Source organism: Pseudomonas saxonica, assembly GCF_007858365.1.
GTDB classification, from domain to species: domain Bacteria; phylum Pseudomonadota; class Gammaproteobacteria; order Pseudomonadales; family Pseudomonadaceae; genus Aquipseudomonas; species Aquipseudomonas saxonica.
In genome coordinates, this window is record NZ_VFIO01000008.1 from 113,059 (window position 1) to 228,401 (window position 115,343).

Below are 115,343 nucleotides of genomic sequence, written 5' to 3' on the forward strand. Positions count from 1 at the left end.
CTGCCCGCGCAGCATGCTCAACCATGCGCGGCCCAGTTGGTACTCTTGTTGTGGGGAGACAACGGACGAGCTGGCGTCACCCAGAGACGGTAAATCGTCGGCGAAACTCGGTGATGCGAGCAGGCAAGCGAGCGTCAACAAGGTCGGGCGCAGAAAAGTCATGCACAAAGCTCTGGTCGGTAAAGCGCTTACTGTAGCTGCACACGTGGCTGGCGACCAGTAGCGGCTCGGCTTGGGGTATTCTAGCCGGCCGCAAAAGGCCCACTTCAGAGGAATCCTTCATGAATGAAACCTTCGCCCATGACGTTGAGCTGGATACGTCAGGCTTGAACTGCCCGTTGCCATTGCTCAAAGCCAAGATGACCCTGAACAAAATGCTCAGTGGTCAGACGCTTAAAGTCATCGCTACCGACGCAGGCTCTGTGCGCGACTTTCGTACGTTCGTGCGTTTGGCCGGGCATGAGATGTTGCATGAACATGTCGATGCCGGCACTTATCGTTATTGGCTGCGAAAGGCTTGAAGCCTGCGCAGCGTTCTTCTGAGGAAAACTGATGTTCAAAGTGCTACGTGGTTGGGTTCAGCGCTACTTTTCAGATGAGGAGGCCGTGGTGCTGGCGGTACTTCTGGTGCTGGCCTTCACCGCTGTACTGACTTTGGGTGGCATGTTGGCGCCGGTTTTGGCAGGTATGGTACTGGCCTATTTGATGCAGGGGCTGGTGGTTGCGCTGGAGCGCCTGCGAGTGCCCGCAGCGGCGGCTGTCGGGTTGGTGTTTGCGCTGTTTATGGGGTTGTTGCTGGTGTTTCTGGTGGTGGTGTTGCCGTTGCTGTGGCACCAGTTGATCACGCTGTTCAACGAGCTGCCTGGCATGCTTGCCAAGTGGCAGTCGCTGTTACTGCTGTTGCCGGAGCGCTACCCGCATTTGGTATCGGATGAACAAGTCCTGCAAGCCATCGAAGTGGCCCGCAGCGAAATAGGAAAATTCGGTCAATTGGCCCTTACCTTTTCCCTGTCCAGCTTGCCACTGTTGGTCAACATCATGATCTATTTGGTGCTGGTGCCGATTCTGGTGTTTTTCTTTCTTAAAGACCGCTCACTGATTGGTCGTTGGGCGCGGGGTTACTTGCCTCGTGAGCGGGCGCTGATTACCCGTGTCGCCGAAGAAATGAACCGCCAGATTGCCAACTACATTCGCGGCAAGGTCATCGAAATCTTTATTTGCGGCGGTGTGACCTACATCGCTTTCGTGACGATGGGGCTTAATTACGCGGCTTTGCTGGCATTGCTGGTGGGGGTTTCAGTGGTGGTGCCCTATGTGGGTGCGGTGGTCGTCACGGTGCCGGTGCTGTTGATCGCGCTGTTTCAGTGGGGCTGGAGCGATCAGTTCATTTACCTGATGGCGGTGTACGGGATCATTCAGACCCTGGATGGCAACGTGCTGGTGCCGTTGTTGTTCTCCGAGGCAGTGAGCCTGCACCCGGTGGCAATCATTTGCGCCGTGCTGTTGTTTGGCGGGTTGTGGGGCTTCTGGGGGGTGTTTTTTGCAATCCCGCTGGCGACCTTGTTCAAGGCCGTACTCGACGCCTGGCCGCGTGAGCAGCAAGCGGTCGCGCCGCTGCTGTGAGTCACTGAACGCCAGACATGAAAAAGCCCCGGACTTCGCAGCCGGGGCTTTTTCGTTACAGCATCAACTTACGCTTGAATAACCGGGATATTGGCATTGGCTGCCGCTTCACGGAATTCGGCGATCTGATCAAAGCTCAGGTAGCGGTATACGTCCGCTGCCATGGTGTTGATCTCTGCCGCGTAGGCCATGTATTCCTCAACGGAAGGCAGGCGACCCAGGATCGAGGCAACCGACGCCAACTCAGCCGAAGCCAGGTAAACGTTCGCGCCGTCACCCAGACGGTTCGGGAAGTTACGGGTCGACGTCGACACAACAGTCGAGTTCGGTTCTACACGTGCCTGGTTACCCATGCACAGCGAGCAACCTGGCATTTCCATGCGAGCGCCCGCTTTGCCGTAGATGCCGTAGTAGCCTTCTTCGGTCAGTTGGTGAGCGTCCATCTTGGTCGGAGGCGATAGCCACAGACGAGTTGGCAGCTGACCTTTGACCTTGTCCAGCAACTTGCCGGCAGCGCGGAAGTGGCCGATGTTGGTCATGCACGAACCGATAAACACTTCGTCGATCTTCTCACCGGCAACGGTGGAGAGCAGACGGGCGTCATCCGGGTCGTTTGGCGCGCAGAGCACTGGCTCGTTGATGTCAGCCAGATCGATTTCGATGATGTGCGCGTATTCGGCGTCAGCATCGGCTTCCATCAGTTCAGGATTGGCAATCCAGGCTTCCATCGCTTGAGCGCGGCGCTCAAGGGTACGTGCATCGCCGTAACCTTCACCGATCATCCAGCGCAGCAGGGTGATGTTGGAGTTCAGGTATTCGGTGATCGATTCTTTGGACAACTTGATGGTGCAGCCAGCAGCGGAACGTTCTGCCGAGGCGTCGGACAGTTCGAACGCTTGCTCGATGCTCAGGTTGTTCAGACCTTCGATTTCCAGGATGCGACCCGAGAACTCGTTGATCTTGCCTTTCTTCTCTACCGTCAGCAGGCCTTTCTGGATGGCGACGTAAGGAATGGCATGAACCAGGTCACGCAGGGTGATGCCCGGCTGCATTTCGCCTTTGAAGCGAACCAGAACCGATTCCGGCATGTCCAGTGGCATTACACCAGTGGCTGCGGCGAATGCCACCAGACCCGAACCTGCAGGGAACGAAATGCCCATTGGGAAGCGGGTGTGCGAGTCACCACCCGTACCGACGGTGTCCGGCAGCAGCATGCGGTTCAGCCAGCTGTGGATGATGCCGTCGCCCGGACGCAGGGAAACGCCGCCACGGGTCATGATGAAGTCAGGCAGGGTGTGGTGGGTGGTCACGTCGATCGGCTTTGGATAGGCCGCGGTGTGGCAGAACGACTGCATCACCAGATCAGCGGAGAAGCCCAGGCACGCCAGGTCTTTCAGTTCATCACGGGTCATTGGACCGGTGGTGTCCTGAGAACCTACGGTGGTCATCTTCGGTTCGCAGTAAGTGCCCGGACGTACGCCGGTAACGCCGCAAGCCTTGCCCACCATCTTCTGCGCCAGGGTGAAACCCTTGGTGCTTTCGATCGGTGCTTCCGGCTTTTTGAACAGGTCGGATGGGCCAAGGCCCAGTTCAGCGCGAGCCTTCTCGGTCAGACCACGGCCGATGATCAGCGGAATACGGCCGCCAGCGCGAACTTCATCCAACAGAACCGGAGTTTTCAGTTCGAAGGTGGTGATGACTTCGTCAGTACCGTGCTTGCAGACCTTGCCAGCGTGCGGGTACAGGTCGATCACGTCGCCCATGTTGATGTTGGAAACATCGAATTCGATTGGCAGTGCGCCGGCATCTTCCATCGTGTTGTAGAAGATCGGAGCGATTTTGCTGCCGAAGCAGAAACCGCCAGCGCGCTTGTTCGGCACGTAAGGCACGTCGTCGCCGAAGAACCACAGTACGGAGTTGGTAGCCGATTTACGCGACGAACCGGTACCTACTACGTCACCGACGTAAGCGATAGGGAAGCCTTGACCGCGCATTTCTTCAATTTGCTTCATCGGGCCGATGGAGCCTTGCACGTCCGGCACGATACCGTCGCGGGCCATTTTCAGCATGGCCAGGGCGTGCAGCGGGATGTCAGGGCGCGACCAAGCGTCTGGAGCAGGCGACAGGTCGTCGGTGTTGGTTTCGCCGGTGACCTTGAATACGCGCAGGCTGATTTTGTCGGCCAGGGTCGGACGGTTCTTGAACCACTCGCCGTCAGCCCAGGACTGCACAACTGCTTTGGCGTGCGGGTTGCCGTTTTTGGCTTTTTCAGCAACGTCGTGGAAGGCGTCGAACATCAGCAGGGTGTGCTTGAGTTGCGTTGCGGCAACCGGAGCCAGCTCTGCGTCGTCCAGCATCTCGACCAGAGTCACGATGTTGTAGCCGCCTTGCATGGTGCCCAGCAGCTCAACAGCGCGCTTTTTGTCGATCAGGGGGGAAGTCACTTCGCCTTTGGCGAGGGCGGACAGGAAGCCGGCCTTCACGTAGGCAGCTTCGTCAACACCAGGTGGAACGCGGTTGGTGATCAGGTCAACGAGGAACGCTTCTTCGCCAGCTGGCGGGTTTTTCAGCAGCTCGACCAGGCCTGCGGTTTGTTCGGCGTTAAGCGGCTGGGGAACGATACCCAGGGCTGCACGCTCTTCGATATGTTTGCGGTAGGCTTCAAGCACAGTTATTACCCTCATCATTGGTCCCAAATGGGTGTCCGGGACGCTCATCCAGGAATGCCAAGTTCTCATGCGCTGCGGGGCTTTTTGAGCCGCTTAGCCAGAGTTTCAAGGATTCCCAACAGAAGCTGTTTTCAAAGTTTTACGCCTTCGGAACGGGGAGGTGATGCAGGTTGGTGTGGGCATTTGCATGACAAAGGCCCATCACCAACACCGTTCTTGGGGATCAACTGTGCTCGTGACGCTTTGAAAACAGCTTCCAACGGACATTGGCGCCTTAAAAGGCAGGCTGATTCTACGGTAAAAACTTGTTAAAGGTAAGTTAGGCCCTGAAGGTTGAGGGGTGATATGCGTTAGACAAAGGGCTAACATGGGCGCCTGTTTCGTTCTCAAGTGCTCTATTGCGCCATGTCCAATCAAACCATCAAGACTCCCTGCATCGGCCTGTGCTCAACGGTTTATGGCGATCTCGTGTGCCGTGGTTGCAAACGTTTCCATCATGAAGTGATCCATTGGAATGGCTACAACGATGAGCAAAAGCGCGCTGTCTGGCTGAGGCTTGAGCAACTGTTGGTGCAGGTCATGGCGGGTAAGGTGGAAGTCTTCGACCCGGCCGCGCTGCGTGACCAGTTGGTGATGCGTAAAATCCGTTTTGTACCGCATCAGTCGGAATATTGCTGGGCATATCAATTGATTGCCCGCGGGGCACGGGTGATCAACCAGTTGGAAATGTACGGCATGGTGTTGTTGCCTGAGTTCCGCGGTTGGCCCTTGCCTGAGCTTCGGGACGCCATCGATCGGGAATTTTTCCTCCTGTCCGAAGCTCACTACGAACGCTATATCGCACCGGGTTTCCTGCGCGATGTGATGGGCGAATAGCGCCTCTTTCGGGCACGCTGGCGCCGTCGCAGTTGCTCAGCGCAACTGCGACGCGATCGGTGTGTCGCTGCGCAATCAGATTTTTGCGTTCAGCTCAGCTTCCAGCTGCTGAATTCTGTCCTGCGGTTTAATCACCAGAACGTCAGTTTCGACCGCATCGATTACTGCTTCGGCCGTATTGCCAATCAGCGCGCCGGACAGACCCGTGCGGGCGACAGTCCCCAAAACGGTCACGACTGCATTCAGTTTCTCGGCCAGCAGCGGAATAATGACGTCAGGCGGGCCTTGTTCTATGTGCAGGCGACTGTCACTGATGTCGCTGGTGCTCTGAAATTCTTTGCAGGCTGCGCGATAACTCGCTTCATAGTCGGTGACGATGGGGTAGACAGCATCGACCGTGGCCAGCATGGGGGGTGGAAAAGCGCTGACCACATGCAGTTCGCCTTTGATGAGGCTGGCAATATTGAAACCGCTGTCGACAATGCTTTCGTGCAGTTGCCGGTGCTCGGGCTCGGTATTGCCCACGTCCACTGCGGCCAATACCACGCCACCTTCCCAGGCTCTGCTGTGTTTGGCTATCAGTACCGGGCATGGGCACATACGCAGCAGTTTCCAGTCTTCTGGCGTCAATAGCAGGGCTTTGATCGGATTTTCGGGAAGGTGTTGCTTGATGACCAGCCCGCAATTAAGGGCTTGCTGGATATTGATGATGGTTTCGTGCTCGCTACCGTGCCAGGCGCATTCAGTGCTGACACTGTAACCGCTCTCCACCAACCCTTTCTGAAGCAGGCTTAACAGCGCCAGATGATCGTTATCTTTGTCACATATCAGCAAGTGAATATGGGCTTTGGTCTTGTCGGCGATCTGTTTGGCGCGTTTGAGGGCCGGGCTGTCATTGTGCTTGGGGTCTATCACCACTAGCAGCTTGCGAGTGTTTTGCATGACCTATAACTCCGTCAAGAATGAAGGTGCAGGCGCTCACTATAGTTGTTCGGTGCAAAATGCCATGTTGATGCAGGTCAAATCTGGCGGTTGGTGCCGCGCACCATGCCCCCGTATAATCAGCCGCTTTTGCCACGCCTCTCTCCCGCCTTAGTGAGCCTCATGTCTGCGATTCCTCAAAACACTGCCTGTCTGCTATGCAACCCCCAATGGACAGGAGTGTGCGCATGAACCTTCCTGAAATTCATGAGTTTTTGGGTTGCCGCACGCCGGATGGCTGGATTCAGGCTGCGCTGGCTGATCAGGAAACCATGCTGATCGATCATAAGAACTGCGAATTCAAGGCGGCCAGTACAGCCTTGAGCCTGATTGCCAAATACCACTCGCATGCGGATCTGATCAATATGATGTCGCGTCTGGCTCGTGAAGAGTTGGTGCACCATGAGCAGGTCATGCGGTTGATGAAGAAGCGCAAAATTGAACTGCGCCAATTGTCGGCAGGCCGTTATGCCTCGGGTTTGCGCAAGGTGGTGCGTAACCATGAACCGGTCAAACTGGTTGATACCCTGGTAGTTGGGGCATTCATCGAAGCGCGCAGTTGCGAGCGTTTCGAAGCACTGGTGCCACATTTGGATGAAGAACTCGGCACGTTCTATTTCGGCTTGCTCAAAAGTGAAGCCCGACATTTTCAGGGTTATCTGAAACTGGCCTATCAGTACGGTGACGCCAAGGACATAGCTCTCGTGATCGAGCGCGTGAGGGCTGCCGAGCAAGAACTGATTGAATCCCCCGATGTGGAATTCCGTTTCCACAGTGGCGTGCCCACTGCCGCTTAACCTCGCGTAGCAGCTGCCGTAGGCTGCGTCCGGTTGCGAAACAATCGCCTAACCCGAATTCACGAAGGCTACTTCGAACGTAGCCTTCGGCGGCTATGCATTGATCCCCATTCCCCGAATTCGTAATCAAATAGATAGCAAGCTAATGTTCGCCTTGACATTAACTGCCTAAGCAGTAATATCTTGAAACATTACTCTCAGGGCAGCGTTCTGGTGACCCGATGAAGCACTTTCATCCCGATAATTTTCAAAACTGCACCCTGGGTCTGTTGTTGGGCCGTGCGGCAATGCTTAAAGATCGCATCATTGACCGCCATATGGAGCCTTACGGCATCACAGCGGCGCAATTCAAAGTGCTGATCATCATGGCTCAGTTTGCTGTGGATACTCCGGCCGAGCTGTGTCGTCACCTGTCTTTGGACAGCGGCGCCATGACCCGCATGCTCGACAGGCTTGAACAGAAGAACCTGCTGGTTCGCCAGCGTTCCGAGGCCGACAGGCGCCAGGTACGTCTGGTTCTCACGGAAGACGGTCAAGCGCTGGCAAACCTGCTGCCGCAAATAGGGGCTGACGCCATGAACCAGTTGGCGGGTGATATCAGCCCCGAAGAGCTGCAAAGCCTGGAACAGATTCTCAAAAAAATACTGCTGGCGGCGGGTGACCCCATCACCATCATGCGCTTGGGTGAAAAATGAGCAACAAAACGCTAAGTACAGGCCTGAGCCTGGTGTTTGTGTCAATGGTGCTGGCAGGTTGCGCCAGCTATAGCGGGTTGACCACCGAAGGTCAGCGCCTTGACGAGAAAAACCTCAAGGCGAGTCAATCGCTCGAAGGCGTCAACATCACGCCGGCCGCGTGGCCCGAGAAGAACTGGTGGCGTCGCTTGGGTGATACCCAGCTCGATGGCTTGATTGATGAGGCCTTGCGCGACAGCCCGGACATGCAAATGGCCGCCGCCCGTGCCCATCAGGCTGCAGCGGCGGCGGGTGCAGCGGATGCGGCGCGTATGCCGACGCTGGACGCCGGGGCTGATGTATCGCGTTCGCGCCTGGCGCGCGCGCAAGATCCTGCGGGGCAGGGGGGGCGTTACAGCACTGAGCGTGACCTGAATTTGACGTTCAATTACACCTTCGACCTGTGGGGCGGCCAGCGTGACACCTGGGAAGCCGCTTTGGGTCAGGCCCGAGCAGCTGAAGTCGACAGTCAGGCGGCGCGGCTGACGCTGGCGGCCGATGTGGCGCGCGGCTACAGCAATCTGGCGCACGCCTATAGCGTTCGCGATCTGGCCAATGATGACTTGAAGCGCACCCGGCAGATGCTTGAGCTCAGCCAGCGTCGGCTGCAAGCCGGTATCGACAGTCACTATCAGTACCAGCAAACCGAAAGCCTTGAAGCCAGCTCCCAGGAGCAGTTGATCAACGCTGAAAAGCAATTGAAAAGCGCACGCATCGCACTGGCCGTTTTGCTGGGCAAGGGGCCGGATCGCGGCGCTGATATCGCTCGGCCCAACGTTTTGCTGCCTGCAGCGGTCGCTGTACCCAGCACATTGCCCGCCGAGTTGTTGGGCCGTCGTCCCGATCTGATCGCGGCGCGCTGGCGCGTTGAAGCCGCGAGCAAGAATATTGCCGCAGCTAAAACCCGCTTTTACCCCAACCTCAACCTGACTGCCGCAGCAGGCACTCAGTCATTGTTGGGGGATGCGCTGTTTGGTTCAGCCAGTCGCTTCTTCAATATTGCGCCAGCAGTCTCGCTGCCGATCTTTGATGGCGGGCGCTTGCGCGCCGGGCTGGATGCCGAGGATGCCAACTACGATCTGGCCGTCGCGCAGTACAACAAAACCTTGGTGGCAGCGCTGGGTGATGTCAGTGACAGCCTTGATCAGCTCAGTGCTCTGGGTCGGCAAATCAGCACTCAACAGCGCGCTGCGGATATTGCTCAAGAGTCCTACAACACCGGATTGCAGCGCTATGAGTCGGGTATCGGCAACTACCTGGATGTGCTCAGCATTGAGCAGCAACTGCTTCAGGCCCAGCGTCAGCTGGCTGACCTGAATGCCGAGCAGATCGACCTTTCGATTCAACTGATGCAAGCCCTGGGCGGCGGCTATGAGCCCGGCAACACGGCTGCGGCCGTTCCCACTCAAGCCTCGCCGGCAGAATAAATTAGGTACTTGTCATGGCTACTGAACACACACCGAATCAAACGCAAAACGATCAGGACGCTGGCAATCAGCGTAAACGCAAACTCTGGCTGGGCGCTTTGGCGCTGTTGGTCATTCTCGTTGGTCTGGGCGTCTGGGGCTGGCACGAACTGTATGGCCGCTGGAGCGAAAGCACCGACGACGCTTATGTAAATGGCAACGTGGTGGAAATCACGCCACTGGTGACTGGCACCGTGGTGAGCATTGGCGCGGATGATGGCGACCTGGTTCACGAAGGGCAGGTGCTGCTCAATTTTGACCCAAGCGATTCGCTGGTGGGCTTGCAGAGTGCTGAGGCCAATCTGGCGCGCACCGTGCGTCAGGTGCGCGGCCTGTTCAGCAATGTAAACGGCACCAAGGCGCAGGTGGCTGCACAGAAAATCGAAGTACAAAAAGCGCAGGACAACTACAACCGTCGTAAAAGTCTGGCGGTGGGTGGGGCCATTTCCCAGGAAGAGCTGTCCCATGCACGGGATGATCTGGCCTCGGCGCAGAGCGCCTTGCGCAATAACGAGCAACAACTCGATACCACCAGCGCCTTGGTGGACAACACCGCCGTGGCCAGCCACCCGGATGTGATGGCCGCGGCTGCGAAAGTGCGCCAGGCGTATCTGGAGCATGCACGCACCACCTTGATTGCCCCGGTCACAGGCTATGTGGCCAAACGCACCGTGCAATTGGGGCAGCGTGTGCAGCCGGGCACGGCCCTTATGGCCGTTATTCCGCTGAATCAGCTATGGATCGACGCCAACTTCAAGGAAACCCAGCTGCACCAGATGCGCATTGGCCAGCCTGTAGACATTGAGTCGGATATTTACGGCAGCAGCGTGAAATACAGCGGCACGGTCGACAGCATCGGTGCGGGCACCGGCAGCGCGTTTGCCTTGTTGCCTGCGCAGAATGCCACGGGCAACTGGATCAAGATCGTCCAGCGTGTGCCGGTGCGCATTCATATCAATGCCGACCAATTAGCCGAGCATCCCCTGCGTGTTGGCCTGTCAACTACGGTCGATGTGAATCTGCATGACCAGAGTGGCCCGGTATTGGCGCAGCAACCGCCGCAAAAAGCCATGTTCACAACCAATGTCTACGAACAGCAATTGGCTGAAGCCGAAGCGCTTATCACGCGTTTGATTGACAGCAACAGCGCCGCTACCGCCCAGCGCTGATTCGCCAATCCATAAGCCCTGCTTAACAGGCGGGGCTGCACACCCGGTTTTAAAGGATTAGCGATGAGTACAAACGCGTCTTTCACTCCGCCCAGCCTGGTCCTCGCCACCATTGGCCTGTCGCTGGCAACCTTTATGCAAGTGCTCGACACCACTATTGCCAACGTCGCCTTGCCGACTATCTCCGGCAATCTGGGGGTGAGCTCAGAGCAGGGCACCTGGGTTATCACTTCATTCGCGGTCAGTAATGCGATTGCCTTGCCGCTGACCGGTTGGTTGAGTCGGCGCTTTGGTGAGGTGAAGTTGTTTCTGTGGGCCACGATTCTGTTCGTACTGGCCTCATTTCTGTGCGGTATTTCAACGTCCATGCCTGAGTTGGTGGGCTTTCGGGTACTGCAAGGGTTGGTGGCTGGCCCGCTTTACCCCATGACGCAAACGCTGTTGATTGCCGTCTATCCGCCGGCAAAAAGGGGGATGGCATTGGCGTTGCTGGCGATGGTCACGGTGGTGGCGCCCATTGCCGGTCCCATATTGGGTGGCTGGATCACTGACAGTTACAGCTGGCCGTGGATTTTCTTTATTAATATCCCGATTGGCATCTTTGCGGTCATGGTGGTTCGCCAGCAATTAAAAGCCCGTCCTGTGGTGATTACCCGTCAACCGATGGATTATGTGGGCTTGATTACCCTGATCATTGGCGTTGGCGCGCTGCAAATCGTGCTCGATAAAGGCAATGATCTCGACTGGTTTGAATCCAACTTCATTTTGCTGGGCACGGCATTGTCGGTGGTGGCATTGGCGGCGTTTATCATTTGGGAAATGACCGACAAGCACCCCATTGTCAATTTGCGGCTGTTTGCTCACCGCAACTTTCGCATTGGCACCATTGTGCTGGTTTTGGGGTACGCCGGTTTCTTTGGTATCAACCTGATCTTGCCGCAATGGTTGCAGACTCAGATGGGCTACACCGCGACATGGGCCGGGTTGGCGGTGGCGCCGATTGGTATTTTGCCCGTGCTGATGTCACCTTTTGTGGGCAAGTACGCGCACAAATTCGATTTGCGTCTGCTGGCGGGGCTGGCATTTTTGGCGATCGGGCTCAGTTGCTTTATGCGTGCGGACTTCACCAGCGAGGTGGACTTCCAGCATATTGCGATGGTGCAACTCTTTATGGGGATTGGCGTGGCGCTATTCTTTATGCCGACGCTGAGTATTTTGATGTCGGACTTGCCGCCCCATCAAATCGCCGACGGTGCGGGGCTGGCCACGTTCTTGCGAACGTTGGGTGGTAGTTTTGCGGCGTCATTGACCACCTGGATCTGGATTCGTCGGGCGGACCAGCATCATGCCTACCTGAGTGAAAGCATCAGTGCCTATGATCCGGTCACTCGGCATACGCTGGAGAGTCTGGGCGGCGCCAGTACACCGGCCTATGCGCAGATGGACAAGATACTGACCAGTCAGGCCTATATGTTCTCCACCGTGGATTACTTCACCATGATGGGTTGGCTATTTATGGGATTGATTTTGCTGGTATGGCTGGCCAAACCGCCGTTTGCTGCGAAGGCGGGGCCAGCGGCGAGCGGGCATTGATGGGTCACCCTCACCCTAACCCTCTCCCAAAGGGAGAGGGGACTAAAGGCAAAAGCAGATTCGAGCAACGCCACCAATCTGCCCCCTCTCCCTCTGGGATAGGGTTGGGGTGAGGGGCTTCTAGGCCGACGGCAACATCAAAGGCGGCGCAAAATCAAACGGCGCCAATTGCATGCCGTGTTCATCCACTTGCAATGCCCAGCCTTGTTTGTCCCAGTCACCGAGCACTATTCGCTTGGCTGCCTGCTCGCCGATTTGCAACTTGTGAATCGCCGGGCGGTGGGTGTGGCCATGAATCAACGTGTGCACACCAAAGTGCGCCATGATTCGTGGCACTTCTTCGGGCGTCACATCCACAATGTCATTGGCTTTCATGCGGGTCTGCGCGCGGCTCTCGCTGCGCAGCTTGCGGGCCAACTTATAGCGCGTGCTCAGCGGTAGATGGCGCAGCACCCACAGCGTCACAGGGTTGCGCAGGTAACGTCGCAGGCGCATGTAAGCTTCATCGCGGGTACACAAGCTGTCGCCGTGCATCAGCAACACCGGCTCGCCATAGAAGTCGACCACGCTCGGGTCTTTGATCAGTGTGCAGCCAGCCGCTTTACAAAACGCCTGGCCAAGCAAGAAGTCGCGATTACCGTGCATCAGATAAATCTGAGTGCCGCTGTCGCTTAATGATCGCAGCGCTTCACAGATTGAGCGCTGAAAGGGTGTCATCGCATCGTCGCCAATCCAGGCTTCGAAAAAATCGCCCAGAATGTACAGTGCCTGAGCCGAGCGCGCACGCCCGGCCAGGAAATCCAGAAACGCCCGGGTAATGTCCGGGCGCTCCTCTTCCAGATGCAAATCTGAAATCAGCAGTATCACTCAATGATCTCGGCTTTCTCGACGATCACATCTTCAACAGGCACGTCCTGATGGCCGGCTTTGGAGGTGGTTTGAACGCCTTTGATCTTGTCTACAACGTCCTGGCCTTCAACAACCTTGCCGAACACCGCGTAACCCCAGCCTTGAGTGTTTTTGCCGCTGTGGTTCAGGAAGCTGTTGTCAGCCACGTTGATGAAGAACTGGGCGGAAGCCGAATGCGGCTCCATGGTGCGCGCCATGGCAACGGTGTACTTGTCGTTCGACAGGCCGTTGTCTGCCTCGTTCTGGATGCTTGGGCGCTTGTCTTTTTTCTCTTTCATGCCAGGCTCGAAACCGCCGCCCTGAACCATGAAGTTGCCGATAACACGGTGGAAAATGGTGTTTTCGTAGTGGCCGGCTTTCACGTATTCGATGAAGTTGGCAACGGTGATCGGTGCTTTTTCAGCGTTGAGTTCGATCACGATGTCGCCGTGATTAGTGGTCAATTTTACTTGGGTCATGATCAATATCGCTCTATCAGGGAATTCGTAGGGTCTGGGGGATGCGCGCATCGGGTCCCGGACTGGCTGGGTAGATACAGCCGCGGGCGGAGTTTAGCGTGCTCGCAGTGCATTTCGATGGTGTTTTTGCCATATGGGGGTTAAAAGCCGGCATTTCAATCGCTTTGATTGAGCACCTGCTCTGTCAGGGACTTGACAGCATCGGCTATGATAGGCGCTTTGATTTAGTCGGCCGACCCAGGCCGCGCACCTGTTACGTTCAAGGATCCTATGAGCAAGCCCACTGTCGACCCCACTCTGAATTCAAAGACTGGCCCTGCTGTCCCGGCTAACTTCCTGCGTCCAATCGTTCAGGCGGACCTAGACTCGGGTAAATGCACACAGATCGTGACCCGCTTTCCGCCGGAGCCAAACGGCTATCTGCACATCGGTCATGCCAAATCCATTTGTGTGAACTTTGGGCTGGCTCAAGAGTTCGGCGGCGTGACGCATTTGCGCTTTGACGACACCAACCCGGCAAAAGAAGATCAGGAATACATCGACGCCATCGAAAGCGACGTCAAGTGGCTGGGCTTCGAGTGGGCTGGCGAAGTGCGCTACGCGTCGCAATACTTCGATCAACTGCACGAGTGGGCGATTTACCTGATTAAAGAAGGTAAAGCCTATGTCTGCGACCTGACCCCGGAGCAAGCCAAGGAATACCGTGGCAGCTTGACCGAGCCTGGCAAAAACAGCCCGTTCCGTGACCGTAGTGTCGAAGAGAACCTGGATCTGTTCGCGCGCATGACGGCTGGTGAGTTTGAAGACGGTAAGCGTGTTTTGCGTGCCAAGATCGACATGGCGTCGCCTAACATGAACCTGCGCGATCCGATCATGTACCGCATTCGTCATGCCCATCACCACCAGACCGGTGATAAATGGTGCATCTACCCGAACTATGACTTCACCCACGGTCAGTCGGATGCTATCGAAGGCATTACGCATTCGATCTGCACCCTTGAATTCGAAAGTCACCGTCCTCTGTATGAATGGTTCCTCGAAAGCCTGCCGGTACCGTCGCGCCCGCGTCAGTACGAGTTCAGCCGTCTGAACCTCAACTACACCATCACCAGCAAGCGCAAGCTCAAGCAGCTGGTTGATGAAAAGCACGTCAACGGCTGGGATGACCCGCGCATGTCGACGTTGTCGGGTTTCCGCCGTCGCGGTTACACGCCTAAATCGATTCGCAACTTCTGCGACATGGTCGGCACCAACCGTTCAGACGGCGTGGTGGACTTTGGCATGCTGGAATTCAGCATCCGTGACGACCTGGACCACAGCGCTCCCCGTGCAATGTGCGTATTGCGTCCATTGAAAGTCGTGATCACCAACTATCCGGAAGGTCAGGTCGAGAACCTTGAGCTGCCTTGCCATCCAAAAGCAGACATGGGTGTGCGGGTATTGCCATTCGCCCGTGAAATCTACATCGACCGTGATGACTTCATGGAAGAGCCGCCAAAAGGCTACAAGCGCCTTGAGCCAGCGGGTGAAGTGCGTCTGCGTGGCAGCTACGTGATCCGGGCTGATGAAGCCATCAAAGATGCCGATGGCAACATTATCGAGCTGCGTTGCTCCTACGATCCTGAAACCCTGGGTAAAAATCCGGAAGGTCGCAAGGTCAAAGGGGTGGTGCATTGGGTGCCAGCTGCGGCCAGCGTCGAGTGCGAAGTGCGTTTGTATGACCGTCTGTTCCGCTCGGCTAATCCTGAAAAGGCTGAAGACGGCGCGGGTTTCCTCGAAAACATCAACCCTGACTCGTTGCAGGTGCTGACCGGTTGTCGTGCTGAGCCTTCGTTGGGTAATGCACAGCCGGAAGACCGCTTCCAGTTCGAGCGCGAAGGCTACTTCTGCGCCGACATCAAGGACTCGAAGCCCGGTCATCCGGTATTCAACCGTACCGTGACCCTGCGTGACTCCTGGGGCCAGTGATCAAGTTTTAAAGGAAGCCGCCGTGCTAACGATTTACAACACGCTCACCAAGAGCAAAGAAGTTTTCAAGCCGCTGGATGGCAACAAGGTGCGTATGTATGTGTGCGGCATGACCGTGTATGACTACTGCCACTTGGGCCACGGTCGCAGCATGGTTGCCTTTGATCTGGTGACCCGTTGGTTGCGCTTCAGTGGTTACGATTTGACTTACGTGCGCAATATCACGGACATCGACGACAAGATCATCAATCGCGCTCGTGACAACGGTGAAGCGATTGAGGTGCTGACCGAGCGCATGATCGCCGCGATGCATGAGGATGAGGCCCGACTCAATATCCGCAAGCCGGATATGGAGCCGCGTGCCACCGATCACATCCCCGGCATGCATGCCATGATCCAGACCCTGATCGACAAAGGCTATGCCTACGCGCCGGGTAACGGTGACGTGTATTACCGCGTCGCCAAGTTCGTGGGCTACGGCAAACTGTCGCGCAAAAAGATCGAAGATCTGCGCATCGGCGCACGCATTGAAGTCGATGAGGCCAAGGAAGACCCGCTGGATTTCGTGCTGTGGAAGGGTGTCAAGCCAGGCGAGCCGAGCTGGGAGTCACCGTGGGGCCCGGGTCGTCCGGGTTGGCACATTGAGTGCTCGGTAATGTCCACCTGCTGCCTGGGTGAGACGTTCGATATTCATGGCGGGGGCAATGACCTTGAGTTCCCGCACCATGAGAACGAAATTGCCCAAAGCGAGGCGGCGACGGGTAAAACCTACGCCAATACCTGGATGCACGGCGGGATGATTCGCATCAATGGCGAGAAGATGTCCAAGTCCTTGAACAACTTCTTCACTATTCGCGATGTGCTGGAGAAATATCATCCGGAAGTGGTGCGTTATCTTCTGGTGTCCAGCCACTATCGCAGCGCGATCAACTACTCCGAAGATAACCTCAAGGATGCGAAAGCGGCTCTTGAGCGGTTCTATCACGCCCTCAAAGGGTTGCCGAAAGCGGCCCCGGCGGGCGGCGAAGCGTTCGTTGAGCGTTTCACTCAAGTGATGAACGACGACTTCGGCACGCCGGAAGCGTGTGCCGTGCTGTTCGAAATGGTGCGTGAAATCAATCGTCTGCGTGACAGCGATGTGCAAGCAGCTGCCGGTTTGGCTGCGCGTCTCAAGGAGCTCGCTGATGTGCTGGGTATTTTGCAGCTTGAAGCCGATGATTTCTTGCAGGCGGGCGCTGAAGGCAAAGTGGATGCTGCTGAAGTCGAAAGATTGATCGCTGCGCGTTTGGCAGCCCGTGCTGGCAAGGATTGGGCCGAGTCAGACCGTATTCGTGATCAGCTCTCAGCAATGGGTGTGGTGCTTGAAGATGGTAAAGGTGGCACAACCTGGCGCTTGGCTGACTAGGTTGTCTGTTGCGTGAACAAAGGCCCGCCTCGTGCGGGCTTTTGTTTGTCCGGTAATGTTTGCACGCATAAAAAAACGGCGCCCGTGGGCGCCGTTTTGTGTGCGGGCGTTACGCGTTAGTCGTGCAGTGTTTCGGCCGCGTACAGGGTGTTTTCCAGCAAGCAAGCGCGAGTCATCGGGCCTACGCCGCCTGGAACTGGCGTGATCCAGCCCGCGCGGGGCAGGGCGGTCTCGTAAACCACGTCGCCTACCAGCTTGCCGTCTGCCTGACGATTGATGCCGACATCAATCACGATGGCGCCTTCTTTGATCCATTCGCCTTTAACCAGCCCCGGCTTGCCAGCGGCCACTACCACCAGATCGGCACGGCCAACGTGGCCAGCCAAGTCCTTGGTAAAGCGGTGGGTCACGGTCACGGTGCAGCCTGCCAGCAGTAGCTCCATGGCCATGGGGCGACCTACGATATTGGAGGCGCCAACAATGACCGCGTCCATCCCGTACAAATCCTGACCGGTACTTTCCAGCAGCGCCATGATGCCTTTTGGCGTGCAGGGGCGTAGCAGCGGGATGCGTTGCGCAAGACGGCCAACGTTATAGGGGTGGAAGCCGTCAACGTCTTTGTCCGGGCGGATGCGCTCCAGCAATTTGGAGGCGTCAAGATGCTCGGGCAGCGGCAATTGCAGCAAGATGCCGTCGATGTTCGCGTCTTCATTAAGACGGTCGATCAAGTCGGTCAGCGCTTGCTGTGTCGTGTCTGAAGGCAGGTCATAGGCTTGAGAGAGAAAGCCTACCTCTTCGCAGTCTTTACGCTTGTGCGAAACATAAACCTGGGAAGCAGGATCGCTGCCGACCAGAATCACTGCCAGGCCGGGCGTTCGCAGGCCTTGCTCGTGACGCTCGGCAACACGTTTGGCAATCTGCTGGCGCAGGCTGGCGGCGATCGCTTTGCCGTCGATTAGTTGTGCAGTCATTACGCGTGATTAACCATCGTAAAGGGTGGAAAAAGGACGAGCATTCTCGCATGCCGTGGCCTGAGGGCAAAGGCGCTTGGTCTGCTTATTCCCCTAACTCCTTTATATTTCTGAACTTTTTTTAAAAAAGAGTTGACGACCTACGGGGTCGTCTATAAGATTCGTCGCACTTGTCGGGCACAGCCTAGCACTGGTTATGAAAGTGGAGCGAAGTTGTTGTCCAGCTTGGTGATACTGAAAGCACTTAGTTTGTAGTCGTCACAGAGTACAGATTATTAAGGCGCCCGTAGCTCAGCTGGATAGAGCATCCGCCTTCTAAGCGGATGGTCGCAGGTTCGAGTCCTGCCGGGTGCGCCATTAGGCAGCTTTGGCACAAGTAAAGTGGTACAGGCAATATGGTGGGCGTAGCTCAGTTGGTAGAGCACGGGATTGTGACTCCCGTTGTCGAGGGTTCGATCCCCTTCGTCCACCCCATATTTAGAAGGCCGCCAGATTAATCATCTGGCGTCTTTGCTTCAAGTGTTTGAAATGCGGATGTGGTGGAATTGGTAGACACACTGGATTTAGGTTCCAGCGCCGAAAGGTGTGAGAGTTCGAGTCTCTCCGTCCGCACCAAATATGGGTTTGTAGCGTTATTTACGTTACAGGTCCGCGGAATAGAGCCGCTATAGCGGCTTTGTTCTTTTAAAGATTCATGCAATATGGTGGGCGTAGCTCAGTTGGTAGAGCACGGGATTGTGACTCCCGTTGTCGAGGGTTCGATCCCCTTCGTCCACCCCATATTTAAAAAAACGCCAGATTAATAATCTGGCGTTTTTGCATCAAAAATTTGAAATGCAGATGCAGTGGGATGAGTTGCCGCACTGGATTTGGGTTTCAGCGTCTTGAAGAGTGAGCGCTCAAGCCTCCTCTGTCTGTTCTCCCTCCAGTTACCGTCCCCTTGTTTAAGCAGGCGCACCACCCGAAAAGGGTGCGTTTTCGTCGGTCAGGTGTTTATCGGCCGCGCAGCGTCACTGTGTTGCAAGATAATGCGCGCCTTGGATCTTTTTCCTTTGTCGAAATAGCGACATTTTTTCCGGCTTCTATATAAGAGGGAAAAGGCTCTGAAGGGGGCTGTATAAAGATTTTTGTGTATTGAGGTGTTTAAGCAAATCATTGCTTGCGCTTAATAATGTGCCAGCTGTTTCTGAGTATGAATGCGGTAGGGTGACTTCTTGAGTTTGACCCACTAGAATGCATGCCCTTGATTATGGGGTCGGAAACGGCCGGCTAATGTCTGTGCAACGAGGAATATCCATGCAAGTTTCTGTTGAAAATACTTCTGCTCTTGAGCGCCGCATGAGCATCACCGTGCCAGCTGAGCGCATCGAGACCCAGGTCAACAAGCGTCTGCAGCAGACTGCCCAAAAGGCCAAGATCGCGGGCTTCCGCCCGGGCAAAGTTCCTATGAGCGTGATCCGTCAGCGTTATGAAGCTGATGCGCGCCAGGAAGCCGTGGGTGATGTCATCCAGGCGTCCTTCTACGAAGCCGTTGTTGAGCAAAAGCTGAACCCTGCTGGCCAGCCTTCGGTAGAGCCAAAAGTGCTGGAGAAGGGCAAAGACCTGGAATACGTTGCCACTTTCGAAGTATTCCCTGAATTCGAAGTAACCGGTCTGGACACTATCGCTGTCGAGCGCCTGAGCGCCGAAGTGGCTGATGCCGACCTGGACAAAATGCTGGACGTGCTGCGCAAGCAGAACACCCGCTTTGAAGTCACTGATCGTGCCGCTCAGAACGAAGATCAACTGAACATTGATTTCGTTGGCAAGGTAGATGGCGAAGTTTTCGCTGGCGGTTCCGCCACCGGTACTCAGCTGGTTCTGGGTTCGGGCCGCATGATTCCTGGCTTCGAAGAAGGTCTGGTGGGTGCTAAAGCGGGCGAAGAGCGCGTTCTGACCCTGACTTTCCCTGAGGACTACCAGAATCTTGATCTGGCCGGCAAAACTGCCGAGTTCACTGTTAAGGTGAACACTGTTTCCGAGCCTAAGCTGCCTGAGCTGAACGAAGAGTTCTTCGCACAGTTCGGTATCAAGGAAACAGGTCTGGAAGGTTTCCGCACTGAAGTTCGTAAGAACATGGAGCGTGAGCTGCGCCAGGCAATCAAATCCAAGGTCAAGAATCAGGTAATGGAAGGCCTGTTGGCTGCCAACCCGATTGAAGTGCCAAAAGCACTGCTGTCGAGCGAAGTTGATCGTCTGCGCGTTCAGGCTGTTCAACAGTTTGGTGGCAACATCAAACCTGATCAGCTGCCGGCTGAGCTGTTCGAAGAACAAGCCAAGCGCCGTGTAGTGCTGGGCCTGATCGTGGCTGAAGTGGTCAAGCAATTCGACCTCAAGCCTGACGAAGATCGCGTTCGCGAAATGATTCAGGAAATGGCTTCCGCTTACCAGGAGCCTGAGCAGGTTGTAGCTTGGTACTACAAAAATGATCAGCAATTGAACGAGGTTCGTTCGGTTGTGCTGGAAGAGCAAGTTGTGGATACTGTTCTGCAGAAGGCTAAGGTGACCGATAAAGCGGTCTCTTACGAAGAAGCAGTCAAGCCGGTAGAAGCACCACAAGCCGACTGATTTCTGACTCGTTGGAAAACACAACCATAAGCCAGCCTCGAGCTGGCTTATGCGTATTTCAGACAAGACTATTTGGGAGTGACTGCCGGACATGTCCCGCAATTCTTATATTCAGCAGAACTCTGACATCCACGCCGCTGGCGGCCTGGTCCCGATGGTTGTTGAGCAGTCTGCCCGTGGCGAGCGCTCCTACGACATTTATTCGCGCCTCCTGAAGGAGCGGATCATCTTCCTGGTAGGCCCTGTCGAAGATTACATGGCCAACCTGGTGGCGGCGCAGCTGTTGTTCCTTGAAGCCGAAAACCCGGACAAGGACATCCATCTCTACATCAACTCACCGGGCGGTTCGGTGACTGCGGGCATGTCGATCTACGACACCATGCAGTTCATCAAGCCGGACGTGTCGACCATCTGTATTGGTCAAGCCTGCAGCATGGGTGCTTTCCTGCTGGCTGGCGGCGCACCGGGTAAGCGTCACTGCCTGCCTAACTCGCGCATGATGATTCACCAGCCGTTGGGCGGTTTCCAGGGGCAGGCGTCGGATATCGACATTCATGCCAAAGAAATCCTCAACATCCGTCATCGCTTGAACTCGCTGTTGGCTCACCACACCGGTCAGCCTCTGGAGACTATTGAGCGTGACACCGAGCGTGACAATTTCATGAGCGCTGAGCGTGCAACCGAATATGGTTTGATCGACTCTGTGTTCAGCAAGCGTCAAATGCCCGCTTAAGTAGCTCAAATGTAGGTGGTTGGGGTTTCCGGCCACCTGCGGGCTTGAAAAAGCCCGCAGTTGCCTTCATCTTGTGTTGCAAGCCTATCGGATTTGGATCGATCGAATGACTGACACCCGCAACGGCGAGGACAACGGCAAATTGCTCTATTGCTCCTTCTGTGGCAAAAGCCAGCATGAAGTGCGCAAATTGATTGCCGGCCCCTCGGTCTTTATCTGCGACGAATGCGTCGACCTGTGCAATGACATCATCCGTGAGGAGGTGCAGGAAGCCCAGGCCGAAAGCAGCGCGCATAAATTACCTTCGCCAAAAGAAATCAGCGGCATCCTTGATCAATACGTCATTGGTCAGGAACGTGCCAAAAAGGTTTTGGCTGTAGCGGTGTACAACCACTACAAGCGCCTCAACCAGCGCGACAAGAAGAACGACGACGTCGAGCTCGGCAAAAGTAACATTTTGCTGATTGGCCCTACCGGCTCGGGTAAAACCCTGTTGGCAGAGACCTTGGCGCGTCTGCTGAATGTACCGTTCACCATTGCTGATGCAACCACGCTGACTGAAGCGGGTTACGTCGGTGAAGACGTGGAAAACATCATTCAGAAGCTGCTTCAGAAATGCGATTACGACGTCGAGAAGGCCCAGATGGGCATTGTCTACATCGATGAGATCGACAAGATTTCACGCAAGTCTGATAACCCTTCCATCACCCGTGATGTTTCCGGTGAAGGTGTGCAGCAAGCATTGCTGAAACTGATTGAAGGCACAGTGGCTTCCGTACCGCCTCAAGGTGGTCGTAAGCACCCGCAGCAGGAATTCTTGCAGGTTGATACCCGCAATATTCTGTTTATCTGTGGTGGTGCGTTCTCGGGCCTTGAGAAAGTTGTTCAGGCTCGCTCCACGCGTGGTGGCATTGGTTTCAGTGCTGAAGTGCGCAGCAAGGAAGAAGGCAAGAAGGTTGGCGAGTCACTGCGTGAAGTCGAGCCTGACGATTTGGTCAAGTTTGGTCTGATCCCTGAATTTGTCGGTCGTCTCCCTGTGTTGGCGACGTTGGATGAGTTGGATGAAGAAGCGTTAATGCAGATTCTGACTGAGCCTAAAAACGCGCTGACCAAGCAGTACGGCAAACTGTTCGAGATGGAAGGTGTTGATCTCGAATTCCGTACTGACGCTTTGAAAGCCGTGGCCAAGCGTGCGCTTGAGCGTAAGACTGGCGCACGGGGCCTGCGTTCGATCCTTGAAGGCGTGCTGCTCGACACCATGTATGAAATCCCCTCGCAGTCCGAGGTGAGTAAAGTGGTGATCGACGAAAGCGTTATTGAAGGTAAGTCCAAACCGTTGTTGATTTACGAAAACAACGAAGCGACTGCAAAGGCTGCACCTGACGCGTAAGTGTATTACTGCTTATTGCACGTGACGTGTTGACGAAGGGGCCTACGGGCCCCTTTGTTTTTCCTGTCGCTAAACGCTTGTTTTTTTTCGGAACTGCCCCCATCTTGGCTTCAAGCTTATATCCATCTGATTACGGCCTTATGGCCGCCGTAGAGGCGAAATCATGAAGACAACCATCGAATTGCCTCTCCTGCCATTGCGTGATGTTGTGGTTTATCCGCACATGGTTATCCCACTGTTCGTGGGACGCGAGAAATCGATCGAGGCCCTTGAGGCTGCGATGACGGGCGACAAGCAAATTTTGCTGTTGGCTCAAAAAAATCCTGCTGACGACGATCCGGGTGAAGACGCGCTCTATCGTGTCGGTACCATTGCTACCGTTTTGCAATTGCTCAAGCTGCCTGACGGTACGGTTAAGGTGCTGGTTGAGGGCGAGCAGCGTGGTGCTGTGGAGCAATTTGGTCAGGCTGACGGCTATCTGAGCGCGCAAGTCTCTTTGATTGATGAAGTGGCCGCCCCTGAGCGTGAATCCGAAGTCTTTGTCCGTAGCCTGATCTCGCAGTTTGAGCAGTACGTGCAGCTGGGCAAGAAAGTCCCGGCGGAAGTGCTGTCATCGCTCAACAGCATCGATGAGCCGAGCCGTCTGGTCGATACGATGGCCGCCCACATGGCGCTGAAGATCGAACAGAAACAGGAAATCCTTGAGATTCTCGACCTGCAAGCCCGGGTTGAGCATGTCCTGGCGTTGCTCGACGCTGAAATCGACTTGCTGCAAGTTGAAAAACGCATCCGTGGCCGTGTCAAAAAGCAAATGGAGCGCAGCCAGCGCGAGTACTACCTGAATGAGCAGATGAAGGCTATTCAGAAAGAGCTGGGTGACGGTGACGAAGGTCACAACGAAATCGAAGAGCTGAAAAAGCGAATCGATGCGGCAGGCTTGCCTAAAGACGCCATGGCCAAGGCCCAGGCTGAGCTGAACAAGCTCAAGCAGATGTCGCCAATGTCCGCTGAAGCCACTGTGGTGCGTTCCTACATCGATTGGTTGGTACAGGTGCCGTGGAAGGCGCAGAGCAAGGTTCGCCTTGATCTCAAGCGTGCCGAAGACATTCTTGACGCTGACCACTATGGTCTGGAGGAAGTTAAAGAACGGATTCTCGAATACCTCGCTGTGCAAAAGCGCGTGAAGAAGATTCGTGGCCCGGTTCTGTGTCTTGTAGGTCCTCCTGGTGTCGGTAAAACCTCTCTTGCAGAGTCTATTGCCCACGCAACAAACAGAAAGTTCGTACGCATGGCTTTGGGTGGCGTGCGTGATGAAGCCGAAATACGCGGCCATCGTCGTACCTACATAGGTTCGATGCCGGGTAGATTGATTCAAAAAATGACAAAAGTAGGCGTGCGCAATCCGCTGTTCTTGCTCGATGAAATCGACAAGATGGGCAGCGACATGCGCGGCGATCCCGCTTCTGCATTGCTTGAAGTGCTTGATCCGGAACAGAACCACAACTTCAATGATCATTACCTTGAGGTCGACTACGACCTGTCTGACGTAATGTTCCTGTGTACCTCGAACTCGATGAATATTCCGCCGGCGTTGCTGGACCGGATGGAAGTCATTCGACTGCCGGGTTACACCGAAGATGAAAAAATCAACATCGCTGTCAAATACCTCGCACCCAAGCAAATTGAGGCCAACGGCCTGAAGAAAGGGGAGCTGGCGTTCGACAACGAAGCCATCCGCGACATCATTCGTTACTACACACGTGAAGCGGGTGTGCGAGGTCTTGAGCGCCAGATTGCGAAGGTTTGTCGTAAGGCAGTCAAAGAGCACGCTATGGAAAAACGCTTCGCCGTCACGGTGACGCCTGAGCTTCTGGAGCACTTCCTGGGTGTAAGAAAATTCAGCTATGGCTTGGCTGAGCAGGAAGACCAGATCGGTCAAGTGACCGGTTTGGCGTGGACGCAGGTTGGCGGCGAATTGCTGACTATCGAAGCCGCAGTTGTGCCAGGCAAGGGTCAGTTGATCAAGACTGGATCGCTTGGCGATGTGATGCTGGAGTCCATTACCGCTGCACTGACTGTGGTTCGTAGTCGTGCGAAAAGCCTCGGTATCCCATTGGATTTCCACGAGAAACGCGATATTCACATCCACATGCCGGAAGGCGCGACACCTAAGGATGGACCGAGCGCGGGTGTCGGTATGTGCACCGCTTTAGTCTCTGCTTTGACGCTGATTCCGGTACGCGCCGATGTTGCGATGACAGGTGAAATTACGCTGCGGGGCCAGGTTCTGGCTATCGGGGGCTTGAAGGAAAAACTGCTGGCTGCTCACCGAGGCGGTATAAAAACAGTCATTATTCCTGAAGAAAACGTTCGCGATCTGAAGGAAATTCCTGACAACATAAAACAGGATCTTCAGATCAAACCGGTTAAATGGATTGACGAGGTCCTGCAAATTGCGCTGCAATACGCGCCGGAGCCCTTGCCGGATGTGGCTCCCGAGATTGTTGCCAAGGACGACAAGCGAGAGTCTGACTCTAAGGAAAGAATTAGCACGCATTAATATGGCTTTGCCTGAAGGGCTTGTTGACGCTGTTTAGAGCCCTTGTTATAAAGCGGCTCATGCAGTCTCAATAAGCGCTTCAGCAGTCGTCTTGCTTTTTACCAAAAACTTTAGAAACATACTCAAATAGATATAAGGGGACTTAGAGTGAACAAGTCGGAACTGATTGATGCTATCGCTGCATCTGCTGATATCCCGAAAGCTGCAGCCGGCCGTGCGCTGGACGCAGTAATCGAATCCGTCACTGGCGCTCTAAAGGCTGGCGACTCAGTGGTACTGGTTGGTTTTGGTACTTTTTCTGTGACTGATCGTCCTGCTCGCACGGGCCGTAACCCACAGACTGGCGAAGCGCTGAAAATCGCAGCTGCCAAAAAACCAGGCTTCAAAGCCGGTAAAGCACTGAAAGAAGCCGTTAACTAAGTTTCTGCAACACTTTTTACCCAACCGGGTCAGGCGCACGCCAGGCTTGGCAGCGGAGCGGTAGTGCAGTCGATGGCAACATTGGCAGGTCACACCGGGGGTCGCGGGTTCGAGCCCGGTCCGCTCCGCCAGTTAAGAAAAGGCGCATCCTCGGATGCGCCTTTCTTCTATCCGGACTCTACCCACGCTCCACGGTTGCTCATTGTGCAAGACCGTTTCTGGGGGAAGCATGCTGCAAAATATCAGGGACAATTCACAAGGCTGGATTGCCAAGACCATCATCGGAGTCATCGTCGCGTTAATGGCGTTGACCGGTTTCGATGCCATTTTTCAAGCCACCTCAACCAGCAAGGATGCGGCCAAGGTTAACGGCGAAGAGATCACGCAAGTTGAGCTGAGTCAGGCTGTCGACATGCAACGTCGTCAGCTGATGCAACAGCTTGGCAAGGATTTCGATGCTTCACTGCTCGATGAAAAAATGCTGCGTGAAGCGGCCCTTAAAGGGTTGATTGATCGCAAGCTGCTGTTGCAGGGCGCTAATAACGCGAAGTTCTCCTTCTCTGAAGCGGCTCTGGATCAAGTGATCCTGCAGACGCCTGAGTTTCAGGAGAACGGTCAGTTCAGCCCTGAACGATTTGATCAGGTGATTCGTCAGCTGGGTTACGGTCGTCTGCAATTCCGCGAAATGCTGGGCCAGGAAATGCTGATCGGTCAACTGCGTGCCGGTTTGGCCGGCAGTGGGTTTGTGACCGATGAGCAAGTGAACGCTTTTGCCCGTCTCGATAAACAAACCCGTGATTTCGCCTCGCTGAACATCAAAGCCGACCCGGCTGCGGTGAAAGTGAGCGACGATGAAATCAAGGCGTATTACGACGAGCATGCCAAGGAATTCATGACGCCCGATCAGGTCGTGATCGACTACATCGAGTTGAAGAAGTCCTCCTTCTTTGATCAGGTAGCGGTCAAGGACGATGAGCTGCAAGCGCTTTATCAGAAGGAAATTGCCAACCTGGCTGAGCAACGCCGCGCTGCGCACATCCTGATTGAAGTCAATGACAAGGTCAGCGACGAACAAGCCAAAGCCAAGATCGCTGAGATTCAGCAGCGTCTGGCCAAGGGTGAAAGCTTCGAGGCCCTGGCCAAAGAGTTCTCGCAAGACCCGGGCTCTGCTGCCAATGGCGGTGATTTGGGCTTCGCTGGAACAGGTGTTTACGATCCTGTGTTTGAAGCAGCTGTTTATGCGTTGAAACAGGATCAGGTGTCGGAGCCGGTTCGCACCAGCTTTGGCTATCACCTGATCAAGTTGCTGGGCGTTGAAGCGCCTGAAGTACCAAGCTTTGCCAGCCTGAAAGACAAGCTGACGCGTGACTTGAAAACCCAGCAGGTTGAGCGCCTCTTTGTGGATGCGACCAAGCAGTTGGAAGACTCTGCGTTTGAAGCGTCTGACCTGGCTCAGCCGGCACAAGATCTCAAGTTGACCGTGCATACCTCCGAGCCGTTTGGTCGTCAGGGCGGCAAGGGCATTGCAGCTAATCGTGACGTCATCCAGGCTGCTTTCAGCACTGAGGTGATGGATGAGGGTGCCAACAGCACCGCGATCGAACTCGATCCTGAGACTGTCGTAGTGTTGCGTGTCAAAGAGCATCACAAGCCTGAGCAATTGCCTCTTGAAGCTGTGTCCGAAAGCATTCGTGCGCAATTGGTCAAGGAGCACGCCAGCTCGGCAGCGAAAACGCGTGCTGATGAAATCATCAAAGAGCTGCGCGATGGCAAGCTGCCGTTGAATCAGCCTGTTGATGGTCAGTCGTGGAAGGTTCAGGAAGCAGCTGCACGTGGGCAGGAGGGTATTGACCCGGCTGTACTGCAGGCGGTCTTCCGTATGCCTAAGCCTGTCGCCGCTGACAAGCCTACGTTTGCCAGTGTGACGTTGGCCGATGGCACCGTTGTTGTACTGCGCCTCAATGGCGTCAACGATGCTGCGAAGCCGACTGAAGAAGAGAAAGCAGACTACCGTCGCTATCTCTCCTCGCGTGCAGGTCAGCAAGATTTTGCCGCGTACCGCAAGCAGTTGGAAAACGAAGCCAAGGTTGAGCGCTACTAAGCGTTCTGCCTGCTTCACTAAAAATGGCCGCTCTTTGAGCGGCCATTTTTTTTGCATGCTTTTATCTTTTACCCTTATTCCTGTAGCAGGGACGAGGAGTAACAGTTTCACTGTCTGATAAATGCAAAACGCCCGGTGCATAGACTGCACCGGGCGTTTTGAGAAGCGGCTTTAACGAAGGGTTTACTCTTCGAGGCTGCCCATTGCGGTGGTGTTGAAACCGCCGTCTACGTACATGATTTCGCCGCTGATGCCCGATGCCAGATCGGAGCACAGGAAGGCGCCGGCATTGCCGACTTCGTCGATGGTGACGTTACGACGCAGTGGAGTCTGCGCTTCGTTGGCCGCCAGCATTTTACGGAAGTTCTTGATACCCGAAGCTGCGAGGGTACGGATCGGGCCAGCCGATACGCAGTTAACGCGAGTGCCCTCAGGGCCCAGGCTGCCTGCCAGATAACGTACGCCGGCTTCCAGGCTGGCTTTGGCCATACCCATGACGTTGTAGTTCGGCATGGTGCGCTCTGCGCCCAGGTAAGACAGGGTCAGCAGGCTGCCATTGCGGCCTTTCATCATTGGGCGGCCAGCTTTGGCCAGCGCCACGAAGCTGTAAGCGCTGATGTCGTGAGCGATGCGGAAACCTTCACGGGTAGTGGCGTCGGTGAAGTCACCGTCCAACTGGTCGCCCGGAGCGAAACCTACGGAGTGAACGATGCAGTCCAGGCCATCCCATTTTTTGCTCAGGTCTTCAAAGACCTTGGCGATTTCTTCATCGCTGGCAACGTCGCAAGGGAAGCACAGTTCAGGGTTTGAGCCCCAGCCTGCTGCGAACTCTTCTACGCGGCCTTTAAGCTTTTCGTTCTGATAAGTGAAAGCAAGTTCAGCGCCTTCACGGTGCATGGCGGCAGCAATGCCAGAAGCGATGGACAATTTGCTAGCGACACCGACGATCAGGACGCGCTTACCGGCGAGAAAACCCATGTGTTGTTCCTCTATCAGATTAATCGACAGCCACTGGTGCCAAATAGGCGGCTTCCAGCAGCTGTTGTGTATATGGATGTTGCGGTGAGGCAAAGATACTTTGCGCATCACCCTGTTCGACCACTTGGCCATGCTTGACCACCATCAACTGGTGGCTCAGCGCTTTGACGACAGCCAGGTCATGGCTGATAAACAAATACGTCAGGTTGTACTTGACTTGCAGTGAGCGTAAAAGCTCAACAACCTGGCGTTGTACGGTCCGGTCCAACGCTGAGGTTGGTTCGTCCAGCAGAATCAACGCCGGTTTTAAAACCAGTGCGCGGGCAATGGCGATTCGTTGCCGTTGCCCACCTGAAAACTCGTGAGGGTAGCGGTGCCGGGTTTCCGGATCCAGACCTACTTCTCGCAAGGCTTCAATAATTGCGGTTTCCTGCTCCTCGGCAGTGCCCATGCGGTGAATGCGCAAGCCTTCACCGACAATTTCGCTGACGCTCATGCGTGGGCTGAGGCTGCCAAACGGGTCTTGGAACACCACCTGCATTTCCCGACGTAAAGGTCGGACTTCTTGCTGAGACATGCAGTCTAGCCGTTTGTCCTCAAAACGGATCAAACCCTTGCTGGCAATTAAACGCAAAATCGCCAGGCCGAGTGTCGATTTGCCTGATCCGCTTTCCCCTACAATGCCCAGGGTCTGACCCTGACGCAGACTGAAGTTTATGCCGTCGACCGCCTTCACGTAATCAACGGTTTTACGCATCAGCCCTTTTTTTATCGGGAACCAGACTTTCAGGTCGTCGACCTCCAGCAATGTCGGCCCTGCCACGGTAGCGGCCGGGTCTCCGCTGGGCTCCGCATTCAGCAGCTCCTGTGTGTACGGATGCTGCGGTGAACGGAACAGCTGTTCACACGATGCTTGTTCGACGATTGAACCTCGCTGCATGACACATACTCGGTGCGCAATTCGTCTAACCAGGTTCAAATCGTGGGTGATCAGTAACAAGGACATGCCCAAGCGGGCTTGTAAATCCTTTAGCAAATCGAGGATTTTCAACTGCACCGTAACGTCCAGCGCAGTGGTCGGCTCGTCTGCGATCAACAGTTCCGGCTCGTTGGCCAAGGCCATCGCAATCATGACGCGTTGTCTCTGCCCGCCTGACAGCTCGTGTGGCAGCGCTTTAAGGCGTTTGTGAGGCTCAGGTATGCCCACCAGCTCAAGCAGCTCCAGGGTGCGCGCAGTGGCTTGCTTGCCGGTCAGCCCTTTGTGGATGCCCAGTACTTCGTTGATTTGTTTCTCAATTGAGTGCAGCGGGTTGAGCGAAGTCATGGGCTCTTGAAAAATCATGGCGATGCGATTGCCGCGAACATGCCGAAGCTTTTTCTCATTGAGGCTCAATAGATCCTGACCGTCATACAGGATGCTGCCCGTGGGATGGCGTGCCAGCGGGTAGGGCAGCAGGCGCAAAATCGAATGCGCGGTCACCGATTTACCTGAGCCGCTTTCGCCGACCAGCGCCAGGGTTTCACCTCGTTTGATGTCAAAGCTGATGCCTTTCACCACCCGATGTGGGTGTTCACCGCTGACAAACTCGACGGAGAGATCACGCACTTGAATCAGATTGTCCTGCGTCATCTCATTTCCTCGGGTCGAACGCATCGCGAGCGGACTCGCCGATAAACACCAACAGGCTGAGCATGATGGCCAGCACGGCAAAGGCGCTTATGCCCAGCCACGGCGCTTGCAGATTGGATTTGCCCTGTGCCACCAGTTCGCCCAATGACGGTGCTCCGGGTGGCAGGCCGAAGCCCAAAAAGTCCAGTGCGGTCAGGGTGCCAATGGCGCCGGTCAAAATAAAAGGCATAAAGGTCATGGTCGACACCATCGCGTTGGGCAGGATATGGCGGTACATAATGGCCATGTCTTTCATGCCCAGCGCTCGGGCGGCGCGCACGTATTCCAGGTTGCGGCCCCGCAGGAACTCGGCGCGTACCACATCGACCAGGCTCATCCATGAGAACAGCAACATGATTCCCAACAGCCACCAGAAGTTGGGTTGCACAAAGCTGGCGAGGATGATCAGCAGATACAGCACCGGTAACCCGGACCATATTTCCAGAAAGCGTTGACCGGCCAGGTCGACCCAGCCTCCGTAGAAACCCTGAAGTGCCCCGGCAATCACGCCAATTATTGAACTGAGCACTGTTAACGTCAGAGCGAACAGAATAGATATTCGGAAACCGTAAATAACCCGTGCGAGTACATCCCGGCCCTGATCGTCAGTGCCCAGCCAGTTTTCGGCAGAAGGCGGGGCAGGGGCCGGGACTTTCAGGTCGTAGTTGATGCTCTGATAGCTGTACGGGATGGGCGGCCACAGAACCCAGGCGTCTTTTTTGGCGAGCAGTTCACGAATGTACGGGCTTTTGTAGTTGGCTTCGAGTGGGAACTCGCCGCCAAAGTCTGTCTCCGGGTAACGTTTAAGGGCCGGGAAAAACCATTCGCCTTCGTAGTGGATAACCAGGGGTTTGTCGTTGGCGATCAGTTCTGCACCGAGGCTCAGCCCGAACAGCACAAGAAAGATCCATAACGACCACCAGCCGCGTCTGTTGGCTTTAAAACGTTCGAAACGTCGTCGATTGAGGGGGGACAATTTCATCTCAATGCTTCCTGCTTTCGAAGTCGATACGCGGGTCTACCAAGGTGTAAGAAAGGTCGCCGATCAATTTCACGATCAGGCCGACCAGCGTAAAAATAAACAAGGTGCCAAATACCACCGGGTAATCGCGATTGATTGCAGCTTCAAAACTCATGAGGCCTAAACCGTCCAGGGAGAAAATCACCTCGACCAGCAAAGAGCCGGTGAAGAAAATCCCGATAAAGGCGGAAGGGAAACCTGCAATCACCAGCAGCATGGCGTTGCGAAATACATGCCCATACAGGACACGGTGATTGGTCAGTCCTTTGGCTTTGGCGGTGACCACGTATTGTTTGTTGATCTCATCCAGAAAGCTGTTTTTGGTCAGCAGGGTCATGGTGGCAAAGTTGCCGATCACCAGCGCCGTGACAGGCAATACCAAGTGCCAGAAATAGTCGAGAATCTTTCCGGTCAGGCTCAATTCGTCAAAGTTGTTGGAGGTCAGACCGCGCAGTGGAAACCAGTCCAGGTAACTGCCGCCGGCAAACACCACAATCAACAGGATGGCGAACAGGAATGCCGGGATCGCATAGCCCACTATGATCGCCGAGCTGGTCCAGACGTCAAAGCGGCTGCCGTGTCGTGTGGCTTTGGCAATGCCCAGCGGAATCGACACCAGGTACATGATCAGCGTGCTCCACAAACCCAGCGAGATGGATACAGGCATCTTCTCCTTGATCAGGTCGATCACCTTGGCATCCCGGAAAAAGCTCTCGCCGAAGTCCAGTTGCGCGTAGTTCTTGATCATGATCCACAAGCGTTCCGGTGCCGATTTGTCGAAGCCATACATCTTTTCGATTTCTTTGATCAGCTCCGGATCCAGCCCTTGTGCGCCCCGGTAATTGGCCCCCGCCACCGAGACTTCGGAGCCGCCGCCGGCAATACGGCTGGTGGCGCCATCAAAGCCTTCGAGTTTGGCAATCATCTGCTCAACCGGGCCGCCCGGTGCGGCCTGAATGATGATGAAGTTAATCAGTAGAATCCCGAACAAGGTCGGAATGATCAGCAGCAGTCGCCTGATGATATAAGCCAGCATTTAAGGCTCCTGGCTCGCGCTTTCAGGTTGAGGGGGTTTCGCAGGTTGTGAATCCGGTTTCGCCCACCAGGTATCGGTACCGATGTCGTACTTGGGCGTGATCTCGGGATGACCGATGTGGCTGGAATAAGCTACGCGCCAGGTCTTGATGTGCCAGTTGGGAATCACGTAGAAGCCCCATTGCAGTACGCGGTCGAGTGCGCGGGCATGGTTGATCAGGCTTTGTCGGGATTCGGCATTGATCAGGCCTTCAGTCAATTGATCAATGGCCGGGTCTTTGAGGCCGATGAAGTTTCGACTGCCGGGCTTGTCGACACTCTGCGACTCCCAGTATTCACGTTGTTCGCTACCGGGTGAATTTGATTGCGGGAAGCTGCCTACAATCATGTCGTAATCGCGCGAACGCAGACGGTTGAGGTATTGAGAGGTGTCGACCCGGCGAATTTGCAGGTCAATACCCAGGTCGCTGAGGTTGCGTTTGTAGGGCAGCAGGATTCGCTCGAACTCGGTTTGCGCCAACAGGAACTCGATTTTCACCGGTTTGCCCTGTGCATCGACCATTTTGTCATCGACGATGCGCCAGCCGGCCTCTTGCAAGAGTTGATAAGCACGACGTTGCTGGTCACGGATCATGCCGCTGGCGTCGGTGACATTGGGTTTGAAAGCCTCAGTGAACACTTGGTCAGGGACCTGCCCGCGCAAAGGTTCCAGAATCGCCAGCTCTGCTTCGCTGGGCGGTGCCTTGGCAGCCATTTCCGAATTTTCAAAATAACTGCCGGTGCGTGCGTAAGCGCCGCTGAACAGTTGCTTATTGGCCCACTCAAAGTCGAACAACAGGCTAAGCGCTTCACGCACCCGCACATCCTGGAACATCGGCTTGCGCAGGTTGAACACAAAACCCTGCATGCCGGTCGGGTTGTGATTGCGGATTTCTTCTTTTTTCAAGCGACCTTGGGTAAATGCAGGCGCGTTGTAGGCGCTGGCCCAATTTTTGGCGCTGATTTCTAGCCAATAATCAAACTGCCCGGCCTTGAGTGCCTCAAAGGCCACGCTGTTGTCGCGAAAGTAATCGACGGTGATCGTGTCAAAGTTGTACAGGCCCTTGTTGATAGGCAGGTCTTTGCCCCAGTAATCCTTGTTGCGCTCATACCGAATAAAGCGTCCAGGCTTGATCTCGGTGATGGTGTATGGGCCGCTGCCCACCGGCACTTCAAGGCTGCCCTTGGCAAAGTCGCGCGTTTCCCACCAGTGCTTGGGTAGCACAGGAAGCTGGCCTAGAATTAACGGTAATTCGCGATTTTTGGTGTGCTTGAAGGTGAATTTCACCTGCAGTGGGGTTTCTGCGATGGCTTGATCGACGTCGCTGTAATAGCCCTTGAACAGGGGCGAGCCATTTTTCATGAGGGTGTCAAAGCTGAAGACAACGTCTTCGGCGCGGATTGGATGGCCATCGTTGAACTTGGCTTCTGGGCGCAGGTAAAAACGCACCCAACTGTTGTCAGGGGCTTTTTCGATTTTTTCAGCGATCAGACCATAGGCGGTGAATGGCTCATCCAGGGTTTGCCGTGCCAGGGTGTCGAACGTTAATGAAATATCGTCGGCCGGCACGCCCTTGTTGATAAACGGATTGAGGCTGTCAAAGCTGCCCAGCGATGATTTTCGAAAGGTTCCGCCCTTGGGTGCATCCGGGTTGACGTAATCGACATGCTTAAAGTTGGCCGGGTATTTGGGCGGCTCATCGTAGAGTGTCAACGCATGCTGCGGGGCCGCCAGTGCCGCACAGGCAAGGCTGGCCAGTAGCAGGCCACTCAACGGCTTGAGTAACGTACGCAAGGGCATCATTGGGTTTTCTCCGTAGTCTTTAGCCACCACGCACTGAGGCCTAATGTATAGGGGGGCGTAGTCACGAAGGCGAGCCGGTTGCGGTACGCCAGGCGGTGATAATTCAGATACCAGTTAGGGATGCTGTAGTGCTGCCAGAGCAGGACGCGATCCAGCGCCCGGCCCGCGGCCAATTGTTCTTCGCGGGTTTGTGCAGCCAGCAGGCGTTCAAGCAGTTGATCGACGACCGGATTCGCAACCCCTGCATAATTTTTGCTGCCCTTGACGTTGGCCTGGCTTGAGTGGAAGTACTGCCACTGTTCAAGCCCGGGGCTTAAGGTTTGGTCGAGGGTCATCAGGATCATGTCGAAGTCGAACTGATCCAGCCGCTGTTTGTACTGGGCGCGATCCACGGTACGCAGCCGTGCATCGATGCCAATACTGGCCAGGTTTTCAACGTAAGGCTGCAATATGCGCTCAAGGTTGGGATTTACCAGCAGTATTTCGAAACGCAACGGGTTGCCGTCGCTGTCGAGCAAGCGTTGCTGTGACAGCTTCCAGCCGCCTTCACTCAGTAGTTGCAGGGCATGGCGCAGGGTTTCACGGGGGATGCCCTGACCTTCGGTACGCGGCAAGGCAAATGCCTGGGTGAAGAGTTCGGGCGGCAGTTGGCTACGCCATGGCGACAGCATTAACCACTCGTGACCTTGGGCTAGGCCGCTGGCCGAGAATTCACTGTTGGGGTAATAGCTGAGGGCGCGCTTATAGGCACCGTTGAACAGCGCACGGTTGGTCCATTCAAAGTCAAACATCAAGCCCAGCGCTTCGCGGACTTTTGTCTGCGCAAAGGTGCTGCGTCGGCTATTCATAAACAGCCCTTGGGTTTGAGTCGGAATCTGGTGAGTGATTTCAGCTTTTATGACCTCTCCCCGGCGCACGGCCGGGAAGTTATAGCCATTGGCCCAGTTCTTGGCCTGATGCTCGATATAGATGTCGAACTCACCCGCCTTGAACGCTTCGAACGCCACGTCGCTGTCGCGATAGAACTCAACTTCGACACGGTTGAAGTTATATTTGCCACGATTGACCGGCAAATGGGCACCCCACCAGTTTTTAACATGTTCAAAAACCAGCTGTCGCCCCGGAGTGACCTTGGTAATACGGTAAGGCCCGCTGCCTAGCGGTGGCTCAAACGTAGTGGCTTTGAAGTCACGCGTTGCCCAGTAGTGCTGGGGCAGAACCGGTAATTCGCCCAACCGTAAAATCAACAGCGGGTTGCCCGAGCGTTTGAATACAAAGCGAATGCGCTTGGGCCCCAGAATGTCCACGCGCTGAACTTCTTGAAGGTTGGTCCGGTATTGAGGATGACCTTCTTTGAGAAGGAGATTGTATGAAAAGGCGACGTCGTAGGCGGTAATCGGTGCGCCATCATGGAACTTCGCTTCAGGACGTAAGTTAAATACCACCCAACTGCGGTCCTCGTTGTATTCGACCGATTGTGCGATCAGGCCATAGCTGGAGGTCGGTTCGTCACCTGAGGGGGCGTACTGTCCGGTGCCGGCCATCAGGGTTTCGTTAAGCTCGTTGACCCCGTATTGCAGGAAATTGGCAGTCGAAACCGGGCTTGTGCCTTTAAAGGTATAGGGGTTGAGTGTGTCAAAGGTGCCAAACGCCATGACTTTCAACGTCCCGCCTTTTGGGGCGTCGGGGTTCACCCAGTCGAAATGGGTAAAGGTGGCCGGGTACTTGAGTGTGCCGAACTGCGCATAGCCGTGGCTTTCGCTGATGGCAGCGCTTGCGGGAAAGCTCAAGGCCAGGCTGATGAATAGCGGGAGGAGGGGACGCATCAAGGCAGAGATCCGATCCAGGCATTGGGCTTAGGGTTTCCGTACAGTAACAGCTTGTATCTGTAGGAAAAAGGCTGCACTGGAAAGCACTACGGGTAAGTAGCGTCCTGCTTGTTAGTAGGACTCTACTTACCCGTGGCGGGCCCAACTTTCGGCTTAGCGCGGTTTGGATACCGTCAGCATTTGTCCGGGCTTAAGGGCTTTGGCACTGTTCGGATTCCAGCGTTTGAGGTGTTGCATCTCAACGTTAAATCGCTTGGCAACGATGTACAGCGAGTCGCCTTTTTTAACTTTGTACCGTGTAGGTTTTTTGGCCGTTGGCTTGCGTGTGTCTTGCATGACCAGAATCTGGCCGGCCTTGAGGTTGTTGCCGCTGAGTTTGTTCCAGTGTTGCAAGTCTTTGACGTTGACCTTGTTGGCTTTCGCAATCAGGGTCAGGTTGTCGCCGCTTTTAACCCGGTACTTGCGGTTCAATCGCGCGGTCGATGTGCTTACAACTTTGTCGAACACCGGTTTGTTGGGGCGCAGACTGACTAGCTGGTCGGAGCTGAGGTTGGACAGGCTGGCCGTTAGCAGTTGGGCTTTGGCCGTGGGTACCAGCAAAAGCTGTGGCCCCTCGGTGGTTGCACGTTGTTTGTAGGCCGGGTTGAGTTGAAACATCTCGTCTTCATCGATCTCGGCCAGCGCAGCGACGCGCGACAAGTCCATCGATTGTTTGATTTCTACTGTTTCAAAGTAGGGTTCGTTGGCAATCGGGTTCAAGTTGATGCCATAGGCTTCAGGGGCCAGAACCACTTGGGAGAGTGCCAGTAACTTGGGGACATAATCTTTGGTTTCCTGCGGCAAAGGCAGGTTCCAGTAGTCAGTCGGCAAGCCAAGTTTTTCGTTGCGTTCAATGGCTCGGCTGACTGTGCCTTCGCCTGCATTGTAGGCTGCCAGCGCCAGCAACCAGTCACCGTTAAACATGTCGTGCAGGCGGTTCAGGTAGTCCAGAGCGGCGATTGTCGAGGCGGTAATATCACGACGGCCATCGTAGGCGCGGGTCTGGCGCAAATTGAAGTAGCGCCCTGTTGAGGGGATGAACTGCCATAACCCGACGGCATTGGCGTGGGAGTAAGCCAGCGGATTGTAGGCGCTTTCAATAGCCGGCAGTAAGGCCAGCTCCAGCGGCATGTTGCGTTCTTCGAGGCGCTCAACGATGTAGTGGATATAGAGGCTGCCGCGTTCGCCGGCATTTTCGAGAAAAGATGGGTTGCTGGCAAACCAAAGGCGCTGCTGTTCGATGCGGGGGTTAACGTTCTGGCCATCTTGCAATTTGAAACCCTGACGCATCCGTTCCCATACATCTTGTGGCGCAACGGGGCTCGGTTTGGAGCTGAGCCAGAGGGGCTCTTGAGGAATACGTTTGGTGATTTTGAGACTGGCCCGTTCGGAGGGTTGGGCCGAGTGATCCATGGATTGGCAGCCCGCGAGGGTGGCGGACACAGCTACCGCGATGGCTTTAACCAAGCGCGTCAATGCATCTGAATTAATGGAGTTACCTTTGAATGATGACATTGGCTAAAGAAAAGTTCGGGCAAAAATGTCGGGCGATTCTAGAAAGCAGGTGGGGCGCGGTCAACTGTTCAGAATTTCAGGGTTAACCGCGAGCTTGATCAGAACTTATCTTTCCAGCTTCGCAAGCTGGCAAATACCGCACTGGGCGAGTTGTTGTTGCGCTTATTCCATTCGTCAGCTTTTTCTTTAACAGATGTTTCGGTAACCCGAAGAAACGGATTTGTGCGTAATTCGAGTGCAATAGAAGAAGGCAGGCTGATACGACCCTGATCTCGCCATTGTTGGACTTGCAAGGTTCGGGCTGCAATATCTGTATTGGTGGGTTCTACCGCTTGGGCAAAGCGCAGATTGCTCAGCGTGTATTCGTGCGCGCAGAACACTGCAGTTTGCGGTGGCAACGCCGCCAGGCGGCTAAGCGAGTGATGCATTTGCTCGGGAGTGCCCTCGAACAGTCGCCCACAACCTGCCGCAAACAAGGTGTCGCCGCAGAAGAGTAAGGGGGGCGACGCATCGTGGTGGTAATAGGCGATATGACCCAGTGTGTGGCCCGGAACGAGCAGTACGTCGAACTTAAGGCCCAGCACTTCTATAGCATCATTGTCATTGAGCGCCACTTGTCGGCCCGCAATGTTCTCAAGTGCCGGCCCCCAGACCTTCGCGTTAGTGTGTTCAAGCAGCGGCAAAACCCCGCCCACATGGTCGGCGTGGTGGTGAGTGATCAGGATGTCACTGAGCTCCCAGCCCGGATGTTGGGCCAGCCAGTCCAGAACAGGGGCGGCGTCACCCGGATCGACCACGGCGCAACGTTGATTCGTTGTGTCTTGTAACAACCAGATGTAGTTGTCGCTGAAGGCGGGCAGGGCGTCGATCTGTAACATGGCGCAATTCCAATGTCTGAAACAAAGGCGCATCTTAGGTCCTGTGATACCCACATGGCGAGTTGGAGGAGCAATGACCGATAAAGTATTGGCTCAGGCCGATCCGGAATGGCTGGCGCTGATCAGTTCGGCGCGGGAATGGTTGTCTGGCCCCCACGGGCAATTGCTGCTCGAAGATGAGCAGCGGGTGCTGGAGGACGAACTGGGGCGGTTTTTCGGCGGTTATCTGGTGCATTACGGCCCGGGTGCCGACACCCCGCCCAAGGCCCCTCAAGTACAGCGTAATGTGCGTTTGGGGGCGCCGCTGCCCGGCGTCGAAATCATCTGTGAAGAGCAGGCCTGGCCTTTATGTGAGCATGCTGCCGATGTCGTGGTGTTGCAGCATGGCCTGGATTTTTGCCTGTCACCCCATGGCTTGTTGCGTGAAGCGGCCAGTAGTGTGCGACCTGGCGGGCATTTGTTGATTGTGGGCATAAACCCTTGGAGCAGTTGGGGCCTGAGGCATGTTTTTGCCAAGGATGCGCTGTCCAGGGCGCGTTGTATTTCGCCTTCTCGGGTCGCTGACTGGCTGAATTTGCTGGGCTTTGCGCTGGAGAAACGTCGCTTCGGGTGCTATCGTCCGCCGCTGGCATCTGCTGCCTGGCAAAGCCGTTTGGCGGGCTGGGAGCGCAAGGCGGGAAGCTGGCAATTGGCCGGTGGCGGCTTCTATGTATTGGTTGCGCGCAAAATAGTGGTGGGCCTGCGTCCGGTCAACCCGATGCGCCGCGAGCCGATGGGCAAGCTGATTCCGCTGCCGATGGCCAAGGTCACTCGGCGTCATACTGAACCCTAATTTCATGTCGGGTCGAATTCACTCGGCCCCGGGTGCTGCTGATCCTTGATTGGCAGGCCGTAGCAGCCTTTTCTGGAAAGTTTGTAATGAGCAATAGTGTTGAAATGTTCACCGATGGTGCCTGCAAGGGTAATCCCGGCCCCGGGGGTTGGGGGGCTTTGCTGGTGTGTCAGGGCGTCGAGAAAGAGCTGTGGGGCGGTGAACCTAACACCACCAATAACCGTATGGAGCTGATGGCAGCCATTCGTGGCCTTGAGGAACTCAAGCGTCCGTGCGAAGTGTTACTGGTAACCGACTCGCAGTACGTGATGAAAGGCATCACAGAGTGGATGGTCAACTGGAAAAAACGCGGCTGGAAAACCGCCGCCAAAGAACCGGTTAAAAATGCCGATTTGTGGAAAATGCTCGATGAGCAAGTCAATCGTCATACCGTGAAGTGGGAGTGGGTGCGCGGTCATATCGGCCATTACGGCAACGAGCGCGCAGACCAGTTGGCCAACCGCGGTGTGGACGAAATGAGGGGCATCAAGCATGCGTAGCGTTGTACTCGATACCGAAACCACCGGTATGCCGGTTACCGACGGCCACCGGGTCATCGAGATCGGTTGCGTCGAGTTGATGGGCCGTCGCCTGACAGGCAGGCACTTCCACGTGTACCTGCAGCCTGACCGCGAAAGCGACGAGGGTGCGATTGGCGTTCACGGTATTACCAATGAGTTTCTGGTGGGTAAACCGCGATTTGCCGAAGTGGCCGACGAGTTTTTTGATTTCATCAAAGGCGCGCAACTGATCATTCATAACGCTGCGTTTGACGTGGGCTTTCTGAATAACGAATTTGCCCTGATCGGTCAGACCGACCGCGCTGACCTCACTCAGCACTGCACCATCCTCGACACGTTGATGATGGCCCGAGCGCGACACCCAGGGCAGCGCAACAGCCTGGATGCGTTGTGCAAACGCTATGGTGTAGACAACTCGGGCCGTGAACTGCACGGCGCTTTGCTCGACTCCGAGATTCTGGCAGACGTTTACCTGACCATGACGGGCGGCCAGACCAGCCTGTCGCTGGCGGGTAACGCCTCTGACGGTAATGGTTCTGGCGAGGGCTCGGGCAATCAGGCCACCGAAATTCGTCGCTTGGCGGCCGATCGTCAGCCAGGCCGGATCATTCGTGCAAGCGATGCGGAGCTGGCAGAGCACGCGGCACGTCTCGAAGTGATTGCAAAATCGGCGGGTGCGCCTTCGTTATGGGCTCAACTTCTCGAAGCCAAAGGGCAAACGTTGCAATAGCCTTGAGCTGAATCCAGGGCAGTGTTTGGCGACAGAAAAGGATTGTTCATGTACCTCGTTATGCACCCTAAGGACCCTGAGGTTTCAGTACGGCTTGCAGATGAAGGGTTTGCCCCCTATGTGTGGGGCAACGATTTCAGCTTTGATGTGAAAGCGTATGCACAGGTTGATCAGGGTAAAAAGGTCGAACATTGGCCCTTGGAGATGATCACCCCTTACCGCAAGTGCTACGGCATAGACCCTGATGAATTTGCGGCTTACCTCGGTGGTTCAGACAGCGCGATTTTCATGGCTTATCTGGACAATCAGGCGGTGGGGCATGTGGTGGTCAGCACCAACTGGAATGGCTTTGCCCATGTTGATGAATTGGCTGTTGCGGCCCGTGCCCGCCGCCATGGCGTGGCCAAGTCATTGCTGGATGTGGTCAAGTTCTGGAGCCTTAAGAAAAACCTTCCCGGCATCATGCTTGAGACCCAAAACAACAACATTGGCGCTTGTCGCTTGTATGAGCGTTGTGGGTATCAGGTGGGCGGTATTGATGGTTTACGCTACCGAGGCATTGATCCGCAGACTCGCGAGGTGGCGATTTTTTGGTATTTATTGTTCGAGTGAACGCGCACTAACCTAAATCCAGAATGTCGCCGGTAAAACAGCCCGTTATAGTTTCAGCGTTAAGCAGCGGGTCTTTCAGCGAGGAGAACCTGAACATCTCTTTACGGGGTTCTGGCAGCATCGCCAGTTGTTCGGTGCGGTGGTTTTCAGTGTGAGCCAGCCAGCGTTCCACGCACTCATTGAGGTGCTCGGGCTGCTCGGCAAAGTGTCCGTATACATCGGCGCCGGTCACCGGTTTAAGGCTCAAGGGGTACAAGCGTTTGACGGTGTGGGTGATGTTTTCGACTTCTTTTATCAGCCGCAAATTCATGTCTTTGTGCGCCTCCCGGTATTTGTCCGGGCGATTTTGTGAGTCTTTAAAAGCGGCGCGCAAGTCGCGCTGGATCTGCTCAAGCCCACGGGATACGAAGGTGTATTCAACTCTGGTTACCAGCGGGTTTTGGGTTTCCAGAGCCTCCATGTAGCGCTTCAATGCGGCCCAGCAGCGCGGGATGTAACTGTCGACCATATAGTGCTGAGCCATGTCGAATAGCTGGCGCAAAAAAGTGCCGCGCTCGGGCAACCCGTCTTTGTAGCCTACGGCCACACTGCACACCGCGTGCTGGACGGCGGTATCGCACAGCGGTTGCCACATGATGTGCGAGACCGTGCCCTGACCAAAATCCACCGGCATAAAGTGACGCAACGTGCCGTGATGCTGATAGGGCTCGCCGGTCAGATTGGCCAACCCTGCGGCGAACAATGAAAGGCCGGCAGGCGCATTGGCAAAGGCCAAAACCGCGCCGGAGCCGTAAACGGCACTTTTGGTGTTCATCCAGGTGGCCGGAACACTGGGGATCGGGTCGTTATGGTTAACCATGCGGTGATGAACCAAGGACGCGGCGGCGTTGATAAAGGTGGCATCGGCGGCACGGGGCGCGCCGTAGGTGTAGAGGAGCACGTCGTAGTCGAACCCCTTACGGCAAAGCAACATTTGCGAGAGCAGTAACGCAATCGCTCCGCCAAGGCTGTGGCCACAGATCAAAACTTTTTGGCCGGTGTGAAATCTGTCGAGGTACTTCAAGATGAAAGTCGATGCTACTTTCGCCGCTTCATAAAACCCGCGATGCACCTTGCCTTCTCCTTCTTCGAAGGGCACTTGAAGGGCATCGGCATCGCGCAAGAAGTCCGGCGCGGCACTGGTGCCGCGTACAGCAATCAGGATGATGCTGTGGTTATGGGTTACGAAGGCTTGGGTGTCCGTGCCCTCTCGGCCTTCTTGGGTGTCATCCAGAAAATGAATGCTGGCAGGGTTTTCTTGAATCGGCCCCAATAACGGATTGTTGGGCGGGTATAAGGCTGGGTCGAAAGGTACGATCTCCAGTCGCTCGGAGTAAGGCACCTCTTCATAGAATGGGTAGTAGGGTTGGGTTTGCTCCGGGTTGACTTGCCAGTTCTCCATGAAGGCAGCCAGCTTGTCCCCAAACCAGTTACCCACGCTCGGTTCATGCTTAAAGCTGACGCGGGGTGTGGTCACGGGTTGCTCGTCAGGTTCCTGGCCGAAGGGGCAGTAACTCAAGGTGGCCATCAGAGCCAGTTGATACAGATTAAGCGCGCAAAACTCAGGTGTTGTCGAAAGCAGGGGGCGCAAGGCCCGTAAGGGCCGCACTTCAAGCACCGTCAGGCGCTGCGGCGCGATACAGACACCTTGGGTGCCAAATCTGCCCATGAGCCGACGATCCGCCACGTTCAACGGGAAGTGGCACTGTACCTTAGGCGGCAGGTGGGACACATGCTTGACCAGCTGACGAACCTCGACCTGGCAGTATTCATCTGTACCGCTGATGGATAAAGGTTTTACATGGGTGCGTGAACCGTCTTTTTTAAAGTAACGAGTCTGCTCAGCTCTGACTTGTAGCTCGGTAATCGGAAGGGGATAGTGCTCTCGTCCCATCAGGTTTGTATAAGTTTCAATGGTTCCGTGATAGGCCGTGTTGAATGTAAGTGCGATGGCCCCTGCGCAATGATTTTTTACTTCGCCTGTGCCGTTAGCATTTAAAAAACCTTTGTACTTTAGGTCTTCTGAATCTGTAACTTCGAAAGCAAGTCCGGCATAGGGCTCGCCTGAACCGAACTCATCGACTAATTGAAAGCGGGTTGTCTTTCCCATTGCTGGGCAGGCTAAAACGCGATCTTTAAAGTTGATGTTTTTCAGGCTGTCTTGGATGCTCATTTGTTAGCCCTTTTTATTCTGTGCAGCCAGGGTAAATGGTGCACTGTTTTCCGTCAGGCATCATGAAGCTACTGAAGTCTTTATAGTTTCCGTAGCAGAACGCAGATTGATCTTTAAAAGATTTCCCCATGCAGCGTTTCCAGCCATTCGGCACCTTTACCCACGTGTCTTTCATATAGGGTCTCTCATCAGTGTTCAACGTTATTATTATTTTGACAGTCTTTCCCGGCAGTTGGTCGAACGTATAACCCGCGACAGGACGACCTGTATTCAGAGTGCCGCTGGCATCGGCGTCTTTACAGTCGAGTATTTTGACGATGCGGCGTTTACCTCCTGACGTTCTAAATAACCATTCGCACTGTCCATAAAAAGCGCTTTCATTTTGCTGGTTGAATTTCTCTCTGTATTCATCGGGTAATTCTTCACGTATTACTAGATTTGCACTGTCGCTTCCAAAATCGCCAAAGTCATCTCCATACTTTCCGTAGAGTTCCACTATTAGCCGACTAATCACCAGCGGGCACCCACTGACGGTGCGGTATAACGCAACAATCGACTCGTTTTTGTAATCTTTTGGCCAATGGCGGTTGTATCCCACCCGCGTGTTTTTACCTCCCGGTACGCTGCAGGTTTCGCCTTTTGCAGGGACATAGACAGCAGAGGCTCGATAATAAAAATTCGGCGGTAAATCAGCGGTAAAGGTGAATGTCTCGGACTTTCCTAACGTGCAACCAGCCAACAATGCTGCGCTGGTCAATGCACCCAGAACTTTGAGTGTCCGGTTCATGAGTGCCCCTTGTCGCCCATAAACCACAGGGTCAGCAAGGCATGTGAACATCCTTGAATATTCAGGCTGAAATAAAGTTGGCCAAGTTAAGGAGGGCATGCTGGTTCATCCCTTAAGTTAAGGTTGAACGCTAACTCATGGGCCATTACCTGAGCTGTAAGAAAATTCTGAAATTTAATTAAAAGTTCGAGCTGATTCAGAATCGATCGTTCAGCGCTGCAAAAATGAAGGTTGTGCAGGCTGCTTCTACTTCTTCGGGCACGGGTTTGCCGCTCACCGAAATAGCTTATATTCGGCAGCCATCGAAGCCTTGCGCTGATCGACAGCGACTATGGGTTGGTGTTTGCCATCATTCGCATGTCAAAGCGTTACCAGCCCCTGATCGGCCAGCAAGCTTTCTGCCTTTTGCCCTGCGATGTCCAGCAAGGCTGACAGGGCGGGGCTGATAACCCTGTCTTTGCGTGTCAGTGCATACAGGGTCACCGGTATGGCGGGTGACAGCGGGCAAACATCCAGCCCATTGTTCTTAGCGCCTACGGCAGTAAACGGGTCAACCAGTGCCAGCCCTTCGCCCGCTTCTACCATGCTGCGTACCATTTGATAGCTCTGGACCCGAATGTTGATCGCCGGCACGGGGTGCAAGGCGTGCAGTTTGCTATCGAGCAAACGGCTCAGGGGATCGGGCTCAAGCAAGCCGATCATCGATTGCCCGGCCAGATCGTGCAGGGCAATGTACTTTTTCTTGGGGGATAACCAACCATGGGGGGCCAGCAGCTGTACTTTGCCGTGAGCCAGTGTGTGATGGTCGATGCCCGCATGCTCGCAGGTATGGAGGCTAAAACCGACATCGGCTTCATCCATCAGCAGGCGGCGTACCATTTCAGTCAGTGGCTGACTGCTTAGGGTCGTTGGGGTATCAGGAAAACGGCGTCTTAACGCAGCGATGTTTTGAGGCAGTAAGGGTTGCGTCAATGTCTCGCTACAGACCACGCGCAATGGCGCTTCCATAGGTTGACGCAATGCATCGCCAAGCCTGCGCAAAGGTTCGAAATCCAGATAAAGCTGGTTGGCAAGGGGTTGTAACTGAAGGGTTTCACGGGTGGCTTGAAGCCGGCCGCGGACATTGGCGAACAGCATGAGGCCGAGCTGTTGCTCGGCCTCTTGCAGCGTGGCGCTGACGGTGGCTATCGGCAATTGCAGCAACTCGCCGGCATGGGCGAGGCTGCCCGTTTGCAAAATAGCCTGAATCACTTCGATATGGCGTAAGCGCATGCGTGAAGTCCATGTTCAGCAGATGAGGTTTCAGCGTTGCGAAGCCTGACCCAAGTCTCATCCTGTGACTTCAGCGCTATGCCGGACAAACTGGTTAAGCCGTGATCACTGGAGCCGGGTCACGAATCAGGCTAACGCCCGATTGAACCAGTTCGTAATGATCCTCATCGATCTTTTTGACACGATCGCCAATGGCCAATTTGTAGGTTGTTGCGGGTTGTTCACCTGTCGCTTCGGTATTTTCGAACTCATGCACGGAATAGACACGACCTTCCGCGTCTCTTGCATGAAATTGCCCAACTAGAACTGCCGCCATTTGTAGAGAACCTCTGGAGATAAACACCCAATTTGCGGTTCTGTAGACCGTTGATCAGTAGGGGAAGTTTAGCCATGTGAAAAAAATAGTCTGGCTACTTTACAGGCTTGTGGGCTGATCGGGTGAATTGGGGTGCAAGAAATGCGTCCGATCATCTATAACTAACGTCCTACAACCACAGACTAGGTGTATTTCATGAGCAAGGTCTACAGCGTGGCCGTATTGGTCGGCAGTTTGAGAAAGGATTCCATCAATCGCAAAGTCGCCCTTGCGCTGGCTGAACTGGCACCGCCCTCTCTGAAACTGCACATCGTCGAAATTGGCGAGTTGGCGTTGTATAACGAAGACATTGATGTCACGCCACCACCAGCGGCTTACACCGCCTTTCGTGATCAGTTACGCAGCGCCGATGCCGTTCTTTTTGTGACGCCCGAATACAACCGTTCCGTGCCAGCTGCGTTAAAAAACGCCATTGATGTGGGCTCTCGCCCTTATGGGCAAAGCGTTTTCGGTGGTAAGCCGGGTGCTGTGATCAGCGTTTCGCCGGGGGCAATCGGCGGCTTTGGGGCTAACCATCATTTACGCCAATCGTTGGTGTTTCTCGATGTGCCGTGCATGCAGCAGCCAGAAGCTTATTTGGGCGGTGCAGGTGCAGCCTTTGACGAATCAGGCAAATTGTCAGAGAAAACCCGCCCGTTTCTACAAAAATTCATCGACGAATTCGCCCAGTGGGTTGAGCGCCAGCATAAGGGCTGAGGGGCCTGCTACAAGCTGTGGGCTTTGAACTTGCAGCGTGTAGCGGCCCTTTAAGTCAACTGCTCTGTGGCATTTCGCCATTGCTGAGCCGGTTGTTGATGTCGGCAATCACCCGTGGCAGATCGGTGATGGTGTCGATCAAATAGTGCGGTCGAGAGCTTTGGAACAGCGCATGGATGCGCTTGCGCTCTGCGATCAGCGTCTGGGCATCCAGCGCCTGGTACTGCTCGTAGGTGAGCCCCAGTGCGTTGCCGGAGAACACCAGTGCCACAGTCCACATGCCAGCACGGCGTCCTTCGAGGATGCCTGGCGCGGTGTCATCGACTTTGACGCAGGCACCCACGTCATCAATGCCCAGTGTGATCACATTGGCCAATGCTTGAGCGGGCCAGGGGCGACCATTCGGTACTTCGTCGGTGGCCACGACGTGATCGGCCATGTAGCCGTTAGTAGCCGCCAACTCGACGACTTTTGCCATCACTTGTGCCGGATAACCCGAGCACGAACCTATTTTGATGCCTTGTTCACGCAGTGCCGCGATGGTTTCCAGTGCGCCGGGAATCAGTGCCGAGTGCTCGGCTATTTTTTCGATCTGCAGCGGCATAAAGCGCTCGTAGATCGCGGTGACGTCGGCGTCTGTCGGCGCACGGCCGAATACTTTTTTATAGCGCTCGGTAATCTGCGGCTGGTCACAAAGGGTTCGAATGTGGTCCCACTTGCCCATGCCCATGGGGCCTCGTGCTTCTTCAATAGAAACCTGCACATCGAATTCGGCAAAGGCTTCGACAAAAATCTGTGTCGGTGCAAACGAGCCAAAATCGACCACAGTACCCGCCCAGTCGAGGATGGCAGCTTGAAGCTTGCTGGGGTTCGTGTAGTTCATGTCGGTAAGTCCTGTGTGAGCGGGCTGTGCTGTTCGGAAAAAGATGCCCCTGCAAGAGGCAATGCGATTAGAAGTGCTGCACTTCCATGTCATGTAAAACTTCGCCGATGGCGTTCACGGCGGCCTGCATATCGTCCTGGCTGAAGTGTCCGATGCAGCCCACGCGGAATGTTTCGACTTCGGTTAATTTGCCTGGATAGAGGATGAAACCTTTGGCTTTGACTCGCTCGTAAAAGGCCTTGAATTGATAGCGCGGATCCTTTGGGGCGTGAAAGGTGACGATAATCGGCGCCTGAATCGCTCCGGGTAGAAAGCTGCGGATGCCGAGTCTGGCCATGCCGTCGAGCAGTGTCTGGCAGTTACTGGCATAGCGTTTGTAACGAGCGGGCAAACCACCTTCTTCGTGGTATTGCACCAGCGCTTCATGCAAGGCGGCCACCACATGGGTGGGCGGGGTGAAGCGCCATTGTCCGGTTTTCGCCATATAGGCCTGTTGGTCGTGCAAGTCCATCGCCAATGAATGCGAACGGCCGGCAGCGTTGGCGAGCGAAGTTTTATGGGCAAAGACAAAGCCCATTCCCGGGACACCTTCCAGGCATTTGCCGGACGCAGCAATCAGCGCCTCGAAAGGGATTTTTTGTGCGTCGATGGGCAAGGCGCCAAAGGAACTCATGGCGTCGATGATCAGGGCTTTACCGTGATCAGCAACGACAGTAGAAATTTCAGCTAGTGGATTAAGAATTCCCGTGCTGGTTTCGCAATGGATCAATGCCACATGAGTGATGCTTGGGCTTGCCCGTAACAGGCGTTCAACGTCGCTGGCCGTGGTGGGTTGGTCTTCAGCCGTTTCAAAGGTACTGAAGCGACGGCCCAGTACCTCACAGATGTTCGCCAGGCGTTTACCGTAAGCGCCGTTAATCAGTACCAGTACATGGCCATCGCGTGGCACCAATGTGCCGATGGCCGCTTCAACCGCGAAGGTGCCGCTGCCTTGCAAGGGCACGCAGTGATGGCTGTCAGCGCCGTTAACGATGGACACCAACTGCTGGCACACGCGGGCCGTTAATTGGTTAAAGCCGTCATCCCACGATCCCCAGTCAACCATCATGGCGCGGCGAGTCCGTGGTGAGGTGGTCAGCGGGCCAGGGGTCAGCAGGATCGGCGCTTCTGTGCTCATTCGTGGTTCCTCAAACGCGTGGATGGCTACTGAATACACGGCATAAATTGCAGTTTGAGGTGTTATCAATCAAATTGTTTGTTGTTATGCCAGCTATCAGTGAGGCTTATACGAATGAATTTATTTCAATTGCGGGCATTTGATGCCGTTGCCCGAGAGGGCAGTTTTACCCGTGCCGCTGCCCGATTGTTTATTAGCCAGCCAGCCGTGACCGGGCATATCAAGGCGCTTGAAGACCACTACCAGATCACCTTGCTGCGGCGCACGGCGCGGCGCGTTGAGCTGACGCAAGAGGGCACCCGCCTGGCGGCCATCACGCGGGCCATTTTCGGATTGGTCGATGAAGCGCAGGTGATGCTTGAGGCTAATCGTCAGCTACTCACCGGGCGTCTTGAAGTGGCCGCCGATGGGCCGCATCTGGTGATGCCCATGTTGGCGAAACTGCGCGCGCAATATCCTGGGGTCACGGTCAATTTACGCTTGGGTAATGCTCAGGAGACCTTGGCTGCGCTGCTTGCGGAGCACGTCGACGTGGCCGTTCTGACAGAGGTTGAGCCCCGCAAAGGCTTAACCCTGCGCCAAATTGATGAATCCCGTATCTGTGCATTGGTACCGGCCAAGCATCCATGGTCGGCATTGAAGCAAGGCATTGATATTGCGCAGATGGATAACGTGATCATGGTGCTGCGTGAACCCACTTCCATTACCCGACGAACGTTTGACCTGGCCTGCCAAACCGCGGGTGTCACGACCAAGGTATTACTGGAACTGGACAGCCGTGAAGCTGTGACCGAAGCAGTGGCTGCCCAATTGGGAATCGGCATTGTGTCATCTGCCGAAGTGAGCCATGACCCCCGTGTTCAGGCTTTGCCGATCAAGGGGGAAGGGCTGATTAACAGGCACATGCTGGGTTGCCTGGAGCGTCGGGCCGATTTGCGTCTGATCGATGCATTTATGACGTTGGCGCCATGATAAAAATAAGCGCCTCATTATTTTTTGGTCGATTGGCGAGTCCTTGGCGTATAAACTTGCGGCCATTTGGCGGTGACGCCGCCGCGATATAGCAGATTGAGAGGGTAAGCAATGGGCGCACAGTGGAAGGTTAAACACAAAGCAGACGCCGCCAACAGCCGTGGCAAGATCTTTGGCAAACTGGCCAAAGAACTGACGGTTGCTGCGCGCAACGGCGCCGATCCGGACATGAACTCGCACTTGCGTCTGGTGTACGAGCAAGCCAAAAAGGCTTCGATGCCGGCTGACACCATCAAGCGTGCGATCAATAAAGGCGCGGGTATCGGTACTGAAGCCGTGCAATACCATCGCGTGACCTATGAAGGTTTTGCCCCGCATCAAGTGCCTCTGATCATTGAGTGCCTGACCGATAACATCAACCGCACCGTCGCAGAGATTCGCGTTGCCTTCCGTAAAGGCCAGTTGGGTGCTTCGGGCTCGGTGGCTTGGGATTTCAACCATGTGGGCATGATTGAAGCGAAGCCAGAAACCCCGGACGCCGATCCTGAGATGGCAGCGATTGAAGCTGGCGCTCAGGATTTTGAGGAGGGCGAGGAAAAAGGTACAACGTTGTTCATCACAGAGCCTACAGACCTGGATGCTGTGCAAAAGGCGTTGCCAGAACAGGGTTTCATCGTGTTGTCGGCCAAACTGGGTTACTTGCCAAAAAATCCGGTGAGTGGTTTGAGTGATGAGCAGATGGCCGAAGTTCAAGAGTTTCTGGCCAAACTTGAAGAGCAGGATGACGTGCAGGAAATGTTTGTGGCGCTGGAGTAAACATAAAGAAGTCATGAGATGCAATCGACTTTGTAGCCCCCGTCGCAGCCTGCGGCAGGGGCTACAGAGTTAGCCTGCCTTAATGCAATAACTGTAAAACCTCTGTAAACCCTGGCCGTTTCAGCACTTCAGGCTGCATGCAGCGGTTGTGCAGGTCTTGCAGCATGTCTCGTCCTTGATCGCTCAAGCCTGAATCGATTCTTTGCAGCAGCTCACCCAGCAAAATCCCGAAGGCCCGGACTTCAATGCGTTGCAGGGCTCGGCTCTGCTGGCTGTCGTCGGTGGCATGGAAGCATGCGGCACCAAAGTCCCCCAATACGCAGTCACCCTCAGCGTTGTACAAAATATTGTGCGCATACAGGTCGCCATGACAAATGCCTCGGGCATGCAGATGATTGGCAGCTGAGGCAATGCCGCGGGCGATGCGTAATGCACTGGCGTAGGTAAAGCGCGTGCTGCCGGCGTACTCGTCGCGACTGCAACTGTCGAAGCTGGGCAGGGACGCCAGGTTGCTGAAAGACGGGTCGATGAGCTCCATGACCAGGCCGGCCTGATTATCGGGATGACCCGCGACGCGGCCCAGCACTTTAATCAGGTTCGGATGCTCGCCAGCGGCAATGCAGGCATTCATTTCATTAAGCGGAGAGCCGTCGCTGGTGATGCTGCTTTTGTACAGCTTAACCGCAACAGACTGTGGGGCATGACCGGGGCGGGCCCAGCGAGCCTGGTGGATGATCCCTGAGGCGCCTTCGCCCAGTTTTTGTTCAAGCTCCAGTTGCGACCATTGGATGTCAGGGGTGCTGTCGGCTGGGCGCAGCGTGCTGGCATCGTCGTTCAGCGGATTACCAGCATACGCCAGCCAGCTCAAAGCGGGCAGCGTCAGGACGGTTTCAGGCAAATCGGTGAATTGGTTCGCGGCTAGCCGAATCAACTCCAGACGCTCGCAGTTAATCAGATTCTTCGGCAGATCGTGCAAGCGGTTACCTGCCAGCATCAACTTTTGCAGCCGTGGGCGCTGACCCAGTTCTTCGGGTAATTGGCTGATGCAATTGTCTGTCAGGATCAACCAGCGCAACAGCGGTGGCAGCGCTTCGCCGGGCACGCTCGCAATCTGATTGGCTTTGAAGCCAATCATGCTCAGTTGTGCGCATTGCCCCAGGCACGTGGGCAGTTCGGTGAATTGATTGTCCGAACAAAACAGGATGCGCAAACGGGTCAGGCGGTGAAGGTCATCGGGTAAGCGGGTGAGTGCGTTGCCACTCAAATTGAGAATTTCCAGCGAGTCAGCCAACTGGAAAATCTCCTGAGGAAACTCAGTCAGCCCGCACGATAGGTCCAAACGTGTGAGGCCTGCCAATTGGCCAGCCCGCAGTTTTGCGAGGGTATCCATAAACAGGCTTTTAATACTCTTGAAAGTGGGTGGTCAGTGGGGCCCTCTGTACGCCGGGCCCCGCCTGTTTTGCTTTAGCGCAGTTCACGGACCATGCTTGACAGGGTGCTCAATACGTCTTTGCCCAGTTGGCTCGAACGTTTGCCTGACCAGCCCGAGTGGAGGTCGGGGGCATCATTGTTGTCTTTGAACGGCATTTCGAGGGTCAACGACAGGCAGTCAAACCGCTGGCCGACACTGTTGCAGGCCAGCGTCATATTGGCCTCGCCGGGTTCGTCGCGGGTATAACCGTGAAGGGTTTGGAAGTCTCGGGTCAATTGGCTCAGGTGCGTACGAAAGCGCTCTTCGAGGTTCGCCAGGCGCTCAGTGTACCCACGATTACCTTCGCAACCCGCGGTGAACACATAAGGGATTTCTTCGTCACCGTGGATATCCAAAAACAAGTCGACACCGAATTTGTTCATTTGCTCAAGGGCAAAAAATACTTCCGGGCTGACAGTCTGGTCAGTGTTTTGCCACGCGCGGTTAAGATCCTGGCCGTTGGCATTGGTACGCAAGTGTCCGTGGAATGCGCCGTCCGGGTTCATGTTAGGGATCAAGTAGAGGTCGGCGAAGTCCAGCAGCTTACGCAGCTGCGGATCGCTGCCTTGCTCCAGACGGTCGATAATCCCTTCCATAAACCATTCGGCCATATGCTCGCCCGGGTGCTGCTGGGCGATGATCCAGATTTTGCGCTTGTGACTGGCGCCCGTGCCCTTGCGCAGCAATTGGATATCACGTCCTTCAACGCTTTTACCAATGCTTAACACGGTACAGCCGGCTTGAGGCTGCGTGGCGCGCACGATCAATTGTTCATGGCGCTCACGGCTGTAAGGTTCGAAGTAAGCAAACCAGACAGGAGATTGCACGGCTTCAATGTGGAAGTTGAGCGATGTCCCGTCAAACTCGGTGGGCACGCGGAACCAGTGTTCATGGTCGTAGGAGGCCACGGCTTGATAACCGTCCCACGCTTTGTTGTAGGAAGACTGGCTAGCATTGCTTAACTGGAAGTGATGAGTCTGGCCGGCTGCAAGACCCTCCACTTTGAAGTGGAACCACTGAAAATGCTGACTGCGGGTATCCGGCTTGATCGCCAGCTTTATATGCAGTGGATCGCTGGCATCCAGCACCTGAATATTGCCGCTGTCAAAGTCGCTGCTGATTTGAACTGAAGAGGGCGCCACGGTCATCGTCAAAATTCCGGAATCTGATCATTATTGGCGCTACTTTACATCGCAACGGCGACTAGCCAATACGGAATTTTGGGGATCGATAGGTAAGGAAATTCGCAGACAGAAGGGGGGCGTCATCCCTGACGCGGCGCAAGAATAGTTAACTTGCGATTGATTCTCAAGTGCTAAATCGCCATTACCGCCATAGTCGCGGTCTTCAGGCTTCCGTTAGTCGATGTTCTTTTGCTATCATCGCCCGCATCGTAGCGGTCACCCAGAAAGACCGCACACCAGACTTCATTAGCCTGAAGCACGCTGAGCCAGATAACTGGCCACAAAAAAAAGACCCGGCCATGAGCCGGGTCAAATAACCGTGATTAGCCTGATGAGGAGGTAATTCAAAAAACCGACCTAAGGTCTTTTGAATTATCGGCTGATCTCGCGACCAGCTGCATGCAATAATAATCATTCTTATTTGAAGGTCAACTGTTTTCCTCGGTTAACCTCTCTTTTTTGCACCCCCCCCACCAATTTCCATGCCGCGGCTTTTTCCAGCTGCAGTGCGCATGACTCCAAATTAAGCGTTATCGCGCGTCCAGCGCTTTGTCCAACAACATCTTGGCATTTTCAACAAAGTGAGCCACCCCAAGAAAAAGGTCGCGTTGAGCACCTTGTTGACTCTCGGCGCCGCCTAGCGCCACAGCTAATGCACAACGCAGGTAATCGCACGCATTGACCAAGGCTTCTTCATGGCTCAAATCGCTACGGACCACGAAGATTTTTTTCTCCACACAGTGCGGGGAAACAGCTGGTTTCAAATAATAGTCGAGTGCCCGCTGGCTAGCGGCGCTGTCTTTGAGGGCCTCCAGCTCAATATCGGTGTCGTTATCCGGTGCGATTTTTGTTATCGGAGTCATGATTTACCTGCGTTTATGAGATTAATCGAATCAACCAACGCCAGATTAGTACGCATTGTATTTGCACGTAGAGAATAAATAATACGTTATGTGTATTGTTGCCTGAATTTCAATCCGTATTGTTCGGCAGATGGATAAATGGATCGCTTTAGTCAGACTCAAATTGCGCGAGCTCAGACTCACGCAAGAAAAACTCGCAGAACGCGTCGGGGCATCCCAGGGCGGTGTGGGGCATTGGCTCAATAAACGTCGTGAACCAGACCTGGAGACGATGAACAAAGTGCTTAAAGCCTTAGGGCTGGAGCACCTTGAAGTCGCTGTAGTGGTTCGTGAGCGTAACGAAAATGTCGATGACTCTGCGGCCAATGAGCCCGTCTATGACATAACTTCGGCCTTTCGTTACCCCGTCAGAGACTGGGCACTGGCAGAGCAGGTCAGCGAGCCATCGGCTGATGGGGCTTACCCGCCGGGCATGATATTTGAGGTCACAGATCATTACGCCAAGGGTGCGGCGTTTTGGCTGCAAGTGACGGGCGATGCCATGACGGCACCGGTGGGCATCAGCGTTGCGCAAGGCATGATGATATTGGTTGATCCGGACATTTGTGCCGAGCCCGGAAAAATGGTTATTGCCCGTATTCCCGGGGTAGAAGAAGCGACCTTTCGCCAATTGATTGAAGAGAGTGGTCAGCGTTATCTGAAACCACTGAATCCAACCTATCCCAAGACGGTTTTTGATCAGGATTGCCGGATTATCGGGGTGGTCGTGCAAGCCACTTACAAGTTTTAACCCAGGCTTTTGCCCATACTGAAAAAAGCGGAGCCGCATCACCAGCCCCGCTTTTTTCAGCCGCTACTCCAGCGCGACCAGCACGCTGCCTTCATTGACCATTTCACCTTCCTGACAAAACAATGATTTCACCACCCCGTCGTGGGGTGCGCGCAGGCTGTGTTCCATTTTCATGGCTTCGAGCACCACCAGCGCGGTACCAGCTGCCACAGCCTGCCCCGGCACGACTAAGATACGAACAACGCTGCCGTTCATGGGGGCGCTAAGCCCGCCCTGTGAGTCGTGACCACTGCCCACGGCAAGCACCGGATCGAAGCGTGTCACAGTGTGCAACTCACCTTCCCAGTAAAAGTACAGGGTATCTTCACGACGTAGAGCCAAATGCCGGCGTTGCACGCCGTCTTCTTCAACAATCAATTGCTCATGGCGCATAGCCGTTGAGGGTGTGGTCAGTGTGACGACCTGTCGCTCACCATTTGATTCCAGTGCCAGCAGTGTCTGTGCAGGCAAACCGCAGCGAAGGCCCGAAGATGTAGCCCAGGGTGAGTCGGGGTCGTCGTCACGCACGTGTGGTGTGAGGCTTTGTCTGAACGCTTCACCCGCCGCAGACCAAAAAGCTGGCGGTAATGCTTGTGGCGGTGGCAACAACTGCTCCTGATAGCGGGGGATAAAATCGGTGTCCAGTTCGGCGGCTGCGAAAGCAGGGTGAGCAATGATGCGGCGTAAAAAACTCAGGTTGGTTTTCAGGCCACCAATGGCAAACTCATTGAGCATCGCCAGTAGCCGCAAACGGGCTTGTTCGCGGTCTTCGCCCCAAGCGATCAGTTTGCCCAGCATGGGGTCATAAAAGGGCGATACCTCGTCACCCTCGCTAACCCCGCTGTCGATTCGTCGTCCAGTGCCCGCTGTCGATTCGCGGTACACCCGCAAACGTCCGGTCTGCGGTAGAAAGTCATTGCCCGGATCTTCGGCATACAGCCTCACTTCTATTGCATGGCCGCGCAAGGGGACTTCAGCCTGCGTGATGGGAAGCGGTTCTCCACGGGCGACGCGAATTTGCCACGCGACCAGATCCAGTCCGGTGATGGCTTCGGTCACCGGGTGCTCGACTTGCAGGCGCGTGTTCATTTCCATAAAGAAGAAATCACCACGCGCGTCGAGCAAAAATTCCACCGTGCCTGCGCCGACATAGCCAATGGCTTGTGCCGCGCGCACGGCGGATTCGCCCATGGCCTGACGCTGCGCGGCGTTTAGACCGGGAGCGGGGGCTTCCTCTACCACCTTTTGATGGCGGCGCTGAATCGAGCAATCGCGCTCGTTGAGGTAGAGGCAATTACCGTGTTGGTCGGCAAACACCTGAATTTCGACATGGCGTGGTTTGAGCACGTATTTTTCAACCAGCATGCGCGCATCGCCAAACGAGGACAGCGCTTCACGTTGAGCAGAGGCCAACGCCTCGGCCAGTTGGGTGACGTTCTCGACCACTTTCATGCCTTTACCGCCGCCGCCTGCCGTGGCCTTGAGCAACACCGGGTAACCAATGCGCTCAGCCGCAACGCGGAAGGTCTCAAGGTCTTGGTCTTCGCCGTGATAACCCGGCACCAAAGGCACGCCTGCGCGTTCCATCAAGGCTTTGGCCGCGGATTTACTGCCCATGGCTTCAATGGCCGAGGCGGGCGGGCCGAGAAAAATCAACCCGGCTGCCTCGATGGCGCGTGCAAATCCTGCGTTTTCGGATAAAAAGCCGTAACCGGGATGAATGGCCTGAGCCCCGCTGGCCTTGGCCGCAGCGATGATTTTGTCAATTTTGAGGTAGCTGTCAGCGGCTTTGCTACCGCCCAGGTCCACGCACAAATCGGCTTCACGGCAGTGCCGTGCATCGCGATCCGCGGCGCTGTGAACAGCTACTGTAGTGAGGCCCAGTTCCTTTGCAGTACGCATCACGCGGCAGGCAATTTCGCCGCGGTTAGCCACCAATATCGAGGTCAGGTGAGGTGCGCTCAAGGTCGTACCTCCTGCTGTGAGACTGCATTTTGCCAACTGGGTGCGCGTTTTTGCAGAAAGGCGCGCAAGCCTTCCTGACCCTCTGGGCTGACCCTGATTCTGGCAATGGCATTCTCGCAGTAGCGACGTATGGCTGTGGTCGGCGCGCCATGGCTGACTTCACGCAACAAGTCCTTGCAGGAGCGCATGGCCTGCGGGCTATTGAGCAACAGGTTGTCGATCCATTGAGCGATGTGTTGTTCAAGCTCGCTCGCGGGGTAGCACTCAGAGAGCAAACCCAACTCGCGAGCACGTTCCCCGCTGAAACGTTCAGCTGTCAGGGCATAACGGCGTGCAGCACGTTCGCCAATGGCTTGCACAACAAATGGGCTGATGACCGCCGGTGCCAAGCCAATCCGGACTTCGGACAAACAGAATTGTGCATCCTCGGCGCCTATGGCCATGTCGCAGGCGCTGATCAGGCCCAACGCTCCTCCGTAGGCCGCGCCTTGAACCACTGCCAGTGTCGGGATTTTGAGTTTGGCCAGGTTGTACATCAGTTCAGCCAAGTGCCTGGCGTCATCGAGGTTGGTGTGATAATCCAGTTCGGCCGATTGCTGCATCCAGGCCAGGTCGGCACCGGCGCTAAAATGTTTGCCGCGTCCGCGCAAAACCAGAAAGCGCAGGCGGGGATCGCTTTGTACGGCGTCCAGCGCGAGGATCAGTTCGCGGATCATCTCGGCATTGAAGGCATTATTCTTTGGCGCGCGACTGAGCCACAAAGTGGCAAAACCCCGAGGGTCGGTGTGCAATTCGAGGGTGGTGAATTCGATCATGTCCGTCAGTCCTTAATGGCTGGGGGTGAAGCAAAGCGCGGTGCAGCTCACATGCGAAACACACCGAAGCGGGTGGGTTCTATCGGTGCGTTCAACGCGGCCGACAAACCCAGTGCCAAAACGTCGCGGGTTTGCGCGGGGTCGATGACGCCGTCATCCCACAAGCGGGCGCTTGAGTAGTAGGGGTGACCCTGGCGTTCGTACTGATCAAGAATGGGCTGCTTGATCTGCGCCTCTTCTTCGTCGGTAAACAGCAGGCCATTGCGTTCGGCCTGTTCACGTTTGACCTGCACGAGCACCCCGGCCGCTTGCTCTGCGCCCATCACGCCAATCCGTGCGTTTGGCCACATCCATAGAAAACGGGGGTCATATGCACGCCCGCACATGCCGTAATTACCGGCACCAAAACTGCCGCCAATGATCACCGTGAACTTCGGCACCTTGGCGCACGCTACGGCGGCCACCAGTTTGGCCCCGTGCTTGGCGATTCCACCGGCTTCGTATTTTTGCCCGACCATGAACCCCGTGATGTTTTGCAGAAATATCAGGGGAATACCGCGTTGGCACGCTAGCTCAATAAAATGAGCCCCTTTTTGTGCGGCTTCGGCAAACAGAATGCCGTTGTTCGCCAGTATTGCCACGGGATAGCCGTGCAAGTGCGCAAAACCACACACGAGTGTGGTGCCGAACAGGGCTTTGAATTCATCGAATACCGAGCCATCCACCAGTCGTGCAATGACTTCACGGACATCGAAGGGCTGTTTGGCCTGCGCCGGAATGATGCCGTACAGTTCATCCTGATCGTACAAAGGCGCCAAGGCTTTGCGTTGCTGCAGGTGGCCCAGTTTGCGCCAGTTCAGGTTGGCAATGCAGCGCCGTGCCAGCGCCAGTGCGTGTTCATCGCTGTCGGCGTAATGGTCGGCAACCCCTGACACCTTGCAGTGCACATCGGCACCTCCCAGGTCCTCAGCGCTGACCACTTCTCCAGTGGCGGCTTTGACCAGTGGTGGCCCGGCGAGAAAGATAGTGGCTTGCTGGCGCACCATGATGGCTTCGTCTGCCATAGCGGGTACATAGGCCCCGCCAGCTGTACAGGAACCCATGACCACGGCAATTTGCGGGATACCCGCAGCACTCATGTTGGCCTGATTGAAGAAGATTCGTCCGAAATGTTCACGGTCCGGGAAAACTTCATCCTGGCGTGGCAAGTTGGCCCCGCCCGAATCCACCAGATAAATGCAGGGCAGCCGATTCTGTTCAGCAATAGTCTGCGCCCGCAGGTGCTTTTTGACGGTCAAGGGATAGTAAGACCCACCTTTGACGGTGGCGTCATTGGCGACGATCATGCATTCGACGCCTTCGACCCGGCCAATGCCTGCGATTATTCCGGCGGCTGGCACGTCTTCGTCGTACACCTGGTATGCGGCCAACTGACTGAGTTCCAGAAAAGGCGAGCCGCTGTCGAGCACACGATTGATGCGTTCACGGGCAAGCAATTTACCGCGTGAGGTGTGACGTTCTTGCGCTTTGATTCCGCCGCCTTGCTGCACATGGTCGAGCAGGGTATGCAACTGCTCGACCTGTTCAAGCATAGCGCTGCGGTTGTGGAGAAACTCGGCAGAACGCGAGTTGATCACCGTCTGCAAAATGGACATGCGCGCGCTCCTCAGCGAGTTTCGTTAAACAGTTCGCGACCAATCAGCATGCGTCGAATTTCACTGGTGCCCGCGCCGATCTCATACAGCTTGGCGTCACGCAGCAATCGTCCGGCGGGGAATTCATTGATGTAGCCGTTGCCGCCCAGAATCTGGATGGCATCAAGGGCCATTTGGGTGGCGCGTTCGGCGCTGTACAAAATCACCCCGGCAGCGTCCTTGCGGGTGGTTTCGCCACGCTCGCAGGCGGCTGCGACGGCATACAAGTAGGCACGGCTGGCATTGAGCTGGGTGTACATGTCGGCGACTTTGCCCTGGATCAGCTGAAATTCACCGATGCTTTGACCGAATTGTTTGCGGTCATGAATATAGGGCACGACCAAGTCCATGCACGCCTGCATGATCCCGGTGGGGCCCCCCGAAAGCACCACGCGTTCGTAGTCCAGACCGCTCATCAACACTTTTACGCCGGCGTTCAACGTGCCAAGCACGTTCTCTTGGGGCACCTCAACGTCGTCAAAAAACAGTTCGCTGGTGTTAGAGCCGCGCATGCCGAGCTTGTCGAAATGCTTGCTGCGGGTGAAGCCTTTCCAGTCTCGCTCGACAATGAATGCACTGATGCCGTGGGCGTTTTTTTCAATATCAGTTTTGGCGTAAATCACATAGGTAGTGGCATCGGGGCCATTGGTGATCCATGTTTTACTGCCGTTCAGCACAAAATGGTCGCCGCGTTTATCGGCGCGCAGCTTCATGGACACCACGTCAGAACCCGCGTTGGGCTCACTCATGGCCAATGCGCCAACGTGTTCACCGCTGATCAGCTTAGGCAGGTACTTGAGCTTTTGCGCATGTGAGCCGTTTCGGTTGATTTGGTTAACGCAGAGGTTGGAATGGGCTCCATAGGACAGAGCGACGGATGCCGAGCCACGGCTGATTTCTTCCATCGCAACCACATGGGCCAAGTAGCTGAGGCCGGTGCCGCCATACTCTTCCGGAACCGTGATACCCAGCAGGCCCATGTCCCCGAATTTGCGCCACATGTCCGCCGGAAAAAGATTGTCTTTATCTATTTGCGCCGCCCGTGGCGCCAGTTCTGCGGCGACGAAGGCTTGTACCTGATCGCGCAGCATGTCGATGGTTTCGCCCAGGGCGAAGTTCAAAGTCGGGTAGCTCATCTTGGCACCTTGATCATTATTCTTGTGGGAAAAAGCTGTTAGCGATGCGGCTCATAACCTTTACGTTAACGTAAGCCTGGACCTGAGTGCTGTCAACGACCTTGACGTAAACGTCAACTCTATTTCATCAAACCTGCTGTGCCCGAAAAGGGGTTATGTGCAGACCCGGTCCTCTCGCAGTGAGGCTTTGGGAGATCCACAATGTGGGGGGAAGTGAGTAGTGAGTGCTGTAGTAAATTTCTGTTTCTACTGTCTTACTTGAGAGTACTGGTACTGACGTTTTAAGGATATTTTTTGACCTGACGTAGATTTATTAAATCCAAAGCAGACCTTAAGTCAGGAATTATAAGATGTTAGATAATCAGTGTGACAAACAAACCGTCGTGCATGCATCAGATGACCCCGCAGCGGATTATGCAATCAGGTTGCCTAATGCATTTATTAATCGGTGCTTTGCAGATATTTTCCCTAAAATTAAATCCGAGCTACGTGGCACTCTGTTTGATGAAGAGTTGGGTGCTACGCTGACGTGGGAGTTGTCTGAAGAGCCTGAATTTATTAGTCCGATTACTTTACCTGAGTTGATATGTTATTTGGTTATCAGTGTGGAAGTGGAGGGTAAGAAAACAGCATCAGCCGTCGTTTATCTACATGATGGTTTGTATTTTGTTGAAAAATCAAATGGGTATTTACTGAAATTTTATGAGGGGCCATACATTGAACTTACCCCTGACGACCCTTTTCTGCGGATTGTACTTCAGAACAAGATGAGTGATGTTATAAGTGTGCTAAATAAAATTCTTGGTGTAGTCCTGATCCCTCGGGATGTTCCTGGTTTTTTCCCGACAATGCCACCGATGTATATACAATCCTTTCCATTTGATGCGCCCGCGGCTACCGGTTTTGCTCTTCGATCATTTTATTTTCGCAACAATATTGCCCAGCAAACATTGAGCGATATTGAGCCGCGTGTCTTAGGGCTGCACGAGTCGGTCGAGTCAGAGCGAGGTGAATATGATGATGTTTTTCGTGTTCAAATAAGCCATCAGCTTTTGGAGAAAGTGATCACGGAAAAGTTTTGGGATCCGATGCCCAAAGAATTTGCTGAAGAGGGTGCACTTATTCGCCTGCTGAGTTTTAACCTGGAAATGAAGGATGATTACTTTGCATTGTTGGTTGAATTGGGCGGCCGCGTAAGAGCTGATGTATCTGGATGGTATGACCCTGAATGGTCAGTGGATTTTAAAGCGCCTCTTGATGTGCGTCTTAAAGTGTTCGTGGCGGAAGATAAAACAATCAGGATCAAGTACGACGAGACCTATTTCCCCGGTTTTGATCTTGTGGCTAACAACGACTGGGCGAGTATGTATGAGAACCTGATTCCGGGCTTGGCAAAAATGATTGCATCTGAAGTTGGGGGCGCAATGGTGAGTAATGTCACAGACGTGGTCGGCGACATTGATGAATTTCTATTTGAGTTGCCTGCCGAAACGTTCGATATTGGTGATAAATCCGTAACGGTGTTTCCACACATGACTGATATCCGTTCTTATAGTATTGATGGAAGCTATTATTTGAATTTTGCTGGGGTTATGAATACCTCGGTAAATACACGCTAAGAGCCTATTAAGGCAGTTCGGGCGATTGCTGCATCAGGCCAGATCGACACCGGCGCTAAAATGTTTGCCCGTCCGCGCTAAACCAGAAAACGCAGGCGGGGATCGCTTTATACGGTATTCAGCTAGAGGATCATGTCGGCATTGAAGGCATTATTCTTTGGCGTGCGACTCAGCCACAAGGTGGCGAAACCCCTAGGGTCGGCGTGCAGTTCGAGGATGGTAAATTCGATCATGTCCGTCGTCCCTTAATGCCTGGGGTGTCAAGCAAAAGCCCTGTGCTACTCACATTCGAAACACACCGACGCGGGTGGGTTCTATCCGTGCGTTCAATGCAGCCGACAAACCCAGTTCCAAAACTTTGCGGGTTTGGACGGGGTCGATGATGGCGTCATCCCGCAAGCGGGCGCTGGAGTAGTAAGGGTGGCCCTGACGTTTGTATTGATCAAGGATGACCTGCTTGACCTGAGCCTTCATCAAACCTGCTGTGCCCGAAAAGGGGTTATGTGCAGACCGGGTCCTCTCGAAGTGAGGCTTTGGGAGATCCGCAATGCGGGGGGGGGAAGTGAGTAGTGAGTGCTGTAGTAGATTTCTGTTTTTACTGTCTTACTTGAGAGTACTGGTACTGACGTTTTAAGAATATTTTTTGACCTGACGTAGATTTATTGAACCCAAAGCAAACCTTAAGTCAGGAATTATAAGATGTTAGATAATCAGTGTGACAACCAACCCGTCGTGCATGCATCAGATGACCCCGCAGCGGATTATGCAATCAGGTTGCCTAATGCATTTATTAATCGATGCTTTGCAGATATTTTCCCTAAAATTAAATCCGAGCTACGTGGCACTCTCTTTGATGAAGAGTTGGGTGCTACGCTGACGTGGGAGTTGTCTGAAGAACCTGAATTAATTAGTCCAAAAGCTTCGCCTGAGATGGTATGTTATTTGGTTATCAGTGTGGAAGTGGAGGGTAAAAAGACAGCAGGTGCCGTCGTTTACCTACATGATCATTTGTATTTCTTTGAAAAATCAAATGGGTATTATCTGAAATTTTCTGGGTCGCCATACATTCAACTTTTCCCTAACGACGAGTTTCTGCTGATTGTACTCGAGAACAAGATGAGTGATGTTATAAGTGTGATAAATAAAATTCTTTCTGTAGTCCTGATTCCTCGGAATGTTCCTGATTTTTTCACGACAATGCCACCGATGTATATACATTCTTTTCCATATAATGCGCCCGCGGCTACCGGTTTTGCTCTTCGATCATTTTATTTTCGCAACAATATTGCCCAGCACACATTGGGCGATAATGAGCCGCGTGTCTTAGGGCTGCACGAGTCGGTCGAGTCAGAACGAGGTGAATATGATGATGTTTTTCGTGTTCAAATAAGCCATCATCTTTTGGAGACAGTGATCACAGAAAAGTTCTGGGATCCGATGCCCAAAGAATTTGCTGAAGAGGGTGCACTTATTCGCCTGCTGAGTTTTAACCTGGAAATGGAGGATGATTACCTTGCATTGATGGTTGAATTGGGCGGCCGCGTAAGAGCCGACGTACCTGGATTTGACCCTGAATGGTCAGTCGATTTTAAAGCGCCTCTTGATGTGCGTCTTAAGGTGTTCGTGGCGGAAGATAAAACAATCAGGATCAAGTACGACGAGACCCATTTCCCCGGTTTTGATCTTGTGGCAAACAATCAGTGGGCGGCTCTGTATGAGAACCTGATTCCGGGCTTGGCAAAAATGATTGCGTCTGAAGTTGGGGGCGCAATGGTGAGTAATGTCACAGACGTGGTCGGCGACATTGATGAATTTCTATTTGAGTTGCCTGCCGAAACGTTCGATATTGGTGATAAATCCGTAACGGTGTTTCCACACATGACTGATATCCGTTCTTATAGCATTGATGGAAGCTATTATTTGAATTTTGCTGGGGTTATGAATACCTCGGTAAATACTCGCTAAGAGCCTATTAAGCCCGGTGGGGGGGGGTTATCGTGCGCTCGCTCCCTCCAGTGCATGAATTTTACTCAGCACGAAGGGGAGCCGAAGCTCCCCTTTAATGTGTCGATGCTTGCACTGTTTTTATTATCGAAGGGCGGTGTATTGTTGTTTTTGGAACTCACCCTTTGCTGCGTTGTGTGCGACCCCATTCAGGGTCAAGAGCAAACGTATTTTTTTGAGCGCTGATCCACTTTTATCACCGGCTATCAAACCTGTGATCCAACCTGAACGGGTGCTACCTGAGGGTAGTTTTATTGTTCTCTGCCCGGTTGCGAGGTGGCTCTTAAGCTCCCCGGAAAAGTAAACCTTCTCCAAAAAAATCTGTTAGCTGCGTCTCTGCCGTGTTGTTTTTGTTATGTCAGAGTCGTTTCGTATTGTTTTTATTGTGTTGCTGCATTTTTTATTCTTGTTATGCCATAGAGATAGCAGGAGCCGTGCCAACTTTTTAAAAGCTATAAAAATCAATGGGTTGGGAAAATTTCGAAAAAAAACCGGCCTTTGTGTGGGCCGGTTTGTTTCCGTGTTACTCGTTTGCAGGCGCGTGCGGTAACACTGCGCCACACTTTTCAGCCCAGTCGTGCTTTGGCCACCCGTGACCCCGTAACACGGCCCAGAACCTTGCAGATGTACTCTCCGGCCAGCAGCAGCTTGTCCATGTCCACGCCGGTGTCGATACCCATCCCGTTGAGCATATACAGCACATCTTCGGTGGCGACGTTACCGCTGGCGCCTTTCGCGTAAGGGCAGCCGCCCAGCCCCGCAATTGAACTGTCGAAGACGCTGATGCCTTCCTGCAAGCTGGCGTAGATGTTGACGAGCGCCTGACCGTAGGTGTCATGGAAGTGACCGGCGAGTTTTTCACGAGGGACGTATGCCGTGACCGCTTCGAACATTGCCCTAGTAGCCGTTGGGGTTCCGGTACCGAGAGTGTCCCCCAGTGAAACTTCGTAACAGCCCATGGCGTAGAGTTCTTTGGCAACAGCCGCTACCTGTTGCGCGCTGACCTGGCCTTCATAAGGGCAACCCAGCACACAGGACACGTAGCCACGCACGCGGACACCCTGTTGGCGGGCAGCCTCGAGGATGGGCTCGAAGCGCGCCAGGCTTTCGCTGATTGAACAATTGATATTGCGTTGTGAAAAGGCCTCGGAGGCGGCAGCAAACACGGCTACTTCTTTGACGCCTGCGGCCACAGCATCCTCGAAACCGCGCAGATTGGGCGCCAAAGCACCGTAGACCACGCCCGGTTTGCGCTGAATGCGCGCGAACACATCTGCCGAGCCCGCCATTTGCGGCACCCACTTGGGCGAGACAAAGCTGCCGACTTCGATATAACTCAAGCCCGCCTCCGTCAGTGCATCAACCAGTTGCACCTTGTCCGCCACGCTAATGGGTTGAGCTTCATTTTGCAGGCCGTCGCGAGGGCCAACTTCAACCAGGCGCACATGGGTGGGGAGGTTCATGGGGTCACCGTGTAGACAGAGAGAGGTGTGGGTCAGCACATGGCTGCATGTGCCGTCAGCTTGCATCCTGGCTTTTAATGGTCTGCTCCAATGCCTGGAGGCAGCGCTCTTCGGCAGTGTCCAGCTCAAGCTGCATTTGCTGTATGTCCAGCAACTGTTGCTCCAGTTGTTCACGGCGCTCGGCAATTTTTGCCAGCATGCTGTTCAGTTGTTTTTGATTGCCCTGGGCGGGGTCGTAAAGCTCGATCAATTCGCGGCACTCGGCCAGTGAAAAGCCGATGCGTTTACCGCGTAATATCAGCTTCAGGCTGACTTTGTCGCGGGCCGAATACACTCGTTCCTGGCCGCGTCGCTCAGGGGAGAGCAAGCCTTGCTCTTCATAAAAACGGATGGCGCGGGTGGTGATGTCCAGCTCACGGGCCAGGTCGGAAATACTGTACGTCTGGCTGCTCATGGGCGCGCTCTTGATTCATCTTGGGCTTAAGCTACTGGCTGCTTGACGTTTACGTCAAGCGCACTGGCATTGGCGGATTTATTTTCCAGCGCAATCTGCTGCTGGCATACCTCGATCAATTGCTCACGCATCCAGCGATTGGCCGGGTCTTGTTCGGTGCTTTCATGCCAGTACAAATGGGTTTCTACATTGGGCAGCTCAGGGAGGGGCAACGCCACAAAATGCAAGGCGTGGCGCCGTGCAAAGCGCTCGGGCACTGTCATCACCATATCGGTTTGCTGCAGCACATTGGTCGCCATCAGATAGTGTTGCGAGCGCAGTGTGATTTTGCGTTGGCGACCGATTTTTCCGAGTGCCAGGTCGACTTGGCCCAGGCCGTTACGTCGCGTCGAAATGTGGATGTGGGTCAGCGCCAAGTACTCATCGAGGCTGATTTTGGGTTTGCCGGCAAATGGATGCCCTTGGCGCATTGCGCACACGTAACGATCTTCCATCAACTTGACGTGACGCACTTGCGGGTCGGTATTGAGCGGTGCATCCACGGCGAAATCCAGTCGCCCCGCGGCCAGATCGCTGGTGGTTTCGCGCCGGTGGGCGAGGAAGCTATCAACCACGACGGCAGGTGCCTGGCGACGCAAACGTTGAAACAAGGGCGGCAGGATCACCGCCTCAGACAGGTCAGTCATGCTGATCCGAAATGTTTTGCTGGCTTGCAACGGATTGAAAATCCGACTTTCTTGCACCGACACACGCAGCAGGGCCAATGCGCTGCGCACCGGGCTGATGATGTTCTGAGCCATAGGCGTGGGCACCATGCCTTGAGCGGTGCGCACAAACAACGGGTCGTTGAAGCTTTCGCGCAAGCGGGCCAGTGCGTTGGACACTGCAGGCTGAGTAATTCCCAGTATTTGGCCCGCGCGCGTCAGGTTGGCTTCGGTGTAAATCGCGTCAAAGACGACAAACAGATTGAGATCGACCTTGTTCAGGTTCATGGCGCTTCGCTCTTGTTATCGGGTCATACGAGGTCGCAAAACTATATTGCTTATGAATGGTAATACACGCTGTAAATAGACAACGCAAATGAAGCAAGGCTGATCTAGCATCGGCGAGTACTTATTCCAGTCTTCCCGGTAACAGGTAACCCTCAATGGATTTCGCTTATTCCCCGAAAGTTCAAGCGTTGCGCGAGCGTGTGACGGCATTTATGGACACCCATGTGTACCCGGCAGAAGCCATTTTCGAACAGCAGGTGGCTGAGGGAGATCGCTGGCAACCGACTGCGATCATGGAGGACCTTAAACGCAAGGCTAAAGCGCAAGGGTTATGGAACTTGTTTCTGCCGGGGTCTGAAGCAGGGGCGGGACTGAGCAATCTGGAATACGCACCATTGGCCGAAATCATGGGGCGCTCGATGCTCGGCTCGGAGCCATTTAATTGCTCGGCTCCTGATACCGGGAATATGGAGGTGCTGGTGCGTTACGCCAGTGAGGCGCAAAAACAGCAGTGGCTTGAGCCGTTGCTATCCGGGGACATTCGCTCGGCGTTTGCGATGACTGAACCTGATGTGGCTTCATCCGATGCAACCAATATGGCCGCTCGGGCGCTGCGTGATGGCGACCATTGGGTGATCAATGGCCGTAAATGGTGGACCTCGGGCGCCTGTGACCCTCGCTGTAAAATCCTGATTTTTATGGGCCTGAGCAACCCTGGAAACCCTCGCCACCAACAGCACTCAATGATTCTGGTGCCGGTCGATACACCGGGGGTAAAAGTCGTGCGCCCGTTGCCGGTGTTTGGTTATGACGATGCGCCCCATGGTCATGCCGAAGTCCTGTTCGATAATGTCCGGGTGCCGTACGAAAACGTACTTCTGGGTGAGGGGCGAGGTTTTGAAATTGCTCAAGGTCGTCTTGGCCCGGGGCGTATACATCACTGCATGCGTTCGATTGGCATGGCTGAGCGTGCGTTGCAATTAATGTGTGAACGTTCGCTGGCGCGTCATGCGTTCGGCAAACCGCTGGCTCGATTGGGGGGCAATATCGACAAGATTGCCGACTCGCGAATGGAGATCGACATGGCGCGGCTGTTGACGCTCAAGGCGGCGTACATGATGGACACGGTCGGGAACAAAGTCGCCCGCAGTGAAATTGCGCAGATCAAAGTGGTCGCGCCGAATGTAGCGTTGAAGGTGATTGATAGAGCCATTCAGATGCATGGTGGGGCGGGGGTTTCTGGGGATTTGCCGCTGGCTTACATGTATGCCATGCAGCGCACGTTACGACTGGCCGATGGCCCGGACGAAGTTCACAGAGCAGCAGTCGGCAAGCTGGAACTGGACAAGTACGCCTAGGGTCTGTTGCCGTTTCATTGCAAGCCGCGTCGCTGGGTCAAACTTAGCCACCCCCCATGGGCTTAATACACCCACACCTCAACGCGACGGTTTTTGAGGCGGCCTTCATCCTCGGCGTTATCGGCCACAGGCATTTGCGCGCCGTAGCCACGAATTTCACGTAATACGACGCCGCTTTTGACCAGCTCACGGCGCACGGTCATCGCCCGCAGTTTCGACAACAGTTGCGCGCGCTCAGTGTCGTTTTTGGCATCGCCAAAACCTACCAAGGTGATGTGTTGAGTGAGCTTGTCATGGGTTCTCAAATAGTCGACTACACGGACCAAATCCTGGCGGGCCTTGTTGTCGAGTGTCGCGCTACCTTCTTCAAATCGAAAATTGACAGACAGGCGCTGAGCTTCTTTGGTCAGTGCCTGATAGTCCTCGGGCATATGTTCCCCGGCCACTACGCGATTGGCTTGCACGCTCTGCGCAATAAAACCGTTCTGCGCGACAATCGCTTGCCCTTGAGGGCTTTGGGTGAAGTTGATCAATGACTGGGCCAGCGAATTCGGGTTATTTGGCGGCAGATAGAAAAACAGGCGCCGCGACAGTGGGTAATCTTCGCTGGCGATCAGGCTGTCGAGCGGTAACATCGGTTGCGAAGGGCCATCGGCAATCGCTACGGCTTTGGCCGCACGAATGTACGGCAGGCCAATAAAGCCGATCGCTTGCGGGTCATGGCTGACCGCATCGGATAACTGCTCACTGGACTCAAAGCGCTGCGCCGCGAGGCTTAAACTCAGATTCGCGCGGTTAAGCACCACCTCTTTAAAGGTGTCCCAGGTACCGGACTGATTATCGCGGGCATAGAGATGAATTGTCCCGCCGACCCCACCCAGTGCTTCCCAGGTGCTGACCCGGCCGCTGAAGATGTCGGCCAGTTGTTCTGTCGTGAGTTGATTGAGCGGGTTGCCGGGATGAACAATGATTGCCAGGCCGTCAATGGCGATGACGTGTTCGGCTTCCGGGCTTTTCAGGTCACCCAGCGCCTCAAGCTCGACCAGTTCAGCGTCTTTGATGGGGCGTGAGGAGGCAACCATATCCGCCAGCCCTGCGTTGAGTGCCGCGAAGCCGGTGCCTGAACCGTGGGCCGAAACATCTACGCGAACCTGCTGCCCCAAGGCGTTGGTGCCGACAATGCTGTGCTCGTTAGGGGGCGTGGCGGGCACGCTGTGAATGTTGCGCAGGCCCTGTTCGGCCAGCATGGCGCGCACCAGTGCCGGGCCGAGATTGGCGCCAATGGTATTAGACCCTTGAATGCGCAAGTCGCTCGCAAAGGCCATGCCGGTTATTGAACACACCACCATCCACACCATCCACACCATCAATCGCAGCATCAGCGGCCACCTTCCTGGAGCCAGAAATGAGCCAGCAATTTAAGTCAGGTGTGTTACCGGCGCATGACGGTGGAGGTTAATGTGCTTGCAACTCAGCTCAATTCAAGCCAGACAGGTGCATGGTCGGACGGCTTTTCCATGGCGCGCAGGTCGTAGTCGACACCCGCGTCCTTGATGCGGTGCACCAGCCCTTGGGAGGCCAGAATCACGTCGATGCGCAGACCACGTTTTGGCTCGTCTTCAAAGCCACGACTGCGATAGTCGAACCAGCTGAAACGGTCTGTGACGTCTGGGTGCAGGTAGCGAAAACTGTCCACCAGGCCCCAGCCCTTGAGGCGCTCCATCCACTCGCGCTCTTCAGGCAAGAAGCTGCATTTGCCGGTTCTCAGCCAACGCTTGGCATTGTCCGGGCCGATACCGATATCGCAGTCTTGCGGAGAAATATTGATATCGCCCATAACTACCAGCGGTTGTTCATTGCTGAACTGACTTTCGAGCAGTTGTTGCAGGTCACTGTAAAAACGTTGTTTGGCCGGGAACTTGGTGGGGTGGTCGCGGCTTTCGCCCTGTGGGAAGTAACCATTCATGATGGTCACGGGCTGGCCATTTTCGTCGGCGAAAGTGCCCCAGATAAAACGGCGCTGTGCGTCTTCTTCGTCGGTGGCAAAGCCTTTGTGCAACTCAAGGGGTTCTTTTCGCGACAGCAGGGCGACGCCGTAATGGCCTTTTTGACCATGGAAATAGACGTGATAACCCAGCGCCTGAATGTCGGCGAGGGGGAATTGATCGTCGTGGACTTTGGTTTCTTGCAGGCCGATGACGTCGGGCTGATGTTTTTCGATCAGCGCTGCCAGCTGATGTGGCCGAGCGCGCAGGCCGTTGATGTTGAATGAAACGATTTTCATGGGCAGGCAGTCCTGAATAAAACTGCGATGTTAGCGGTCAGCGTGCAGTGGGGCAAATGCACTGCTAACGTAGGAAACTCGCAGCCCCGATTGAACTGTTATGCGCCTCGGGGGCTCGTACTCATTAAGACGTGTCGCTATCCAGGCGCCACCGAGGGGACATTCATGACACAAGCGTCGAACGCCACATGCCAGATTCAGATGCTGGACAGCGGCTATTCAAAGGAAGCACGTGCGCTGCTGTATCAGGCGTATCGTCAGGAACCGACGTTTCAGTACCTGTTCGAAGCGAGTCGCCCGGGCTATGAACGACGGATGCGGGCAACCATTCGGGCATTGGTCAAACAGCATTTCTTTCAGGACTTACCGGCCTTGGGGCTTTTGGTCGATGATCGCTTGGTGGGTATTGCCTTGATTGCACCGCCCCTGAGGCGTCTGGGCATCACTGAAAGTTGGGCATGGCAACTGCGCATGTTGCTCACGGCCGGTCTGCGTGGCACGCGCCGTTATCTGAACTACCATAACGCCGTGCTGGCGTGCATTCCCGGTGATGCCGTGCATATGTTACCGCTGCTCGGAATTCACCCGCAGTTTCAGGGTTTGCACTATGGCGAGCAATTACTGGAAGCCGTTCATAACTGGTGCGCAGCGGATGAACATTCCGAAGGTGTAGTGCTCGACACCGGCAATGAACACTATCTGGAATTTTATAAGCGTCAGGGTTATGTCCAGATTGGAGAGGTGGCCATAGGCCCGGTTGTGGAGCATGTATTTTTCCATGCCAACCCTCAGGTGTTACACACTGCAACAGCATAAGCCCGCGTTTATGCTCCGTGGCGCGCTCTAAGTCCAGCCTTGTCCGTGATAGCATCCGCGCCTATGAAGTTTCCAGGAAGATTCACCAGTGCTTTTGTCCTGTTGATCAGCAGTTGCGCGGCATTTGCCCAAAGCGAACTGGTGGTCAGGGTCAAACCCGCAAACAATGCCCTCAAGGCCAATGTGGAAGGCTATATCGGCAGCCTCGGCGATCGCGACGAGGAGGCCTTGTTGCGCTTCAAGCGCGGCGCGATAGAGCAGGCCCTGAAAGCCTCCCAGGCCTTGGGTTATTATCAACCCACCATTGATGCCGAGGTTAAAGCCGGCGATCCACCGCGTTTGGAGTTGAACATTGATCCCGGCGAGCCGGTGCATCTGCGCAACGTCAATGTGCGTGTCGAAGGCCCGGCTTCATCACTCAAGGCCTTTCAAATTCCGGCCAGTGATGACCTGAAACCGGGCGCCGTGCTCAATCAGGGCAACTACGAAGACGCCAAGCGCATGATCCTCAACCGTGCGCTGCGCTATGGTTTTTTCGATGGCAAATTCCTCAAGCACGAATTGCTGGTAGACCCCAAAGGCGGGTTTGCCGATATCAACCTTGTGTATGACAGCGGCCCCCGTTACACACTCGGGAAGGTCACATTTGCGGGCAATGCGCCCTTTGATCAGACCTTGCTTGATCGGCTGGTGCCTTTCAAACCCGATACTCCCTACGACTCCCAACTGATTGCAGAGCTCAATCAAAACCTGCAAAGCAGTGGCTATTTTGAAACGGTACAAGTAGGTGCCGCGCCAAGTACGGCCGTCGGTACGGTCATTCCGGTTGACGTCGATTTGTATACCCGTAAACCGCGCACCATGACGTTGGGTCTGGGCTATTCGACCGACATGGGGCCGCGCGGCAAAGCCAGCTGGACGCGCCATTGGGACAACCCCCGTGGCGACAGTTATGGTTTTGAGTCCGAAATTTCTCAGCCCAAGCAGAACGTCGGGGCCTGGTATGACATCCCGCTTGACCCGCCCCTGACCGATAAATTGCGCTTTGCTGCAGGCTATCAATACGAAGAAATCGCCAATACCGACACGTTGAGCAAGTTGCTCACCCTGGGCCCTGAATGGCACAGCAAAATGGACAACGGCTGGACGCGGGTAGTGTTCCTGCGCTGGCAACATGAACAGTACCGCCTGGGGGATGACTCGGGGTTGAGCACGTTGCTGCTGCCGGGGGTGAGTTTTTCGGTGGTGCGCAGTGATAACCGTATAGACCCGAGCCACGGCTACAGCGTGACCTCCAGCATAGAAGTGGCCAAAGAAGGGCTGATGTCGGACACCAACCTGTTACACGGTGACGTGCAATTCAAGGCGTTGACCACCTTGTGGGAAAAACACCGTTTTCTGGGGCGAGTTCAATTCGGCGGCAGCGCCACCAACGGCTATAAGCAAGTACCGCCTTCCTTGCGGTTTTTTGCGGGCGGTGACCAAAGCGTGCGGGGCTATGCCTATCAGAGTCTGTCACCCAAGAACTCCGAAGGTGACCGCATCGGTGGGCGTTACATGTTGACGGGCAGCCTCGAGTATCAATACCAGTTCGCAGAGAAATGGCGCTGGGCCACGTTCGTTGACCAAGGCAATGCATTCAATAATCTGGAACTGCCCAGCTTGAAGACGGGCGTAGGCGTGGGCATTCGTTATATCTCGCCGATAGGCCCGATACGACTCGATCTGGCTCATGCGCTGGACGATGACGGTGGTATCCAACTGCACTTCTCGATGGGGCCTGAACTGTGATTCGTGGTTTGAAAATTGCCGGCTTTGTCGTCTTGGTGTTGGTGTTGCTGGTCGTTGTCAGCCTCGGCGTTATTTTGGGTACGCAAACGGGCAGCCGTTGGGTGTTGGCTCAAGTACCGGGTCTGCAGGTGGACAACTTTAACGGCCGCCTGGGTGCGCAGTGGAGCGCCGATCACCTGTTGTGGGAGCAAGGCACCAGCCGCGTAGAAGTGACCCGGCCGATTTTCGCCTGGTCGCCTGGCTGCCTGACTCGTATGACCTTATGCATCGACCAGCTACAGGCGGATCAAGTCAGCCTGCAGTTCCCGCCGAGCGAAGACAGCAGCAGCGGCCCGGTCAGCTTGCCGGAACTGAAATTACCCCTGGCCATTGAAGTCGGTGTGATTAAAGTCGGCAACGTGCTGTTTAACGGTATCGAGCAGCTCAAAGGCTTGCAGATGGCGGCGCAGTGGACGGCCAAAGGTTTGCAGATCGACGCCGTCAAGGTCGAACGTGAAGACCTGAGCGTGAACTTGTCGGGGTTGTTGCAACCCAATGGTGACTGGCCGCTGGCGTTACAGGGGACGATCAATTTGCCATCCCCGGACAAACAGCCCTGGGCGCTGGCGCTGAACGTCGAGGGTCATTTACGCACAACCTTGAACCTGACGGCTGACAGCAGTGGTTATCTCAACGCCCACCTGAAGGGCGATGTTCAGCCCTTGGCGGAAAACTTGCCCGCGCAGGTGAGCATTACCTCCGAGGCGTTCAAGGCCAGCCCGGATCTGCCTGATACCTTGCAACTCAATCAATTGCTGCTCACGGCCAAAGGTGATCTCAAGACCGGCTATGCCTTGAAGGGCACGGCCAGCTTACCTGCTGAAAACAACCCGGTGAGTGTGTTGCTTGAAGGTCGAGTGGACAGCAAAGGCGCACAGGTTTCAGCGCTTGACCTGACCTCCAGTGCTCAGCAGCGTTTAAAGCTAGCCGGGAAGGTGGATTGGCAAAAAGGGCTGAGCGCCGAAGCCACGATCGACTGGCTCGAGTTCCCTTGGCATGACCTGTACCCCGTGATCGCCAAACCGGACGTGGATCTGCGCACATTCAACGGTGAAGTGTCTTACACCGACGGCAAGTACCTGGGCAACTTCAAGGCGGATCTGGATGGCCCGGCAGGTGCTTTCAGTGTCGCCAGCCCATTCAGTGGTGACCTGGGGCAAATCTTCCTGCCAGAGCTAAAACTGGTGGCAGGGCAGGGCAAGGCTGAGGGGCACGTTAACGTAAAGTTCACCGACGGCGTGGCGTGGGATACGGCGCTGGATTTGAGTGCGCTCAACCCGGCGTATTGGGTGGCTGAATTGCCGGGGACATTGGCAGGCCCGTTGCGCAGCACAGGCTCCTTTAAAAATGAGCGGCTGGAACTGGACGCCAACCTTGATCTCAAAGGGCGTTTACGTGGGTTGCCGGCACTGCTGCAAGCCAAGGCGCAAGGCGCTGGGGAGGCATGGACGGTCAGCACGCTGGACATTCGTCTGGGTGATAACCGCATCAATGGCACGGCCAATTTGCATCAGCAACTCAACGCGCAGCTGGAATTGAACCTGCCGCGTTTGGGCCAGTTATGGCCCGACCTGCGCGGTCAGCTTAAGGGCCGAGTGGACATGGCCGGCACGCTCAAGGCCCCTGAGGGCAAAGTAGCGCTGCAGGGTCAGCAGTTGGCGTTTGCCGACAATCGCCTGCAAAGCCTGACGCTGGACGCCATACTGGATCGCAATCAGCGTGGCCGGCTTGACCTCAAGGGCAGCGGTATTCAGGCGGGTGACACCCAGCTGGGTGTATTGACGGTGGGGGCTAGCGGTGACATCAAACGCCAGCAACTGCAATTGGCGCTGCAAGGGCCGATGCTTCAACTTGGGCTGGCGCTGGAAGGCGCACTGGATAACGACAATTGGCGGGGCCGACTGACCCGCGGCGACGTGAAGGCGGGTGGACAAGATTGGGTGCTGCAAAACCCGGCGCGGCTGGAGCGACTGGCCGATGGCAAAATCAATTTGGGCGCGCAATGCTGGACCTCTGGCCCGGCCAGTTTGTGCAGTGAAGATCAGCGGCTGATGCCGGATCCCAAGCTGCGCTTCCACCTCAAGCAGTTCCCTCTCGACAGCTTGGCGCAATGGTTCCCCAAAGACTTCCAATGGCAAGGGCAACTTAACGCCGACCTTCTGCTGGACGTGCCAGCCAGTGGCCCGAAAGGTCAGGTCGTGGTCGATGCCAGCGGTGGCACCTTGCGGATTAAAGATAAAGGCCAGTGGCTGGATTTTCCGTACCAGACCTTGAAACTCACCAGCAATTTAACCCCGAGCCGCGTCGATACTCAGTTCAACTTCAATGGCGGCAAACTGGGCCAACTGGTGCTCAATGCACGGCTTAATCCGTTGCCCCAAAGCAAGCCGGTGACGGGTAATTTCCGACTGAGCGGTCTGGATATTTCTGTGATTCGTCCTTTTGTGCCGATGGTCGAGAAACTCACCGGCCAGTTGAACGGTTCAGGGACTATTTCTGGTGGACTGCTCGCGCCCCATATCAACGGCAATGTCGCGTTGAGCGGTGGTGAGATTTCCGGGCCACAGTTACCGACCAACTTTGAAAACTTGCAATTGAGCGCCGTGATCAACGGTGAAACAGCGCTGCTCAATGGCGGCTGGACCAGCGGCAAACAAGGGCAGGGCAGCATCAGCGGCGACGTTGCGTGGGGCAAAGCGATGTCCGTTAACGTGCTGGTCAAGGGTAATAACCTGCCTGTAACGGTTGAACCTTACGCCAAACTGGACGTAGCCCCTGACCTGAGAATCACGCTAAAACCTGATAACACGCTCTTGGTTGCGGGTAAGGTAAACATCCCGAAAGGTGAAATCACCGTACGAGAATTACCACCATCGACGGTCAAGGTGTCGGATGACACCGTCATTATTGGCCAGCAGGCGACCGAGAGCGAGCCGCCCATGGTGATCGACATGGACATCGACGTCGTGGTGGGGCAGGAGCTACTGACCTTCAGCGGCTTTGGCCTGAACGCGGACATCGCAGGGCAAGTGCACATTGGCAACAACATGGACACCCGTGGTGAGTTACGGCTGAACAACGGTCGCTACCGGGCTTATGGCCAGCGGTTGACCATTCGCCGTGCGAGGTTGTTGTTTACCGGGCCGATAGATCAGCCCTACCTGGACATCGAAGCGATTCGCCAGACCGATGACGTAATCGCCGGAATTCGACTGACCGGCAGCCCTGAGCAACCTACAACGCAAATCTTCTCTGAACCGGCCATGAGTCAGGAACAGGCCTTGTCGTACCTGATTCTGGGTCGCCCTCTGACGGGCAGTGGCGAAGACGACAACTTGCTGGCACAAGCTGCGTTGGGGTTAGGCCTGATGGGCAGTTCGGGCGTGACCACCAGCCTGGCGAACCATCTGGGACTCAAGGATTTTGAACTGGACACAGAAGGCAGCGGAGACAGCACGTCGGTCGTGGCCAGTGGCAAGATCAACGATCGATTGAGCGTGCGCTATGGCGTGGGTGTTTTTGAGCCGGCCAGCACCATTGCCTTGCGTTATAAATTGAGCAAACGGGTATATGTGGAAGTGGCGAGCGGGATAGCCAGCTCGCTGGATATTTTCTACAAGCGCGATTTTTAACGCCGAAAGCGTGAAGTTGCGGTTGCGGTTGCGGTTGCGATTGCGGTTGCAGTTGCAGTTGCAGTTGCAGTTGCAGTAGATCTTGATCTGGTTTTTGATCTTGATCTGCCGCCCCTTCGGGAGGCTGAATGGAGGTTTCGCGGAGTGGGTCGACCGGCATGGATGCCGGGAGAGCTGCGATCGGGCCATGGATGGCCCGTCGCAGCGTGCCCACGGAGCGGGACCGGAGTGAGGGACACCTGAGCGAAGCGAGGGCCGTACGCGGGGGCGGAAGCGTTTTGGTTACTTTGCCGCTTTTGCAAAGTGACACGCCGTAAGGGCGTAACCCGTAGAAAACCGTGATACATGAAATGGATATGTACGCGGTTTATATAACTGAAGCACTGAGTACATATCCATTGGCTGTGTTAATTCTTTCTACGGGTTTCGCCCTTACGGCGAGTTCCTTTTGGCAAACAGCTGAGTGTCGGACCATCCCAAAAGGAACCTAAAGGTCCTTGCCCTACCATACGGCCGAGCTCGCCTAGGCTGGCTCGGCGTCCTGCCTCGTCCCCCCCATAACAGCACCGGCGTTCAGCCTCCTGTGAGGGGCCTCCGTGTTGTGCCCACTGTATCGGTAGCAGCAGTGACACCATTCGGGACTCAAGATTTTTAAACTGCATACAGACCACAGCGCAGACAGCTGCAATTGCAGTAGATCTTGATCTGGCTTTTGGGTCTGATCTTGATCTACCGCCCCATCGGGAGAGCCGTCACGGCGTGCCCACGGAGCGGGGCCGGAGCGAGGGAACTATTAAGAGCCCTGACACTGCGAACCTTGAAAAAACCAGTCAATTTTCTCGCTGGATGGGAATCAAAACCACAGTCTGAGAATCATGCCCTATAGTGCGGCCATGACCGACCCAGAAAACAAAAGCATCGTAGATCGCGTATTGCATGTCCTGGTGTGTATCGCCAAGGCCGGCCATCCGATCGGCGCCAAACGTATCGCCGCCCAGGTTGGTATGCCGTTGAGCACCGTCTACCGGCACCTTGGCGCGCTGAAAAAGTGGGGCCTGGTTCAGGAGCACATGGCTACGGGGCTGTACGAGCCCGGCGCTACGGGGGTGCTACTGGCCAGGGGGTTTGACCAGAACTCCTACCTGATCAACCAAAGCCGCGACGAAATCAGCGCGCTGGTAGAACGCACCGGCGAAAGTGTCGGCTTGCTGGTGTACACCAACGAGCAAGTGGTGTGCATCGCCATGGAAGAAAGTACGTTGTCATTGCGCTGCTCGTTTACCAAGGGCCGTGCGCATTCACTGATGTACGGGGCGTCGGCCAAGGCCTTGCTGGCTTTTTTGCCCCGTCTGCTGCAAAAACGCCTGATCGAAGAACAACTGGGCCATGACCCGGTCGCCGTGGACGCCCTTGAAAAGCAGGTCGCCGAGATCCGCAAGAAGGGCTACGCCACCAGCGAAGGTGAAGTGGACCAGGGCGTGTGGGGGATCAGCGTGCCGCTGATTTCCGACAATGAACGCCTGGAAGGAACCATAACCCTGATGGCGCCATCGCTACGCGTAGGCGCCAGGGAAGAAGAGCTTATAAAAATGACAATAAAAGCGGCCAGCCGCATCTGCAACCGATTCTAACCTGCCGGTTACATCACGATTTGGCCCACTCAGAATCTCGAGGAACACCTTATGAAGTTTTCCAGGCTGCTCGCGGCCGTTACAACCGCATTCACCCTGCTGTCCACCATCCCGATGGCTGCCACCGCGGCGGGTGACGTGATGCGGGTTGGCACCGATGCCACCTTCCCGCCCATGGAATTCATCAAGGACGGCAAGCGCACCGGCTTCGATGTAGAGCTGATCGAAGCGCTGGGCGCACAGATGAACAAGAAGGTCGAATGGATCGATATCGGCTTCAAGGGGCTGATCCCCGGTCTGATTTCCAACCGTTTCGATGTGGCAGCGTCGGCCATCTACATGACTGACGAGCGCCGCAAGGTCGTCAACTTTACTGACCCGTATTTCCGTGGCGGCCTGGCGGTAGTGGTACTCAAGGATGACCAGAGCATCAATAGCCCGGCGGACCTGAGCGGCGACAAAAAAGTCTCTGCTCAAGTCGGTACCAAATCCATCTCGTTTCTGAAGGACAACTACCCCACTGCCAGCGTGGTGGAGGTGGAGAAAAACCAGGCAATGTTCGACCTGCTGACCATCGGCCGGGTAAACGCCGCAGTGACCGGCCGCCCGGCCGCCATCGAGTTCGCCAAGTCTGAGCCGCGCGTGCGCGTGCTGGATGAAGGCCTGACCACCGAGCTGTACGGTTTCGCCCTGCGCAAGAACGACGCCGAACTGGCGCAACAGATGAATACCGCGTTGCAAACCCTTCGCAGCAACGGCGAATACGCCGCGCTGACCCAGAAATGGTTTGGTACCCAGGAATAACCACGGCAGCGGGCGATTACGCCCGGTGTTTCCCTGAAGCACTACCTGCGGAGTAAACCATGGATCTCGATTTTTCCCCGGTGTGGGATGGCTGGCGCGCGCTCGCTTCCGGCGCCGCCGTTACCATTGAAATCACCCTGGCGGCGCTGATACTCGGCTGCGTGCTCGGGCTGTTGATCGGCCTTGGCCGCCTCAACCCCAAGCGCCGCATCATCTATGGCGTGTGCACCACGTACCTGACGCTGATACGCGGCACCCCACTGCTGGTGCAACTGTTTATTCTGTTCTTCGGCCTGCCGCACTTCGGCATCCAGCTGCCGGCTTATGTCTGCGGCATTTTCGGCCTGGGCATCTATAGCGCGGCCTATGTCTCGGAGATTGTTCGCGGCTCTATTCAGTCGGTGGAAAAAGGCCAGATGGAAGCAGCTCGCTCCCTCGGTCTGCCGTACAAGATGGCGATGCGCAAGGTGATCCTGCCGCAGGCATTTGTGCGCATGATCCCGGCACTGGGCAACGAATTTATCGCACTGATCAAGAACTCCGCGCTGGTGTCGCTGCTGACCATCGCCGACGTGATGCATGAGGGCGAAAAGATCATCAGCGTGTCGTACCGCTCCCTCGAAGTGTACTTGGCCATTGCGGCGGTTTACCTGGTGCTCACCGGCACCACCACGCTGATTCTGCGCCACACCGAAAAACTACTTCGTGCTGAAGGGAGAGTCTGATGAGCGCGCCCATTATTGATATCAGCAACTTGAGCAAGTCATTCGGCACTCACCATGTGTTGCGCGGCATCGACTTCAGTGTCCAGCCCAGCCAGGTGGTGGTGATCATCGGCCCCAGCGGCTCTGGCAAAAGCACTTTCCTGCGCTGTATGAACGGCCTGGAAACCGCAGAGGGCGGCACTCTGGTCGCCTGCGGGCACACCGTGGTCGAGCAGGGCCGCATGATGAGCGAAGAAAAACTCGACGCCCTGCGCAGCGAAGTCGGCATGGTGTTCCAGTCCTTCAACCTGTTCCCGCACCTCACCGTACTGGAAAATATCACCCTGGCACCCATGTCGCTGCGCGCCACGCCACGCAAGCAGGCGCATGCCCAGGCCATGCAGCTGCTGGAAAAAGTCGGGCTGGGGCACAAGGCCGATGTGTACCCGGGCACGTTGTCTGGCGGGCAGAAACAGCGCGTGGCGATTGCCCGGGCGCTGGCAATGGAGCCCAAGGTGATGCTGTTCGACGAACCCACCTCGGCGCTCGACCCGGAACTGGTCGGCGAAGTATTGCAAGTGATGCAAAACCTGGCCGCCGAGGGCATGACGATGATCATCGTGACCCACGAAATGGGCTTTGCCCGTGAAGTGGCGGACATTGTGGTGGTAATGGACCAGGGCGTTATCGTCGAGGCCGCACCGCCAGCGCAGTTGTTCAGTGCCCCGAAGCAGGAGCGCACGCGCAGTTTCCTGCAGGGCATCCTGGCCCGCGAGGCGTCCCATGCCATTTGAAGTGCTGGCCCTTGCCGACATCCCGGCTGTGCCCTGGAAGAACCACGCCGGCATTACCCGCGAGCTGTGTATCGAGCCGCCGGGCAGTGACCTGAACACATTCATCTGGCGCGTCAGCGTTGCCGAAGTGGCGGCCGACTCTGCGTTTTCGACCTTCGACGGCATTGATCGCACCATCGTTTTGCTCAACGGCAGCGGTCTGCATCTACAACTTCCCGGTGGGCTGCTGCACCCGCTTACCAGCGCCAATCAGCCGTTTACCTTCGCCGGTGAGTTGCAGGTGCAGGCAACGGTGCAAGGTGGGGCCACTCGGGATTTCAACCTGATGGTACGGCGCTGCGCCGCTACCGGCAGCATCGCCGTGTACAGCTGCCCGCAGCAATTGCTGCTGGCAGCCAATGCCAGCCTGCTGTTCGTTGCCCGGGGCGAGGCGTTGTTGACCAATGCAGAAGGCCGTATGCAGCGCCTGCGCGCGGGTGACCGGGTGTGCTTCGGCGAAGGCCAGGCAAGGCCGCAGTTGCAGTGCGGCACCGACGCCGTGGTGCTCGCGGTGCATATCGACAAGAAGTGAATCGCTCATTGCCAGAGGTTATCGTGAACACCCACGCCCCCCACAACACCACAACCGCGCGCAGCCTGTTCGCAGAAGTCGCCCTGCTGCCCGGAGGCTGGCAAGAGAACGTCATGCTGCGCTGGGACGATGCTGGCGACCTGTGTGAAGTCCGCTCGGGGGCTACAGCCCCGGTAGGTACGCCAAGAGCCGCCGGCCCAGTGGTCAGCGGCATGCCCAACTTGCACTCGCACGCCTTCCAGCGCGCCATGGCCGGGCTGACCGAAACCCTGGGTGACCCGGCCGACTCGTTCTGGAGCTGGCGCACCTTGATGTACCGCTTTGCCCAGCGCCTGCTGCCGCACCACCTGCACGCCATTGGCCGGCACCTGTACATCGAGATGTTGAAGGCCGGCTACACCTCGGTGTGTGAATTCCACTACGTGCACCACGGCGCCAATGGCCAGCCCTACGACAACCCGGCAGAGCTGGCCGAACAGATCGTGCGCGCCGGCGAGGAGGTCGGCATCGGTATGACCCTGCTGCCGGTGCTTTACCAGTACAGCGGTTTCGGCCAAAGCGCACCGCTGGCACATCAACAGCGTTTTATTTCCTCGCCCGAGTGGATATTGGGCCTGCGCGAACGCATGAAACTGGCCTTGCCGGAAAACGGTAATCGCCGGTATGGCGTAGCTCCGCATTCGTTGCGCGCGGTATCACAGGCCTCCCTGCAAGCACTGGTCGAAGGGCTGCAGCATTCTGACCCGCAGGCACCGATTCACATCCATATCGCCGAACAGACCCGCGAGGTAGATGATTGCCTCGCCAACCTGGGCCAACGGCCGGTGCAGTGGCTGCTGGAACACCAGGCGATAGACAGCTGCTGGTGCCTGGTGCACGCCACCCATATGGACGACAGTGAATACGCCGCGGTAGCCCGCAGCGGCGCCACCGTGGGGCTGTGCCTGACCACTGAAGCCAACCTGGGCGACGGCCTGTTCGACGCCCGCCAGTACCTCGCGGCCGGCGGCCAATGGGGCGTCGGCTCGGACAGCAATACCTGCGTCAACCCGTTTGCCGAGTTCCGCCTGCTGGAATATGGCCAGCGCCTGAACCAGCGCCGGCGCAATGTGCTGGCCGACCAGGCCACCCCAGTGGTAGCCGACCGCCTGTTCAGTCAGGCACTGGCGGGCGGCGCCCGGGCAACCGGCCGAAACGTGGCAGGGCTGGCCGCCGGCCAGCGGGCAGACTTTGTAGTGCTCGACCGCGACGCCCCGAATATCGGCGATCGGCCACACGGCCTGCTGCTGTCGGCGCTGGTGTTCTGCGAGCACGGTGGCAACCCGGTACGCGATGTGTTCGTGGGTGGTCAGCAGGTAATTTATAACGGCCAGCACGCCCTGCAAGAGCAGGCCCGCGCAGGGTATCGCGCAACCTTGGCCGACCTACTGAATGAAAGCGCTTAATCCGGAGGCCCCATGAACGACGAAACAGTTTTCAGCCTGCAGCAAGGCACAGGCCCGCTGCTGATTTCCATGCCCCACGTGGGCACTCATCTGCCCGCCGACATCCGCCCGCAACTGAGCGAGACCGGGCTGGCAGTCGACGACACCGACTGGCACATCGAGGCACTCTACGACTTCTCTATCGGCCTGGGCGCCTCGTACCTGCAGCCGACCTGCTCGCGCTACGTGGTCGACCTGAACCGTCCCGCCGACGGTGCCAACCTGTACCCCGGGCAGAACACCACCGGCCTGTGCCCGCTGACCACCTTCGACGGCGTACCCCTATACCGCGAAGCCTGCGAGCCGGATGAAGCCGAAATCCAGCGCCGTCTGGCGCTCTACTGGCACCCTTACCATAACGCCCTGCAGGCAGAGCTGGCGCGCATAAAGGCGCGTCACGGCTATGCGCTGCTGTGGGAAGCGCACTCGATACGCTCAGTGATACCGCGGCTGTTCGAAGGTACGTTGCCAGTGTTCAACTTCGGCACCGCAGACGGCGCCTCCTGCGACCCAGCCGTTGCTCAAGGCTTGCTGGCCACGGCCCAGGCACGCATGCCCGACCTGCCCGCCGTACTCAACGATCGCTTCAAGGGCGGCTACATCACTCGCACGTACGGTAACCCTGCGCAGGGCGTGCACGCCGTGCAGCTGGAGCTGGCGCAGCGTGGCTACATGGAGGAAGTGCCGCCGTATGCGCTGGATGATCAGCGGGTGGCGCGGTTGAAGCCGGTGCTGCAGGCGTTGATCGAGGCGTTTATGGGATTCAGGCCGGTGTAATGGCCCAGTGCTATAAAATCCGCTGTTCGCTCGCTTGAACGACTTGGGCCTTGAAGGATTTCGGACAGGACTTACATTGGCACCTGGCGATCCTGAGATTAATGGTAATTGTGTCCGCTTACGCGGACATAATCGTCCTTAATACTCCGGGTCGGAAGGTGTGTTCGCCAGCCGCTTACCTACAAGCTACAGGTCCGAAGCTTTTATCTGAAAGCTGCGTTCATCCAACCCAGACAGTGGAGCTTTCATGGATCGATTCAACGCGATGTTGGTGTTCACCCGTATCGTTGAGTTGGGCGGTTTTGCCAAAGCCGCCGACAGCCTGCAAATGCCCCGTGCATCGGTCACCGTGCTGATTAAACAACTGGAAGCGCATTTAGGCGTGCAGTTGCTGCATCGCACCACACGCCAAGTCAGCCCCACGCTGGACGGCGCTGCCTACTACCAACGGTGTGTCCATCTGCTGGCCGATCTGGAAGAGGCCGAAGGATTGTTTCGCAGCAACCAACCCAAGGGCACCTTGCGGGTTGAAATGCCTGCAGCGGTTGGGCGGCTGGTGGTGTTTCCGGCTTTGCCCGAATTTACCGGGCGCTACCCGTTGATCAATCTCGAGATCGGCCTCAATGACCGCCCCGTGGACTTGATCCGCGAAGGGATTGATTGCGTCATTCGCGGCGGGTTAACGATGGATGATTCACTGGTGGCGCGGCCATTGGTGCAGATGGATCAGGTGACCTGCGCCAGCCCGGCTTACCTGCGCGCTCACGGCATACCGCAATCCCCTGACGAGTTGAGCGGTCATCAAGTCGTGGAGTACTTTTCCAGCGCATCGGGAAAACGCTACGGGCTGGAATTTAAATTCGGCAATGAGGTGCGTTTGATCGATCTGCCCAAACAGGTCTCGGTCAATAGCGCAGAAGGCTACTTGGCGGCTTGCGTGGCGGGCTATGGGCTGGTGCAATCACCGCACTATCACGTGGCTCAACTGGTACGTGAAGGGCGTTTGCAAGAAGTCTTGAGCGAGCATGAGCCGCCGCCTCTGGCATTGACCGCCCTGTATCCAGCGCATCGGCAATTGTCACCGCGCGTTCGGGTGTTTGTAGACTGGTTGGTGGACCTCTGTTCACGTCCAGCCAGCGGCTTTCGTCGAGCTGAATCCAGCTAGGATCTGTTCCCCTTGCAGTGCAAACCGCCCGGCGGCAATGAAACGGGAACAGACCCTGTAGCCTTTTTGCGGTGTAACATGGCCCCCGAATCAACGCGGGCCAACTCGCAGTCACGAAATGTTTGCTACATTTTTCAGCATATTTTCAGCCTTACTTTCAGGAACCGGTAATGACCCCTTCGCAGCGCTTGAAATACTCGATTCTGATCTCACTGGTGGTTCTGGGGATCATGTTTGGTCTTTCGTACATGCAAAACCACGGCATGATCTCCGAGAAAATGTTCCAGTACATCGCCATCGGTGTGGCGGTAGTGGTTGTTGTGATCAATGGCGTGATGCGCCGTAAAACCAAGATTTAAGCCTCGATTTTACCCATGAGCACAGCCTCGGCCTGCGGATGCAGGCTGTAGCTTTTATCGCTGTTGAGCACCACCACACCCTCGCTGCATAAGCGCTTCAACACTTCGCGCACACTCAGAAATGACAGCGGAATATCCAGCGCCTGCAAGTGGCTGTGCATCCCCCTGACCCCCAATCGTCGATCGTTTCCAGCGGCTGTCAGCAGCGCATCAATGACCTTGAGCCGCACCAGGCTGGTACGTAGCCCGAAATATTTAAGCAGGTGGCGTATGCGTTCGTTGCCTTGCAAAGGCGTGAGCGTTTTCAGCAAACCTGAGTTCGGCTGAAACACGGTTTCGCAATGTGGTTGACTACCATCCGTTGGTATTTGCGAGTTGTGCATGCAAAAAACTCCTTTTCAGAGCCTGATCAGGAAAATAAAAAATGCTCTCAGTTAACTAGACGTATGAGCGGTGAAAATCATGAACCCTTACGTGTAGAAATTCTGTTATGGCGAGTGCTGTATCCGTCACCGGCCCTTTCTATACGGGCGTTTACACCGTGATTAAATTTTTTTCACCGGCTTCGTCTTAAGGGGGCCGGGGGGTGGGTTTCAATTCGATCACGCTGCCTGGCTTATCCCTCGATCCAGCAGGAGTACGCGTGATTAATTACCGGCCATTTAGCAAAGTGTGTCTTGGCGCCGTGTGCCTGGGGCTGAGTGTTTCAGCCTTGGCCCAGCCCGTCGCCAGTGATGTCAGTGCAGAGATTCGACGCACGACGTTTGGCGTGCCTCATATTCGCGCCGCCGATGAGCGCGGTCTGGGTTACGGCATTGGGTATGCCTATGCTCAGGACAACCTGTGCTTGCTGGCCAACGAAGTGGTCACGGTCAATGGCGAACGTTCGAAATACTTTGGGCCTCAGGCGTTGACCCTTGAGCAGCGAGACAATCTGGCCAGTGATGTGTTTTTCAACTGGCTGAACACGCCCGAGGCGGTCGCGGCTTTTTGGCAGGCACAAAACCCTGAGGTGCGAGACCTGATCGAAGGTTATGTGGACGGGTATAACCGCCAGCTCAGTGAGCGTAAAAACCTGCCCGCGGAGTGCGACAACGCTTCCGTTCGGCCTCTCACACCGCAGGATCTGGTCAAGTTGACCCGTCGTCTGCTGGTCGAAGGTGGCGTCGGTCAGTTTGCCGAAGCGTTGGTTGCTGCTGCGCCACCCCAGGCCACTGCACAGGTCGAGACTCGGGCTGGGCAATTCGAAATCGCAGCTGAGCGCATGCAGCGCTTTGCGCTGGACCGGGGGAGTAACGCGGTGGCCATTGGCAGCGAACGTTCGCAAACGGGACGCGCAATGCTTCTGGCCAACCCGCATTTTCCGTGGGTGGGCGGTATGCGCTTCTACGAAATGCAATTGACCATACCCGGCAAGCTGAATGTGATGGGGGCGGCGTTGCCTGGGTTGCCGCTGATCAATATTGGCTTCAACCAGCATATGGCCTGGACTCACACGGTCGATACGTCGAAGCATTTCACCCTGTATCGCCTCGAACTCGACCCCAAAGACCCGACACGTTATCTGTTGGACGGCCAGTCAACACCCCTGACGAAGCAGACGGTCACGGTGAATGTGAAACAGGCAGATGGCAGCGTTCAGCCTGTGTCGCGGGTGATTTACAGCTCTGTATTCGGGCCGGTTGTGCAGTGGCCGGGCAAGCTCGACTGGAATGACCACACAGCCTTCAGTCTGCGTGATGCCAATCTGCAAAACGACCGTGTGCTGCAGCAGTGGTATGCGATGAATCAGGCGAACAGCCTCGATGCCTTGCAAGCCTCGGTGAGCAAGATTCAAGGTATTCCATGGGTCAATACATTGGCGGTGGATGACCAGGGGCAAGCGCTGTACATGAACGCGTCGGTGGTGCCCTATGTCGATGCGGCCAAGCTGGCGGCGTGCAGCGATCCGCGTGCAGGCCTTGAGATGATTTTGCTGGATGGCAGTCGCAGTGCCTGCGCGTGGACGATTGATCCGAGCGCGGCACAAAAGGGGATCTACCCGGCAAGCAAACTGCCGCAAATGCGCCGCAATGATTACGTACAGCATGCCAATGACTCGGCCTGGATGGCCAACCCCAATGCACCGCAGACCGGCTTTTCGCCGTTGATCAGCCAAGACAGCCAGCCATTGGGGCTGCGTGCCCGTTTTGCCCTGCAACGGCTCGGACAACCGGGGCGGCTGAGTATTAACGACTTGCAAGGCATGGTGATGGATAACCGGGTGTATCTGGCCGGGCAAGTACTGCCTGACCTGCTCAAGGTCTGCGAGGGAGCCTCTGCGGCGGATAAGCCCACACTGACGCAGGTGTGCGCGAGCCTCAAGAATTGGGATCAACAGGCCAATCTGAACAGTGGCATTGGTCTGGTGCATTTCCAGAACATCATGGTGCCGTTGCTTGAGGTCGAGAATGTGTGGCGTGTGCCGTTTGACCCGTCCGACCCGCAGCACACGCCACGTGGGTTGGATCTGGAGCAACCGGCCGTGCGTGAAGCGGTGCGTACAGCATTGCTGGCTTCGGCAGCGGCGGTGACTGAAGCGGGTTTGAGCGCAGACGTCACGTGGGGTGATATTCAGCAAGTCAGCAGGGGTACACAGCACACGCCAATACATGGTGGCCCGGCGGCGTTGGGTGTGTACAACGCGATGCAAAGTGTTGCGGGTGAGGGCGCAAAGCGCGAAGTGGTCAGCGGCACCAGCTATTTGCAAACCGTCACATTCGATGAGCACGGGCCGCAGGCGCAGGGCGTGTTGGCGTTCTCGATTTCCAGTGATCCGGCGTCCCCACATTCACAGGATCAAACGCGGGCCTTTTCGAATAAGCAGTGGCAAAAATTGCCCTTTACCGAAGAACAGATCAAGGCCGATCCGAGCTATCAGCGTGTGCAGATAAAGTCCCAACATCCGTAGCCGCTGCCGCGGGCTGAGTCCGGCGATGCAGCCTTACTATCGCTTCGCAATCGGACGTGGCCTGCGGCAACTGCTGCGAAATAGGGCGCTTAACCCTGTGGCTGCCCGTTTATCACGGGATTGCCGTTCTGGCTGATGCTCAGGTAGACCGGCAAGACTTTGGGCAGTGAGGTCACCAGACGATCAATGTCCTGAGTGTTGAATACACCACCAATGCGCAACTTGCCGGTTGCGCTGTCGGCTAGAACCAGCGGCGTATCCAGGTAACGGTTGATCAACGGTAATGCATCACTCAGAGACAGATTGTCCAGCACCAACTTGCCGTTGCGCCAGGCAAGATCTTGGGCGTTGGCGTAGGTCTGGTTGATCTGCGGGGCGTAATCGCCCGCTTTGTAACGCGCCTGCATGCCCGGTTCGAGGCGCAGGCCTTCGCCACTCAGGCGCTTGTTGCTGGTCACCAGCACCGAACCTTCCAGCAGCGTCACTTTGACCTGATCTTCATACGTCCACACATTGAACTGGGTGCCGGTGACGCGCACCTGGCCTTCTCCCGCCCTGACGAAAAAGGGGTGCGTGACATCGTGGCTCACCTTGAAAAAGGCCTCACCCTTGTTCAGGGTGACTCGACGCTGGTCTTTATAGTTGGCAAATGTCAGCTGCGTACCGAGGTTGAGTTCCACTTCACTGCCGTCCGGCAAGGTCACCGTTTTCAATTGCGTGTCGGCTTGCAGGCGTTGATAGGAACTCGGTACCCACCCCAGTTGCCAGCCACTGTAGGCCGCAACAGGCGCTGCGATCAGGGTGATGGCCGCTGCCACGGCCAATGTTTGCCAGCGCTTGCGGCGGGCCACTGGCAGCTTTTGCACCACCCCAGCCGCCATAGGCAGGGGCTGCTGCAAGTGTTCGCTGACGTCCCAGATGTCCAGCATGGCCTCATATTCAAACGCATGCAGCGGGTCGGCGTTTAACCATTCAGCGAACGCTTCACGTTCCCGGTCGGTGCAATCAGGCTCGTGCACGCGCATGCACCACTGAGCAGCGGCCTCAGTGATGGCATCGTATTGGGCTTCGGTGAGGCGTGTTTCGCTCATTAGTTCTCCTTGGTGCGATGCATTCTAACCCTGCGCTTGGGGATACGAGAACATGAGCCATGTCAAAAGCATGTCATTTAGCCTTCTGAAGTGATTTTTCTCTGCTAGGGTTATCTCGGCATTCAAGTACCAGACGCAACATCAATTAATGGAGTTAAGAACATGTTGAAGAAAACTTTTGCTGCTGTGATCACCGCTGCTGTTGTGCTGGCTTCCGGGGCTGCGATGGCTCAAGCCCCACAAGACCCGAACTGGGCGTTTTCCAAGGAGGCGATCGAAGTCTTCAAAAACAAGGCTGGCTATACAACCATCAAGAGCATCGAGCTGGAAAACCCGGCGACCGGTATCTGGAAAGCTGAAGGTGTGAAGACAATCGACGGTGTGGAAGTTCAGGTAGAAACCACAATCGACCACACTGGCAAAGTGCTTTCCGAGAAGAAAGACTGATACTCGGCACCTGAAGCGCTCGTTGAGCGCTTCAAGCCCGACTTTGCCTGCGCAGAGTCGGGCTTTTTTCAACGCCTTTATCCTCGTTGCGCCAACCAGTGTTCACGGGTCATTTCCCAAATCTCGTTGGTGAACGAGCCGCTGACAAACTCAGCCTGTGAGCGGCTGATTAATGTCATCCCGCCCCGTTGCGATACCCTGCGCGAAGCCTCATTAGGTGCAGCCTTGGGCACCCGCATGCAGTCACGCTGCAGTGTGTGAAACCAATACCTGTCCACTACCTCGCACGCTTCCCCCATCAAGCCTTGGCCTTGCCATGGCGGAGACAGCCAAAACCCGCGGTTGTTGTCCTGGTCCATCAAGCTGATACAACCGATCACGTCCTCGGGTTCTGTGATCAGCCGGATCGTCCAGTGCCACTCCTTGCCGAGTGCCATGGCCGGCAATGCGTGATCTTGCAGGTAGCTCAGGGCTCCGTTGTCCGGGTACGGCCAAGGCACACACGCATTGAGATAGCGCACGACCTCCCAGTGGGGAAAGCGCTCCTGAATAGCCTGCGCGTCGCCAATGCACAGTGGTTCGAGCAAGAGCCGTGAGGTTTTGAGCGTGGGAGGTTGTTGCATGAACGGGCGCTCCTTGCCATGAATGTGGTTTTGAGCTTAACCCTTAATAGCCGCCATACAAAAAGCCCCCGTAAAAACGGGGGCTCGGCATTCCTGCAAGGCTGCGCGGCGATTAGCCGTTCGAGCAGCCGTTACCCATGATGCGGTATTCCAGTATATGGCGTTGACCTTGATGGTCTTCGTAGGTCATCTGCGCTGGCACCACTTCACACACATCCTGGGTGGGCGAAACACTAATAACTTTAGCGATATCGAGGTCAGTGGAGTAAGTGTAATGTTCGACAACAGGTTGAGCCTGTGCAACTTTAGCCTCTTCAGCCACTGCCAATGTAGAAAAGCCTAACAAAGCAAAAGCAATCAAACGGTTCATTATTCACACCTCAAAACAATCACGTTTCACTGACTTCAGTTGCCCAGTGGGCGGTCGAAGTTGCGGCGTTGTTCTCGAAGGAAGATGCCGCACGAAGTACCGTGCCCTGTTTTAATGTTTCAATGTTTGGTAAGGGATGTCGCTATCATACGGTGTTAAATCAATGATTGAAGTCAAAAGACTGACAATAAGTCTTTCCAAATCGGTAACAATTAATCTGTCCCAGCACCCTCACTAAAAAGCCCCCTCCGAAGAGAGGGCCTGGGGTCGCATCCTTGCGGGCAACCTGATGCTCAAAGCGTTGAGTTAGTGAGTGCTGCAACCGTCACCCATCACTTGATATTCAACCGTGTGGCGCTGACCCTGATGGTCTTCATAGGTCATTTGCGCCGGTACAACTTTGCACACTTTGGGGATGTCGGACAGGCTGATAACTTTAGCGATGTCCAGTGTCGACCCATAAGAGTATTGTTCTACAGCCGGTGCTGAAGTGGCGGCAGTTGTTTCGCCAGCAAAGGCAATCGATGCACTACCAGCCAGGACTAAAGCAATTAAAGTTTTCATTGTGGTGGCCTCTAAAGTAATCAAGAGTTAAAGCTGACTGACTTCATTTGCCAACGGCGGGAAGAAGTTACGGCACCTGTTTCAATGATCAAGTAGCCGTACGAAGTTCCGTATTATGTATTCCGTGTTCGGTAAAGCTTTTTACATGCTGCCAAGTATACGCCGATGTCTTCATCGAAAAAGACCTAATGGCAAAATGCTCTATTACCGCCCGGGTAACAATGTGGTGGCTCCCGTGAGATTTTCAAGGGGTGCTGGACGATTGCCTTGCTGGCATACTGCCAATTCCCTTCCGGAGTCAGTCAACAGCATGAATGTCGAGTCACCCCTCCATGCCTGGAAAGAGGCCATCGAGCAGCACGGTTTTGTTCACGATCCGGCTCAAGCGCGGGCGGTACAGGCGTTGCAGCATTGTCATGAGCAGCTGCACGAAGCCCAGAAGACCGCTGAGGGTGTGTATTTATGGGGGCCGGTTGGGCGGGGCAAAACCTGGCTGATGGACCAGTTCTACAAGAGTCTGCGGGTGCCTGCACGTCGTCAGCACTTCCACCATTTTATGCAATGGGTGCACCAGCGACTGTTTCAACTGACCGGCACCTCTGACCCGCTTGAAACGATCGCCAAAGCGTTAAGCAAAGAGGTGAGGGTGTTGTGTTTTGACGAGCTGTTCGTCAATGACATTGGTGACGCGATTATTCTCGGCCGATTGTTCAAAGTGATGTTTGACGAAGGCGTGGTGCTGGTATGTACCTCTAACCAGCCCCCTGAGCAGTTATATAGCCAAGGCCATAACAAGGAGCGTTTTGCGCCTGCGATCACCGCCATTGTGGAGCATATGCACGTGGTGTCGGTGGATGGGGTTGAAGATCACCGTTTGCACCCCGGGATTGCGCAGCAGCGTTTTTGGGTGACACCCACGGGGCAGCCCAGTGTATTTGGGGACGTATTCGCGCAGTTGGCCCAGGGGCAGTCGGTCTCTCATGAGCCGATTGCGGTTGCGCACCGATCACTGAGCGTGGTGCGGGCCAGTGAACGTGTGCTGTGGTGCAATTTTCATGAATTGTGCGAACAGCCGCTGGCCGCCATCGAGTTTATGGACCTTTGTGGTCGCTATCAGGCGATTTTACTCAGTGACGTGCCCTGTATGAGCGCTGAGCAACGTGAAGGCAAGATTGCGCGGGGGACTGAAGACGGCCCGGTGAAAGTTGAGGCAGGGGATCGTGAATTACCGCAGCTGTCACGTTTCGACGACAGCGTGCGGCGATTTATTGCCCTGATCGATGAGTGCTACGACCGCAAGGTCCCGGTCTTGATTGAAGCGCACGTTCCGTTGGAACAGCTATACACACAAGGCTATCTGGAATTTGCCTTTCGCCGCACCCTGAGCCGCCTGCAAGAAATGCAGTTGCAGCGGTTCGGGGTCTGATAGGCAGCATCCAGTTTCGTAGCCGCTGACGAGTCATGCACGACGGCTTCGTTCTTCGTCAGCGGCCATGCTCACAGCGACACGTTAACCTGTAGCCGCTGCCGAAGGCTGCGATCGAGCGCGAAGCGGTCGCAAGATGGGACGCCTCGGGGTGTCAGGTTTTACGACGGCTACACGCCATGCTCACAGCCACACGTAAACCTGTAGCAGCTGCCGAAGGCTGCGATCGAGCGCGCAGCGGTCGCAAGAGGGGACGCCTCGGTGTGCCAGGTTTTACGACGGCTGCGCCGCCGAACGCAGCCTTCGTTCCTCGTCAGCTGCTACGCGCCTTGCTCACAGCCACACGTAAACCTGTAGCCGCTGCTGAAGGCTGCGATCGAGCGCGAAGCTGTCGCAAGATGGGACCCCGCGGGGTGTCAGGTTTTACGACGGCTGCGCCGCCGATCGCAGCCTTCGTTCCTCGTCAGCGGCTACACCCCTTGCTCACAGCCACACGTAAACCTGTAGCCGCTGCCGAAGGCTGCGATCGAGCGCGCAGCGGTCGCAAGATGGGACGACTCGGTGTGCCAGGTTTTACGACGGCTACACGCCATGCTCACAGCCACACGTTAACCTGTAGCAGCTGCCGAAGGCTGCGATCGAGCGCGCAGCGGTCGCAAAATGGGACGACTCGGGGTGTCAGGTTTTACGACGGCTGCGCCGCCGAACGCAGCCTTCGTCCCTCGTCAGCTGCTACGCGCCTTGCTCACAGCCACACGTAAACCTGTAGCCGCTGCCGAAGGCTGCGATCGAGCGCGAAGCGGTCGCAAGATGGGACCCCGCGGGGTGTCAGGTTTTACGACGGCTTCGCCGCCGAACGCAGCCTTCGTTCCTCGTCAGCTGCTACGCGCCATGCTCACAACCACACGTAAACCTGTAGCAGCTGCCGAAGGCTGCGATCGAGCGCGAAGCGGTCGCAAGATGGGACGACTCGGGGTGTCAGGTTTTACGACGACTGCGCCGCCGATCGCAGCCTTCGTCCCTCGTCAGCTGCTACGCGCCATGCTCACAGCGACACGTTAACCTGTAGCCGCTGCCGAAGGCTGCGATCGAGCGCGAAGCGGTCGCAAGATGGGACGACTCGGTGTGCCAGGTTTTACGACGGCTGCGCCGCCGATCGCAGCCTTCGTTCCTCGTCAGCGGCATTTTGCACACCCGCAACAATCAATCCCACTGAGGTGCAAGGCCTTTAGGGCTGGTCAGGCGATGGCCGCGATCCAGGGCTGCGATCTGCGCCATGTCGTCTTCGCTCAACGTCAGTTCGCACGCCTTGAGGTTGCTTTCAAGGTTGGCGCGCTTGGTTGAGGACGGAATGACCGAATAACCCAATTGCATGGCCCACGCCAGTGTCACTTGTGCGGCTGTGGCGTCATGACGCTTGGCAATCTGATTGATCACCGGATCTTTCAACACTTCGCCGTAGGCTAACGTCATGTACGAAGTGATATGAATGCCTTGGCTCTTGGCGAATTCCACCACTTTGCGGTTTTGCAGGTAGGGATGCAGTTCAATCTGGTTAGTGGCGATGTTCTCGGCACCGACCGCAGCAATTGCTTCTTTCATCAGTGCGATGGTGAAGTTGGACACGCCGATGGCGTGGGTCAGCCCCAGCTTTTTTGCCTCCAGCAGTTGTTTCATAAACACCGCAACCGGCACGGCGTTGTCGGGTGATGGCCAGTGAATCAGTGTCAGGTCCAGATGGTCGGTGCGCAACTTGGCCAAACTGTCTTTGAGGCTCGGGATCAACTGGCCTTCGGCAAAATGGTCGACCCAGATTTTGCTGGTGATATACAGCGCTTCACGGTCGATGCCACTTTCGGCAATCGCCTGTCCGACTTCTGCTTCATTCTGATAAATCTGCGCGGTGTCGATCACCCGATAACCGACGTCCAGCGCATTTTTGACCGAGTCAATAACGACTTGGCCCTGTAAGCGAAATGTACCGAGACCGAATGCTGGAACTGTCATGGATAACTCCTGGAGTGCTGTAAGAATGAGGTCGAGTATCCTCGCCTTGAGCCGCACGAAACACCGTAGCTCACGCAAAGCAGTCTTGACTGCACGTCATGAATTCAACTGAGGCCCTCAGGCTAAATTTGAGCCCGCACAGTACGTTCTAGCTTGGATAACGCCTGCATTCAGGCCGGGACAGGTAGGGCAATGACGATTTCTCGACGATGGTTCATCGCTGGTTTAGCGATTACCGGCGCAGCAGCGCCAGCAGCGTTCTATGGGCATCGCGAGTTGACGCGGGTGGACGAGCCCATCACGCCGGGTGAGGCAACGGTCGAGTTGGCAGACACGGCGGGGCAGCAACTGGCTGATCAATTACGCGGGCTTTGGAGCATTTCTTTCAGTGGCGCCGATGGCGGGCTGGAGGGGGTGCCTCAAGAAGGCCTTGAGGTGTGGCTCGACATAGCCCCGCGTGGCCGAGGTGTTCGCGGTTATCTGGACAGTGCCGCGGTATTGAACAGCACGCAAACGCCGCGTTACCGCATTCTGGGGGATCTGGTCGAGCCCGACCCTAAAAGGATGCACTGGCGAATCACCCGCAGTGATTCTGCCAACGGTCAGGCGGATTACGAGTTCAGTTTTAGCCTGGACGAAGTCTGGGGTATGTACGGCAATGCTGGCAGTGGCACCCTCAGCGGTACTGTGCAACGTCTGGACCGGCCCTTGGCACTGCCTGAACAAGACAACCGATTTGTTGCGATTAAGCGCACTTTCCCGGAGGCGCGGGAGCGCATCGGTTTAAATCCAGATTTACTGGCCTGGCTGGTGGCGCCGGAGCATCGTTTATTCCATCAGTTATGGCACGCTTCGCGGGACACTTGGCATGAGCTCTCGGATGACAAACGCAACGCCTTGCGTGGACTCGGCTGGCAACCCGGCCAGAGAGACCGGGAGCGGGATGCGCGAGGGCCACGCAAGGACCGAAATGGTTCCGGGGTCGATTTTTTCTTTATGCATCGGCATATGTTGCGGGCCGCTCGTTCGATGCAGGATCTACCGTCGTGGACGGCATTCCCTTTGCCTCAACCTGAGCTTGAACGCGACCGTGCCGGGTTTGCCCGCTACTTTGACAATCACGACGGCAGTGCCTTGCCGCCGACGTGGCTGGCTGAAGGCGATGCGGTGTATACCCAATGGCTGAGTGATATCAAACAGCCTGAAACTTTTCATTCCAACTTCGAGGTGTGGGAATCGCGCTATCGCGACCCGCGTTATTTGTCGACGCTGACGTTGGGCCAGTTCGGTTCCGAGGTTGAACTGGGCCTGCATGACTGGTTGCATATGCGCTGGGCCTCGGTGCCACGAGATCCCTCAAACGGCGCACCGGTGCCGATGGCCCGTGATCCAGCCGACTTCGCGGCGCGTTGGTACGAGGCCGAAAATGACTTTTTGGGCGATCCGTTCTCCTCTCATGTCAATCCGGTGTTCTGGAGCTTTCATGGCTGGATCGATGATCGTTTAGAGGATTGGTTTCGTGCCCATGAGCGTTTTCATCCCGGGCAGCTCCAGCGCGAAGAGATCAATGGTGTGCCCTGGTTTGCGGCGGGTCGTTGGGTGGAAGTGGAAGATCCGTGGCTGGGCCCAGTGACTCACGGTTGTAGTACCACGCCGGGACTGGCGACGGGAAAAACCGTTGAAATGGATCCCGAGACGATGAAGCTCGCGCTGCGTATCACCTTTGGCGATGAAAAAAAGATGGGCAATCTGTTTCAGCGCGTACCGCGTCGCCCGTGGTACGCGCGGCATCTGGTGGTCAAGCGCAACACACACATTTTGTAGCCGCTGACGAGCAGCGCGAGGCTGCGTTCGAGCGCGTAGCGCTCGTAAGATTGGGCCAGCGCGGTGTGTCAGGTGCTACGACGGCTTCGCCGCCGATCGCAGCCTCGCAGAGCTCGTCAGCTCCTACAGGAATAGAGCGGTTACAAAGGTTGGGTGTTCCAGCCCCCGCCCAGCGCTTTGTACATCGCGATGCTGGCCTGCAGTCGCGCCATACGCAGTTGTACGTGCTGGTCTTGGGCCGCATACAACACTCTTTGAGTCTCAAGCACGGTCAGCAACATCTCGGCCCCGGCCTTGTAGCGGCGCTCGGCAATGTCGAAAGCCTGCTGCGCTTGCTTGAGCTCTTCGTCTTGCCACTGCCGCTGTTGATCCAGACCTGTGGCGCTGTTCAGGGCTTTTTCGACGTCGGCAAAGGCACTGATGATGCTCGAACGGTAGGTTTGTAGCAGTTCCTGTTGCCGCGCCGTGGCTTTGTCACGCTCGGCACTGAGGCGACCGTTGTTGAAGATCGGCCCGGCCAATCCCGCCGTCAGGTTATAAAACGGGCTGCGTAACACATCGCTGAGCCGGTCGGCTCCCGATCCCAGGCTGGCGCTTAATGTCAGGCTGGGCAACATGGCAGCGCGGGCGACGCTGACGTCCGCACGAGCCGCCGCCAGTTTGGCTTCGGCGCTGGCGATGTCAGGGCGCCGGGTGAGTAGCTCGCTGGGCACGCCGCTGCCAATATCGGGCCAGCGCAGCCGTGAGAAGGGGGTATCACTCGCAGCAAGGGTGTTAATCGGTTTGCCCAGTAATACCGCTAGGGTAATGCGTGCATCTTGTGCCTGCTGTGCCATCAGCGGCAATTGACGTTGCTGTGCAGCCACCAGGCTTTTCTGTTGAGCCAGTTCCAGCGCTGTAGCAGAGCCTGCGTCATGGCGAGTTTGCACGACATGTAACACCCGCTGTGCATTGTTCAGGTTAAGCCGGGCGATACGCAGTTGTTCGTTGAGAGCAAGGGTTTGGACATAGCTGTTGGCGACGCTGCTGAGCAAGGTCAGCTCGACCGTGTCGCGATCATACTGACTGGCTTTGAGCGCTTGTTCGGCGCTGTCCCGGGCGGCGGCTTTGCCCCCCCAAAAATCCACTTCATAGCTGGCGGTCAAGTTGGCCTCAAAGTAATCCACCGCCTTGTTCTCATCCGTCGCATCCAGTTGGCTATAGCCTTTGCCACGCAACAATTTCTGACGATTGCCGCTAGCGTCCCATTTGACTTCGGGCATCAATGGCGCCCCGGCAATCACGGCGCTGGCTTGTGCTTGTTGCACCCGTGCAACAGCTGCCGCCAGGTCGTAACTGCCGGTTTTGGCTTGAGCGATCAGTTGATCCAGCTCAGGGCTGCCAAATTGCTGCCACCATTGCTGGGTACTTTGCTGGCGGCTCATCCCGTGAGCCATCTGCCAGGCAGGCGGTACGATCACAGGGTTATTGTCATGGGTGACCCCCGTGCTGCAAGCGCCCAGCAGCATGCACAGGGACAACAGACTCAAAGACGGCTTCATCAATCGTTTATTCACTGGTAAGGGCCGTGACCGGATCAAGCCGGGCAGCTTTGCGGGCCGGCATAAAGCCGAAAATGACGCCGGTCACCAGGGCACAAGCGAATGCGCCCAGCACGGCAACCCAGGAAAAGGCGACGGCAACATCGCACAGATACAGCACTGCGCCGACCACAAAGGCCAGGCCGATGCCGGCTGCGCCGCCCACGACCGAAAGCATCAGGGCTTCAGTCAGAAACTGGCGCAGGATGTCGCGCTGGCGGGCGCCGGTGGCCATGCGAATACCAATTTCACGGGTGCGCTCGCGTACGGTCATCAACATGATGTTCATGACACCGATACCACCGACCAACAGTGAGATCGCTGCAATTGAGCCCAGCATCAATGACAGGGTGTTGCGCGTCTTGGCCTCGGCCTGAATCATCGCCGCGTTGTTGGTGATTTCAAAATCGCGCATGCCGTGGTGCAGTTTAAGCATCAGCTGTTCGATGGCCTTTTCGGTCTGATTGACCTTGCTGGCATCTGCCGCTGCGATCACTACGTATTCCGGATTGTGCGTGCCAAACAGGCGCACGCTGGCGGCGGAGTAGGGCACCACGATGCGCGTGTCGCTGTCCGAGTCGCCTGAGCTGGCGCCTTTCTCGGCCAGAACCCCGACGACGCGAAACGGCACGTTTTCCAGCAGGATGTATTGGCCTATCGGGTTGGGCACATCCTTGAGTACTTTATCGCGCACCTTCTTTCCGATAACCGCGACAGCAGCGGCGGCATCTTCGTCGGCCTGGGTAAAGAAACTGCCTTGCACCACAGGCCAGTTGAAGATGGCCGAGAAATCGATACCGTTGCCGCCGGTGTACATCGTGTGATCAACATTGCCGTAACGCACGCCAATCTCTGCGCCATTGATGGGCATTATCATTTTTACTTGGGGCAAGGTCGACAGCGCAGCCACATCGCTCAGGGTGATGATGCCCAGTGGTGCTCGTGGTCGAGGGGACATGCCGCTGAGGTAAATGATATTGGAACCGAACGCGCCCATTTCGGCCATTACCTGGCGCTTGCTGCCTTCACCCACGGCCAGCATCACCACCACCGAGGCGACGCCAATGACAATGCCGAGCAGGGTCAGGGCGGTGCGAAAACGGTTGATCCACATGATTCTCCAGGCGGCATGCACTGCGTCCACCAATTCGCCTTTCCACGCGCCACGAGCTTCACTGCCCTCTTCGAGGCGCTTGCGCAGGTCGAGGGCTTGCAGCGCCTGCGGGTTGTCAGTGGGGGCCGGGTCGCCATTGGCGCTATCACTGATGACCTCGCCGTCGCGAACTTCGATGATGCGTTTGGCACGCGCTGCGACTTCGCGGTCATGGGTAATCAGAATCACCACATGGCCTTGGCTGGCCAGCTCATCAAGCAAGGTCATGACCTCGGCGCCGCTGTGGCTGTCGAGGGCGCCGGTGGGTTCGTCGGCGAGAATGATATGCCCGCCGTTCATCAAGGCGCGGGCGATGGACACCCGTTGTTGTTGGCCACCTGACAGTTGATGCGGGCGGTTGGCTGTGCGTTCGGCCAGACCTAGCCGGTCAAGCAGGGCGGCCGCGCGAGCGTGACGCTCGGCGGCGGGCATGCCGGCATAAATGGCAGGCATTTCGACGTTTTCCTGAGCTGAGGCCGAGGGGATCAGGTGATAACCCTGAAACACAAAGCCAAAGGCTTCGCGGCGCAACCAGGCCAACGCGTCGGAGTCGAGGTGGGCGACATCCTCGCCAGCAAATAAATAGCGGCCCGAGGTAGGCCGGTCCAGGCAGCCAAGAATATTCATCAACGTCGATTTGCCCGACCCTGAGGCGCCGACAATGGCCACAAACTCACCGGCATGGATCGACAGACTGACGCCTTTGAGCACATGAACTTCAGGCGTGTCGATGCCGCCGTAGACCTTGCGAATGTCTTGCAGGTCGATCAAGGGAGTAGGCATTCAGCCTCCGTTGCCGGTGGCGGGGGCTATCAGCAGGTGATCGCCTTCATTCAACCCTTCAAGTATTTGCACGCGCAGGCGATCGCTGATGCCGGTGCGGATTTCTCGGGGTTCGATCTTGCCGTTTTTGGCGACGATATACGTGGTCTGGCGATCCCCTGTGGCAGTGCCCTGCAGCGCTACGATGGGGGCCAGCAGCACGTCTTTTGCCTGATCGGCGACGAAGAATACTTGGGTCGTCATTTCGGCCATCAGTGCCTGATCGGTGTTGTCCACGTCCAGCAGCACGGTGTAAAGCACCACGCGGGCGCTGCCGCTTTTGCCTGAGCTGGCGGGGCTGCCGCCGCCCTGGCTGGCTTCGTTGAGGGGCTTGGGTGGCACGGGCAGGATTTGCCGCACGGTGCTGTTCCAGCGGCGGCTGCCCCCACTCAAGGTGGTGAAGTAAGCCTGCATGCCGGGTTTGACGTGACCGATATCGGCCTCAGAAACCTCAGCCCAGACGGTCATGGGTGAGAGTTTGGCAATACGCAAGATCAGAGGCGTTTGTTGCTGTGCGTTGAGGGTTTGCCCTTCGCGCGCGTCAATGGCCACGACGGTGCCTGACATCGGGGCAAAAATGCGGGTGTAGCCCAGCTCGGCTTCATCGCTGCGCAAACTGGCCTGTGCTTGACGGATCTGAGCCTGGAACATGTCGGTTCGGGCCTGTGTGGTGCGTACTTCGGCCAAGGCTATTTGAACGTCTTCATCGCGCGTGGCACCACCTTTGACAAGGTTTTGCTGGCGCTGATATTTCTGTTTGGCCAAGTCGTGCAGGGCGCGTTGTTCTTGCAACTGGGCCTTGAGGTTATCGATGGCATTGCGGCTGGCATCGAGTTTGGCCGTTTGCGTTGACGGGTCGATCTCTACCAGTAACTGGCCTTCTTTGACCTCGGCGCCGACCTCGACATGAATTTTATGAATTTGCCCCGACGCCTGTGAACCTACGTCAACGTATTGCCGAGGTTGCAGGGTGCCAAGGGCCGTTACGCTGTTTTCAATGTCGCCACGGGTCACCGGCACCGTGTCGTACGCTTCGCGGCCGGGAGCCAGTAAAAGCCAGGCTACAAGGCTGGCAACCAACAGTAAAAACAGGCAAATGAGCAGCGCGCGGCGGGTCTGTCGGGGGCGTTTCATGCAGGGTTCCGGCCAAAAGGGATCGGCCCGTCGTTTAGCAGTTGAGCACTTAAAGCCCAAGAGACAACGTTGTCGACGCAGCGACAGACACGGGGAGCTGCTGAGTAAACGAAGCGGTGCGCGAGGAATTTACTGAGGGTCAGGCTGGGGGGTTACTGAATAATTCGTAAGTTTTTTCGGATGTTTTACGCCAAGAAAGTTAAATCTATATGAGAATTACTATAAATTACATCGGCAAAAGTGCCATCATCATGCCGCTATGCCAATTGGCCATGTTTCAGCGCTCATGGAAAGTTGCCGCAGTTATTGCGGCCAGGAGTCATGTTGGAAAACTACTATCGCGAACTGGTCAGCGTGTTAAGCGCCAGGATGGGCAATGCTCATGCAGCCGAAGATGTGGTGCATGACGCGTACGTGCGAGTGCTGGAGCGTAGCGCCGATGACCCGATTGAGCAGCCTCGTGCTTTTTTGTATCGCACGGCCTTGAATCTGGTCATCGACGGTCACCGGCGCAATACTTTGCGCCAAGTAGAACCTCTTGAGGTGCTGGATTGCGATGAACGGTTTTTCAGCCCTTCGCCCCACGCATCGATGGATCATGGTCAGCGCCTTGAAATGGTTCAGCGGGCCTTGGCAGAACTGCCGGTGGCGTGTCGAGAGAGTTTTTTGCTGCGCAAGCTGGAGGGCTTGTCACATCCCGAAATCGCTGAGCGCCTCGGGGTTTCGCGCAGTGTGGTTGAGAAGCACATCGTTAATGCCATGAAGCATTGCCGAAATCGTATTCGGCTGTGGGACAACGCCTAAATTTCATTTCTGTAGCCTCGTTCCTACTCAACAGGTGATCGGCTGCCCTGCTATAGAGCGGTCGTGTCATGGGCTTTTTCTTCCCTCTGTTGAGGGGCAATCCAGAGGACACTGAAAATGACACAGGCAATCGCTTCGGCCGTCGTCCATGATCTGATCGGCATCGGTTTTGGACCTTCCAATCTGGCCTTGGCCATCGCCCTGGAAGAGCGCGGGCAAATCGAAGGTCCGTTGGACGTGCTGTTTTTAGACAAGCAGGCTGACTACCGCTGGCACGGCAATACACTGGTCACGCAAAGTGAGTTACAGATTTCTTTCCTCAAGGATCTGGTCACGCTGCGCAACCCGACCAGTCCGTATTCCTTCGTCAATTACCTGAAAGCTCACGGGCGTCTGGTTGATTTCATCAATCTGGGGACCTTTTACCCGTGTCGTATGGAATTCAATGATTACCTGCGTTGGGTGGCGTCGCACTTTGAGGCGCAAAGCCGCTACGGCGAAGAGGTCCTGGCCATCGAGCCGGTGTTGCATCAGCAACAGGTTGAAGCTTTGCGCGTGATTTCCCGTGATACCCAAGGGTTGCAGCACGTTCGTACTACGCGTTCCGTGGTCGTCAGTGCCGGTGGTACGCCGCGCATTCCTGCGCCGTTCAAATCCTTCAAAGACGACAGCCGGGTCTTCCACCACTCGCAATACCTAGAACGCATGGCCAAGCAGCCGTGTGTGAGCGGCAAGCCCATGCGCATCGCGATCATTGGCGGCGGGCAGAGCGCTGCCGAAGCGTTTATCGATTTGAATGACAGCTTTCCATCTGCTCAGGTGGATCTGATCCTGCGTGGCTCGGCGCTTAAACCTGCTGATGACAGCCCGTTCGTGAATGAAGTGTTTTCACCGGAGTTCACCGACCTGGTCTTCGCACAGGACACGCTAGAGCGTGAGCGGCTGATCAACGAGTATCAGAGCACCAACTATTCGGTGGTCGACATTGATCTGATTGAGCGTATCTACGGCATTCTCTACCGTCAGAAAGTGTCGGGAATAGCACGTCATACGTTCCGCAGCCTCACCCGCATTGAACGTGCAGTGGCAGACGGGCAGGGCATCAAGTTGACTTTACGTAACACGGCCAACGGCGAGTCGGTCGAGCAGCACTACGACGCGGTGATACTGGCCACAGGCTACGAACGGCAAATGCACCGTCATCTGCTGGCCCCGCTGGCTGAATATTTGGGTGACTTTGAAGTGGACCGCGATTACCGCATTGTCACCGATCCGCGCTGCAAGGCCGGTATTTACATGCAGGGTTTCAGCCAGGCAAGCCATGGTCTGAGTGACACACTGTTGTCCGTGTTGCCGATTCGCGCCGAGGAAATTTCGGCATCACTGTATGCCGGCGACAAGAGCCGCAGCAAACTTCTGGAAATGGCTGATCGTGCACTGGCCAATGTTGGCTGAATCTGCAAATGCGCCCATGAATGCCGGGTTTTTCCGGCATTCCTGAGGTGAAACTGAACGTTTCCTGAAGCCGCTTCTGAATCCTCAAGTCGGCGTCATTCTGCGGTTTACTCCCCGGAATGTCGGGCGTAAGCTGCCCACGTTTTAATCAATAGCGGAGTCCCTCAGTGGGTACCAGTTCGAGTGACAGTAGTGGGCCGGTTCTGACAACCGGCATCATCTCGGCAAGCTAACGCGCAGATTCCCCTGTCGTTTTCTTGCCAAACAGCGAGAAGCGGCATCCTGATCGGGTCACTGATGACCCGACCTTTGAAGTCCTCTCATCGATACTCAGAGCTGTGTGATTGCACCTGTGACAAGGGTGTGGTCGCAACAGAGCGCAGACGTGTGCCTTGCCTTAATGGCATTTGGCCCAGTGCTCGACTGTACCTGCTGTGGAACACCGCTGATGCAAATCGTCAGGGGAATGACTATGGGTCACACTTTCAAGCTAATCCGCCGCCGCCAACATCGTCCCGCCTTGCCGGGTGGCGTGCGATTGCCCATTGAACGCGGCCAGCCGGCTCGCACACGAGACTGATCACCATGAATGACGGCACAAGATTAAGGCCGCCTGCGTAAACCCTGAAGGGTGAGCGCAGGCGGCGCAGGAGAACCATCATGAAGCTCACCCTGAAAGAATTTTTCGCAGGCTTTCTGCGTAACCGCCACATTGCCCGGCACTTTCGACGCCTCGCAGTGCTGGACAGCCTGACGGATACCACCGTCAGCCGAGAAGTACCGCCTACGCTGGCCCACACGCTGGTGGCCGCGGCCAACTGCGACAGTGCGGTGTTGATCGACACGTTGGGCACTCATACCGATGGTTTGAGTGAGACCGAAGCTGATGCGCTGCGCCAGCAGCATGGGTTTAACGAGGTTGAGCACGAACAGCCACTCAGCCGCTGGGTCCATCTGTGGCACTGCTACAAAAACCCGTTCAACTTGTTGCTGACGTTGCTGGCTGCCGTGTCACTGGCCACTGATGACGTTCAAGCGGCTGTCGTCATCGGTACGATGGTGGTGTTGTCCACCGTGTTGCGGTTCTGGCAAGAGGCCAAATCAAACAAGGCGGCCGATGCCCTCAAGGCAATGGTGAGTAACACCGCGACGGTAATGCGACGGGATTTCAGTGCCGATGCGGCACCGATTTTCGGCAAGTTTTATGGGACTTCGCTGCGTATCAAGGGCGCGCAGCGCGTCGAGCTGCCGATCAAACAATTGGTGCCGGGCGATCTTATCGTGCTGTCTGCGGGGGATATGATCCCAGCCGATTGCAGAGTGCTCAGCGCAAAAGATCTGTTCGTCAGCCAGGCGGCCATGACGGGCGAGTCGATGCCGGTAGAGAAGTTCGCACGCCAGGGCAATTGTGAAGTCATCAACCCACTGGAGTTGGACAATATTTTGTTCATGGGCACCAACGTGGTGTCCGGTGCCGCAACGGCGGTGGTGCTGACCACCGGCAACAGCACCTATTTCGGCGCGTTGGCGCAGCGGGTAGGGGCGACTGATCGCGGGCCTACCTCGTTTCAGATGGGGGTCAACAAGGTCAGCTGGCTGCTGATTCGTTTCATGTTTGTGATGGCCCCGCTGGTGCTGTTCATCAATGGTTTTACCAAGGGCGACTGGACTGAAGCCCTGCTGTTCGCCTTGTCGGTGGCGGTGGGTCTGACCCCGGAAATGCTGCCGATGATTGTGACCTCGACGCTGGCCAAAGGGGCGGTGTTTCTGTCGCGCAAAAAGGTCATTGTCAAACGTCTGGACGCCATTCAGAACTTCGGTGCGATGGACGTGTTGTGCACGGACAAGACCGGCACCCTGACGCAGGACAAAATATTTCTGGCCCGTCATGTGGACGTTTGGGGGCAAGAGTCTGACGACGTTCTGGAAATGGCCTACCTCAATAGCTACTACCAGACTGGCTTGAAAAATTTGCTGGACGTGGCCGTGCTGGAGCACGTTGAAGTCCATCGCGAATTGAATGTGGGGACGGCGTTCCAGAAGGTGGATGAAATTCCGTTCGACTTCACCCGTCGTCGCATGTCGGTGGTGGTAGCTCAGCAAGATCAGCCACACCTGTTGATCTGCAAAGGCGCGGTCGAAGAAGTGCTGTCAGTGTGCAAACACGTTCGCCATGGTGAGTCGCAAGAAGTCCTGACCGACGAACTGCTGGCCCGCATTCGCCAGGTCACGGCAGCATTCAACGAAGAAGGCCTGCGCGTTGTCGGCGTCGCTGCACGGTCGATGGCGGCCGGGCGTGATACCTATAGCCTGGCGGATGAGCAAGAGCTGACATTGATTGGGTATGTGGCGTTTCTGGATCCGCCCAAGGAAAGTACCGCACCTGCGTTAAAGGCACTGGCAGAGCATGGTGTGGCGGTGAAAGTCTTGACCGGCGATAACGAGCTGGTGACTGCAAAAATCTGCCGCGAGGTGGGGTTGGAGCAGCAGGGCTTGTTAATGGGTAACGACATTGAGCGCATGAGTGATGCTGAATTAGCGCGGGCTGTGGAAACCACCAACGTCTTCGCCAAACTGACGCCGACTCATAAGGAACGCATTGTGCGGCTGCTCAAAGCCAATGGCCATGTCGTCGGCTTTATGGGAGACGGGATCAACGATGCGCCAGCGCTACGGACAGCGGATATCGGGATTTCAGTCGACAGCGCGGTGGATATTGCCAAAGAGGCCGCTGATATCATCCTCCTGGAAAAAAGCCTGATGGTGCTGGAGGAGGGCGTGCTGGAAGGGCGCCGTACCTTTGCCAACATGCTCAAGTACATCAAAATGACCGCCAGCTCGAATTTCGGCAATGTCTTTTCGGTGTTGGTGGCCAGTGCATTCATTCCATTTTTGCCGATGCTGCCGATGCACCTGTTGGTTCAGAACTTGCTGTATGACGTGTCTCAAATCGCCATCCCGTTTGATAACGTCGACGAGGAAATGCTGAAAAAGCCGCAGCGCTGGCAGCCGGCGGAGGTGGGACGCTTTATGTTGTTTTTTGGACCGATCAGTTCGATCTTCGACATATTGACGTTTGGTCTGATGTGGTATGTATTCCAGGCCAATACGCCTGAACACCAAACCCTGTTCCAGTCAGGCTGGTTTGTCGTGGGGTTGCTCACTCAGACGCTGATCGTGCATATGATCAGGACCCCGAAAGTACCGTTCTTGCAGAGTCGTGCAGCCATGCCGTTGATGGTCATGACAGGCGTGATCATGGCTGTCGGTATCTTTCTGCCGATGGGGCCGCTGGCTTCTTACTTCAAATTGCAGGCATTACCGCCGCTGTACTTTGTGTTTTTGCCCATGATTCTGTTGGCGTACATGGCGCTGACCCAAGCCGTTAAAGGATTTTATATCCGCAAATTTGGCTGGCAGTGACGAGTATCTACGTGTCGGGCGTAGAAGCCTGAGAAAGGTGCTTTGTTCCTGAGGAAGCAGGTATTGATTCCAATTCCTGCTTCTTTAGGAAATTCCCTACAAGTTCTGTAGACCATTCCCTTCTTGTGCGCAGCAGTCTAGTAGCGATTATTCGCGGCTAAATTTCAACGGGACTTCAGCAGGCTGCCATTGGTCGGTAGGGGGTGTGAAAAGGTCGAACGTAGGAAATATCCTATAATTACGTTGGCGCTCCTGAGATATCCATTCGCAGACTTTAGCTGGATTAACCTATTCAAAAAGACATGTCTACGCCTGGCGCGCACTGTGATTCAGGTTTATAGCAGGGGCTCAAATGTTTAACGTACTGATTGCTGACGACCATTCGCTTATTCGGTCAGCTGTGAAATTACTGCTGCAAAACCAAGGCTACAGGGTGGTGGCTGAAGCCGTTAACGGCATCGATACCATTCAATTGGCACGTCAGCATGTACCTGACTTGATTGTGCTGGATATCACCATGCCGGGCCTGGATGGCCTTGAGGTCATTGGGCGGCTCAAAGCGAGCGGGGTCACCAGCCGTGTGTTGGTACTGACTTCTCAATCACCGTTGTTTTACTCGCAACGATGCATGAAAGCTGGCGCGGCAGGGTTTGTCACAAAGGGGCAGGATCTCTGTGAGTTGATCAGAGCCGTCAAATTGATCATGGATGGCTACACCTTCTTTCCCAATCTGGCTATCAGTTCAGTGCGCAACAGCGATATCACCTTGACTGACATGGAAATGATCGAGGGTTTATCCGCCCGCGAGCTGAGCATTCTGCAACAGTTGGCCCGTGGCTCCAGTAATAAACAAATTGCTCAAGACATGACGTTGAGCAGTAAAACCATCAGCACCTATAAGGCCAGGTTGATCGAAAAGCTCAATATGAAGTCTGTGGTTTATTTGGCAGATTTTGCCAAGCGCAACGACTTGATCTAATTGAACACCCTCGCACGAAAGATAGTATTCGGGCTGTTGCTCTTGTTGGGGCAACAGAACGCTTACTCTGAGTCACCGGTGCAGCACCTGAAACTGTTGGGGCGCTCAAGTGTTGAAGCCTATGGCGTGGTACTTGAGCCTGCTGACAGGCAATGGATAAGGCAAAAAGGAACGTTGTATTTGGGGGTGTCCGCACCCGATTACGCACCGTTCGACATAACGGCCAACGGGCAAGACTTTGAAGGCCTGACCGCGGATTACGCGCGGCTCCTGTCCGAGATGCTACAGGTCAAAATTGAGGTCAGACGGTACGCTTCCAGACCCTTGGCAATGGATGCACTGAAGCGTGGTGAACTCGATTTTCTCAGTAGCGCCAACGCTTTTGAGGCACAAGACCCCAGGTTGAAACTGTCGCTTGCCTATGCCGATGATTCGCCCACGTTAGTGACCCGCAGTAATAATCGAGAGGTGTTACCGATCGATCTGGCAGGCAAGCGTTTGGCAATGCTTGATCACTATTTACCCCCGACGACCGTCAGAGCTTTTTACCCTAAAGCCACCTTGAAGCTGTACTCCTCAACATTAGGTGCAATCGGCGCGGTCGCTTTCGGTCAGGCGGATGCCTATCTGGGGGATTTCATCAGTGCCAGTTACCTGATCAACAAAAACTATCTCAACAATGTGCAATTGGCTGACTTCTCGCGTATTGACGTCAGTCATTTCTCATTTGCCGTATCGCGCCCCAATGAGCGATTGCTGCGGATTGTTAATGCTGCACTGGCGGCGATACCGCCCAGTGAGCGGATGACGATTGTGCGTCGCTGGAGTTCTGAAGGGCCGCAAGTCAATACCCATGCCCAATTGAACCTGACACCCGAGGAGCGCCGCTGGATCGAAGCGCATCCGCGTCTGAGCGTGGTGATTAACGATCAATACTTGCCCTTGTCTTTTTTTGATGAGCAAGGTGTTTTCAAGGGCGTCAGTGCCGATGTGCTGAACAAAATCAGCACCCTCACAGGCCTCACATTCGATGCAGTGAAAGCCGTCACAGTTGAGGACATGATTAAACAGGTAGGCAGTTCAGACGCCGATTTGGTAGGTGCCTTTACCCCCAGCAGCCATCGTGAAAGCCATCTGCACTTTACCCGTCCTTATCTCACCACCCCCTTTGTGCTGGTCACACGTAAACACCCGTCCAGCTCGGCGACTTTGGATGACATGGACGGTCAGCGATTGGTGTTGGTCAAAGGAAATGTGTTGCAGGCGTTTATCCGCGAGCATTATCCGCGTATTCAACTGTTGGAGGCCGATAATGCAGCCCAGGCCATGGACATGGTGGCGCAGGGCAAGGCGGATGCCGCCGTCAATGCGCTGATCAGTGCGCGATACATGATTTCCCGGCGTTTCAGCGAGCAGTTACAGATCACCAGTACAGTGGGTACCCAGCCTGCTCAAATAGGTTTTGCCACCTCGCCCCAGGTGCCGCTGTTGAATTCGATTCTTGATAAAGCGCTGCTGAGCATTACGCCAGAAGAAATGAGTGTGCTGACCAGCCGCTGGCGCGATGACACGCAGGAGCAGAGCTATTGGTTACGAAACCGTAGCGCCATTGTTCAGGGGTTCGCCATTGCCGCAGCCCTGCTGCTGTTCGCTTTGGGATGGATTGCCTACCTGCGGCGCACGATTGCAAAGCGCCAGCATTTATTGGAGCAATTACAAGTCGCCAAGCAAAGTGCCGATGAGGCCAATCGGGCTAAAACAACCTTTCTGGCGACCATGAGTCATGAGATTCGCACGCCGATGAATGCGGTGATTGGCATGCTTGAGTTGGCCATGAAAAAGGCCGAGGAAGGTGTCGTAGATCGTTTTGCAATTGAAGTGGCATCGGGCTCAGCCCGCGAGCTGCTGGATTTGATTGGCGATATTTTAGACATTGCGCGCATTGAGTCCGGGCATTTGTCATTAAGTCCCAAGCGCGCCAATGTTCAGACGCTTGTGGAGTCTGTGGTACGGATGTTCGATGGGCTGGCCCGTGAGAAGCGTCTGAGTCTGGAGTGTGATCTGCGTTCTACCTTGACGGCACCAGATGTATTGCTTGATCCCATGCGTTTCAAACAAATAGTTTCAAATCTATTGAGCAACGCCATCAAGTTCACCGACACGGGCGAGGTTCGTCTGTCAGTGGTCATGACGCACGCCCCCGATGAACCGAATGTGTCGATCTGCTTGCGCGTTGAAGACACCGGGATGGGCATTTCACAGGAAGATCAACAGCGTTTGTTCAGCCCTTTTGTTCAGGCCAGCAACAACACTCAGTCGGCGCGAAGTGGTTCGGGGTTGGGGTTGGTGATCAGCCGTACACTCTGCGAAATGATGGGCGGCAGGTTGACTCTTGTGAGTACGCTGGGGGAGGGCACTCAGGTCGAGGTCATGCTGGAGGTGCCACGGCTTGTGCCTGAAGCGTCCAGCGATGTTGACGAACAAAATCCTTGGGCAAACTCCCGTGCGCTGAACATTTTGGTGGTGGACGATTATCCAGCCAACCGCCTGCTATTGGCCCAGCAGTTAACGTACCTGGGGCACCGCGTGACTGACGCTGAAAACGGTGCAATGGGCTTGAGTAAATGGCGTGCGGATGATTTCGATGTGGTCATCACCGACTGCAACATGCCGGTCATGAACGGTTATGAGCTGGCTCGGAGTGTACGCGCCGAAGAGCGCGCGTCCGGCCTGCAACCGTCGCAGATTTTTGGTTTTACGGCCAATGCTCAACCTGAAGAAGTCGAACGCTGTCGCGAGGCCGGGATGGATCAGTGCTTGTTCAAGCCCATCAGCCTCAAGGATTTAAGTGTTTCTCTGGCGTGCGCAATGCCAGAGCACTCCAGCGAAGAATTTGATGACGCGTCTATACCAGGTCCTGCCAATGGAATTGACCTGACTTATCTCAAGCAGCTAAGTCAGGGAAATGATGCCGTTGTGAAAAACCTGATAAGTGAGCTGGCTGCTAGTAACCGTCAAGACTTGAAACGACTGATTGAGCTATTCGTGAATGACGATTTTGAGGGGTTGATGACGTTAGCTCACACCGTAAAGGGGATGGCCGGAATGATTAGATCAAAGGCGCTGTTTACCTGCTGTGAGAAGCTTGAGGCAGCTTGCAGGTTGGGGGACTTACCCCTGATTACAGCGAATGTCGACTCGTTACACCTTTTCTTGGAGCAACTGGGGGACGTGCTGGAGCATTACGAACAGGGCAGTGGGCTGCACCAGTGATGCTTAACCGCCTGTTTTGAAACGACGTCTTGTTTGTCTCGCTGTGCTCGCGCTAATGTCTGGCGTTGTCACAAATGGACACCAATGACCTGTGTGGTTGAGGAAAACGAGCAATGTCCGAAGTCGTGGTAGTGCAAGCAGACTATAAAAATCCGATTCATGCCCAAGCGCTGAGAGATGTACTGAATCACTACGCCAAAGACCCGATGGGGGGTGGTGAGGCCTTGTCGCAAGAGGTGCTTGAGCATCTACCGGGTGAGTTGGCCAAGCGTCCTCATGCTTTCAGCGTGCTGGCGTTTGTTGGCGGTAAAGCTGCAGGTCTGGTGAATTGTTTTGAAGGTTTTTCAACCTTTGCTGGCAAGCCTTTGGTCAACGTGCACGACGTGTCGGTGGTTAACACGTTTCGCGGCTTGGGGCTGAGTCAGAAGATGCTGCTCAAGGTTGAGGACATCGCTCGTGAGCGCGGATGTTGCAAGATCACCCTTGAGGTGCTGGAGGGTAATCCGGTCGCTCAAGGCTCTTATCGCAAATTCGGCTTTAGTGAGGGGCAACTCGATCCGGCACACGGGCGGATGTTGTTCTGGAACAAGTATTTATAGGGTTACCTGTGTTTGCGAGAGTCGTAGGTTTTGATGGCGTTGCCCATCAAATCTGCACGCAGCAAGCAGTTTTGGTCTCACTCAGGGCTTGAGATGTGTCCTTGGTCATGGTCATGAAGTTATTGATAACGTCATGACCATGACCATGACCAGGGCACTGGCCAATCAAACAAGAATATTGCTCGATTCCGGGTGTTTCTCCCGCAGCAGTTTTACTGCTTGGCTACTTCGCCTGGAGCCGGATGCTTGGGTTTGATCAGGCTGAAGTCGATCAAAGCCTTCTGCGGACGCATGTAGGGGTCACCAATCAACAGTGGGCGAGCGACAAATTGATCGCTGACCAGACTCTTCTTGTCGTCCAGCTCGTCGGCGCTCAAGCCCGCCAAGTCAGCCCAGGTGTGAATGAACTGCGAGCTGCTGTAAGGGCGGTCAAGATCGCTGGTGAAGTTCCACGCATGATCCTCACGCCATTTAGGTGAAGCCCAGACCATAAATGGAATGGTGTACATCGGAGCGGTCGGCTTGGCCTCATTACGGCCCAGGGTTTTGTGGCCCACCGAGTCGAATACGTCTTCGCCGTGGTCGGACAGATACAGCAGAAAGCCATTCGGATCGGTTTTGGCAAAGTCCTTGATCAGGCTGGAAACAACAAAGTCGTTATACAAAACAGCGTTGTCGTAGCTGTTGTACGTGGGCACCTGATCATCGGTCAGCCCTGCGGGTACGCCTGTTCGATCGGTGAACGTGTCAAAGGTCGCAGGGTAGCGGTACTGGTAGCTCATGTGAGTACCCAGCAGGTGAATCACGATCAATTTGCGTGGGGCAGAATCGGCCAGGATCTTGTTGAACGGCTCAATCACGTCACCGTCGTATTGCCGCGCATTCTGGTTACGGTTGTTGTTCAAATAAACCTGTTCGTCTGCCTGTTCCGAGAATGTGGTGAGCATGGTGTTGCGCTTGGTCATGGTTTGCTGGTTAGTCACCCAAAAGGTTTTGTAACCCGCTTGCTTCATGACGCTGATCAGTGACGGCGTGCTGAGGTAAAGGTCAGGGTTCTCTTCGTCAGCAAAGGTGAGCACTTGTTGCAGCGCTTCGATGGTGTAGGGGCGTGGCGTTACAACGTTGTCGAAAATAGCCAGTTGATCACGCAATTTGTCGAGATTGGGCGTGGTTTTTCGAGGATAGCCGTAGAGGCTCATGCGTTGCCGGTTAGTGGATTCACCAATTACCAGCACGAGTGTGGCGGGCTTGCCGGCCTCGTTGTCCTTGAGGTTTGTCAGGGGCGGGATCTTGCTGGCAGTGGCCAGCATGCCTTGCATGTTGTCCAGTTGCTCAAGATAACGGCGATAAGCGACGACCATTTGCCAAGGAACAGCAGGCTCTACACGGCTTTCGAAGCTTTCCATGGCGGCTGCCATTGTGTCGTGCTTAATCGTCTGTTTGATGATCGGGTAGCCCACAATCGCGACCAGCAAGGCGATGGCTGCGGCCCAGGCTTGCGGGCGGGGCATGTAAACAGGGCGCAGGCGGGTCCACAGGAAGATTGCAAAAGCGGTATGCGCAAGAAACGCCAGAACCATCCACCACGCGAAGTACTGCGTCATGTACTCGCCCGCTTCAGAGATGTTCGATTCGAACATGATGAAGATGACGCTCTGCGAGAACTCTTGCTGATAAATGAAGAAGTAACCGAGGCTGGCCATGGAGCATGCCCACAGCACGACGCCAATTACGGCAGCCATTGTGCGGGTGTATTTGGGGAACATCAGCATCGGGGCCAGCCAGACGGCGCTCATGATGAACGCTTGGCGAAAGCCTGAAAACCCGGAAGTGCCTGTCAGCTGGATAAGCAGTTGGGTGATGCCGGAAAAATACCAGAAGAACAGAAACAGCCAGCCCAACCCGGCCCAATCGAAACCTTTCGCAGACGTTTGACTGCGTTTGAACATCCCCATACAGCGCTCCAGCTGATAACAACTTGAATTGTTAATGCCGAATAGCCCGGCACAACACATGAGGGCTGCTTCGATGATGAGCAGCCGCAAAGTGTTTCATTATTGCCAAGGCCATGTGAAAACTTTGTAGTGAGATGACGCAAAAAATAGCAACGGGCCACGCCTGAGGTGCAGGCGATAAGGTCTTTAACGCAAAGGCGTTAAACCTGACTGGGCGATGAGTAACTGCTGGCGCAGCTGTTCGACCTGAAGTTGCAGTTGCGCTCGCTCGTCTTTGAGCTGGCGCAGTTCATCGCGGCGGATGGTGACATACAGCGTTTGTGCAGGTCGTGCAGACAATACGGTGTTCATGGTTCGTTAAGCCCTTGGTGTCTTCATCAAGTACCCGAACGACCCATTTAGGGTCGTGGGTCACTGTCAGCGCCAATTCTGATTTCTTTTGCTTGCGAAGGGAACTTTTATATTTTTTGCTGTCTGCGCACGTTCGTTCGTCTTTTGGACGCATTGAATCGCGAATCTGAGTGGCTGCTTGTGCGAAACTACGCACCATGCGCTAGGACTAATCCAAGCCGGGCACCTTAAGCAATGCTGCAGTAAGGTGCTGCACACCTATTTATTTGTCGTTGGGAGCAACAGTACATGCAGTTGGGAATTATTGGATTGGGCCGTATGGGCGGTAACATCGCACGGCGTCTGATGCTCAATGGGCATACAACCGTGGTTTTTGACCGCAATACCGACTTCGTCAACACGCTGGAAAAGGAAGGCGCAACCGCTGTTGCCGACCTGCAAGCGATGGTCGACGGCCTGTCCAAACCGCGTGCAGTGTGGGTGATGCTACCTTCAGGTGCACCCACCGAAGACACCATCGAGGCGTTGAGCCAGATGCTTGACGCGGATGACATCATCATCGATGGCGGTAACACTTTTTACAAAGACGATATTCGTCGTGCGCAATCGTTGTCTGCAAAAGGCATCCAGTACGTCGATGTCGGAACGTCCGGTGGCGTGTGGGGGCTGGAACGCGGTTATTGCATGATGATCGGCGGTGATACCGAGGTGGTAAAACACCTGGACCCATTGTTTGCAGCGCTGGCGCCGGGCATGGGCGACATTCCTCGCACTAAAGACCGCAAGTCAGATGACGACCGTGCTGAGCGTGGCTACATCCACGCCGGCCCTGCAGGCGCAGGGCACTTTGTGAAAATGGTTCACAACGGTATCGAGTACGGTTTGATGCAGGCGTATGCCGAAGGCTTCAACCTGATGAAAATGAAGGGCGGTGAAAACCTGCCTGAAGATCAGCGCTTTGACCTCAACCTGGGTGATATCGCCGAGGTATGGCGTCGCGGCAGCGTCGTGTCGTCCTGGTTGCTCGACCTGACCGCCGATGCTCTGGCTACTGACGAAGCATTGGATGGCTACTCGGGCGCCGTTGCAGACAGCGGTGAAGGCCGTTGGACTATTGAAGCTGCAATGGAGCAATCGACTCCGGTACCTGTACTGTCGCAAGCCTTGTTTGCCCGCTACAGTTCACGTCAGCAAAGCCTCTATGGCGACAAAATGCTGTCGGCCATGCGCTTTGGTTTCGGTGGCCACGTGGAGACGTCTAAAAAATGATTGATCAGTCCAGCAAGTCCGATTCCCACCCTGCGCCGCCCACCACACTGTTTTTGTTTGGTGCCCACGGCGACCTGGTAAAGCGCCTGCTGATGCCAGCGCTCTACAACTTGAGTCGGGACGGTTTGCTGGACGATGGTCTGCGCATTGTGGGCGTTGACCACAATGCAATCAGTGATGAAGGCTTCGCCCAAAAGTTGGAGGACTTCATTCGCAATGAGGCCTCCAGCAAAGTGGATCATCCTGACGGCCAGGGTTTAAACCCCGAGTTATGGGCTTCGCTGGCGAAAAACATCAGCTATGTTCAAGGCGATTTTCTGGATGACAGCACTTATAAAGCGCTGGAAGAGAAAATCAATGCCAGCGGCACCGGCAATGCGGTGT

At 55.6% G+C, this 115,343-nt stretch carries 94 protein-coding genes, 4 tRNA genes and 2 pseudogenes (2 of these 100 only partly in view); 55 read left to right on the top strand and 45 right to left on the bottom strand.

What is annotated here, in order from left to right; all coding sequences use genetic code 11:
• Positions 1–162, bottom strand: the 5' portion of a protein-coding gene (locus FJD38_RS18515) for a M48 family metalloprotease (protein ID WP_146386801.1). It extends 1,269 nt beyond the left edge of the window; the window shows 162 of its 1,431 coding nt (coding positions 1–162); the start codon lies at positions 160–162; its stop codon lies beyond the left edge, outside the window.
• Between the two features lie 119 nt (positions 163–281).
• On the opposite strand from FJD38_RS18515, the gene FJD38_RS18520 reads away from it, so the two are divergent.
• Positions 282–521: a sulfurtransferase TusA family protein gene (locus FJD38_RS18520; RefSeq protein WP_122783176.1), complete on the top strand. Its 240-nt coding sequence runs from the start codon at positions 282–284 to the stop codon at positions 519–521.
• Positions 522–552: 31 nt separating this feature from the next.
• Complete coding sequence (locus tag FJD38_RS18525) at positions 553–1,623, top strand: AI-2E family transporter (protein ID WP_122783177.1); 1,071 nt, start codon at positions 553–555, stop codon at positions 1,621–1,623.
• Positions 1,624–1,691: 68 nt separating this feature from the next.
• Here the strand turns inward: FJD38_RS18525 and acnB are convergent, their stop codons facing one another.
• Positions 1,692–4,292 (bottom strand): bifunctional aconitate hydratase 2/2-methylisocitrate dehydratase, encoded by a 2,601-nt coding sequence (gene acnB, locus FJD38_RS18530; RefSeq protein ID WP_122783178.1) that lies wholly within the window; start codon positions 4,290–4,292, stop codon positions 1,692–1,694.
• Positions 4,293–4,697: 405 nt separating this feature from the next.
• On the opposite strand from acnB, the gene FJD38_RS18535 reads away from it, so the two are divergent.
• Positions 4,698–5,168, top strand: coding sequence for a DUF1289 domain-containing protein (locus FJD38_RS18535; protein ID WP_122783179.1), 471 nt, complete (start codon positions 4,698–4,700; stop codon positions 5,166–5,168).
• Between the two features lie 75 nt (positions 5,169–5,243).
• On the opposite strand, the gene FJD38_RS18540 is transcribed toward FJD38_RS18535, so the two are convergent.
• Complete coding sequence (locus FJD38_RS18540) at positions 5,244–6,110, bottom strand: universal stress protein (RefSeq protein ID WP_146386803.1); 867 nt, start codon at positions 6,108–6,110, stop codon at positions 5,244–5,246.
• Positions 6,111–6,337: 227 nt separating this feature from the next.
• On the opposite strand from FJD38_RS18540, the gene FJD38_RS18545 reads away from it, so the two are divergent.
• From FJD38_RS18545 to FJD38_RS18565, 5 genes are all read left to right on the top strand, one after another.
• Positions 6,338–6,946: a MiaE family protein gene (locus FJD38_RS18545; protein ID WP_122783181.1), complete on the top strand. Its 609-nt coding sequence runs from the start codon at positions 6,338–6,340 to the stop codon at positions 6,944–6,946.
• A gap of 221 nt (positions 6,947–7,167) precedes the next feature.
• A complete protein-coding gene (locus FJD38_RS18550; protein ID WP_122783182.1) occupies positions 7,168–7,641 on the top strand; it encodes a MarR family winged helix-turn-helix transcriptional regulator in 474 nt (157 codons plus the stop codon).
• Positions 7,638–9,107, top strand: a complete 1,470-nt coding sequence (locus tag FJD38_RS18555) for an efflux transporter outer membrane subunit (protein WP_122783183.1) — start codon at positions 7,638–7,640, stop codon at positions 9,105–9,107. The genes FJD38_RS18550 and FJD38_RS18555 overlap by 4 nt, the downstream gene beginning before the upstream one ends.
• Positions 9,108–9,121: 14 nt before the next feature.
• Complete coding sequence (locus tag FJD38_RS18560; protein WP_122783184.1) at positions 9,122–10,315, top strand: HlyD/EmrA/EmrK family protein; 1,194 nt, start codon at positions 9,122–9,124, stop codon at positions 10,313–10,315.
• A 63-nt stretch (positions 10,316–10,378) separates the two neighbouring features.
• Entirely contained in the window at positions 10,379–11,908 is a 1,530-nt protein-coding gene (locus FJD38_RS18565) for a DHA2 family efflux MFS transporter permease subunit (protein ID WP_146386805.1), read from the top strand.
• 120 nt (positions 11,909–12,028) lie between these two features.
• On the opposite strand, the gene lpxH is transcribed toward FJD38_RS18565, so the two are convergent.
• Positions 12,029–12,775 carry a UDP-2,3-diacylglucosamine diphosphatase gene (gene lpxH, locus FJD38_RS18570; RefSeq protein ID WP_146386807.1) on the bottom strand — a complete coding sequence of 249 codons (747 nt, stop codon included), beginning with the start codon at positions 12,773–12,775 and terminating at the stop codon, positions 12,029–12,031.
• A complete protein-coding gene (locus FJD38_RS18575; RefSeq protein WP_122786101.1) occupies positions 12,772–13,275 on the bottom strand; it encodes a peptidylprolyl isomerase in 504 nt (167 codons plus the stop codon). Before FJD38_RS18575 ends, lpxH begins: the two co-directional genes overlap by 4 nt.
• Positions 13,276–13,545: 270 nt before the next feature.
• On the opposite strand from FJD38_RS18575, the gene FJD38_RS18580 reads away from it, so the two are divergent.
• Both FJD38_RS18580 and cysS read left to right on the top strand, forming a co-directional pair.
• A complete protein-coding gene (locus tag FJD38_RS18580; RefSeq protein ID WP_146386809.1) occupies positions 13,546–15,243 on the top strand; it encodes a glutamine--tRNA ligase/YqeY domain fusion protein in 1,698 nt (565 codons plus the stop codon).
• Positions 15,244–15,265: 22 nt separating this feature from the next.
• Positions 15,266–16,648, top strand: a complete 1,383-nt coding sequence (gene cysS, locus FJD38_RS18585; RefSeq protein ID WP_146386811.1) for a cysteine--tRNA ligase — start codon at positions 15,266–15,268, stop codon at positions 16,646–16,648.
• Positions 16,649–16,764: 116 nt separating this feature from the next.
• On the opposite strand, the gene folD is transcribed toward cysS, so the two are convergent.
• The gene (folD, locus tag FJD38_RS18590; protein ID WP_122786098.1) at positions 16,765–17,619 is read right to left on the bottom strand and encodes a bifunctional methylenetetrahydrofolate dehydrogenase/methenyltetrahydrofolate cyclohydrolase FolD; all 855 of its coding nucleotides are present in this window, start codon (positions 17,617–17,619) and stop codon (positions 16,765–16,767) included.
• 280 nt (positions 17,620–17,899) lie between these two features.
• On the opposite strand from folD, the gene FJD38_RS18595 reads away from it, so the two are divergent.
• From FJD38_RS18595 to FJD38_RS18640, 10 genes are all read left to right on the top strand, one after another.
• Positions 17,900–17,976 (top strand) — tRNA-Arg (locus FJD38_RS18595).
• 41 nt (positions 17,977–18,017) lie between these two features.
• Positions 18,018–18,093, top strand: a tRNA-His gene (locus tag FJD38_RS18600).
• A 56-nt stretch (positions 18,094–18,149) separates the two neighbouring features.
• Positions 18,150–18,234, top strand: a tRNA-Leu gene (locus FJD38_RS18605).
• A gap of 89 nt (positions 18,235–18,323) precedes the next feature.
• Positions 18,324–18,399 (top strand) — tRNA-His (locus tag FJD38_RS18610).
• Between the two features lie 516 nt (positions 18,400–18,915).
• Positions 18,916–20,226, top strand: a complete 1,311-nt coding sequence (tig, locus tag FJD38_RS18615; protein WP_122786097.1) for a trigger factor — start codon at positions 18,916–18,918, stop codon at positions 20,224–20,226.
• A 91-nt stretch (positions 20,227–20,317) separates the two neighbouring features.
• Positions 20,318–20,959, top strand: a complete 642-nt coding sequence (clpP, locus tag FJD38_RS18620) for an ATP-dependent Clp endopeptidase proteolytic subunit ClpP (RefSeq protein WP_122786096.1) — start codon at positions 20,318–20,320, stop codon at positions 20,957–20,959.
• 106 nt (positions 20,960–21,065) lie between these two features.
• Positions 21,066–22,349 (top strand): ATP-dependent Clp protease ATP-binding subunit ClpX, encoded by a 1,284-nt coding sequence (gene clpX, locus FJD38_RS18625; protein WP_122786095.1) that lies wholly within the window; start codon positions 21,066–21,068, stop codon positions 22,347–22,349.
• A gap of 163 nt (positions 22,350–22,512) precedes the next feature.
• Positions 22,513–24,909 (top strand): endopeptidase La, encoded by a 2,397-nt coding sequence (gene lon, locus FJD38_RS18630; RefSeq protein ID WP_122786094.1) that lies wholly within the window; start codon positions 22,513–22,515, stop codon positions 24,907–24,909.
• Positions 24,910–25,056: 147 nt separating this feature from the next.
• Positions 25,057–25,329 (top strand): HU family DNA-binding protein, encoded by a 273-nt coding sequence (locus FJD38_RS18635; protein WP_074759350.1) that lies wholly within the window; start codon positions 25,057–25,059, stop codon positions 25,327–25,329.
• Between the two features lie 229 nt (positions 25,330–25,558).
• Positions 25,559–27,430 carry a SurA N-terminal domain-containing protein gene (locus FJD38_RS18640; RefSeq protein ID WP_122786093.1) on the top strand — a complete coding sequence of 624 codons (1,872 nt, stop codon included), beginning with the start codon at positions 25,559–25,561 and terminating at the stop codon, positions 27,428–27,430.
• Between the two features lie 183 nt (positions 27,431–27,613).
• Here FJD38_RS18640 and fabI read toward each other — a convergent pair whose 3' ends face one another.
• The 8 genes from fabI to gloB form a co-directional block, all read right to left on the bottom strand.
• Entirely contained in the window at positions 27,614–28,408 is a 795-nt protein-coding gene (gene fabI / locus FJD38_RS18645) for an enoyl-ACP reductase FabI (protein ID WP_003441378.1), read from the bottom strand.
• A 19-nt stretch (positions 28,409–28,427) separates the two neighbouring features.
• Positions 28,428–30,038: an ABC transporter ATP-binding protein gene (locus tag FJD38_RS18650; protein WP_146386813.1), complete on the bottom strand. Its 1,611-nt coding sequence runs from the start codon at positions 30,036–30,038 to the stop codon at positions 28,428–28,430.
• 1 nt (position 30,039) lies between these two features.
• Entirely contained in the window at positions 30,040–31,059 is a 1,020-nt protein-coding gene (locus FJD38_RS18655) for an ABC transporter permease (protein WP_122786091.1), read from the bottom strand.
• 1 nt (position 31,060) lies between these two features.
• A complete protein-coding gene (locus FJD38_RS18660; RefSeq protein ID WP_122786090.1) occupies positions 31,061–32,134 on the bottom strand; it encodes a microcin C ABC transporter permease YejB in 1,074 nt (357 codons plus the stop codon).
• Positions 32,135–33,976, bottom strand: a complete 1,842-nt coding sequence (locus FJD38_RS18665; RefSeq protein ID WP_146386815.1) for an extracellular solute-binding protein — start codon at positions 33,974–33,976, stop codon at positions 32,135–32,137.
• Positions 33,973–35,802 (bottom strand): extracellular solute-binding protein, encoded by a 1,830-nt coding sequence (locus FJD38_RS18670; protein ID WP_146386817.1) that lies wholly within the window; start codon positions 35,800–35,802, stop codon positions 33,973–33,975. Before FJD38_RS18670 ends, FJD38_RS18665 begins: the two co-directional genes overlap by 4 nt.
• 156 nt (positions 35,803–35,958) lie before the next feature.
• Complete coding sequence (locus FJD38_RS18675) at positions 35,959–37,359, bottom strand: lytic transglycosylase domain-containing protein (protein WP_122786087.1); 1,401 nt, start codon at positions 37,357–37,359, stop codon at positions 35,959–35,961.
• A 98-nt stretch (positions 37,360–37,457) separates the two neighbouring features.
• Positions 37,458–38,237 carry a hydroxyacylglutathione hydrolase gene (gene gloB, locus FJD38_RS18680; protein ID WP_122786086.1) on the bottom strand — a complete coding sequence of 260 codons (780 nt, stop codon included), beginning with the start codon at positions 38,235–38,237 and terminating at the stop codon, positions 37,458–37,460.
• A 73-nt stretch (positions 38,238–38,310) separates the two neighbouring features.
• Here gloB and FJD38_RS18685 point away from each other — a divergent pair, with 73 nt between their 5' ends.
• The 4 genes from FJD38_RS18685 to FJD38_RS18700 all read left to right on the top strand — a co-directional run bounded on the left by FJD38_RS18685 (position 38,311) and on the right by FJD38_RS18700 (position 40,971).
• Entirely contained in the window at positions 38,311–39,069 is a 759-nt protein-coding gene (locus FJD38_RS18685; protein ID WP_122786085.1) for a methyltransferase domain-containing protein, read from the top strand.
• An 86-nt stretch (positions 39,070–39,155) separates the two neighbouring features.
• A complete protein-coding gene (gene rnhA / locus FJD38_RS18690; protein WP_122786084.1) occupies positions 39,156–39,608 on the top strand; it encodes a ribonuclease HI in 453 nt (150 codons plus the stop codon).
• Positions 39,601–40,359 (top strand): DNA polymerase III subunit epsilon, encoded by a 759-nt coding sequence (gene dnaQ, locus FJD38_RS18695; RefSeq protein WP_146386819.1) that lies wholly within the window; start codon positions 39,601–39,603, stop codon positions 40,357–40,359. Before rnhA ends, dnaQ begins: the two co-directional genes overlap by 8 nt.
• A 48-nt stretch (positions 40,360–40,407) precedes the next feature.
• The gene (locus tag FJD38_RS18700; RefSeq protein ID WP_146386821.1) at positions 40,408–40,971 is read left to right on the top strand and encodes a GNAT family N-acetyltransferase; all 564 of its coding nucleotides are present in this window, start codon (positions 40,408–40,410) and stop codon (positions 40,969–40,971) included.
• Positions 40,972–40,978: 7 nt separating this feature from the next.
• Here FJD38_RS18700 and FJD38_RS18705 read toward each other — a convergent pair whose 3' ends face one another.
• From FJD38_RS18705 to FJD38_RS18720, 4 genes are all read right to left on the bottom strand, one after another.
• Positions 40,979–43,183 carry a lipase family protein gene (locus FJD38_RS18705; protein ID WP_244302759.1) on the bottom strand — a complete coding sequence of 735 codons (2,205 nt, stop codon included), beginning with the start codon at positions 43,181–43,183 and terminating at the stop codon, positions 40,979–40,981.
• 13 nt (positions 43,184–43,196) lie between these two features.
• Complete coding sequence (locus FJD38_RS18710; RefSeq protein ID WP_146386823.1) at positions 43,197–43,970, bottom strand: hypothetical protein; 774 nt, start codon at positions 43,968–43,970, stop codon at positions 43,197–43,199.
• 360 nt (positions 43,971–44,330) lie between these two features.
• A complete protein-coding gene (locus tag FJD38_RS18715) occupies positions 44,331–45,242 on the bottom strand; it encodes a LysR substrate-binding domain-containing protein (RefSeq protein WP_146386825.1) in 912 nt (303 codons plus the stop codon).
• Positions 45,243–45,336: 94 nt separating this feature from the next.
• Complete coding sequence (locus FJD38_RS18720; RefSeq protein ID WP_122786080.1) at positions 45,337–45,558, bottom strand: hypothetical protein; 222 nt, start codon at positions 45,556–45,558, stop codon at positions 45,337–45,339.
• A 195-nt stretch (positions 45,559–45,753) separates the two neighbouring features.
• Between FJD38_RS18720 and FJD38_RS18725 the strand changes: the two genes are divergently transcribed.
• Entirely contained in the window at positions 45,754–46,314 is a 561-nt protein-coding gene (locus FJD38_RS18725) for an NADPH-dependent FMN reductase (RefSeq protein WP_122786079.1), read from the top strand.
• Positions 46,315–46,369: 55 nt separating this feature from the next.
• Here the strand turns inward: FJD38_RS18725 and phnX are convergent, their stop codons facing one another.
• Both phnX and FJD38_RS18735 read right to left on the bottom strand, forming a co-directional pair.
• Positions 46,370–47,197 carry a phosphonoacetaldehyde hydrolase gene (phnX, locus tag FJD38_RS18730; RefSeq protein WP_146386827.1) on the bottom strand — a complete coding sequence of 276 codons (828 nt, stop codon included), beginning with the start codon at positions 47,195–47,197 and terminating at the stop codon, positions 46,370–46,372.
• Between the two features lie 67 nt (positions 47,198–47,264).
• A complete protein-coding gene (locus tag FJD38_RS18735; protein ID WP_122786077.1) occupies positions 47,265–48,374 on the bottom strand; it encodes a 2-aminoethylphosphonate--pyruvate transaminase in 1,110 nt (369 codons plus the stop codon).
• Between the two features lie 114 nt (positions 48,375–48,488).
• Here FJD38_RS18735 and FJD38_RS18740 point away from each other — a divergent pair, with 114 nt between their 5' ends.
• Both FJD38_RS18740 and FJD38_RS18745 read left to right on the top strand, forming a co-directional pair.
• A complete protein-coding gene (locus FJD38_RS18740; protein WP_122786076.1) occupies positions 48,489–49,346 on the top strand; it encodes a LysR substrate-binding domain-containing protein in 858 nt (285 codons plus the stop codon).
• Between the two features lie 111 nt (positions 49,347–49,457).
• Entirely contained in the window at positions 49,458–50,162 is a 705-nt protein-coding gene (locus FJD38_RS18745; RefSeq protein WP_146386829.1) for a YebC/PmpR family DNA-binding transcriptional regulator, read from the top strand.
• A 79-nt stretch (positions 50,163–50,241) separates the two neighbouring features.
• Here FJD38_RS18745 and FJD38_RS18750 read toward each other — a convergent pair whose 3' ends face one another.
• The 3 genes from FJD38_RS18750 to FJD38_RS18760 form a co-directional block, all read right to left on the bottom strand.
• Positions 50,242–51,552: a protein kinase gene (locus FJD38_RS18750; protein ID WP_146386831.1), complete on the bottom strand. Its 1,311-nt coding sequence runs from the start codon at positions 51,550–51,552 to the stop codon at positions 50,242–50,244.
• Positions 51,553–51,626: 74 nt separating this feature from the next.
• The gene (locus FJD38_RS18755; protein ID WP_146386833.1) at positions 51,627–52,781 is read right to left on the bottom strand and encodes a M14 family metallopeptidase; all 1,155 of its coding nucleotides are present in this window, start codon (positions 52,779–52,781) and stop codon (positions 51,627–51,629) included.
• Positions 52,782–53,347: 566 nt separating this feature from the next.
• Complete coding sequence (locus FJD38_RS18760) at positions 53,348–53,680, bottom strand: DUF6124 family protein (RefSeq protein ID WP_122786072.1); 333 nt, start codon at positions 53,678–53,680, stop codon at positions 53,348–53,350.
• A gap of 130 nt (positions 53,681–53,810) precedes the next feature.
• Here FJD38_RS18760 and FJD38_RS18765 point away from each other — a divergent pair, with 130 nt between their 5' ends.
• Positions 53,811–54,470 (top strand): LexA family protein, encoded by a 660-nt coding sequence (locus FJD38_RS18765; protein WP_146386835.1) that lies wholly within the window; start codon positions 53,811–53,813, stop codon positions 54,468–54,470.
• A 63-nt stretch (positions 54,471–54,533) separates the two neighbouring features.
• Here FJD38_RS18765 and FJD38_RS18770 read toward each other — a convergent pair whose 3' ends face one another.
• Genes FJD38_RS18770 through FJD38_RS18785 form a run of 4 tightly spaced genes read right to left on the bottom strand, consistent with a single transcriptional unit; the run spans position 54,534 to position 60,119 of the window.
• The gene (locus FJD38_RS18770) at positions 54,534–56,411 is read right to left on the bottom strand and encodes an acetyl/propionyl/methylcrotonyl-CoA carboxylase subunit alpha (RefSeq protein WP_244302763.1); all 1,878 of its coding nucleotides are present in this window, start codon (positions 56,409–56,411) and stop codon (positions 54,534–54,536) included.
• 59 nt (positions 56,412–56,470) lie between these two features.
• Complete coding sequence (locus tag FJD38_RS18775) at positions 56,471–57,289, bottom strand: gamma-carboxygeranoyl-CoA hydratase (RefSeq protein ID WP_122786069.1); 819 nt, start codon at positions 57,287–57,289, stop codon at positions 56,471–56,473.
• Between the two features lie 47 nt (positions 57,290–57,336).
• The gene (locus FJD38_RS18780; RefSeq protein ID WP_146386839.1) at positions 57,337–58,944 is read right to left on the bottom strand and encodes a carboxyl transferase domain-containing protein; all 1,608 of its coding nucleotides are present in this window, start codon (positions 58,942–58,944) and stop codon (positions 57,337–57,339) included.
• 11 nt (positions 58,945–58,955) lie between these two features.
• Positions 58,956–60,119, bottom strand: a complete 1,164-nt coding sequence (locus FJD38_RS18785; RefSeq protein WP_146386840.1) for an isovaleryl-CoA dehydrogenase — start codon at positions 60,117–60,119, stop codon at positions 58,956–58,958.
• 350 nt (positions 60,120–60,469) lie between these two features.
• Here FJD38_RS18785 and FJD38_RS18790 point away from each other — a divergent pair, with 350 nt between their 5' ends.
• Positions 60,470–61,738 carry a hypothetical protein gene (locus tag FJD38_RS18790; protein WP_146386842.1) on the top strand — a complete coding sequence of 423 codons (1,269 nt, stop codon included), beginning with the start codon at positions 60,470–60,472 and terminating at the stop codon, positions 61,736–61,738.
• 128 nt (positions 61,739–61,866) lie between these two features.
• On the opposite strand, the pseudogene FJD38_RS18795 reads toward FJD38_RS18790, so the two are convergent.
• Together FJD38_RS18795 and FJD38_RS18800 are read right to left on the bottom strand one after the other, a co-directional pair.
• Positions 61,867–61,971: pseudogene (locus tag FJD38_RS18795) on the bottom strand (gamma-carboxygeranoyl-CoA hydratase); the annotation flags it as partial.
• A gap of 49 nt (positions 61,972–62,020) precedes the next feature.
• Positions 62,021–62,206, bottom strand: a pseudogene (locus FJD38_RS18800) (methylcrotonoyl-CoA carboxylase); the annotation flags it as partial.
• A 231-nt stretch (positions 62,207–62,437) separates the two neighbouring features.
• On the opposite strand from FJD38_RS18800, the gene FJD38_RS18805 reads away from it, so the two are divergent.
• Entirely contained in the window at positions 62,438–63,703 is a 1,266-nt protein-coding gene (locus FJD38_RS18805; RefSeq protein ID WP_146386844.1) for a hypothetical protein, read from the top strand.
• Between the two features lie 605 nt (positions 63,704–64,308).
• Here FJD38_RS18805 and FJD38_RS18810 read toward each other — a convergent pair.
• From FJD38_RS18810 to FJD38_RS18820, 3 genes are read right to left on the bottom strand one after another with little or no spacing between them, the layout of a single operon-like run.
• On the bottom strand, positions 64,309–65,205 hold the full coding sequence (locus FJD38_RS18810; RefSeq protein WP_146386845.1) for a hydroxymethylglutaryl-CoA lyase: 897 nt from the start codon (positions 65,203–65,205) through the stop codon (positions 64,309–64,311).
• A 55-nt stretch (positions 65,206–65,260) separates the two neighbouring features.
• Positions 65,261–65,659, bottom strand: a complete 399-nt coding sequence (locus FJD38_RS18815; protein WP_122784924.1) for a MerR family transcriptional regulator — start codon at positions 65,657–65,659, stop codon at positions 65,261–65,263.
• A 26-nt stretch (positions 65,660–65,685) separates the two neighbouring features.
• Entirely contained in the window at positions 65,686–66,651 is a 966-nt protein-coding gene (locus FJD38_RS18820) for a LysR family transcriptional regulator (RefSeq protein WP_122784923.1), read from the bottom strand.
• A 155-nt stretch (positions 66,652–66,806) separates the two neighbouring features.
• On the opposite strand from FJD38_RS18820, the gene FJD38_RS18825 reads away from it, so the two are divergent.
• Positions 66,807–68,009: an acyl-CoA dehydrogenase gene (locus tag FJD38_RS18825; RefSeq protein WP_146386847.1), complete on the top strand. Its 1,203-nt coding sequence runs from the start codon at positions 66,807–66,809 to the stop codon at positions 68,007–68,009.
• A gap of 62 nt (positions 68,010–68,071) precedes the next feature.
• Here the strand turns inward: FJD38_RS18825 and FJD38_RS18830 are convergent, their stop codons facing one another.
• Together FJD38_RS18830 and xthA are read right to left on the bottom strand one after the other, a co-directional pair.
• Complete coding sequence (locus tag FJD38_RS18830) at positions 68,072–69,388, bottom strand: substrate-binding domain-containing protein (protein ID WP_146386849.1); 1,317 nt, start codon at positions 69,386–69,388, stop codon at positions 68,072–68,074.
• A gap of 92 nt (positions 69,389–69,480) precedes the next feature.
• Positions 69,481–70,293, bottom strand: coding sequence for an exodeoxyribonuclease III (gene xthA / locus FJD38_RS18835; protein WP_146386851.1), 813 nt, complete (start codon positions 70,291–70,293; stop codon positions 69,481–69,483).
• Positions 70,294–70,458: 165 nt separating this feature from the next.
• Between xthA and FJD38_RS18840 the strand changes: the two genes are divergently transcribed.
• From FJD38_RS18840 to FJD38_RS18895, 12 genes are all read left to right on the top strand, one after another.
• Positions 70,459–71,109 carry a GNAT family N-acetyltransferase gene (locus FJD38_RS18840; protein WP_146386853.1) on the top strand — a complete coding sequence of 217 codons (651 nt, stop codon included), beginning with the start codon at positions 70,459–70,461 and terminating at the stop codon, positions 71,107–71,109.
• Between the two features lie 63 nt (positions 71,110–71,172).
• Positions 71,173–72,900, top strand: coding sequence for an autotransporter assembly complex protein TamA (locus FJD38_RS18845; RefSeq protein WP_122784918.1), 1,728 nt, complete (start codon positions 71,173–71,175; stop codon positions 72,898–72,900).
• Positions 72,897–76,571 (top strand): translocation/assembly module TamB domain-containing protein, encoded by a 3,675-nt coding sequence (locus FJD38_RS18850; RefSeq protein WP_146386855.1) that lies wholly within the window; start codon positions 72,897–72,899, stop codon positions 76,569–76,571. Before FJD38_RS18845 ends, FJD38_RS18850 begins: the two co-directional genes overlap by 4 nt.
• 893 nt (positions 76,572–77,464) lie before the next feature.
• Entirely contained in the window at positions 77,465–78,202 is a 738-nt protein-coding gene (locus FJD38_RS18855) for an IclR family transcriptional regulator (protein WP_146386857.1), read from the top strand.
• A gap of 51 nt (positions 78,203–78,253) precedes the next feature.
• Complete coding sequence (locus tag FJD38_RS18860; RefSeq protein ID WP_146386859.1) at positions 78,254–79,006, top strand: transporter substrate-binding domain-containing protein; 753 nt, start codon at positions 78,254–78,256, stop codon at positions 79,004–79,006.
• A gap of 59 nt (positions 79,007–79,065) precedes the next feature.
• Positions 79,066–79,731 (top strand): amino acid ABC transporter permease, encoded by a 666-nt coding sequence (locus FJD38_RS18865; RefSeq protein ID WP_146386861.1) that lies wholly within the window; start codon positions 79,066–79,068, stop codon positions 79,729–79,731.
• Entirely contained in the window at positions 79,731–80,504 is a 774-nt protein-coding gene (locus FJD38_RS18870; protein WP_146386863.1) for an amino acid ABC transporter ATP-binding protein, read from the top strand. The genes FJD38_RS18865 and FJD38_RS18870 overlap by 1 nt, the downstream gene beginning before the upstream one ends.
• On the top strand, positions 80,494–81,075 hold the full coding sequence (locus tag FJD38_RS18875; protein WP_199750994.1) for a HutD/Ves family protein: 582 nt from the start codon (positions 80,494–80,496) through the stop codon (positions 81,073–81,075). The genes FJD38_RS18870 and FJD38_RS18875 overlap by 11 nt, the downstream gene beginning before the upstream one ends.
• Positions 81,076–81,098: 23 nt before the next feature.
• The gene (locus tag FJD38_RS18880; protein ID WP_146386865.1) at positions 81,099–82,520 is read left to right on the top strand and encodes a formimidoylglutamate deiminase; all 1,422 of its coding nucleotides are present in this window, start codon (positions 81,099–81,101) and stop codon (positions 82,518–82,520) included.
• A 12-nt stretch (positions 82,521–82,532) separates the two neighbouring features.
• On the top strand, positions 82,533–83,336 hold the full coding sequence (gene hutG, locus FJD38_RS18885) for an N-formylglutamate deformylase (protein WP_122784912.1): 804 nt from the start codon (positions 82,533–82,535) through the stop codon (positions 83,334–83,336).
• 247 nt (positions 83,337–83,583) lie between these two features.
• Positions 83,584–84,501 (top strand): LysR family transcriptional regulator, encoded by a 918-nt coding sequence (locus tag FJD38_RS18890; RefSeq protein ID WP_146386867.1) that lies wholly within the window; start codon positions 83,584–83,586, stop codon positions 84,499–84,501.
• Between the two features lie 170 nt (positions 84,502–84,671).
• Positions 84,672–84,860, top strand: a complete 189-nt coding sequence (locus FJD38_RS18895; protein ID WP_122784910.1) for a hypothetical protein — start codon at positions 84,672–84,674, stop codon at positions 84,858–84,860.
• Here the strand turns inward: FJD38_RS18895 and FJD38_RS18900 are convergent.
• Complete coding sequence (locus tag FJD38_RS18900) at positions 84,857–85,243, bottom strand: fe2+ zn2+ uptake regulation protein (protein ID WP_122784909.1); 387 nt, start codon at positions 85,241–85,243, stop codon at positions 84,857–84,859. The genes FJD38_RS18895 and FJD38_RS18900 overlap by 4 nt on opposite strands.
• A 260-nt stretch (positions 85,244–85,503) precedes the next feature.
• Between FJD38_RS18900 and pvdQ the strand changes: the two genes are divergently transcribed.
• On the top strand, positions 85,504–87,810 hold the full coding sequence (gene pvdQ, locus FJD38_RS18905; protein ID WP_244302760.1) for a bifunctional acylase PvdQ: 2,307 nt from the start codon (positions 85,504–85,506) through the stop codon (positions 87,808–87,810).
• Positions 87,811–87,899: 89 nt separating this feature from the next.
• Here pvdQ and FJD38_RS18910 read toward each other — a convergent pair whose 3' ends face one another.
• Positions 87,900–88,901 carry a FecR family protein gene (locus tag FJD38_RS18910; protein WP_122784907.1) on the bottom strand — a complete coding sequence of 334 codons (1,002 nt, stop codon included), beginning with the start codon at positions 88,899–88,901 and terminating at the stop codon, positions 87,900–87,902.
• A 162-nt stretch (positions 88,902–89,063) separates the two neighbouring features.
• Here FJD38_RS18910 and FJD38_RS18915 point away from each other — a divergent pair, with 162 nt between their 5' ends.
• Positions 89,064–89,348 (top strand): PepSY domain-containing protein, encoded by a 285-nt coding sequence (locus FJD38_RS18915; protein WP_122784906.1) that lies wholly within the window; start codon positions 89,064–89,066, stop codon positions 89,346–89,348.
• A gap of 77 nt (positions 89,349–89,425) precedes the next feature.
• Here the strand turns inward: FJD38_RS18915 and FJD38_RS18920 are convergent, their stop codons facing one another.
• From FJD38_RS18920 to FJD38_RS18930, 3 genes are all read right to left on the bottom strand, one after another.
• Positions 89,426–89,971 carry a GNAT family N-acetyltransferase gene (locus FJD38_RS18920; protein WP_146386869.1) on the bottom strand — a complete coding sequence of 182 codons (546 nt, stop codon included), beginning with the start codon at positions 89,969–89,971 and terminating at the stop codon, positions 89,426–89,428.
• A 112-nt stretch (positions 89,972–90,083) separates the two neighbouring features.
• Entirely contained in the window at positions 90,084–90,341 is a 258-nt protein-coding gene (locus FJD38_RS18925) for a DUF2790 domain-containing protein (RefSeq protein ID WP_122784905.1), read from the bottom strand.
• A gap of 306 nt (positions 90,342–90,647) precedes the next feature.
• Complete coding sequence (locus tag FJD38_RS18930) at positions 90,648–90,905, bottom strand: DUF2790 domain-containing protein (RefSeq protein ID WP_122784904.1); 258 nt, start codon at positions 90,903–90,905, stop codon at positions 90,648–90,650.
• A gap of 310 nt (positions 90,906–91,215) precedes the next feature.
• On the opposite strand from FJD38_RS18930, the gene zapE reads away from it, so the two are divergent.
• Complete coding sequence (zapE, locus tag FJD38_RS18935) at positions 91,216–92,331, top strand: cell division protein ZapE (RefSeq protein WP_146386870.1); 1,116 nt, start codon at positions 91,216–91,218, stop codon at positions 92,329–92,331.
• Positions 92,332–93,534: 1,203 nt separating this feature from the next.
• Here zapE and dkgB read toward each other — a convergent pair.
• The gene (gene dkgB, locus FJD38_RS18940) at positions 93,535–94,338 is read right to left on the bottom strand and encodes a 2,5-didehydrogluconate reductase DkgB (RefSeq protein WP_146386872.1); all 804 of its coding nucleotides are present in this window, start codon (positions 94,336–94,338) and stop codon (positions 93,535–93,537) included.
• Between the two features lie 192 nt (positions 94,339–94,530).
• Here dkgB and pvdP point away from each other — a divergent pair, with 192 nt between their 5' ends.
• On the top strand, positions 94,531–96,162 hold the full coding sequence (gene pvdP, locus FJD38_RS18945; protein ID WP_146386875.1) for a pyoverdine maturation tyrosinase PvdP: 1,632 nt from the start codon (positions 94,531–94,533) through the stop codon (positions 96,160–96,162).
• Positions 96,163–96,302: 140 nt separating this feature from the next.
• Here the strand turns inward: pvdP and FJD38_RS18950 are convergent, their stop codons facing one another.
• The 3 genes from FJD38_RS18950 to FJD38_RS18960 are packed head-to-tail and all read right to left on the bottom strand — an operon-like array spanning position 96,303 to position 100,851.
• Positions 96,303–97,703 carry an efflux transporter outer membrane subunit gene (locus tag FJD38_RS18950; protein ID WP_122782013.1) on the bottom strand — a complete coding sequence of 467 codons (1,401 nt, stop codon included), beginning with the start codon at positions 97,701–97,703 and terminating at the stop codon, positions 96,303–96,305.
• A 7-nt stretch (positions 97,704–97,710) separates the two neighbouring features.
• Positions 97,711–99,678 carry a MacB family efflux pump subunit gene (locus FJD38_RS18955; RefSeq protein WP_146386877.1) on the bottom strand — a complete coding sequence of 656 codons (1,968 nt, stop codon included), beginning with the start codon at positions 99,676–99,678 and terminating at the stop codon, positions 97,711–97,713.
• The gene (locus FJD38_RS18960; RefSeq protein ID WP_122782011.1) at positions 99,679–100,851 is read right to left on the bottom strand and encodes an efflux RND transporter periplasmic adaptor subunit; all 1,173 of its coding nucleotides are present in this window, start codon (positions 100,849–100,851) and stop codon (positions 99,679–99,681) included.
• 321 nt (positions 100,852–101,172) lie between these two features.
• Here FJD38_RS18960 and FJD38_RS18965 point away from each other — a divergent pair, with 321 nt between their 5' ends.
• The 6 genes from FJD38_RS18965 to FJD38_RS18990 all read left to right on the top strand — a co-directional run bounded on the left by FJD38_RS18965 (position 101,173) and on the right by FJD38_RS18990 (position 111,384).
• Positions 101,173–101,655 (top strand): sigma-70 family RNA polymerase sigma factor, encoded by a 483-nt coding sequence (locus FJD38_RS18965; protein ID WP_272492651.1) that lies wholly within the window; start codon positions 101,173–101,175, stop codon positions 101,653–101,655.
• Between the two features lie 117 nt (positions 101,656–101,772).
• Positions 101,773–103,110, top strand: coding sequence for a lysine N(6)-hydroxylase/L-ornithine N(5)-oxygenase family protein (locus tag FJD38_RS18970; RefSeq protein WP_146386879.1), 1,338 nt, complete (start codon positions 101,773–101,775; stop codon positions 103,108–103,110).
• A gap of 660 nt (positions 103,111–103,770) precedes the next feature.
• Positions 103,771–106,533 carry a magnesium-translocating P-type ATPase gene (gene mgtA, locus FJD38_RS18975; RefSeq protein ID WP_146386881.1) on the top strand — a complete coding sequence of 921 codons (2,763 nt, stop codon included), beginning with the start codon at positions 103,771–103,773 and terminating at the stop codon, positions 106,531–106,533.
• A 352-nt stretch (positions 106,534–106,885) separates the two neighbouring features.
• Positions 106,886–107,512: a response regulator transcription factor gene (locus FJD38_RS18980; protein ID WP_122782008.1), complete on the top strand. Its 627-nt coding sequence runs from the start codon at positions 106,886–106,888 to the stop codon at positions 107,510–107,512.
• A gap of 78 nt (positions 107,513–107,590) precedes the next feature.
• Positions 107,591–110,785, top strand: a complete 3,195-nt coding sequence (locus FJD38_RS18985) for a transporter substrate-binding domain-containing protein (protein ID WP_244302761.1) — start codon at positions 107,591–107,593, stop codon at positions 110,783–110,785.
• 113 nt (positions 110,786–110,898) lie between these two features.
• A complete protein-coding gene (locus FJD38_RS18990) occupies positions 110,899–111,384 on the top strand; it encodes a GNAT family N-acetyltransferase (RefSeq protein ID WP_122782006.1) in 486 nt (161 codons plus the stop codon).
• A 212-nt stretch (positions 111,385–111,596) separates the two neighbouring features.
• Here FJD38_RS18990 and FJD38_RS18995 read toward each other — a convergent pair whose 3' ends face one another.
• Positions 111,597–113,339: a phosphoethanolamine transferase CptA gene (locus FJD38_RS18995; protein WP_122782005.1), complete on the bottom strand. Its 1,743-nt coding sequence runs from the start codon at positions 113,337–113,339 to the stop codon at positions 111,597–111,599.
• A 186-nt stretch (positions 113,340–113,525) separates the two neighbouring features.
• Positions 113,526–113,690, bottom strand: a complete 165-nt coding sequence (locus tag FJD38_RS24595; RefSeq protein ID WP_167654287.1) for a DUF6026 family protein — start codon at positions 113,688–113,690, stop codon at positions 113,526–113,528.
• Positions 113,691–113,978: 288 nt separating this feature from the next.
• Here FJD38_RS24595 and gnd point away from each other — a divergent pair, with 288 nt between their 5' ends.
• Positions 113,979–114,959, top strand: a complete 981-nt coding sequence (gene gnd / locus FJD38_RS19000) for a phosphogluconate dehydrogenase (NAD(+)-dependent, decarboxylating) (RefSeq protein WP_122782004.1) — start codon at positions 113,979–113,981, stop codon at positions 114,957–114,959.
• Positions 114,956–115,343, top strand: the 5' end (the start) of a protein-coding gene (gene zwf, locus FJD38_RS19005; protein ID WP_122782003.1) for a glucose-6-phosphate dehydrogenase. It continues 1,136 nt past the right edge of the window; only the first 388 of its 1,524 coding nucleotides appear in the window; the start codon lies at positions 114,956–114,958; the stop codon falls past the right edge of the window. The genes gnd and zwf overlap by 4 nt, the downstream gene beginning before the upstream one ends.

Coding starts and splice junctions, on each gene's coding strand:
- FJD38_RS18520 (WP_122783176.1), top strand. CDS start 282: ATGAATGAAACCTTCGCCCATGACGTTGAGCTGGATACGTCAGGCTTG.
- FJD38_RS18525 (WP_122783177.1), top strand. CDS start 553: ATGTTCAAAGTGCTACGTGGTTGGGTTCAGCGCTACTTTTCAGATGAG.
- FJD38_RS18535 (WP_122783179.1), top strand. CDS start 4,698: ATGTCCAATCAAACCATCAAGACTCCCTGCATCGGCCTGTGCTCAACG.
- FJD38_RS18540 (WP_146386803.1), bottom strand. CDS start 6,110: ATGCAAAACACTCGCAAGCTGCTAGTGGTGATAGACCCCAAGCACAAT.
- FJD38_RS18545 (WP_122783181.1), top strand. CDS start 6,338: ATGAACCTTCCTGAAATTCATGAGTTTTTGGGTTGCCGCACGCCGGAT.
- FJD38_RS18550 (WP_122783182.1), top strand. CDS start 7,168: ATGAAGCACTTTCATCCCGATAATTTTCAAAACTGCACCCTGGGTCTG.
- FJD38_RS18555 (WP_122783183.1), top strand. CDS start 7,638: ATGAGCAACAAAACGCTAAGTACAGGCCTGAGCCTGGTGTTTGTGTCA.
- FJD38_RS18560 (WP_122783184.1), top strand. CDS start 9,122: ATGGCTACTGAACACACACCGAATCAAACGCAAAACGATCAGGACGCT.
- FJD38_RS18565 (WP_146386805.1), top strand. CDS start 10,379: ATGAGTACAAACGCGTCTTTCACTCCGCCCAGCCTGGTCCTCGCCACC.
- FJD38_RS18575 (WP_122786101.1), bottom strand. CDS start 13,275: ATGACCCAAGTAAAATTGACCACTAATCACGGCGACATCGTGATCGAA.
- FJD38_RS18580 (WP_146386809.1), top strand. CDS start 13,546: ATGAGCAAGCCCACTGTCGACCCCACTCTGAATTCAAAGACTGGCCCT.
- folD (WP_122786098.1), bottom strand. CDS start 17,619: ATGACTGCACAACTAATCGACGGCAAAGCGATCGCCGCCAGCCTGCGC.
- tig (WP_122786097.1), top strand. CDS start 18,916: ATGCAAGTTTCTGTTGAAAATACTTCTGCTCTTGAGCGCCGCATGAGC.
- clpP (WP_122786096.1), top strand. CDS start 20,318: ATGTCCCGCAATTCTTATATTCAGCAGAACTCTGACATCCACGCCGCT.
- clpX (WP_122786095.1), top strand. CDS start 21,066: ATGACTGACACCCGCAACGGCGAGGACAACGGCAAATTGCTCTATTGC.
- lon (WP_122786094.1), top strand. CDS start 22,513: ATGAAGACAACCATCGAATTGCCTCTCCTGCCATTGCGTGATGTTGTG.
- FJD38_RS18640 (WP_122786093.1), top strand. CDS start 25,559: ATGCTGCAAAATATCAGGGACAATTCACAAGGCTGGATTGCCAAGACC.
- fabI (WP_003441378.1), bottom strand. CDS start 28,408: ATGGGTTTTCTCGCCGGTAAGCGCGTCCTGATCGTCGGTGTCGCTAGC.
- FJD38_RS18650 (WP_146386813.1), bottom strand. CDS start 30,038: ATGACGCAGGACAATCTGATTCAAGTGCGTGATCTCTCCGTCGAGTTT.
- FJD38_RS18655 (WP_122786091.1), bottom strand. CDS start 31,059: ATGAAATTGTCCCCCCTCAATCGACGACGTTTCGAACGTTTTAAAGCC.
- FJD38_RS18660 (WP_122786090.1), bottom strand. CDS start 32,134: ATGCTGGCTTATATCATCAGGCGACTGCTGCTGATCATTCCGACCTTG.
- FJD38_RS18665 (WP_146386815.1), bottom strand. CDS start 33,976: ATGATGCCCTTGCGTACGTTACTCAAGCCGTTGAGTGGCCTGCTACTG.
- FJD38_RS18670 (WP_146386817.1), bottom strand. CDS start 35,802: ATGCGTCCCCTCCTCCCGCTATTCATCAGCCTGGCCTTGAGCTTTCCC.
- FJD38_RS18675 (WP_122786087.1), bottom strand. CDS start 37,359: ATGTCATCATTCAAAGGTAACTCCATTAATTCAGATGCATTGACGCGC.
- gloB (WP_122786086.1), bottom strand. CDS start 38,237: ATGTTACAGATCGACGCCCTGCCCGCCTTCAGCGACAACTACATCTGG.
- FJD38_RS18685 (WP_122786085.1), top strand. CDS start 38,311: ATGACCGATAAAGTATTGGCTCAGGCCGATCCGGAATGGCTGGCGCTG.
- rnhA (WP_122786084.1), top strand. CDS start 39,156: ATGAGCAATAGTGTTGAAATGTTCACCGATGGTGCCTGCAAGGGTAAT.
- dnaQ (WP_146386819.1), top strand. CDS start 39,601: ATGCGTAGCGTTGTACTCGATACCGAAACCACCGGTATGCCGGTTACC.
- FJD38_RS18700 (WP_146386821.1), top strand. CDS start 40,408: ATGTACCTCGTTATGCACCCTAAGGACCCTGAGGTTTCAGTACGGCTT.
- FJD38_RS18705 (WP_244302759.1), bottom strand. CDS start 43,183: ATGAGCATCCAAGACAGCCTGAAAAACATCAACTTTAAAGATCGCGTT.
- FJD38_RS18710 (WP_146386823.1), bottom strand. CDS start 43,970: ATGAACCGGACACTCAAAGTTCTGGGTGCATTGACCAGCGCAGCATTG.
- FJD38_RS18715 (WP_146386825.1), bottom strand. CDS start 45,242: ATGCGCTTACGCCATATCGAAGTGATTCAGGCTATTTTGCAAACGGGC.
- FJD38_RS18720 (WP_122786080.1), bottom strand. CDS start 45,558: ATGGCGGCAGTTCTAGTTGGGCAATTTCATGCAAGAGACGCGGAAGGT.
- FJD38_RS18725 (WP_122786079.1), top strand. CDS start 45,754: ATGAGCAAGGTCTACAGCGTGGCCGTATTGGTCGGCAGTTTGAGAAAG.
- phnX (WP_146386827.1), bottom strand. CDS start 47,197: ATGAACTACACGAACCCCAGCAAGCTTCAAGCTGCCATCCTCGACTGG.
- FJD38_RS18735 (WP_122786077.1), bottom strand. CDS start 48,374: ATGAGCACAGAAGCGCCGATCCTGCTGACCCCTGGCCCGCTGACCACC.
- FJD38_RS18740 (WP_122786076.1), top strand. CDS start 48,489: ATGAATTTATTTCAATTGCGGGCATTTGATGCCGTTGCCCGAGAGGGC.
- FJD38_RS18745 (WP_146386829.1), top strand. CDS start 49,458: ATGGGCGCACAGTGGAAGGTTAAACACAAAGCAGACGCCGCCAACAGC.
- FJD38_RS18750 (WP_146386831.1), bottom strand. CDS start 51,552: ATGGATACCCTCGCAAAACTGCGGGCTGGCCAATTGGCAGGCCTCACA.
- FJD38_RS18755 (WP_146386833.1), bottom strand. CDS start 52,781: ATGACCGTGGCGCCCTCTTCAGTTCAAATCAGCAGCGACTTTGACAGC.
- FJD38_RS18760 (WP_122786072.1), bottom strand. CDS start 53,680: ATGACTCCGATAACAAAAATCGCACCGGATAACGACACCGATATTGAG.
- FJD38_RS18765 (WP_146386835.1), top strand. CDS start 53,811: ATGGATAAATGGATCGCTTTAGTCAGACTCAAATTGCGCGAGCTCAGA.
- FJD38_RS18770 (WP_244302763.1), bottom strand. CDS start 56,411: ATGCGTACTGCAAAGGAACTGGGCCTCACTACAGTAGCTGTTCACAGC.
- FJD38_RS18775 (WP_122786069.1), bottom strand. CDS start 57,289: ATGATCGAATTCACCACCCTCGAATTGCACACCGACCCTCGGGGTTTT.
- FJD38_RS18780 (WP_146386839.1), bottom strand. CDS start 58,944: ATGTCCATTTTGCAGACGGTGATCAACTCGCGTTCTGCCGAGTTTCTC.
- FJD38_RS18785 (WP_146386840.1), bottom strand. CDS start 60,119: ATGAGCTACCCGACTTTGAACTTCGCCCTGGGCGAAACCATCGACATG.
- FJD38_RS18790 (WP_146386842.1), top strand. CDS start 60,470: ATGTTAGATAATCAGTGTGACAAACAAACCGTCGTGCATGCATCAGAT.
- FJD38_RS18805 (WP_146386844.1), top strand. CDS start 62,438: ATGTTAGATAATCAGTGTGACAACCAACCCGTCGTGCATGCATCAGAT.
- FJD38_RS18810 (WP_146386845.1), bottom strand. CDS start 65,205: ATGAACCTCCCCACCCATGTGCGCCTGGTTGAAGTTGGCCCTCGCGAC.
- FJD38_RS18815 (WP_122784924.1), bottom strand. CDS start 65,659: ATGAGCAGCCAGACGTACAGTATTTCCGACCTGGCCCGTGAGCTGGAC.
- FJD38_RS18820 (WP_122784923.1), bottom strand. CDS start 66,651: ATGAACCTGAACAAGGTCGATCTCAATCTGTTTGTCGTCTTTGACGCG.
- FJD38_RS18825 (WP_146386847.1), top strand. CDS start 66,807: ATGGATTTCGCTTATTCCCCGAAAGTTCAAGCGTTGCGCGAGCGTGTG.
- FJD38_RS18830 (WP_146386849.1), bottom strand. CDS start 69,388: ATGCTGCGATTGATGGTGTGGATGGTGTGGATGGTGGTGTGTTCAATA.
- xthA (WP_146386851.1), bottom strand. CDS start 70,293: ATGAAAATCGTTTCATTCAACATCAACGGCCTGCGCGCTCGGCCACAT.
- FJD38_RS18840 (WP_146386853.1), top strand. CDS start 70,459: ATGACACAAGCGTCGAACGCCACATGCCAGATTCAGATGCTGGACAGC.
- FJD38_RS18845 (WP_122784918.1), top strand. CDS start 71,173: ATGAAGTTTCCAGGAAGATTCACCAGTGCTTTTGTCCTGTTGATCAGC.
- FJD38_RS18855 (WP_146386857.1), top strand. CDS start 77,465: ATGACCGACCCAGAAAACAAAAGCATCGTAGATCGCGTATTGCATGTC.
- FJD38_RS18860 (WP_146386859.1), top strand. CDS start 78,254: ATGAAGTTTTCCAGGCTGCTCGCGGCCGTTACAACCGCATTCACCCTG.
- FJD38_RS18865 (WP_146386861.1), top strand. CDS start 79,066: ATGGATCTCGATTTTTCCCCGGTGTGGGATGGCTGGCGCGCGCTCGCT.
- FJD38_RS18870 (WP_146386863.1), top strand. CDS start 79,731: ATGAGCGCGCCCATTATTGATATCAGCAACTTGAGCAAGTCATTCGGC.
- FJD38_RS18875 (WP_199750994.1), top strand. CDS start 80,494: ATGCCATTTGAAGTGCTGGCCCTTGCCGACATCCCGGCTGTGCCCTGG.
- hutG (WP_122784912.1), top strand. CDS start 82,533: ATGAACGACGAAACAGTTTTCAGCCTGCAGCAAGGCACAGGCCCGCTG.
- FJD38_RS18890 (WP_146386867.1), top strand. CDS start 83,584: ATGGATCGATTCAACGCGATGTTGGTGTTCACCCGTATCGTTGAGTTG.
- FJD38_RS18895 (WP_122784910.1), top strand. CDS start 84,672: ATGACCCCTTCGCAGCGCTTGAAATACTCGATTCTGATCTCACTGGTG.
- FJD38_RS18900 (WP_122784909.1), bottom strand. CDS start 85,243: ATGCACAACTCGCAAATACCAACGGATGGTAGTCAACCACATTGCGAA.
- FJD38_RS18910 (WP_122784907.1), bottom strand. CDS start 88,901: ATGAGCGAAACACGCCTCACCGAAGCCCAATACGATGCCATCACTGAG.
- FJD38_RS18915 (WP_122784906.1), top strand. CDS start 89,064: ATGTTGAAGAAAACTTTTGCTGCTGTGATCACCGCTGCTGTTGTGCTG.
- FJD38_RS18920 (WP_146386869.1), bottom strand. CDS start 89,971: ATGCAACAACCTCCCACGCTCAAAACCTCACGGCTCTTGCTCGAACCA.
- FJD38_RS18925 (WP_122784905.1), bottom strand. CDS start 90,341: ATGAACCGTTTGATTGCTTTTGCTTTGTTAGGCTTTTCTACATTGGCA.
- FJD38_RS18930 (WP_122784904.1), bottom strand. CDS start 90,905: ATGAAAACTTTAATTGCTTTAGTCCTGGCTGGTAGTGCATCGATTGCC.
- zapE (WP_146386870.1), top strand. CDS start 91,216: ATGAATGTCGAGTCACCCCTCCATGCCTGGAAAGAGGCCATCGAGCAG.
- dkgB (WP_146386872.1), bottom strand. CDS start 94,338: ATGACAGTTCCAGCATTCGGTCTCGGTACATTTCGCTTACAGGGCCAA.
- pvdP (WP_146386875.1), top strand. CDS start 94,531: ATGACGATTTCTCGACGATGGTTCATCGCTGGTTTAGCGATTACCGGC.
- FJD38_RS18950 (WP_122782013.1), bottom strand. CDS start 97,703: ATGAAGCCGTCTTTGAGTCTGTTGTCCCTGTGCATGCTGCTGGGCGCT.
- FJD38_RS18955 (WP_146386877.1), bottom strand. CDS start 99,678: ATGCCTACTCCCTTGATCGACCTGCAAGACATTCGCAAGGTCTACGGC.
- FJD38_RS18960 (WP_122782011.1), bottom strand. CDS start 100,851: ATGAAACGCCCCCGACAGACCCGCCGCGCGCTGCTCATTTGCCTGTTT.
- FJD38_RS18965 (WP_272492651.1), top strand. CDS start 101,173: ATGTTGGAAAACTACTATCGCGAACTGGTCAGCGTGTTAAGCGCCAGG.
- FJD38_RS18970 (WP_146386879.1), top strand. CDS start 101,773: ATGACACAGGCAATCGCTTCGGCCGTCGTCCATGATCTGATCGGCATC.
- mgtA (WP_146386881.1), top strand. CDS start 103,771: ATGAAGCTCACCCTGAAAGAATTTTTCGCAGGCTTTCTGCGTAACCGC.
- FJD38_RS18980 (WP_122782008.1), top strand. CDS start 106,886: ATGTTTAACGTACTGATTGCTGACGACCATTCGCTTATTCGGTCAGCT.
- FJD38_RS18990 (WP_122782006.1), top strand. CDS start 110,899: ATGTCCGAAGTCGTGGTAGTGCAAGCAGACTATAAAAATCCGATTCAT.
- FJD38_RS18995 (WP_122782005.1), bottom strand. CDS start 113,339: ATGGGGATGTTCAAACGCAGTCAAACGTCTGCGAAAGGTTTCGATTGG.
- FJD38_RS24595 (WP_167654287.1), bottom strand. CDS start 113,690: ATGAACACCGTATTGTCTGCACGACCTGCACAAACGCTGTATGTCACC.
- gnd (WP_122782004.1), top strand. CDS start 113,979: ATGCAGTTGGGAATTATTGGATTGGGCCGTATGGGCGGTAACATCGCA.